Annotated in this window: 86 protein-coding genes and 3 tRNA genes (1 of these 89 running past the window's edge); 34 read left to right on the top strand and 55 right to left on the bottom strand. The window is 75.0% G+C overall.

What is annotated here, in order from left to right:
* From E4P43_RS03605 to E4P43_RS03625, 5 genes are all read right to left on the bottom strand, one after another.
* Nucleotides 1-635 carry the 5' portion of a methyltransferase domain-containing protein gene (locus tag E4P43_RS03605; protein WP_135144065.1) on the bottom strand. Its footprint begins 49 nt before the window's first position, so 635 of the gene's 684 nt are visible here — the first part of the coding sequence; the start codon lies at nucleotides 633-635; its stop codon lies off the left edge, out of view.
* 74 nt (nucleotides 636-709) lie between these two features.
* Nucleotides 710-4,279 carry a transcription-repair coupling factor gene (mfd, locus tag E4P43_RS03610; RefSeq protein WP_135144066.1) on the bottom strand — a complete coding sequence of 1,190 codons (3,570 nt, stop codon included), beginning with the start codon at nucleotides 4,277-4,279 and terminating at the stop codon, nucleotides 710-712.
* Nucleotides 4,280-4,376: 97 nt separating this feature from the next.
* Nucleotides 4,377-4,835 carry an adenylyltransferase/cytidyltransferase family protein gene (locus E4P43_RS03615; RefSeq protein ID WP_135144067.1) on the bottom strand — a complete coding sequence of 153 codons (459 nt, stop codon included), beginning with the start codon at nucleotides 4,833-4,835 and terminating at the stop codon, nucleotides 4,377-4,379.
* A 133-nt stretch (nucleotides 4,836-4,968) separates the two neighbouring features.
* The gene (locus E4P43_RS03620) at nucleotides 4,969-5,571 is read right to left on the bottom strand and encodes a low molecular weight phosphatase family protein (protein WP_135144068.1); all 603 of its coding nucleotides are present in this window, start codon (nucleotides 5,569-5,571) and stop codon (nucleotides 4,969-4,971) included.
* On the bottom strand, nucleotides 5,568-7,010 hold the full coding sequence (locus tag E4P43_RS03625; RefSeq protein WP_135144069.1) for a polysaccharide biosynthesis tyrosine autokinase: 1,443 nt from the start codon (nucleotides 7,008-7,010) through the stop codon (nucleotides 5,568-5,570). The genes E4P43_RS03620 and E4P43_RS03625 overlap by 4 nt, the downstream gene beginning before the upstream one ends.
* Nucleotides 7,011-7,167: 157 nt before the next feature.
* Here E4P43_RS03625 and E4P43_RS03630 point away from each other — a divergent pair, with 157 nt between their 5' ends.
* Nucleotides 7,168-8,406, top strand: a complete 1,239-nt coding sequence (locus tag E4P43_RS03630) for a hypothetical protein (RefSeq protein ID WP_135144070.1) — start codon at nucleotides 7,168-7,170, stop codon at nucleotides 8,404-8,406.
* Between the two features lie 14 nt (nucleotides 8,407-8,420).
* Here the strand turns inward: E4P43_RS03630 and E4P43_RS03635 are convergent, their stop codons facing one another.
* Nucleotides 8,421-9,512 carry a glycosyltransferase family 4 protein gene (locus E4P43_RS03635; RefSeq protein WP_135144071.1) on the bottom strand — a complete coding sequence of 364 codons (1,092 nt, stop codon included), beginning with the start codon at nucleotides 9,510-9,512 and terminating at the stop codon, nucleotides 8,421-8,423.
* A 21-nt stretch (nucleotides 9,513-9,533) separates the two neighbouring features.
* Here E4P43_RS03635 and E4P43_RS03640 point away from each other — a divergent pair, with 21 nt between their 5' ends.
* Nucleotides 9,534-10,532 (top strand): glycosyl transferase, encoded by a 999-nt coding sequence (locus tag E4P43_RS03640; protein ID WP_135144072.1) that lies wholly within the window; start codon nucleotides 9,534-9,536, stop codon nucleotides 10,530-10,532.
* 11 nt (nucleotides 10,533-10,543) lie between these two features.
* Here the strand turns inward: E4P43_RS03640 and E4P43_RS03645 are convergent, their stop codons facing one another.
* The 13 genes from E4P43_RS03645 to E4P43_RS03705 all read right to left on the bottom strand — a co-directional run bounded on the left by E4P43_RS03645 (nucleotide 10,544) and on the right by E4P43_RS03705 (nucleotide 28,478).
* Entirely contained in the window at nucleotides 10,544-11,491 is a 948-nt protein-coding gene (locus E4P43_RS03645; protein ID WP_135144073.1) for a glycosyltransferase family 2 protein, read from the bottom strand.
* On the bottom strand, nucleotides 11,488-13,581 hold the full coding sequence (locus tag E4P43_RS03650) for a glycosyltransferase (RefSeq protein ID WP_167759052.1): 2,094 nt from the start codon (nucleotides 13,579-13,581) through the stop codon (nucleotides 11,488-11,490). Before E4P43_RS03650 ends, E4P43_RS03645 begins: the two co-directional genes overlap by 4 nt.
* Nucleotides 13,578-14,942: an oligosaccharide flippase family protein gene (locus E4P43_RS03655; RefSeq protein WP_135144075.1), complete on the bottom strand. Its 1,365-nt coding sequence runs from the start codon at nucleotides 14,940-14,942 to the stop codon at nucleotides 13,578-13,580. The genes E4P43_RS03650 and E4P43_RS03655 overlap by 4 nt, the downstream gene beginning before the upstream one ends.
* A gap of 138 nt (nucleotides 14,943-15,080) precedes the next feature.
* Nucleotides 15,081-19,583 (bottom strand): PKD domain-containing protein, encoded by a 4,503-nt coding sequence (locus E4P43_RS03660; protein WP_135144076.1) that lies wholly within the window; start codon nucleotides 19,581-19,583, stop codon nucleotides 15,081-15,083.
* A 233-nt stretch (nucleotides 19,584-19,816) separates the two neighbouring features.
* Nucleotides 19,817-20,455 (bottom strand): hypothetical protein, encoded by a 639-nt coding sequence (locus tag E4P43_RS03665; protein WP_135144077.1) that lies wholly within the window; start codon nucleotides 20,453-20,455, stop codon nucleotides 19,817-19,819.
* Nucleotides 20,452-21,216, bottom strand: a complete 765-nt coding sequence (locus tag E4P43_RS03670) for a CDP-alcohol phosphatidyltransferase family protein (protein ID WP_135144078.1) — start codon at nucleotides 21,214-21,216, stop codon at nucleotides 20,452-20,454. The genes E4P43_RS03665 and E4P43_RS03670 overlap by 4 nt, the downstream gene beginning before the upstream one ends.
* A complete protein-coding gene (locus tag E4P43_RS03675; RefSeq protein ID WP_135144079.1) occupies nucleotides 21,213-22,451 on the bottom strand; it encodes a DUF1972 domain-containing protein in 1,239 nt (412 codons plus the stop codon). The genes E4P43_RS03670 and E4P43_RS03675 overlap by 4 nt, the downstream gene beginning before the upstream one ends.
* A gap of 153 nt (nucleotides 22,452-22,604) precedes the next feature.
* A complete protein-coding gene (locus E4P43_RS03680) occupies nucleotides 22,605-24,110 on the bottom strand; it encodes a sugar transferase (RefSeq protein ID WP_135144080.1) in 1,506 nt (501 codons plus the stop codon).
* Between the two features lie 191 nt (nucleotides 24,111-24,301).
* Nucleotides 24,302-24,871 carry an aminoacyl-tRNA hydrolase gene (gene pth, locus E4P43_RS03685; RefSeq protein WP_245158927.1) on the bottom strand — a complete coding sequence of 190 codons (570 nt, stop codon included), beginning with the start codon at nucleotides 24,869-24,871 and terminating at the stop codon, nucleotides 24,302-24,304.
* 86 nt (nucleotides 24,872-24,957) lie between these two features.
* A complete protein-coding gene (locus tag E4P43_RS03690) occupies nucleotides 24,958-25,674 on the bottom strand; it encodes a 50S ribosomal protein L25/general stress protein Ctc (RefSeq protein ID WP_135144082.1) in 717 nt (238 codons plus the stop codon).
* Nucleotides 25,675-25,867: 193 nt separating this feature from the next.
* On the bottom strand, nucleotides 25,868-26,848 hold the full coding sequence (locus E4P43_RS03695) for a ribose-phosphate diphosphokinase (RefSeq protein ID WP_135144083.1): 981 nt from the start codon (nucleotides 26,846-26,848) through the stop codon (nucleotides 25,868-25,870).
* Nucleotides 26,849-26,863: 15 nt separating this feature from the next.
* The gene (glmU, locus tag E4P43_RS03700; RefSeq protein ID WP_245158920.1) at nucleotides 26,864-28,372 is read right to left on the bottom strand and encodes a bifunctional UDP-N-acetylglucosamine diphosphorylase/glucosamine-1-phosphate N-acetyltransferase GlmU; all 1,509 of its coding nucleotides are present in this window, start codon (nucleotides 28,370-28,372) and stop codon (nucleotides 26,864-26,866) included.
* 33 nt (nucleotides 28,373-28,405) lie between these two features.
* A tRNA-Gln gene (locus E4P43_RS03705) sits at nucleotides 28,406-28,478 on the bottom strand.
* Nucleotides 28,479-28,695: 217 nt separating this feature from the next.
* On the opposite strand from E4P43_RS03705, the gene E4P43_RS03710 reads away from it, so the two are divergent.
* Nucleotides 28,696-29,688, top strand: a complete 993-nt coding sequence (locus E4P43_RS03710) for an acyl-CoA desaturase (RefSeq protein ID WP_135144084.1) — start codon at nucleotides 28,696-28,698, stop codon at nucleotides 29,686-29,688.
* 65 nt (nucleotides 29,689-29,753) lie between these two features.
* On the top strand, nucleotides 29,754-30,338 hold the full coding sequence (locus tag E4P43_RS03715; RefSeq protein ID WP_135144085.1) for a TetR/AcrR family transcriptional regulator: 585 nt from the start codon (nucleotides 29,754-29,756) through the stop codon (nucleotides 30,336-30,338).
* 9 nt (nucleotides 30,339-30,347) lie between these two features.
* On the opposite strand, the gene E4P43_RS03720 is transcribed toward E4P43_RS03715, so the two are convergent.
* The 8 genes from E4P43_RS03720 to E4P43_RS03755 all read right to left on the bottom strand — a co-directional run bounded on the left by E4P43_RS03720 (nucleotide 30,348) and on the right by E4P43_RS03755 (nucleotide 39,471).
* Nucleotides 30,348-31,274, bottom strand: coding sequence for a 4-(cytidine 5'-diphospho)-2-C-methyl-D-erythritol kinase (locus E4P43_RS03720; protein WP_135144086.1), 927 nt, complete (start codon nucleotides 31,272-31,274; stop codon nucleotides 30,348-30,350).
* Nucleotides 31,271-32,164 (bottom strand): 16S rRNA (adenine(1518)-N(6)/adenine(1519)-N(6))-dimethyltransferase RsmA, encoded by an 894-nt coding sequence (rsmA, locus tag E4P43_RS03725; protein ID WP_209313707.1) that lies wholly within the window; start codon nucleotides 32,162-32,164, stop codon nucleotides 31,271-31,273. Before rsmA ends, E4P43_RS03720 begins: the two co-directional genes overlap by 4 nt.
* Nucleotides 32,134-33,222 carry a resuscitation-promoting factor gene (locus E4P43_RS20755; RefSeq protein WP_135144087.1) on the bottom strand — a complete coding sequence of 363 codons (1,089 nt, stop codon included), beginning with the start codon at nucleotides 33,220-33,222 and terminating at the stop codon, nucleotides 32,134-32,136. The genes rsmA and E4P43_RS20755 overlap by 31 nt, the downstream gene beginning before the upstream one ends.
* 360 nt (nucleotides 33,223-33,582) lie before the next feature.
* Nucleotides 33,583-34,422 (bottom strand): hypothetical protein, encoded by an 840-nt coding sequence (locus E4P43_RS03735; protein WP_135144088.1) that lies wholly within the window; start codon nucleotides 34,420-34,422, stop codon nucleotides 33,583-33,585.
* A 36-nt stretch (nucleotides 34,423-34,458) separates the two neighbouring features.
* Nucleotides 34,459-35,355 (bottom strand): TatD family hydrolase, encoded by an 897-nt coding sequence (locus E4P43_RS03740; protein ID WP_135144089.1) that lies wholly within the window; start codon nucleotides 35,353-35,355, stop codon nucleotides 34,459-34,461.
* Entirely contained in the window at nucleotides 35,352-37,145 is a 1,794-nt protein-coding gene (gene metG, locus E4P43_RS03745; protein ID WP_135144090.1) for a methionine--tRNA ligase, read from the bottom strand. The genes E4P43_RS03740 and metG overlap by 4 nt, the downstream gene beginning before the upstream one ends.
* Nucleotides 37,146-37,193: 48 nt before the next feature.
* Entirely contained in the window at nucleotides 37,194-37,871 is a 678-nt protein-coding gene (locus E4P43_RS03750) for a hypothetical protein (protein WP_135144091.1), read from the bottom strand.
* A gap of 106 nt (nucleotides 37,872-37,977) precedes the next feature.
* Nucleotides 37,978-39,471 (bottom strand): amino acid permease, encoded by a 1,494-nt coding sequence (locus E4P43_RS03755; protein WP_135144092.1) that lies wholly within the window; start codon nucleotides 39,469-39,471, stop codon nucleotides 37,978-37,980.
* A gap of 122 nt (nucleotides 39,472-39,593) precedes the next feature.
* Between E4P43_RS03755 and corA the strand changes: the two genes are divergently transcribed.
* On the top strand, nucleotides 39,594-40,715 hold the full coding sequence (gene corA / locus E4P43_RS03760; protein ID WP_135144093.1) for a magnesium/cobalt transporter CorA: 1,122 nt from the start codon (nucleotides 39,594-39,596) through the stop codon (nucleotides 40,713-40,715).
* Nucleotides 40,716-40,774: 59 nt separating this feature from the next.
* Here the strand turns inward: corA and E4P43_RS03765 are convergent, their stop codons facing one another.
* Both E4P43_RS03765 and rsmI read right to left on the bottom strand, forming a co-directional pair.
* Complete coding sequence (locus tag E4P43_RS03765) at nucleotides 40,775-41,644, bottom strand: DUF559 domain-containing protein (protein WP_135144094.1); 870 nt, start codon at nucleotides 41,642-41,644, stop codon at nucleotides 40,775-40,777.
* 121 nt (nucleotides 41,645-41,765) lie between these two features.
* The gene (rsmI, locus tag E4P43_RS03770; protein ID WP_135144095.1) at nucleotides 41,766-42,605 is read right to left on the bottom strand and encodes a 16S rRNA (cytidine(1402)-2'-O)-methyltransferase; all 840 of its coding nucleotides are present in this window, start codon (nucleotides 42,603-42,605) and stop codon (nucleotides 41,766-41,768) included.
* Nucleotides 42,606-42,659: 54 nt separating this feature from the next.
* On the opposite strand from rsmI, the gene E4P43_RS03775 reads away from it, so the two are divergent.
* Together E4P43_RS03775 and E4P43_RS03780 are read left to right on the top strand one after the other, a co-directional pair.
* Nucleotides 42,660-44,168: a phospholipid carrier-dependent glycosyltransferase gene (locus E4P43_RS03775; protein WP_135144096.1), complete on the top strand. Its 1,509-nt coding sequence runs from the start codon at nucleotides 42,660-42,662 to the stop codon at nucleotides 44,166-44,168.
* A 53-nt stretch (nucleotides 44,169-44,221) separates the two neighbouring features.
* Entirely contained in the window at nucleotides 44,222-45,010 is a 789-nt protein-coding gene (locus E4P43_RS03780) for an enoyl-CoA hydratase-related protein (protein ID WP_135144097.1), read from the top strand.
* A 62-nt stretch (nucleotides 45,011-45,072) separates the two neighbouring features.
* Here the strand turns inward: E4P43_RS03780 and E4P43_RS03785 are convergent.
* From E4P43_RS03785 to E4P43_RS03805, 5 genes are all read right to left on the bottom strand, one after another.
* A tRNA-Ala gene (locus E4P43_RS03785) sits at nucleotides 45,073-45,146 on the bottom strand.
* 68 nt (nucleotides 45,147-45,214) lie between these two features.
* Nucleotides 45,215-45,907: a hypothetical protein gene (locus E4P43_RS03790; RefSeq protein ID WP_245158921.1), complete on the bottom strand. Its 693-nt coding sequence runs from the start codon at nucleotides 45,905-45,907 to the stop codon at nucleotides 45,215-45,217.
* A gap of 190 nt (nucleotides 45,908-46,097) precedes the next feature.
* Complete coding sequence (locus E4P43_RS03795) at nucleotides 46,098-46,730, bottom strand: GNAT family protein (RefSeq protein ID WP_135144099.1); 633 nt, start codon at nucleotides 46,728-46,730, stop codon at nucleotides 46,098-46,100.
* Nucleotides 46,731-46,743: 13 nt separating this feature from the next.
* Nucleotides 46,744-48,171: a gephyrin-like molybdotransferase Glp gene (gene glp, locus E4P43_RS03800; protein ID WP_209313708.1), complete on the bottom strand. Its 1,428-nt coding sequence runs from the start codon at nucleotides 48,169-48,171 to the stop codon at nucleotides 46,744-46,746.
* Between the two features lie 112 nt (nucleotides 48,172-48,283).
* Complete coding sequence (locus E4P43_RS03805) at nucleotides 48,284-49,204, bottom strand: UTP--glucose-1-phosphate uridylyltransferase (protein WP_135144100.1); 921 nt, start codon at nucleotides 49,202-49,204, stop codon at nucleotides 48,284-48,286.
* Between the two features lie 113 nt (nucleotides 49,205-49,317).
* Between E4P43_RS03805 and E4P43_RS03810 the strand changes: the two genes are divergently transcribed.
* The 6 genes from E4P43_RS03810 (at nucleotide 49,318) to E4P43_RS03835 (ending at nucleotide 56,903) form a co-directional block, all read left to right on the top strand.
* Complete coding sequence (locus E4P43_RS03810; protein WP_135144101.1) at nucleotides 49,318-50,655, top strand: SLC13 family permease; 1,338 nt, start codon at nucleotides 49,318-49,320, stop codon at nucleotides 50,653-50,655.
* An 18-nt stretch (nucleotides 50,656-50,673) separates the two neighbouring features.
* On the top strand, nucleotides 50,674-51,897 hold the full coding sequence (locus E4P43_RS03815) for a CoA transferase (protein WP_135144102.1): 1,224 nt from the start codon (nucleotides 50,674-50,676) through the stop codon (nucleotides 51,895-51,897).
* Nucleotides 51,894-53,432: a carboxyl transferase domain-containing protein gene (locus tag E4P43_RS03820; protein ID WP_135144103.1), complete on the top strand. Its 1,539-nt coding sequence runs from the start codon at nucleotides 51,894-51,896 to the stop codon at nucleotides 53,430-53,432. The genes E4P43_RS03815 and E4P43_RS03820 overlap by 4 nt, the downstream gene beginning before the upstream one ends.
* Before the next feature lie 129 nt (nucleotides 53,433-53,561).
* Nucleotides 53,562-54,008: a helix-turn-helix transcriptional regulator gene (locus E4P43_RS03825; RefSeq protein ID WP_135144104.1), complete on the top strand. Its 447-nt coding sequence runs from the start codon at nucleotides 53,562-53,564 to the stop codon at nucleotides 54,006-54,008.
* A 5-nt stretch (nucleotides 54,009-54,013) separates the two neighbouring features.
* Entirely contained in the window at nucleotides 54,014-54,424 is a 411-nt protein-coding gene (locus E4P43_RS03830) for a VOC family protein (RefSeq protein WP_209313709.1), read from the top strand.
* A 100-nt stretch (nucleotides 54,425-54,524) separates the two neighbouring features.
* Nucleotides 54,525-56,903, top strand: a complete 2,379-nt coding sequence (locus E4P43_RS03835) for an excinuclease ABC subunit UvrA (RefSeq protein ID WP_135144106.1) — start codon at nucleotides 54,525-54,527, stop codon at nucleotides 56,901-56,903.
* Here the strand turns inward: E4P43_RS03835 and E4P43_RS03840 are convergent.
* Nucleotides 56,888-57,631: a VOC family protein gene (locus E4P43_RS03840; RefSeq protein WP_135144107.1), complete on the bottom strand. Its 744-nt coding sequence runs from the start codon at nucleotides 57,629-57,631 to the stop codon at nucleotides 56,888-56,890. The two genes, E4P43_RS03835 and E4P43_RS03840, sit on opposite strands and share 16 nt — an antisense overlap.
* A 233-nt stretch (nucleotides 57,632-57,864) precedes the next feature.
* Between E4P43_RS03840 and E4P43_RS03845 the strand changes: the two genes are divergently transcribed.
* The 3 genes from E4P43_RS03845 (at nucleotide 57,865) to mscL (ending at nucleotide 59,363) form a co-directional block, all read left to right on the top strand.
* Nucleotides 57,865-58,194: an FmdB family zinc ribbon protein gene (locus tag E4P43_RS03845; protein ID WP_135144108.1), complete on the top strand. Its 330-nt coding sequence runs from the start codon at nucleotides 57,865-57,867 to the stop codon at nucleotides 58,192-58,194.
* Nucleotides 58,195-58,287: 93 nt separating this feature from the next.
* On the top strand, nucleotides 58,288-58,911 hold the full coding sequence (gene cpaB, locus E4P43_RS03850; RefSeq protein ID WP_135144109.1) for a Flp pilus assembly protein CpaB: 624 nt from the start codon (nucleotides 58,288-58,290) through the stop codon (nucleotides 58,909-58,911).
* Nucleotides 58,912-58,952: 41 nt separating this feature from the next.
* Complete coding sequence (gene mscL, locus E4P43_RS03855; protein WP_135144110.1) at nucleotides 58,953-59,363, top strand: large conductance mechanosensitive channel protein MscL; 411 nt, start codon at nucleotides 58,953-58,955, stop codon at nucleotides 59,361-59,363.
* Here mscL and E4P43_RS03860 read toward each other — a convergent pair.
* The gene (locus E4P43_RS03860) at nucleotides 59,360-60,076 is read right to left on the bottom strand and encodes a YbaK/EbsC family protein (protein ID WP_135144111.1); all 717 of its coding nucleotides are present in this window, start codon (nucleotides 60,074-60,076) and stop codon (nucleotides 59,360-59,362) included. The genes mscL and E4P43_RS03860 overlap by 4 nt on opposite strands.
* Before the next feature lie 108 nt (nucleotides 60,077-60,184).
* Between E4P43_RS03860 and E4P43_RS03865 the strand changes: the two genes are divergently transcribed.
* Together E4P43_RS03865 and E4P43_RS03870 are read left to right on the top strand one after the other, a co-directional pair.
* Nucleotides 60,185-60,544 (top strand): VOC family protein, encoded by a 360-nt coding sequence (locus E4P43_RS03865; RefSeq protein WP_135144112.1) that lies wholly within the window; start codon nucleotides 60,185-60,187, stop codon nucleotides 60,542-60,544.
* Nucleotides 60,541-60,954: a PaaI family thioesterase gene (locus tag E4P43_RS03870; RefSeq protein WP_209313710.1), complete on the top strand. Its 414-nt coding sequence runs from the start codon at nucleotides 60,541-60,543 to the stop codon at nucleotides 60,952-60,954. The genes E4P43_RS03865 and E4P43_RS03870 overlap by 4 nt, the downstream gene beginning before the upstream one ends.
* Here E4P43_RS03870 and E4P43_RS03875 read toward each other — a convergent pair.
* From E4P43_RS03875 to E4P43_RS03900, 6 genes are all read right to left on the bottom strand, one after another.
* The gene (locus tag E4P43_RS03875) at nucleotides 60,951-61,865 is read right to left on the bottom strand and encodes an MSMEG_6728 family protein (protein ID WP_135144113.1); all 915 of its coding nucleotides are present in this window, start codon (nucleotides 61,863-61,865) and stop codon (nucleotides 60,951-60,953) included. The genes E4P43_RS03870 and E4P43_RS03875 overlap by 4 nt on opposite strands.
* 29 nt (nucleotides 61,866-61,894) lie before the next feature.
* Nucleotides 61,895-62,188: a biopolymer transporter Tol gene (locus E4P43_RS03880; protein WP_135144114.1), complete on the bottom strand. Its 294-nt coding sequence runs from the start codon at nucleotides 62,186-62,188 to the stop codon at nucleotides 61,895-61,897.
* Nucleotides 62,185-63,042, bottom strand: coding sequence for an NAD-dependent protein deacetylase (locus E4P43_RS03885; protein WP_245158922.1), 858 nt, complete (start codon nucleotides 63,040-63,042; stop codon nucleotides 62,185-62,187). Before E4P43_RS03885 ends, E4P43_RS03880 begins: the two co-directional genes overlap by 4 nt.
* 99 nt (nucleotides 63,043-63,141) lie before the next feature.
* Entirely contained in the window at nucleotides 63,142-63,312 is a 171-nt protein-coding gene (locus E4P43_RS03890) for a CsbD family protein (protein ID WP_135144115.1), read from the bottom strand.
* 10 nt (nucleotides 63,313-63,322) lie between these two features.
* A complete protein-coding gene (locus E4P43_RS03895) occupies nucleotides 63,323-64,366 on the bottom strand; it encodes a hemolysin family protein (RefSeq protein ID WP_135144116.1) in 1,044 nt (347 codons plus the stop codon).
* A complete protein-coding gene (locus E4P43_RS03900) occupies nucleotides 64,363-65,754 on the bottom strand; it encodes a hemolysin family protein (RefSeq protein ID WP_135144117.1) in 1,392 nt (463 codons plus the stop codon). The genes E4P43_RS03895 and E4P43_RS03900 overlap by 4 nt, the downstream gene beginning before the upstream one ends.
* Nucleotides 65,755-65,963: 209 nt before the next feature.
* Here E4P43_RS03900 and E4P43_RS03905 point away from each other — a divergent pair, with 209 nt between their 5' ends.
* Nucleotides 65,964-66,449 (top strand): MarR family transcriptional regulator, encoded by a 486-nt coding sequence (locus tag E4P43_RS03905; protein WP_135144118.1) that lies wholly within the window; start codon nucleotides 65,964-65,966, stop codon nucleotides 66,447-66,449.
* The gene (locus E4P43_RS03910; protein WP_135144119.1) at nucleotides 66,446-66,904 is read left to right on the top strand and encodes a DUF5313 family protein; all 459 of its coding nucleotides are present in this window, start codon (nucleotides 66,446-66,448) and stop codon (nucleotides 66,902-66,904) included. Before E4P43_RS03905 ends, E4P43_RS03910 begins: the two co-directional genes overlap by 4 nt.
* Nucleotides 66,905-66,911: 7 nt before the next feature.
* On the opposite strand, the gene E4P43_RS03915 is transcribed toward E4P43_RS03910, so the two are convergent.
* Entirely contained in the window at nucleotides 66,912-68,369 is a 1,458-nt protein-coding gene (locus E4P43_RS03915) for an MFS transporter (RefSeq protein ID WP_209313712.1), read from the bottom strand.
* A 138-nt stretch (nucleotides 68,370-68,507) separates the two neighbouring features.
* On the opposite strand from E4P43_RS03915, the gene E4P43_RS03920 reads away from it, so the two are divergent.
* On the top strand, nucleotides 68,508-68,861 hold the full coding sequence (locus E4P43_RS03920) for an MmcQ/YjbR family DNA-binding protein (protein ID WP_135144120.1): 354 nt from the start codon (nucleotides 68,508-68,510) through the stop codon (nucleotides 68,859-68,861).
* A 24-nt stretch (nucleotides 68,862-68,885) separates the two neighbouring features.
* Here the strand turns inward: E4P43_RS03920 and E4P43_RS03925 are convergent.
* Nucleotides 68,886-68,958 (bottom strand) — tRNA-Arg (locus E4P43_RS03925).
* Nucleotides 68,959-69,145: 187 nt separating this feature from the next.
* Here E4P43_RS03925 and E4P43_RS03930 point away from each other — a divergent pair.
* The 3 genes from E4P43_RS03930 to E4P43_RS03940 are packed head-to-tail and all read left to right on the top strand — an operon-like array spanning nucleotide 69,146 to nucleotide 71,188.
* The gene (locus E4P43_RS03930) at nucleotides 69,146-69,466 is read left to right on the top strand and encodes a GNAT family N-acetyltransferase (RefSeq protein ID WP_135144121.1); all 321 of its coding nucleotides are present in this window, start codon (nucleotides 69,146-69,148) and stop codon (nucleotides 69,464-69,466) included.
* A 35-nt stretch (nucleotides 69,467-69,501) separates the two neighbouring features.
* Nucleotides 69,502-70,311, top strand: a complete 810-nt coding sequence (locus tag E4P43_RS03935; RefSeq protein WP_135144122.1) for a DNA-formamidopyrimidine glycosylase family protein — start codon at nucleotides 69,502-69,504, stop codon at nucleotides 70,309-70,311.
* A gap of 43 nt (nucleotides 70,312-70,354) precedes the next feature.
* Complete coding sequence (locus tag E4P43_RS03940; RefSeq protein ID WP_209313713.1) at nucleotides 70,355-71,188, top strand: hypothetical protein; 834 nt, start codon at nucleotides 70,355-70,357, stop codon at nucleotides 71,186-71,188.
* On the opposite strand, the gene E4P43_RS03945 is transcribed toward E4P43_RS03940, so the two are convergent.
* Nucleotides 71,185-71,493 carry a putative quinol monooxygenase gene (locus tag E4P43_RS03945; protein ID WP_135144123.1) on the bottom strand — a complete coding sequence of 103 codons (309 nt, stop codon included), beginning with the start codon at nucleotides 71,491-71,493 and terminating at the stop codon, nucleotides 71,185-71,187. The genes E4P43_RS03940 and E4P43_RS03945 overlap by 4 nt on opposite strands.
* Nucleotides 71,494-71,573: 80 nt before the next feature.
* Here E4P43_RS03945 and E4P43_RS03950 point away from each other — a divergent pair, with 80 nt between their 5' ends.
* Both E4P43_RS03950 and E4P43_RS03955 read left to right on the top strand, forming a co-directional pair.
* Complete coding sequence (locus E4P43_RS03950; RefSeq protein WP_209313714.1) at nucleotides 71,574-72,977, top strand: NADP oxidoreductase; 1,404 nt, start codon at nucleotides 71,574-71,576, stop codon at nucleotides 72,975-72,977.
* Between the two features lie 33 nt (nucleotides 72,978-73,010).
* Nucleotides 73,011-74,156, top strand: coding sequence for a PLP-dependent aminotransferase family protein (locus E4P43_RS03955; RefSeq protein WP_209313715.1), 1,146 nt, complete (start codon nucleotides 73,011-73,013; stop codon nucleotides 74,154-74,156).
* A 5-nt stretch (nucleotides 74,157-74,161) separates the two neighbouring features.
* On the opposite strand, the gene E4P43_RS03960 is transcribed toward E4P43_RS03955, so the two are convergent.
* From E4P43_RS03960 to E4P43_RS03985, 6 genes are all read right to left on the bottom strand, one after another.
* Nucleotides 74,162-75,268: an inositol monophosphatase family protein gene (locus tag E4P43_RS03960; RefSeq protein ID WP_135144125.1), complete on the bottom strand. Its 1,107-nt coding sequence runs from the start codon at nucleotides 75,266-75,268 to the stop codon at nucleotides 74,162-74,164.
* Nucleotides 75,261-78,068, bottom strand: coding sequence for a phosphoenolpyruvate carboxylase (ppc, locus tag E4P43_RS03965; RefSeq protein WP_135144126.1), 2,808 nt, complete (start codon nucleotides 78,066-78,068; stop codon nucleotides 75,261-75,263). Before ppc ends, E4P43_RS03960 begins: the two co-directional genes overlap by 8 nt.
* Nucleotides 78,069-78,128: 60 nt before the next feature.
* Nucleotides 78,129-78,989: a tetratricopeptide repeat protein gene (locus E4P43_RS03970; protein ID WP_135144127.1), complete on the bottom strand. Its 861-nt coding sequence runs from the start codon at nucleotides 78,987-78,989 to the stop codon at nucleotides 78,129-78,131.
* 115 nt (nucleotides 78,990-79,104) lie between these two features.
* Nucleotides 79,105-80,085: a TIGR03557 family F420-dependent LLM class oxidoreductase gene (locus E4P43_RS03975; protein WP_135144128.1), complete on the bottom strand. Its 981-nt coding sequence runs from the start codon at nucleotides 80,083-80,085 to the stop codon at nucleotides 79,105-79,107.
* Between the two features lie 29 nt (nucleotides 80,086-80,114).
* Nucleotides 80,115-81,302, bottom strand: a complete 1,188-nt coding sequence (locus E4P43_RS03980; RefSeq protein ID WP_135144129.1) for an ABC transporter permease — start codon at nucleotides 81,300-81,302, stop codon at nucleotides 80,115-80,117.
* A complete protein-coding gene (locus E4P43_RS03985; RefSeq protein WP_135144130.1) occupies nucleotides 81,299-82,219 on the bottom strand; it encodes an ATP-binding cassette domain-containing protein in 921 nt (306 codons plus the stop codon). Before E4P43_RS03985 ends, E4P43_RS03980 begins: the two co-directional genes overlap by 4 nt.
* A 120-nt stretch (nucleotides 82,220-82,339) precedes the next feature.
* Here E4P43_RS03985 and E4P43_RS03990 point away from each other — a divergent pair, with 120 nt between their 5' ends.
* Nucleotides 82,340-83,008 carry a UdgX family uracil-DNA binding protein gene (locus E4P43_RS03990; RefSeq protein ID WP_135144131.1) on the top strand — a complete coding sequence of 223 codons (669 nt, stop codon included), beginning with the start codon at nucleotides 82,340-82,342 and terminating at the stop codon, nucleotides 83,006-83,008.
* 91 nt (nucleotides 83,009-83,099) lie between these two features.
* On the opposite strand, the gene E4P43_RS03995 is transcribed toward E4P43_RS03990, so the two are convergent.
* Nucleotides 83,100-84,419: an MFS transporter gene (locus tag E4P43_RS03995; RefSeq protein WP_135144132.1), complete on the bottom strand. Its 1,320-nt coding sequence runs from the start codon at nucleotides 84,417-84,419 to the stop codon at nucleotides 83,100-83,102.
* Nucleotides 84,416-85,072: a pyridoxamine 5'-phosphate oxidase gene (pdxH, locus tag E4P43_RS04000; RefSeq protein ID WP_245158923.1), complete on the bottom strand. Its 657-nt coding sequence runs from the start codon at nucleotides 85,070-85,072 to the stop codon at nucleotides 84,416-84,418. The genes E4P43_RS03995 and pdxH overlap by 4 nt, the downstream gene beginning before the upstream one ends.
* A 125-nt stretch (nucleotides 85,073-85,197) precedes the next feature.
* On the opposite strand from pdxH, the gene E4P43_RS04005 reads away from it, so the two are divergent.
* The 3 genes from E4P43_RS04005 (at nucleotide 85,198) to E4P43_RS04015 (ending at nucleotide 90,280) form a co-directional block, all read left to right on the top strand.
* Nucleotides 85,198-86,322 carry a citrate synthase 2 gene (locus E4P43_RS04005; protein ID WP_135144133.1) on the top strand — a complete coding sequence of 375 codons (1,125 nt, stop codon included), beginning with the start codon at nucleotides 85,198-85,200 and terminating at the stop codon, nucleotides 86,320-86,322.
* Between the two features lie 97 nt (nucleotides 86,323-86,419).
* Nucleotides 86,420-87,532 carry a phosphoserine transaminase gene (gene serC, locus E4P43_RS04010; RefSeq protein WP_135144134.1) on the top strand — a complete coding sequence of 371 codons (1,113 nt, stop codon included), beginning with the start codon at nucleotides 86,420-86,422 and terminating at the stop codon, nucleotides 87,530-87,532.
* A gap of 66 nt (nucleotides 87,533-87,598) precedes the next feature.
* The gene (locus E4P43_RS04015) at nucleotides 87,599-90,280 is read left to right on the top strand and encodes an ATP-binding protein (RefSeq protein ID WP_135144135.1); all 2,682 of its coding nucleotides are present in this window, start codon (nucleotides 87,599-87,601) and stop codon (nucleotides 90,278-90,280) included.
* 9 nt (nucleotides 90,281-90,289) lie between these two features.
* Here E4P43_RS04015 and E4P43_RS04020 read toward each other — a convergent pair whose 3' ends face one another.
* Both E4P43_RS04020 and E4P43_RS04025 read right to left on the bottom strand, forming a co-directional pair.
* Nucleotides 90,290-91,768: a circularly permuted type 2 ATP-grasp protein gene (locus E4P43_RS04020; RefSeq protein ID WP_135144136.1), complete on the bottom strand. Its 1,479-nt coding sequence runs from the start codon at nucleotides 91,766-91,768 to the stop codon at nucleotides 90,290-90,292.
* Complete coding sequence (locus E4P43_RS04025; protein WP_135144137.1) at nucleotides 91,765-93,678, bottom strand: prolyl oligopeptidase family serine peptidase; 1,914 nt, start codon at nucleotides 93,676-93,678, stop codon at nucleotides 91,765-91,767. The genes E4P43_RS04020 and E4P43_RS04025 overlap by 4 nt, the downstream gene beginning before the upstream one ends.
* A 244-nt stretch (nucleotides 93,679-93,922) precedes the next feature.
* Between E4P43_RS04025 and sepH the strand changes: the two genes are divergently transcribed.
* The 4 genes from sepH to E4P43_RS04045 all read left to right on the top strand — a co-directional run bounded on the left by sepH (nucleotide 93,923) and on the right by E4P43_RS04045 (nucleotide 98,987).
* On the top strand, nucleotides 93,923-94,816 hold the full coding sequence (gene sepH / locus E4P43_RS04030; RefSeq protein ID WP_135144138.1) for a septation protein SepH: 894 nt from the start codon (nucleotides 93,923-93,925) through the stop codon (nucleotides 94,814-94,816).
* A gap of 65 nt (nucleotides 94,817-94,881) precedes the next feature.
* Nucleotides 94,882-96,660 (top strand): ABC transporter ATP-binding protein, encoded by a 1,779-nt coding sequence (locus tag E4P43_RS04035; RefSeq protein WP_135144139.1) that lies wholly within the window; start codon nucleotides 94,882-94,884, stop codon nucleotides 96,658-96,660.
* Entirely contained in the window at nucleotides 96,657-98,477 is a 1,821-nt protein-coding gene (locus E4P43_RS04040) for an ABC transporter ATP-binding protein (RefSeq protein WP_135144140.1), read from the top strand. The genes E4P43_RS04035 and E4P43_RS04040 overlap by 4 nt, the downstream gene beginning before the upstream one ends.
* Before the next feature lie 36 nt (nucleotides 98,478-98,513).
* Complete coding sequence (locus tag E4P43_RS04045) at nucleotides 98,514-98,987, top strand: general stress protein (protein ID WP_135144141.1); 474 nt, start codon at nucleotides 98,514-98,516, stop codon at nucleotides 98,985-98,987.
* Nucleotides 98,988-99,115 lie beyond the last annotated feature (128 nt).

Here is a 99,115-nt window from a genome sequence, read left to right on the forward strand (position 1 = left end):
TCGGCCGGGTGCATCCGCGCCTCCAGCCCGCAGAGCTCGGGGTGCTCGCTGCGGCCGGCCGGGACCCGCTCGACGACGAAGCCGGCGGCCTCCATCTCGGCGCTGATGGACGCGAGGTCGTAGCAGAAGCCCAGGTAGTGCTTGGCGCCGACGAAGGTCTCGCGGATCAGCTGCACCGGGTGGACGAAGTCGCGGCCCCGCTCGCGGTTGCGGGCCATGCCGGCCTGCGCGAGCTCGCCGTTCTCCAGGTACTGGCGGGCGACGGCCTCCACGTCGGGCGTCGCGAGCCGGAACACCCCACCCGGCGCGAGCGCGTCGAAGGCGTGCTGGAAGACCAGCCGGCCCTGCTCCAGGGTCACGTGCTCGATCACGTTGTCGGCGTAGACGAAGTCGACCGACCCGGCCGGCACCGGCCACGCGCGGGTCGCGTCGAGGTAGGCGTCGGCGCGCCACTGGACGTCGGTGTTGATCCACCCGGGCACGGGGGTGCGCCCGCAGCCGAGGTTCACCTTCACCGGCCCCCCGGCGCGGCGTGCCGCCTCCACGTGGGTGGCGAGGGCGCGCTCCTTCACCGGGCGGAGGGCCGTGGTGAGGACCGAGTGGACGTGCGGCGCCAGCTTCGACTTGACCGACATGCTTGGACCGAACCAGGGCGACGAGGCCCTGGCCAGGCCTCCGGCGGTCCCCTGACCCGCGGGGGTGAGGCCGGTCAGGACGCGGCGGCGACCGGCTGGTCGAGCACCGCGGTGAGCGTGGCGTGCAGGTTCTCCAGCAGGGCGACGTCGCGCAGCGGCGTGCGGCGGTCGGGGCCCACCGGCATCTTCAGCACGATCGTCTCCACGGCCGCCTTGTAGGAGGCGCCCTCGGCGAGGCGGGCCAGCCGCATCTGCTTGGACTCCGGCAGCGACACCGGGCCCACCCGGATGGCCCGGCCCTGCAGCGACACCTCGGTGATGCCCAGCGCCCGCATGGCCGACCGGAACCGGGCGACGGCGAGCAGGCTGAGCACCGGCGCGGGCGGGGCGCCGTACCGGTCGGTGAGCTCGTCGAGCACGGCCTGCGCCTGCGCCTCGTCCTGGATGGCGGCGACCTTGCGGTAGGCCTCCATGCGCAGCCGCTCGCCGGGCACGTAGTCGTGCGGCAGGTGCGCGTCGACCGGCAGGTCCACCCGGACCTCGACCGGCTCCGCGGGGGCGTCCTCGCCGGTGACCTGTGCCCGGTAGTCGGCCACCGCCTCGCCGACCAGCCGGACGTAGAGGTCGAAGCCGACCCCGGCGATGTGCCCCGACTGCTCGCCGCCGAGCAGGTTGCCCGACCCGCGGATCTCCAGGTCCTTCATGGCCACGGCCATGCCGGCGCCGAGGTCGGTGTTGTTGGCGATCGTGGTGAGCCGGTCGACCGAGGTCTCGGTGAGCGTGCGCGTCGGGTCGTAGGTGAAGTAGGCGTAGGCCCGCTCGCGGCCGCGGCCGACGCGGCCGCGGATCTGGTGCAGCTGGGAGAGGCCGAAGGTGTCGGCCCGGTCGACGATCAGGGTGTTGGCGTTCGGGATGTCCAGGCCGGACTCGACGATCGTCGTCGCGACCAGGACGTCGTACTCCTTCTCCCAGAAGCCGACCATGACCCGCTCGAGCTCGGCCTCGCTCATCTGGCCGTGACCGACCGCCACCCGCGCCTCGGGCACGAGGTGGCGGATCTTCGCCGCGGCCTTGTCGATCGACTGGACCCGGTTGTGGATGACGAAGACCTGGCCGTCGCGCAGCAGCTCGCGGCGGACCGCCGCGGCCATCTGCTTGTCGTTCCAGGCGCCCACGTAGGTGAGCACCGGGTGCCGCTCCTCGGGCGGGGTCAGGATCGTCGACATCTCGCGGATGCCGGTGAGGCTCATCTCCAGCGTGCGCGGGATGGGGGTGGCCGACATCGAGAGGACGTCGACCGCCGTCCGCATCGTCTTCAGGTACTCCTTGTGCTCGACGCCGAAGCGCTGCTCCTCGTCGACGATGACCAGGCCGAGGTCCTTCCACCGGGTCGTCGGCTGCAGCAGCCGGTGGGTGCCGACGAGGATGTCGACCTCGCCGGCGGCGAGCTGGCGGAGGATCTCGGTCGTCTCCTTGTCCGACTGGAACCGCGACAGCACCTTGACCGTCACCGGGAACTGCGCGACCCGCTCGGAGAAGGTCTTGAAGTGCTGGTTGGCCAGCAGCGTCGTCGGCACCAGGACGGCGACCTGCTTGCCGTCCTGCACCGCCTTGAACGCGGCGCGGATCGCGATCTCGGTCTTCCCGTAGCCGACGTCGCCGCAGATGATCCGGTCCATCGGCACCGGGTTCTGCATGTCGGCCTTGACCTCGTCGATGGCCGCCAGCTGGTCGGGCGTCTCCTGGAACGGGAAGGCGTCCTCCAGCTCGCGCTGCCAGACGGTGTCCGGGCCGAAGGCGTGGCCCTTGCTCGCCATGCGCGCCGAGTACAGCCGGATCAGCTCGCCGGCGATCTGCTTGACCGCCTTGCGGGCCTTGGCCTTGGTGTTCTTCCAGTCCGCGCCGCCGAGCTTCGACAGCGCCGGCGCCTCACCGCCGACGTAGCGGGTGAGCTGGTCGAGGGAGTCGGTCGGGACGAACAGGCGGTCCGGCGGCTGGTTCCGCCGGGACGCCGCGTACTCGACGATCAGGTAGTCGCGCTGTCCCCCGTTGACCGTGCGGCTGACCATCTCGATGTACCGGCCGATGCCGTGCTGCTCGTGGACGACGAGGTCGCCGGGCTGCAGCTGCACCAGGTCGACGGCGTTGCGCCGGCGGGCGGGCATCTTCGTCGCGTCGCGCATCGAGGTGCCGCGCTGGCCGGTGAGGTCGTGCTCGGTGAGCAGCGCCAGGCCGATGCCGGGGAAGGCGAAGCCGGCCTCGATGCTGCCCTGCGTGACGTGGGTCAGCCCCGCGTCGGGCGCGCTCTCGATCCCCGGCACCAGGCGGACACCCAGCTCGGCCTCGCCGAACTGGTCGGCGGCGCGCTGCGCCGGGCCGGGGCCGGCGAAGGTGACGACGACCCGCCAGCCGTCGCGGTGCCAGGAGCGCTGCTGCTCGATCGCCTTGCCGACGTCGCCGGCGAACCGCTCGACGACGGTGGCGTCCAGGGTGACGTGGGTGTCGTCGTCGTCGGCGGCCAGGGTGAACGGGCCGGTCGTCCACCACGGCAGCCCGCGGCTGCGGGCCGCGGACTCGACGTCGGCCAGGTCGCGGAAGGACGAGGCACCGAGGTCCAGCGGGGCCTCCCCCGCCTCGGCCGCGGTCGCCCAGGACGCCGCGAGGAACTCGTCGGCCGTGCGCACCAGGTCGGCGGCGCGGCTGCGCACCCGCTCGGGGTCGGCGACCAGCACGTGGGTGCCGGCGGGCACGAGGTCGGTGAGGAGCTGCATCTCCGCCCCGCCGTCACCCTCCCTCCCGCCGGTGCCGATCAGCGCAGGCGTCAGCGACTCCATGCCCTCCACGGCGATGCCCTCGGCGAGCTTGCCGAGGATCTCGACCAGGCCCGGGTGCTCGACGGCGAGCGCGGCAGCGCGGGCGCGGACCTCCTCGGTGAGCAGCAGCTCGCGGCACGGCGGGGCCCACAGCCGCTCCGGGCGCTCGTCGAGCGAGCGCTGGTCGGCGGCGGAGAAGTAGCGCAGCTCGTCGACCTCGTCGCCCCAGAACTCCACGCGCACCGGGTGCGGCTCGGTCGGCGGGAAGACGTCGAGCAGGCCACCGCGGACGGCGAACTCACCGCGCTTCTCCACCAGCTCGACGCGGGTGTAGGCGGCGTCGGACAGCGCCCGGGCGACGTCCTCGAGGTCGGCGGAGTCCCCGGGCCGCAGCTCGACCGGCACGAGGTCGCCCAGGCCGGGGGCCAGCGGCTGGAGCACGCTGCGCACCGGCGCGACCAGGACGTCGACGGTCCCGTTGGCCCCGGGGTGGGTCAGGTCGCGCAGCACGGCCAGCCGGCGGCCCACCGTGTCCGCGCGCGGGCTGAGCCGCTCGTGCGGGAGCGTCTCCCAGGCGGGGAAGGTCTCGACCCGCCGCTGCGGGAGGAAGCAGCGCAGCAGGTCCGCGGCCGCGTCGGCGTCCCGCTCCCCGGCCGTGACCAGCAGGACCGGCACCCCGCCGCCGCCACCCGCGGCGGCCAGGGCCGCGGCCACCAGCGGCTGGACCGTCGGAGGCGCGGTGACGGCGAGCTCGGCGCTCCCCGCCGCGGCGACCACCCGGGCCACGGCGGGGTCGGTGAGGACGACGTCGAGCACGCCGCGCAGGGTCACGCTTCTCTACTCCTGAGGTCGGGGTCGGCCTCGCACGCCGGGTGCGGCCAGGGCCTGTTCCCAGGCTAGACGGCGGGTGGGACAGCCGCCGTGGCGCTCAGGAGGTGAGGGCGCGGGCGACGCGGCCCACGGGCTCCTCGGCGTCGATGGCCGCCAGCGCCTTGCGCAGCACCGTGCTCGAGGTGTGCATCGTGTACGGGAAGTAGTGCACCCGGACGCCGACCTCGGCGAAGTCGCGCTCGAGCTTCAGCCCCTTGGGGGTGCCGCGCCAGTCGTCGCCCTTGAAGATCACGTCGAACCCGACCTCGCGCCAGGTATCGATCTTGTCGGGGACGACCTCGGCGTGCACGTCGTCGACGAACCGGAGGCTGCGCACGATCTCCATGCGCTCGGCCAGCGGGATGACGGGGGCGCGCCCCTTGGTGAGCTCCAGCATCTCGTCGGAGACCACGCCGGCGACCAGGCGGTCGCAGTGCTCGGAGGCGTGCTTGAGGATGTTCAGGTGCCCGATGTGGAACAGGTCGTACGCGCCGGGCGCGTACCCGATCACCGGCATGTGAGTCCCCCCGTGGATGTCCAGTCGCGGAGACGCTAGCCGCAGATCATCACGCTGTGTCACGGAAAGCGCTCCGGTCACCCTAAGGGGCGAGGTCGGGCGCGGACGGGTGCGCGGAGCAGCCGCTCGACGGCTACCCAGCGTGAGCGGACGAGGCGGCTCGGTCGCGGAGCAGGCCACCGAGGACCGCGACGGCGCGGCGGATCTCGGCACCGGCGCGCTCGTGCTCGGCCGGGCCGAGGCCGTGCGGGTCGGGGATGTCGTCGTGCGCCCCGGCGACCCTGCCGGCACGGGCCCGCGGCGCCGCAACGACGAGGTCGGCCAGCCGCCGTCCGGGCGACCCCGCGGCGGGCAGGTCCGTCCCCCCGGCGGCGAGCACGGCCAGGTCGGCGAACTCCCGCAGCGTGAAGGTCCGCCGCAGCGCGGCGGGGGCGAGGTCGACCGCGGCGGCCCGGTGGGTCCGGGTCATCGTGAGGACCAGGTCGGCCTGCTGCAGCAGCCGCGGGTCCACCTGACGGGCCGGGGAGCCGCTGGGCGCCACCCCGGCCACCTCCGCCATGGTGGCGCAGGCGAGGTCGCCGGGCCGGGCGCGCACCCCGGCGCTGGAGACGTCGACGTCGGTGCCGGGGCCGAGCTCGGCCCGCAGCAGGACCTCGGCGAGCGGGGACCGGCAGACGTTGGCCGTGCAGAGGAGCAGCACCCGGACGCCCCCGCCGGTGCGGAGGGCCCCGGTCACTTCTTCCGGGCGCCCACGCCCACCGGGCCGACGGGCTCGGCGGCCGGAGCGGGGACCCGCGCCGCCGGCAGCGGTCGCCGGGCCTCGGCCGCGGCGTCGGCCGCGTAGCCGTAGACGTCGGCCTCGCGGTGCACCTGGTTGAGCACGACGCCCTGGACCCCGGCCTCCACCTGCGCCAGCGAGCGCAGCGCCTCGGTCAGCTGCGCCCGGCGGACCCGGGTCACGTTCGCCAGGAGGAGCACCCCGTCGACCGAGCGGGACAGGATCGCGGCGTCCGCCACGGGCAGCACGGGGGCGGTGTCCACGACCACGTGGTCGTACTCCTCGCGCGCGGCCTCCAGCAGCCGGCGCATCGCCGGCGACCCCAGCAGCTCGCTCGGGTTGGGCGGGACCGGCCCGGCCGTGAGCACGTGCAGCCCGCTGGTGCCCCACTCCTGCACGAGGTCGGGAAGCCCGGCCCGGCCGAGCAGGACCGTCGTGAGACCGGCAGCCCCCTCGAGCCCCAGCCGCTCGGCGATCGCCGGGCGGCGCAGGTCGGCGTCGACCAGGAGCACGCGGGCACCGGTCTCGGCCAGCGCGGCGGCCAGGTCCACGGCGACCGTGGACTTCCCCTCCCCCGGTCGCGACGAGGTGATCGCGGTGACCCGGCCACCCTCGCGGTCCCCGTCACCGACGCCGACGAACTGCAGGTTGGTGCGCAGCTGCCGGAAGGCCTCGGCGACCACACCGCTGGGGTCGGCGTCCACGACCGCTCCCGGGGTGGAGCCCGCCGGGCGGGTGGGGATGCTGCCGACGACGGGGAGGCTGGTCAGCTCGGCGACGACCCCGGTGTCACGCACGCGGTTGTCGAGGCGGTCGCGCAGGAGGGCCGCGACGCAGCCGGCGAGCAGGCCGGCCAGCTGGCCGACGGCCAGGTTCAGCGAGGTCCGCGGGGACACGGGGGCGGACGGCACGCTCGCCGGCGCCACCGTGTCGGCGCGCACCGAGGGCGAGCCGTCCTCGCCCACCGGCGAGAGGTCCAGGACCGCCCGCTCCAGCTGGGTCGCCACCGCGTTGGCGATCGCCGCGGCCCGGTCGGCCGAGGGGTCCGTCGCGGTGATCGCGACGATCACCGTGTCCGGGACGACGGTCGCGGTCACCTGGCCGGCCAGCGAGCCGGTGGCGGCCACGTCCGGGGCCTCGCCGGCCGGGCCGAGCACCGTCGGCGTCTCGGCCAGGAGGGCGAAGGAGGTGACCTGGCCCTGCAGGTAGTTGGAGCCCTGCGCGAGGTCCCCCGCGGAGTTCCCGGACTCGAGCGCGAAGAACAGGCGCGACTCGGCGGTGTAGAGCCGCTCGGCCGTCAGCGAGCCGATCCCGGCCACCGTCAGCCCGACGAGCACACCGGCGAGCAGGAGGGACCACCTGCGCCGGAGCGTCCCGAGGAAGACGGACAGGCTCATGGTTCTCCTCGGGGCGCGGGCGGTGACCGACGGTGACGGACGACCGTCGCGGCGACGCTACCCAGGCGCCGAACGCTCACCCAGCGCTCTCACCCGGAGGGATGAGTCGTGCGCGGAGGCCTCCGGGGACACCTCCGGCGCCCCGCACACTGGACCGGTGACGACGCCGGGCGCCCTGCTCGCCGACCGGCCCGACGCCCGGTCGGCCGCGCCGCAGCACCCCGGGCTGCTCGGCAGGCCGAGCACCGTCCTGGCCGCCGTGCTGGCCGTCGTCACCTTCGTGCCGACCGCCCGACTGTCGACCAACCGCGAGTGGGCGCTCCTCGGCGTCGCCCTCGTCGCCGTCCTGGGCGTCGTCTGCCTGCACGCGACGCGGCTCCGCTGGTCGGCGCCGGCGGTCCTGCTGCTCCTGTCGGGCACCTGCGCGGTGCTCTCGACGGCGCACCACGGGACGCTGCCCGACCTGGTCGAGGGCGTCCTCCTCACCGCGTTGCTGGCCGCCTGCTGCCTGCTCGCGGCCTTCTGCTCGCGGCAGGACCGGGACGTCCTCGTCGGCGCCGTGCTCGCCCTCGCCCTGGTGCAGCTCGGGTTCGCGGCGGCCAGCGCCTTCCTGGGGCTGCCCGCGCCGTGGGGCCTGCTGGGCGAGGCCGGGTCGCTGTTCGACGAGAACAACCTGCTGCCCTCGCTCGGTGGCCGCACCACCGGCACGATGGCCCACCCCATCCCCTTCGGGACGCTGATGGCCGTCGCCGCGGCGCTCGCGGTCGGGGCGCGCCGGCTGCCGCTGTGGGCCCGGCTGGCCCTTACCTGCGCGTTCGCCGGCGGCGTCGTGCTCTCCGGCAGCCGGAGCGCCGCGGCCGTGCTGGTCGTCGGCGTGGTCGCCGCCGCCGTGTGGCCGGGTGCCTCGCGCACCGGTGCCGCCGGCCGGGTCCTGCTCGGCCTCGCCGGCGTCGTCGGCATCCTCGTCAGCGGCGTCTCCGAGGTCCCGCTGCTGGCCTCCCTGGAGGGCACCGGGTCGCTGACCCACCGGCTCGGCGCGCTGGAGGCGGTGGGCCGGCTGTCCGACCGGCCGCTGCCCGAGATCCTGCTGGGCAGCGGCGAGGGGTCGCTCGGCGTCCTGTACGCCGACGGGCTGCTCCAGCAGGACGGGTTCTTCGCCGTGGACAACCAGCTCGTCACCACCTTCGCGCTGGCCGGCCTCGTCGGCGTCGCGCTCCTCGTGGCGGCCGTCCTGGCCGGGCTGCTCCGGGGCGACCGCAGCACCCGCCCGGGTCTCCTCGCGCTCGTGCTGATGTTCGCGGCCTTCGACACGCTCGAGTGGACGTCGACCGCCGTCCTGTTCGCCGTCCTGCTCGGCCTGGGAGCGGCGCGCCCCGGACGGCCGGCCGCCGGCTGAGGCCGTCGGGCCGGTCAGGCGCGCGGCGCGGAGAGCCAGGCGTCGGCGTCGAGCCGGCCGTCGGTTCCGGGCAGGTCGGCCAGCACCGACTCCGGGGACCGGCGCCGGTCCAGCGCACCGGCGACCGCGGCGGCCACCTCGGCCGGCGGTGCGTCCGGCGCCAGCACCTCGTGCCCGTGGTCGGCCAGCCAGCCGGCCAGCCCGGTCTCGTCGGTCGTCACGACCGTGCAGCCGTGGGCCAGCGCCTCCACGATCGGCAGCCCGACCTGCTCCCGCCAGACGGGCGTCCGCTGGGAGAGCAGGACCAGGACCGACGCCGCCCGCAGCAGCTCGTGCACCCGGGCCCGCGGCGGCCCGACCACCAGCTCGACGCCGGGCTCGCGGGCCGCCAGGTCGGCGACCTCCGCCTCCAGCGGTCCCGAGCCGACGACGGTGAGCCGGGCGCCCGGCCGGCGCGCGAGGAGCTCCGGCCAGGCGGCCAGCAGCTGCGGCACGCCCTTCCGGTCGGTCAGCGCGCCGAGGAAGAGCACCCGCCCGTCCTCCTGGCCGCTGCCGGAGGGGCAGCCGCACGGCGACGAGAGCGCCGGGACGAGCGCGCGCTCGGCGCCCGCCAGCTCGTCGGCCAGCAGCGCCCCGTACAGCTCCTGGGCCGCACCGGTGCCGAAGGCGACGCGGTCCAGCCGGCGGGCCACGTAGCGGCCCGCGGCCCGGTCCACCGCCGCCCTCGCCCGCGCCCGCGGGCCGGAGGCCGGGACGGCGCCGAAGGGGTCGCGGTTCTCGATGGCGTAGGTCGTGAGCACCAGCTCCCGGCGGCGCAGCCCCGCGGCCGCGCGTGCGACGGCCACCAGGACGGCGGTCCGGACGACGCTCGGGCGCAGCAGCGGCTCGTTGACCTCCAGGGACGCCAGCCTCGACCGCAGCAGGGTCACCGTGGTGCGCAGCAGACCGCCGCGGTGCAGGTCCAGCCCCTCGGCGAGCGCGGGGTCGAAGTCGTAGCGGTGCCGGCGGTAGAGGATGCTCGCGGGAGCCAGCTGGTGGGCCCGCTCGAGGTGTGCGCTGCGCACGCTGTCGTACACGCGTGCGCGGTTGTGCAACGTGGGACGCACAGCGTGTGAGCATAGGCGACCGTGGACCGACCGCTGCGTGTGCTCCAGTCCTTCCCGGAGCCCCGCCCGACGACCAACCCCTACCTGGTGATGCTGCGCGACGCGCTCGCCGAGGTGCCCGGGCTGGAGGTCCGGACGTTCTCGTGGCGCCGCGCCCTGACCGGCCGCTACGACGTCTTCCACGTGCACTGGCCGGAGATCCTGGTCAGCGGCAACGGCCCGCTGCGCACCGCCGTCCGCCGGCTGCTGTTCGCGGCGCTCCTGCTGCGGCTGCGCCTGCGGCGCACGGCCGTCGTCCGCACGGTGCACAACCTGCGCCCCCACCAGGAGCGCTCCGGCGCGGCGGCCTGGCTGCTGCGCCGCGCGGAGCGGCGCACCTCCGCGCACATCCGGCTCAACGACCGGACGCCCGCGACCGAGGGCGTGTGGGGCGCGACCGTGGTGCACGGGCACTACCGGGGCTGGTTCGAGCAGCACCCGCACCAGGCCTCGCGGCCGGGGCACCTGGTGTTCGCCGGGCTCGTCCGCTCCTACAAGAACGTGCCGGGGCTGGTCGGGGCGTTCACCGCGGCGGACGACCCCGGGCTGAGCCTGCACGTCGCCGGCGCGCCGGACTCGCCGGAGACCGGCGAGCAGCTGCGGGCCGCCGCCGGTGCCGACGAGCGGGTGCGGCTGACCCTGCGCCACCTGGACGACGCCGAGCTGGTCGCCGCCGTCACGGAGGCCGAGCTCGTGGTCCTCCCCTACCGCGACATGCACAACTCCGGCGCCGCGCTGCTGGCGCTGTCCCTCGACCGGCCGGTGCTGGTGCCGGACAACGAGGTGACCGCCGACCTGGCCGCGGAGGTCGGCCCGGGCTGGGTGCACCGGTACCAGGGCGACCTGACCGCCGAGGTGCTGCGGGACGCGCTCGCCGCGCTGCGGGCGGAGCCACGGGCACCGCGCCCGGACCTGTCGCGGCGGGAGTGGGACGGCGCCGCCGCCGCGCACGTGGAGGTCTACCGGCGGGCCCGCCGGTAGGTCCGCCCCGCTCAGGCCCGGCGGTACTCCTGGTAGACGACCCCGCCGGCCCCGGCCAGCATGCCCGAGCCCCTGGCCGCGGTCCGCAGCCCGCGGGCCGCGTGCAGCTCGTCCCGCAGCACGGCGCCGAGCACCCAGCGGGCGCCGCCCCCGGCCAGCCGGAGGGAGCCCCGGACCACCGCGCGCACCCGTGCCGCCGCCCGGGCGCCCCGGCCCCGCGCCAGGACGACGTCGACCCGCGACGAGGAGTTGCCCGAGCGGAACGCCCGGCGCAGCACCCACTCGCGGGTCAGCCGCTCGGCCGGCACCCGGTCGGTGACGACGGACTCGTCGCACCACACCAGCAGGCCGCCGTCGGCGACGAGCCGGCGGGTGAAGAGGGTGTCGCTCCCCCCGCTCAGCCCGAAGCGCTCGTCGAAGAGCAGCCCGTGGCCGCGGACGAAGGACAGGTCCAGCAGCAGGTTGTTGGTCGCCGCGACGTCGATGCGCGTCCCGGTGGGCAGCCGCCGCCGGCGGAAGAAGTCCCCGGCCCGCGCCCAGGCGTCCACCTCGCCGCTCACCTCGGAGACGACCGCACCGGCCACGGCCTGGGCGCCGGTGCCCCGCCACGTGTCGAGCAGGTGGCGGAGCCAGCCGTCGTGCGGCCGCTCGTCGTCGTCGATGAAGACGAGCACGTCCGAGGCCTGCGCCTCGGCGAGCGCCCGGTTCCGGGCCGCGGCGATGCCCGGGGTGGGCTCGACGACGTAGCGCACGCCGTCGGCCTCGAACCGGCGCACGACCTCCCGCGCGCTGCCCTCGGCGTCGTTGTCCACGACCAGCACCTCGGCGGCGCAGCCCGGGGCGCGCACCTCCGCCGCGTGCCGCACCAGCAGCGGCAGGACGGCCTCGAGGTCCTCGGGCCGCCGGAAGGTCAGGACGGCGACGGTGACGGCCGTCGGGGTGGTGGGCTGTGCGGTCACGGCGTCTCCCTGTCGAGCACGATCGCGGCGATGTCGCTCCGGTAGCGGTCGACGTCGTACCGGCGGCCGGCCTCGGCGGCGTCGGCCAGCGCGTCCCGCGCGTAGGTCGCCCACGCGCCGGCGACCCGCTCGACCGCGTCGGCCAGCGCGGCCGGCTCGCCCGGGGGCACGGCCTGCGCCGAGCCGAGCCCGTCGACCGCCTCGCGCAGCCCGCTGGTCGCGCTGACCACCACGGGGCGCGCGGCGAGCACCGCCTCCACCGCGGTGTTGCCGAACGGCTCGTCCTGCAGCGAGGGGATGAGGACGACGTCGGCGTCGGCGAGCACCCCGGACACGTCCGGGACGAAGCCGGGCAGCCGGACGGCGTCGGCGAGGCCGAGCCCGGCGGCCGTGGCCCGCAGCTCGGCCTCGTACCACTCGTAGCCGGGGAACACCGACCCCGCCAGCGTCAGCTCGGCGCGCACGCCGCGGTCGCGGAGCTCGGCCAGCGCGCCGAGCGCCACGTGCGGTCCCTTGCGGGGCGAGAGGCGTCCGACGTAGAGCAGCCGCAGCCCGTCGGCGACCTGCCGCCGGGCGGGCGAGCCCTGCGGGCCGGCGACCCCGTTGTAGACGACCGTCGCCCGGCGCGCGGCGTACCGCGCGAGCGCGCCCGGCAGCGAGCCGAGCAGGACGTCGCGGCTGTACCTGCTGTTGAGGACGATCCGGTCGGCCAGCACCACCGGCAGCGCGAGCAGCAGGCGCAGCACGCGGGGGGCGGCCCCCTCGGCCTCGTGCACGTGCGTGGTCACCCGGCGCCCGAGGAGCCGGCCGAGCGGTGCCCACAGCGGGATGATCTGCGTGCTCACGTACACCCCTGCCGTCCCCCGCCGGCGCAGCAGCCGGACGGCCGGGAGCGTTCCGCGGACGACGTCGCCCAGCAGGGCCAGGGCGCCGCGCGGCGAGAGCGCCGACTTCCGGACGACGGGCATGGGGCAGGTGACGACCTCGGCACCGAGGCCCTCGAGGACGGCGACCAGCGGCCCGGTTCCCGGCAGCGCCACGGTGACCCGGCAGCCGCGGTCGACGAGGCCGGCGACCGACTCGGCGAGCATGCGGTCGGACCCGTAGAGCTCGGCTCCCGGGTGGACCACCAGGACCCGGTCACCGGCCGCCGCGGCGGGACGCCGGACGAGCGCCGCGACGACGGACCGCAGGCCCTCCGCGCTGCCGCGGGCGGCGGCGAGCGCGAGCCCCGGCCGGCGCACCAGCTGGCGCCGGCCGCCGCGCAGCAGGACGTCGCGGGTGGCGACCGGCGTGCGGCGCACCCAGGACAGCTGCTGCGCGCGGGAGAGGTGGCGGGCGGCGAACACCAGCCGGTTCCGGCAGTTGTAGCGGTAGTAGAGGGCCGACTTGGCCCGCCCCCGGCCGGTCTCCTGGGTGCCGCCGACGTCGTGGTGGGCCACCAGGTCCTCGCGGACGACCAGCTCTCCCCCGGCCTGCAGGCACCGGCGGCTGAGGTCGACGTCCTCCCAGTAGAGGAAGTAGGACTCGTCGAAGCCGCCGAGCCGGTCCCACATCTCCCGATGCACGGCGAGGCAGGCGCCGGTGACCCACGGCTGCGTGCCCGCGGGCGGGTCGCCCAGCGCGGCCGGTCCACCCCTGCGGGTCGCGCCGTCGGCCAGGTCCAGCAGCGCGCCGTCGAACCAGACCGAGCCGTCGGGTCGCAGCACGCGGGGCGAGACCAGGGCCGTGGGACGGCGCAGGCACTCCCGGCGCAGCTCGTCGAGCACGGCGGGGGTGGTCGTGGCGTCCGGGTTGAGCATGAGGAAGACGGCGCAGCCGGCGTCGCGCGCCGCCGCCACCCCGGCGTTGACCCCGCCGCCGAACCCCCGGTTGCCCGCCAGCGGCAGGAACTGCCAGCCGTGCGCGTCGGCCAGCGACCGGGCCGCCTCGCGCTCGGCCTCGCCGGAGAAGTTGTCGACGAGGACGACGTGCACCGGCACGGCGGAGAGGTCCAGCCGCCCCAGGTTCTGCTCGACCAGGTGCGCCGAGCCGTAGTTGACGACGACCAGCCCGAGCCGGCCGCCCTGGTCCGCGGGTGCCGGGCTCACGCTGCGCCCTCCACGACGGCCTCCACGACGGCCTGCCGGTGCCGGCGGACGTACCAGGCGTTGGCCAGGCACTGGAACACCGCGACGCCGACGACGGAGCCGAGGACCGGGCCGACGGCGCCCAGCGGGCCGGCCAGCCACCACGACAGGCCGACGTTGACCGGCAGCATCAGCACGACCATCGCCGCCTGGAACCGCAGGCCCGCGGCATCGGTCATCGCCATGCCGAGCGGGTACTTCAGGCCCTGCAGCGTCATGAGGAGGACGAAGGCCAGGACCAGCGGGAGCCCCAGGGTGATGGCCCCGCCCGAGGCCAGCTGCGCGAGGAGGGGCGAGGCCAGCGCCACCGCCGTGGCCATGGCGGCGGCCGCGGCCGCGAAGGCCAGCGCCGTCGACATGGGTGACACCGCCTGGCCCCGGGCCCGGGCGCGGGCGAACGAGGACCACAGCGTGATCCCGCCGGCGCTCACCACCGCCCAGACCGGGGTGAACATCTGCGCGGCCAGGTTGTACTCGGCCAGCACCGAGGTGCCGCTGCGGTGGCTGAGCACGATCCGGTCGCTCTGCATCGCCAGCGGCAGCGCCAGCATCTGGACCAGCATCGGCCAGGCGACGTCCATGACGCGCGCGCCGCGCACCGTCCGCAGCCGCACCGCGTCGCGCACGGCCCGGCCGAGGACGGGGTGCACCTCCCGGGCGGCGAGGAGGGTAAGGACGACCGACAGCAGCAGCGTCACCGCGTAGGCGACGACGGCGATCCCCGCCCCCGCCGCGACGTCCCACCAGACGAGCAGCCCCACGACGGCCAGCACCACCGGGGTCTGCGCGCCCAGCACCAGGATCGAGACGTGGTTGCGGCCCAGCCCGGTGAGGATCCGCTGGCCGACCCCCACGGGCATCGCGGCCGCGATGAGCAGCAGGCACAGCGTGGCGGCCGCCGGCCCTTCCTGCGGCAGCAGGCCCTCCCCCAGGAGCACCGGCCACAGGTCGAGGGCCCAGAGGGTGACGGCGACTGCGGCGAGGACCGCGGCCGAACCGAGCAGGGCGCGCGTCGCGGTGACGAGCACGCGGTGGACGTGCCCGTCGGAGGCGGGGTCGCGGCTGGCCGCGACGGCGTTCATCACCGCCGCCGACATGCCGAGGTCCGCGAACGGGAGCAGGGCGCCGATGGCGACCAGCAGCCCGTACTGCGCGAACGCGGCCTCGCCGTAGGACTCGATGACGACGCGGGTGAGGACGATCCCGAGCAGGGCCGACACCGGGAGCACCACGAGCTTGGCCCCGGAGCTCCGCCGCACGTTCGCCCAGAGACCGGAGCGACCGGTGTCCGTCGCCGGCGCAGCGGCGAGGGACGTCCTCATCGTCGGGTCCTTCCGCTCGGCGCGGCGCGGGCTGCACCGACGGGTCAGCCCCGTCCCGGGCGCTCGGGAGCGCGAGGAACGGGGCTGTCCCAGCTTGTCAGCGACCAGGGCCGGTGTGACCCCTGCGGACGGGGCTCGTCACCCCGCGGGGGGAGCCTTCGGCGCGGTACCGGCCGGGCCGGCCCAAAGGTCGTCGACCCGCATCTCCATCGGCGCGGTGGCCGAGCCGGACAGGAACGCCGCCACGCCGACCCCGCCGGGGCCCTGCAGGGCCGCGGTGCTGTCGCTGGCGGTGGTCTGCCAGGCAGCCGGCTCCGGGGTGCCCTGCAGCCAGGCCTTGGCGTTCAGCACGGTGGTCCCGCTGCCGGTGGCCTCCAGGCGGACCAGCAGCGAGGCACCCGGGCGGTAGGTCACCCCGGCCAGCTCGACGGCGGTCAGCTTGGTCTCCTTGCCGGCCTCGAGCCGGGACAGGCCCAGCACGACCTTGCCGGTGGAGGTGACCTTGACCGAGGCGCGGTAGTCCGCAGCGGTCACCCGGCGGGCGGCCAGGTAGCCGTAGGCGCCACCGCCGGTCGGCATGGCGTCCAGGGAGAACGCCGTCTGCACGGCCACGTCGCCGGCCTGCACCCCGGTCAGGTACGCCGAGGTCGACGCCCCGACGGCCAGCCGCAGGCGGCCAACGCCGTCGGCCACCGACGCCGGGCCGGCCATCGTCCAGGCGCCGCCCACGTCGGCGGTGCCCAGACCCTCGGCCACCGCGCGGCCGAAGGCGTCCGCCGCCAGGGGCGGGGCCTCGGTGCCGGGGTCGGGCTGGGGCGCCGGCGCGGACACGGTCACGGCGCGGGTGACGGTCCCGGTGGCACCGTCGTCGTCGGTCACGGTCAGGCACACCTGGTAGGTGCCCGCCGCCGCGTAGGTGTGCGACGCCGTCCGCCCGGTGGCGGTCCGGCCGTCGCCGAAGTCCCACGCGTAGCCGGCCACCGAGCCGTCCTGGTCGGCCGAGGCCGACCCGTCGACCGAGACCGACAGGCCGGACGTCACCGGCTGGAAGGCCGCCGTCGGGGCCAGGTTGGCCGGCTCGGCACCGTTCGGCCCGGACCCGGAGGCACCGGCCCACAGGTCGTCGACGCGCACGTCCAGCGGTGCGGTCGCCGAGCCGGACAGGAACGCCGCCACGCCGACCCCGCCGGGGCCCTGGAGGGCCGCGGTGCTGTCACTGGCGGTGGTCTGCCAGTCGGCCGGCTCGGGCGTGCCCTGCAGCCAGGCCTTGGCGTTGAGCACGGTCGTCCCGGTGCCCGCCGCGTCGAGGCGGACCAGCAGCGACCCACCCGCCTTGTAGGTCACCCCGGCGAGCTCGACGGCGGTCAGCTTGGTCTCCTGGCCGGCCACCAGCCGGGACAGGCCCAGCACGACCTTGCCGGTGGAGGTGACCTTGACCGACGCCCGGTAGTCCGCAGCCGTCATCCGCCGCGCGGCGAGGTAGCCGTAGGCACCGCCGCCGGTGGGCATGGCCTCCGTGGAAAACGCCGCCTGCACCGCCACGTCCGTGCTGGACACCGCGGTCAGGTAGGCCGAGGTCGACGAGCCAGGCGTCAGCCGCAGGCGGCCCACGCCGTCGGCCACCGCTGCCGGGCCGGCCATCTTCCAGGCACCGCCGACGTCGGCGGTGCCCAGACCGTCGGTCACCGTGCGGCCGAACGCGTCGGACGCGATGGCCGGCGGGGCCGTGGAGTCGCTGACCGCGATCGTCTGCGTCACCGTCGAGGGCACACCGTCGTCGTCGGTGACCGTGAGGGTCACCGCGTAGGAGCCGGCCTTGGCGTAGGTGTGCGACGCCGTCCTGCCGGTGCCGGTCCGCCCGTCACCGAACTCCCACGCCCAGGAGACGACCGACCCGTCGGAGTCCGACGAGGTGGAGCCGTCGAAGTCGACGGCCAGCCCGGTGCCCGAGCTGCCGAAGGCAGCCGTCGGCGCCACGTTGGGCGTGGCCGACACCGTCACGGAGGCCGTCGTCTGGGCGGTGGCGCCCCGGTCGTCGGTCACCGTCAGCGTCACCGGGTACGTGCCCGGCGCCGCGTAGGTGCGGCTGGCCTTGACCCCGGTGCCGGTCGAGCCGTCCCCGAAGTTCCAGGCGTAGGTCCGCACGGTGCCGTCGGCGTCCCGGGAGGTGGCGCCGTCGAAGGCCACCGTGAGGCCCGAGGTCGCCGAGGTGAACGCGGCGGTCGGGGGCAGGTTGCCGGTCGACCCGGTCGTGCCGAGCCGGTAGTGCGAGGCGACCTGGGAGGCCGACAGCGCCTTCGGGTAGAGGGCGACCTCGTCCATCCGGCCGGCCATGTGGGTGCCACCGGACCAGCTGGTGTCACCGCCCAGCCGCCAGTAGCCGTAGGAGTTGTGCTGCGCCTGCGTCGTGTCGGTGCGCGTGCCGACCAGCGCGCCGTCGACGTAGAGCGACTGCCCGCTCTTGCTCAGGCTGACGACGACGTGGTGCCAGCGGCCGTCGTTGTAGGCCCGGGAGGTGGTGATCGTCCGGTTCTCCGACGGCCAGACGCCGAAGGTCAGCCGCCCGTTCACATCCATGTAGACGATCCGGTCGTGGTGGGTGCTCAGCGTCGAGCTGTTCGAGTTGCCGAAGCCGAACATGCGCCCGCCCGTGCGGGTCGAGGTCTGGAACCACATCTCCGCGCTGAACTCCTGCGGAGCGCCGATCGGCGTCTGGGTGGCCAGGAACCCGTCGGTCCGCCCGTTGAAGGAGACGGCGGTGTCGGAGTCGCCGGCGATGGCGCCGCCCACCCCGGCGGTGACGCCGGCGTTCAGCGGCAGGTCCATGCCGCCGGCCTGGTCGTACGCCGTGCTGCCGGACCGCTCGCCGAGCGTCCAGTGCGTGATGGCGCCGTCGGCCCGGACGAGCTCGGTGTAGGGCCGGGTCGTGCCGCCGCCGGTGGCGACGTCCACGGAGGTCCAGGCGGTGCTGGCCTCGTTGCCGGCCGGGTCGGAGACGGTGACGCGGTAGGTGTGCGTGCCCGCCGCGACCTTGCGGTCGGTCCAGCCGAGCATCGCCCGGTTCCACCACTCCGACGGGCGGGTGAGGGTGGCGACCGGCGCGGAGGTGTCGCCGTCGCGGTACACCCGGTAGGTCAGGTTCTCGTTGTCCATGTCGTGCGCGGCCAGCCAGGCCACGCGCACGGTGCCGGCGCCGAGCACGGTCGCAGTCGCTGCAGCGCGGTCGAAGGTCGGGCCGACCTTGTTCGGGGCGATGGTCGGCGAGGCGAACCGGACCAGGCCCTCCTGGGCGGTGCCGTTCACCTTCGGGAACTCACCGGCGTAGACGACGTAGGAGTCGTTGCCGGTGACCGACCAGCCGGCCTGGTACTGCTTCGTGACGGTCCCCGCGGTGAAGCTGGGGAACCACGGGAGCACCGCCGGCGCCGGCTGCTTGCGGACGTTGGTCTCGGTGCTGTTGCGCAGCGTGACCTCGCCGACCATCCCGACGGCGGTGCGGCTGACGGCCGTGCCGTACTTGAAGATCTGGGGGTCGTACTCCTTGAAGGAGCCGATGTTCGAGCAGTTGTGCGCGTGGGTCGCCTGGTACACCACGCCGCCGGTGGCGAACGCGGAGTAGGTGTCACCGCGGCAGTCGTTGAACCACTGCACCCGGCCGCCGTTGGCGTCGGCCGCGAAGGTGCCCTCGAGGTTGCCCGGCCCGAAGTAGTCGTAGCCGGTGCCGTAGACGGTCGTGCCGTCGGTGCTCAGGCTGTAGATCGCGGAGTTGACGCCCTGGTTGGTGATCAGCTGGTTGACCGCGAACGTGCGCGTCGCGCCCGAGACGGGGTCGAGGGCGCCGACGCCGGTGGACCGGACGCCGTTCAGGGTGTGGAACCGGCCGGAGGCCACGACCTGCGAGCCGCCGCCGGTCACCACGAGGGCGAAGACGTCGGTGCTGGTGTTCTTGTTGCCGTCGCGGTTGCCGGTGGTGGGGCCGACCCCGGGCACGGGCGCCCAGGGCAGCAGCGCACCGTTGGCGGCCGAGACCGCGGCCAGGCGGCTGCGGCTCACCGAGCCGACGGCGGTCAGGCTGCCGCCCAGGTACACGGTGCTGTTCGTCGCGGCGATCGCCCGCACCTGCCCGGTGACGGCCGGCCGGAACTCCGGGACGAGCGCGCCGGTCGCGGTGCTGTAGGCGGCGACCCGGCTGCGGGCCTGGCCGTCGGCGCGGGTGAAGTCACCGCCGACGTAGATCCGCGAGCCGTCCGGGGAGGCGGCGACGACGCGCGCCTGGCCGTTGAGGTCGGGGGCGAAGCTGCGGACCAGCGCACCGGTCCGGATGTCGTAGGCCAGCAGGTTGTTGCGGACCGTCTCCTGCGTCCCGGGAGCGGCCCCGGCCGGGCGGGCCGTGGAGAAGCTGCCGGCGACGTAGACGGTGTTGCCGACGACGACCTGGGACCAGGCGACGCCGTTGATCTGCACGGTGGGCAGCGGGTCGGCGGTGACCGTGGTCGGCGTGGCCGGGTTGCGCGGGTCCAGCGGCGCGGAGTCGGCACGCGCGGCGGTGGGGGCCAGACCCCCCAGCACCCCTGCGAAGAGCAGCAGACCCAACAGCCCCGCCAGGAGCCTCCTCGGCGACAGCTCGACCCGTGCAGACATTCGTGTTCCCCCGCTCGCGCACACATGGCACCGGCGTCCATCCACCGGCCGGTGAACACTAGGCGTGACCGAACACGCTGCGTGATCCCCCGAAGGTGTGATCAGCGCAGGTCAGCGGCACGACACGCGTAAAAAGTGACTATGCGTAGCCGCTCGCGCAGGGTGCGGTGAACGACGAGCGGGGCCCCAGCAGATGCTGGGACCCCGCTCGGGTGAGAACCTGCCGGCCTGCGTCAGCCGGCGGACCCCCTGAAGACGAGGAACGGTGCGCCGGCCTGGTAGCCGACCTGGATGGTCACCGCGTCACGCGCACCTTCGGGCACGGTGAACACGTAGGTGCCCTCCCGGTCCTCGCCGGCGGGGACCGAGCCGGAGAACGGGCTCCGCGACGGGTCGTCGAGCGGGGAGGCCGGCGTCAGGTCCTCGCCGTAGGCCAGGTCGACCGCCACGGCGTCCAGCGAGACCGGCGCACCGGTCCCGTTCTCGATGCGCACGGTGACCCGCAGGGCCGGACCGGCGATGTTGCCGGGGCCGACCGCGGTACCCTCGATCGCCTCGATACCGGTGACCTCCGCGGTGATCCCGTTCCCGACCGCGGCCGTCTCGTCCAGGCCGACGGCGTCCAGGGACGGCGGGGCCTCGTCGACGACGTCGGTGGGACCGGCCGGCTCCGGGGTCGGGGGCGCCGGGGGCTGGGTCCACGGCGAGGTCGACGTGGCCGAGGCCTCCGACGCGCGGTCGCCGTCGCCGCCCGGCCACAGGGCCCAGCCCAGCAGCAGGGCGAGGACGGCACCCGCGACGGCGGCGGCGGCCAGCAGCCGGCGTCGCCCGGGGGCCGGGGCCCCGCCGGAGGGAGCGTTCGGTCCGGTCATGCGGTCAGCCGTCCCATCTCGTTGAACCACCTGACCACGGCGAGGGCCAGGTAGGCGGCGGTGGCAGCGAACAGGAAGCCGTAGACGCCCAGGAAGACCGCGGGCGCCCCGAGGAGCACGAAGACCCAGCACAGCAGGCCGTAGTCGGTGGGCACGACCAGGAGCGAGCGCAGCACGCTCGGCCGGCCCGCGTCCGCGGTGGACCGGGTCCGCACCCCGTGCTGGGTCCGGAGGGCCTCGTTCAGGAGGGTCGCGAAGAAGTGGACGACGGCCACGACGGCGAAGCCGAGCGGCAGGAGCAGCAGGGCACCGCGGTCGACGGTCTCGAAGCGGTAGAGCCCGACCAGGACGGCGAGGTGCAGCGTCACGGTCTTGACCGCGTCGACCATGTGGTCGAGCCACTCCCCGGCCGGGGACCCGCCCCCGCGCAGACGGGCCAGCTGGCCGTCCGCGGCGTCGAGCGCGTAGCCGAGGGCCAGGCAGGCGGTGACCGCCGCACCGAGCGCCCACGACGGCGGGACGAGGGCGAGCAGCGCGATCCCGGTGAAGGTGGCGACGGCGCTGACCCCGGTCACCGCGTTCGGGGTCAGCCGGGCGTGGAAGGCCAGCGCGGCGAGGACCCGGCCGGCCCGGCGGTTCACGAACCGCGAGTAGGCCGGGGCGCCCTGCGCACCCTTCTGCGCGGCGGCCAGGCGGCCGATGGTCGTCCGGAGGCTCTCGGTCGCGGCCGACGGCGGCCGGGCGGTACCGGCGACGGTCACTGCTGGGCGCCCGGGAAGGGGATGGCGTCCGGCGCCGGGCGCCGGCCGGCGACCTCGCGGTCCTCCGCCGCCCGCGGGAAGGGCACCGGGGCGGGCACCGACGTCGGGGGCGGGAAGCGCCGGCCGGAGGGACGCCGGCTCGGCACGTGCCGGCCGGCCAGCCGGCGGGCGAGCTGCTCGTAGCCCGCGGCGACGTCGTCCCAGTCGTAGCCCTTGGCCAGCTCGCGCGCCCGCAGGCCCGCCCGCCGCACCGACCGGGGGTCGGCCTCGGCGGCGTCCACGAGCGCCGCGACGTCGGCGGGGCTGCCGAAGTACCGGCCCGAGTCCGCGACGACCTCGCGGTTGAAGTCGACGTCGTAGGCCAGGACGGCGGTGCCGGCACCGATCGCCCGCAGGAGCGAGGGGTTGGTGCCGCCCACGGAGTGGCCGTGCAGGTAGGTGTAGGCGTGCGCGTACAGCTGGTCGAGCTGCTCCTGGTCCCAGACGCCGCCGAGGAAGCGCACCCGGTCGTCGGCCAGCCGGTGCACCCGGGCGGTGTAGGCGTCGGAGTAGGGGGCCGAGCCGACCACGACCAGCGGCTTGGTGGCACCGCTGCGGCGGTAGCCGTCCACGATCACGTCGACGTGGTTCTCCGGCTCGAACCGGGCGACGGCCAGGTGGTAGCCGCCGGGCTCGAGCCCGAGCTCGACGAGCTTCTCGGTACTCGGGTCGATCACCGGCGCGCCGTAGGCCAGCAGCGTGGTGGGCACGCCGAACTCCGACCGGTAGTAGTCGGCGATCCCCTGGGCGTCGGCGATGAGCGCGTCCGACCAGCGGACGGCCAGCGACTCGGCCATGCGGTAGTAGCGCTGGCCGATCGGGCCCCACTTCGCCCGCTTCCACTCCAGCCCGTCGACGTGCGTGGCGAACGGGATGCGCGCGGCACGGAGGGCGGGGAGCAGCGGGGCGTTGGCGGCGTTGAAGACGAACGCTGCGTCCGTGCGGTGGGCCAGCAGGTGCGCCACCGAGAGCGCCGAGTGGCTCAGCGTCTCCAGGGACCGCTTGCGGGCCGCGGGCAGGTGGACCAGCTCCATGCCCAGGTGCGTGGACGGCCGGTCCTGGCCCGGGACGGTCCGGCAGTAGACGACGACCCGGTGCCCCCGGTCGGCGAGCCGACGGCCGACCTCCTCGACGGCGGTCTCGAAGCCGCCGTACCGAGCGGGAACACCGCGCGTGCCCACCATGGCGATCCGCATGGCGCCTCCGTCCGTTCCTGTGGGCCCCGGCCCGCCCACCGCTGCGGCGGGCGTCCAGAGGCGCTCTCACCAGGAGCTTCGCCGATCCGGCGCTCGCCGGTACCGATCCCCGGGCGGCCGTGACCCGTGCGAGTGACGCCCGGGAGGGTCAGGTCAGTACGCCCCGGAACGGGAGAGGACGGCCCGCCCGGTCTTCCAGAGGATCAGCACGTCCAGGGCCATCGACCAGTTCTCCACGTAGCGGAGGTCGAGGCGCACGGACTCCTCCCAGGAGAGGTCGCTGCGGCCGGAGATCTGCCACAGACCGGTGAGCCCGGGCTTCACCAGCAGCCGGCGGCTCACCGAGCGGTCGTAGCGGGCGACCTCCGCCGGGAGCGGCGGACGAGGGCCGACCAGCGACATGGAGCCGCCGAGCACGTTGAGCAGCTGCGGCAGCTCGTCGAGGGAGAGCCGGCGGAGCAGCCGGCCCACCGGCGTCACCCGCGGGTCGGCGCGGAGCTTGAAGAGCAGCCCGTCGGAGATGTTGTCGGCCCGGAGGGCGTCCAGCTGCCGGTCGGCGTCGACGACCATGCTGCGGAACTTCAGCATCGTGAACGTGCGCCCGTTGAGCCCCACCCGCTCCTGGCGGTAGAGCACCGGTCCCGCGCTGGTGAACCGGACGGCGGCGGCGATGACCAGCAGCGCCGGGGCGAGCACCAGCAGCGCCAGGGCGGCCACCGCACGGTCCACCCCGCCCTTGACGACCCGCCGCCAGCCCTCGAAGCACGGCTCCTCGACCGACAGCAGCGGCAGCCCCTCGAAGGGCCGGATGTGCAGCCGCGGGCCGGCGACCTCGATCAGGCCGGGGGCCACGAGCAGCTCGATGCCGGTGCCCTCGAGCTGCCAGGACAGCTCCCGGAGGTACTGCGCGGCGGTCTCGCTGGCCGAGGTGACGGCGATCGTGTCCGCGTCGTGCGACTCGGCGAGGGCCAGCACGTCGTCGAGCCCGCCGACGGGCACGCCGGCCCGCTCGGCGACCCGGATGCGGTCGGCCGGGGTCACGGCGGCCGCGACGACCTCCAGGCCCGCGTACTGCTGGCGCTGCAGCCGGGTGACCAGCTCCAGCACGGCTCCGCCGCGGCCCACGACGACGACCTTCTTCGTGCACCGCCCCTGCGCCCGGAGCCTGCGCAGCCGGGTGCGCGCCGCGTACCGGACGAGCAGGCTGACCGCGGTCAGCACGGGGATGGCGACGACGACGAGCGCGCGGCTCAGCTCCAGGGCGGCCGCGTAGGACAGGAAGCTGGCCATGGCCAGGAGGAGGAAGCCCGCGCGGGCGACCCGGCGGTACTCGTCGCTGCCGGTGCCGTACGCCCGCTCGGCGTAGGCGCCGGTGCACCCGAGGAGCACGGGCCAGGCGACGACCAGGGCCAGGGCCGCCCAGAACAGGACCGTGCTGGGGCCCGCCGGGGTCGTGCGGGCGACCAGGACCGCGGCGCCGGCGGCCGCCGCCGCCAGCGTCTCCACCGAGACCAGCGCGACGGTGTAGGAGCGAACCCAGGACGGGGCGGAGCGACGCGCGAGCGACCGCGGGCGCGGCAGGGCGACGGCGGTGGACGCTGCCGGTGCCCCCGGCAGGATCACCGCCCCGTTGCTCGCCTGCTGGCGGTCGAGAAGCATGCGTCCCCCCGGAGCGAAGCTACGCAGCGTAGTCGCCCGATGCCCGAGCCGGAGGACCCGAGCCTGTGAGCAGCGACTTCACGCTACCTAGTGGTGCTGATTCGCGGCAACACTCACAGAGAGTCAGCAGAACCGTCAATGCGGAGCGTCACGCTTCACCCGTTCGGACCGCGCGGTCCGCCCCGGACGGGTCAGCTGCGGGGGTGCACCTGGTTCTGGGCGGCCTCGAGGCCCGAGGTGAGCAGCAGCTCGGTGGCGTCGGCGGCCTCGACCAGGAGCAGGTCGAGCTCCTTGCGCTCGGTGGACGAGAAGTCCTTGAGGACGAAGTCGGCGGGGTCCTGCCGGCCGGGCGGGCGGCCGATCCCCACGCGCACCCGCAGGTAGTCCTTGGTGCCGGTGCTCCGGCTGATCGAGCGCAGGCCGTTGTGCCCGCCCTCGCCGCCCCCGCGCTTGAGCCGGACGGCGGAGAAGGGGATGTCGAGCTCGTCGTGGAGCACGACCAGCTGCTCGGGCGGCAGCTTGTGGTAGTCGAGGAGGCCGCGCACCGGCCCGCCGGACTCGTTCATGTAGGTCAGCGGCTGGGCCAGCACGACGCGGCGCCCGGCCAGCCGGCCCTCGCCGGAGACGGCCCGCGCACGGGCGCCCTTCCCGGGGGCGAGCTTGATCCCGGCCCGGCGCGCCAGCTCCTCGAGGACCATCGCGCCCACGTTGTGCCGGTTGCCGGCGTAGCCCGGCCCGGGGTTGCCCAGCCCGACGACCAGGAACGGCCCCTCCGGCGCCGGGGACGCCGCAGGGGCGCCGGCGGTGCCGGCGCCCCTGTGGCTCGTGCTCTCGGTCAGCGGATGCCTCAGCCGTTGTCGGCGGACTTCTCCGCCGAGTCCATCGACTCGCCGCTGCCCTGGTCCTGCGGCTCGGGGACGACGTCGCCCTGGCCGGTGCCCTCGGCAGCCTCGTCGGACTCCTCGCGCTCGATACCGGCCTCGGCCTCGGCCTGCTCCAGCTCGGCCTCGAGGGCCTCGGCGCTGGGCGCCGCCATCAGGTTGACGACGAGGGCCTCGGGGTCGGTGATCAGCGTCGCGCCCTGGGGCAGGGTCAGCGCACCGGCGGTGACGCCCTCACCGGCGGCGCGGCCGGTGACGTCGACCTCGATCGACTCGGGGATGGCGGTGGCCAGGGCCTCGACCGAGACGGTGTTCAGCTCGATGCTCACGAGGACGTCGGCCGTGGTGTCGCCGACGGTCAGCACCGGCACGTCCACGGTGACCTTCTCGCCGCGGCGGACGATGACCAGGTCGACGTGCTCGTGCACGCGGGTCAGCGGGTCGCGCTGCACGGCCTTGGTCAGGGCGAGCTGCTCCTTGCCGTCGAGGACGACGGTCAGCAGCACGTTGGAGCCGCCGTTGCGCAGCGCCGCGGCGAACTCGCGGGCGGGCAGCGACAGGTGGACGACGTCCTGGCCGTGCCCGTACAGGACGGCGGGGACGCGGCCGGCACGGCGGGTGCGACGGGCGCTGCCCTTGCCGAACTCGGTGCGGGTCTCGGCTTCGAGGCGGTAGTCAGCCACGGTGGTGTGCTCCTCAGGAGGTGATTCGGTCTGCGGGCCGGCGACCGGCGCAGCACACCTCGCGGGGCACACGCACGTCGATCACGGAGTCGGATGGACCGCTCCCTCGCCGGGCAACGCGGCCCACGATACGCGATCCGCCGCGGCCGCCCTCCGGGGACCCGCGGCGCGGGGGGCGAGGGCGGCCCTGCGCCTAGCTCTCGCCGCCGAAGAGGCTCGTGACCGAGCCGTCCTCGAAGACCGCCTTGATCGCCTGGGCCAGCAGCGGGGCGATGGAGAGCACGGTGAGCTTGTCGAACTGGCGCGCCGGCTCGATGGGCAGCGTGTTGGTGATCAGCACCTCGCTGACCCGGCTGTTCTTGAGCCGGTCGACCGCGGGGCCGGACAGCACGCCGTGGGTGGCGGCGATGACGACGTCGGCCGCGCCCTGCGCGAAGAGGGTGTCGGCGGCCTTCACGATCGTGCCGCCGGTGTCGATCATGTCGTCGACCAGGATGCAGACCCGGCCCTCGACCTCGCCGACGACGCGGTTGGCCACGACCTCGTTGGGGCGCGTCACGTCGCGGGTCTTGTGGATGAAGGCCAGCGGCGTGCCGCCGAGCTTGTCGCTCCAGCGCTCCGACACCCGGACCCGGCCGGCGTCCGGGGAGACGACGGTCAGGTCGCAGTGCCCCCACTTGCGCTTGACCTCGTCGACCAGCAGGTCCATCGCGAAGAGGTGGTCGACGGGGCCGTCGAAGAAGCCCTGGATCTGCGCGGTGTGCAGGTCGACGGCCATGAGGCGGTCGGCCCCGGCGGTCTTGAACAGGTCCGCGACCAGCCGGGCGGAGATCGGCTCGCGGCCGCGGTGCTTCTTGTCCTGCCGCGCGTACGGGAAGAACGGGGCGACGACGGTGATCCGCTTGGCCGAGGCGCGCTTGAGCGCGTCGACCATGATCAGCTGCTCCATGAGCCAGGTGTTGATGGGCGCCGTGTGGCTCTGCACCACGAAGGCGTCGCAGCCGCGCACCGACTCCTCGAAGCGCACGAACAGCTCGCCGTTGGCGAACTCGTACGAGGCGGTGGGGGTCGGCGTGACGCCGAGGTGGCCGGCGATCTCGTCGGTCAGCGCCGGGTAGGCCCGACCGGAGAAGAGCATCAGGCTCTTGTTCGTCGTCTGCCGGATCGCACTCATCGGCTTCGCGTATCCCTAGCTGTCGTGGTCCGCACGGGAGGGACCGGACGACTCCTCCCGGGGTGCCCCGGCCTGGTTCTCGGCCGCTTCCGCGGCCTGCGCAGCGGGCGAACCGGGCCGTCGGCGACGTACCCAGCCTGCCACATTGCGCTGCTGCGCCCGAGCGACGGCCATCGCCCCGGGGGGCACGTCGGAGGTGATGACCGACCCTGCGGCGGTGTAGGCGCCATCCCCCACGGTGACCGGCGCCACGAACATGTTGTCGGCACCGGTGCGGGCGTGGTCGCCGATCGTGGTGTGGTGCTTGGCCACGCCGTCGTAGTTCACGAAGACCGTGGCCGCCCCGATGTTGGTGCCGCGGCCGATCGTCACGTCGCCCACGTAGGACAGGTGCGGGATCTTCGACCCCTCCCCGACCTGCGCGTTCTTGGTCTCGACGAACGTCCCGACCTTCGCGCCGGCACCGAGGTCGGTCCCGGGCCGGAGGTAGGCGAAGGGGCCGACGGAGACCTGCGGGCCGACCCGTGCGCCGACGGCGTGGGCGCGCACCACCGACGCCCCCTCCCCCACCTCGGTGTCGACCAGCGTGGTGTCCGGCCCCACGTGGGCAGCGTCACCGACGGAGGTCATCCCTTGGAGGTGCGTGCCCGGCTCGAGGACGGCGTCGCGGCCGACGGTGACGGTCACGTCGACCCACGTCGTCAGCGGGTCGACGACGGTGACGCCGCTGCGCATCAGCTCGTCGAGGACCCGGTCGTTGAGGGTGCGGCGGCGGGCGGCGAGCTCGACGCGGTCGTTGCAGCCCAGGACGTCGTCGGGGTCCTCGGCGATCACGCCGCCGACCCGGGCGCCGTCCCCGACCAGCAGGCCCAGGACGTCGGTGAAGTAGAGCTCGCCCTGGTCGTTGTCGGCGTCGATCCGGCCGAGGGCGGACCGGACGGCGGCGGCGTCGCCGACGTAGACCCCGGCGTTGATCTCGCGGATCGCGCGCTGCTCCTCGGTGGCGTCGCGCTGCTCGACGATGGCCCGGACGGACCCGTCGGCGTCGCGGACGATCCGGCCCAGCCCGGTGGGGTCCTCGACCTCGGCGGTGAGGACGGTGAGCGCGTTCCCCTGGCGGAGGTGCTCGTCCACGAGCCGCACGACGGTCGACTGCCGCAGGAGCGGGGCGTCCCCGTTGACCAGCAGGACCGGCCCGGTGAGGTCCGGGACGGCGGCGAGGGCGACCGCGGCGGCGTGCCCCGACCCGCGCTGCTCCTCCTGCACCACGGGCAGGGCCTCCGGGGCCACCTGGGCCAGGTGGTCGCGCACGGCCTCCCTGCCCGCGCCGACCACCACGACGGTGACGCCGGCCGCCAGCGGCGACGCGGCGGCCAGGACGTGGCCGAGCATGCTGCGCCCGCCGAGCGGGTGCAGGACCTTGGGGGTGGCGGAGCGCATGCGGGTCCCCTGGCCCGCGGCGAGGACCACGACGGCGGCCACCGTCGGCGCGGCGGGGGTGGGGACCGGCTGGGCGTGGGTCACGGAACTCCTCGGTCGGCGTCGGCGCGGTGCTCGCTGGGGGACTCGGACTCGAACCGAGACTGCACGGCTCCAAAGGCCGGCGGGCTGCCGATTACCCCATCCCCCATCCCCGGGCCCGCGGGCGGCCCGGGGGCGCCGGACCGGCCGGCGCTCCCCGCGAGCCTAGGGCCCGCCGGTGGCCGGGGCACCCGCCCGGCGCCGGGTGGCGTGCGGTGGCGACCCGGCCGGGTCGCCGTCCGCCCTACGGTGCCGTAGGTTACGGCCACGCAGCCGGGCCCGACGTGCGCCCGCCGTTCCCCCCGTCGGTCGCCCCCGGAGGCCCCTTGTCCGCTCCTGCTCGTACCCGGCCCACGTCTCCTCCGCGCCACGCCGCGCCGCACGCCGGGCTGCCGGCCAACGCGATCGGCCGGCGCAAGAGCGTGCTGGAGATCGTCACCCTCTACGTCATCGTGGTCGTGCCGTTCCTCGCCCTGGCGGCGGTGGTCCCGGCCGTCTGGGGCTGGGGGCTCTCCTGGCTGGACGTGGGGCTGGCGGTCGGCTTTTACTTCTTCACCCTGCTCGGCGTGACGGTGGGCTACCACCGCTACTTCACGCACGGCTCCTTCAAGGCCAAGCGCCCGCTGCGGCTGACCCTGGCCGTGGCCGGGTCGATGGCCATCCAGGGCCCGGTCGTGCAGTGGGTCGCCGACCACCGGCGGCACCACGCCTTCTCCGACCGGGACGGCGACCCGCACTCCCCGTGGCGGTACGGCACGGACCTGCGCTCGCTGCTCAAGGGCATGTTCCACGCGCACCTGGGCTGGCTGTTCGAGCGGCGCAAGACGAACATGGAGCGCTACGCGCCGGACCTGCTGAAGGACGCCGCGCTGGTCCGCACGGACAAGATGTTCGTCGTCTGGGCCGGCATCAGCCTGTTCCTGCCGGCCGTCATCGGCGGGCTGGTGACGGCGAGCTGGGCCGGCGCCTGGACGGCCTTCTTCTGGGCCGGCCTCGTGCGCATCGCCCTGCTGCACCACGTGACCTGGTCGATCAACTCCGTCTGCCACGTGGTCGGCGACCGGCCGTTCGTCTCCCCCGGCCGTGACCGCGCGACGAACTTCTGGCCGCTGGCGATCCTCAGCGCCGGCGAGTCGTGGCACAACCTGCACCACGCGGACCCGACGTGCGCCCGCCACGGCGTGCTGCGCGGGCAGATCGACATCAGCGCGCGCGTGATCTGGGCCTTCGAGAAGCTCGGCTGGGCCTGGAACGTCAAGTGGCCCGACCCGGTGCGGCTCGCCGCCAAGCGGCGGGTCCCCGCCTCAGCCGCGAGCTGAGCATCCCGGCACCGAACGAGCGGCCGGCCGGAGCGAACGCTCCGGCCGGCCGCTCGCGCGTGCGCATGTCTGGGCCGGAGCGCCGCCGCCAGCTGCTGGACGTCGGCCGCGGGGTCTTCGCCAGCAAGGGCTTCGACGCCACGTCGGTCGAGGAGATCGCCGCGCGGGCGGAGGTGAGCAAGCCGGTCGTCTACGAGCACTTCGGCGGCAAGGAGGGCCTGCACGCCGACGTCGTCGACCGCGAGATGCGCCGGCTGCTCGAGCGGTTCACCACGGCGCTGTCCGAGCCCGGGCACCCGCGCGAGCTGCTCGAGCGGGCCGCCCTGGTGCTCCTGGACTACATCGAGGAGGACACCGACGGCTTCCGGGTGCTGACCCGGGACGCGCCCGTCACCAGCGGAGCAGGGCCGTTCGGCTCGCTCCTCGGCGAGGTGGCCCGCAAGGTCGAGCACATCCTCGAGGCCCACTTCGCCGAGCGCGGGTACCCCGTGGGCCTCGCCGGGCTCTACAGCCAGGCGCTGGTGGGGATGGTCGCGCTCACCGGCCAGTGGTGGCTGGACACGCGCTCCCCCGGCAAGCGCGAGGTCGCCGCCCACCTGGTCGGCCTGGCCTACGACGGCCTGTCGCACCTCGGCCCGCGGACGGGCTGACCCTGCCGCCTAGGCGACGAGGCGGGCGCCGGGCACCGGCCCGCTGACGGCCCGCACGGTGCGGAAGACCCCCACGCCGGCCAGCTCAGCGGCGAGCCGCACGGCCGCCGCCTCGTCGCGGGCCAGCGCCGCCACGGTCGGCCCGGAGCCGCTCACCAGCGCAGCGAGGGCGCCCGCGTCGGTCGCCGCCCGCAGGGCGCGGCGGAGGTCGGGCCGCAGGGCCAGCGCCGGCGCCTGCAGGTCGTTCGCCAGCGCCCCGGCGAGGTCGGTCGGCGAGGTCCCGCGCAGGGCGGCGACCACCGGCTCCGCGGGCGCCGGCCCGGCCACCTCCGGCAGCGCGCCGGAGGCCCGCATCCGGTCCAGCTCGCCGTAGACGGCGGGCGTGGACAGCCCCTCGCCGGCGATGCCCAGCACCCAGTGCGACCGCCCGCCGGCGAGGACGGGTGACACCTGCTCGCCGCGTCCGGTGCCGAGGGCCACCCCGCCGACCAGGCTGAAGGGCACGTCGCTGCCGAGCCGGGCGGCGAGGGCCAGCAGGTCCTCGCGGGCCGCCCGCGTCCCCCAGAAGGCGTCCAGGGCCACCAGCGCGGCGGCCGCGTCGGCACTGCCCCCGGCGAGACCGGCGGCCACCGGGATGGTCTTCGCGACGTCCAGCGCGGCGTCGGCGGGGACGCCGGCCTGCTCGGCCAGCAGCTCGGCGGCGCGCCAGACGAGGTTGGACCGGTCCCCCGGCACCGCGCCCGGGCCGCCGGCGACGCCGGTCCCCTCGCCGGAGACGGTCAGCGACAGGCCCTCGCCGGGCCGGACGCTGACCGTGTCGAACAGCGACACCGCCAGGTAGACCGTGTGCAGCTCGTGGAACCCGTCCTCGCGCAGCGGGCCGACGCCCAGGTGGACGTTGACCTTCGCGGGCGCCCGGGCGACGACGACGGTCACGCCGGCACCGGGTCGGTGGCCGCCAGCCGGGCGAAGTCGGTGACCGACAGCTGCTCGCCCCGCGCCGAGGGGTCGATGCCGGCCGCCCGGAGCCGCGCCTCCGCCGCCGCCGGGCTCCCGGCCCAGCGGGCCAGGGCGGCGCGGAGGCTCTTGCGGCGCATGGCGAAGGCGGCGTCGGTCACGGCGAAGGTGGCCCGCCGGTCGCCCGGCGGCGGTGGCCGGCGGACGAGCGACACCAGGCCGGAGTCGACGTTCGGCTCGGGCCAGAAGACCCGCCGGCCCACGTTGCCCGCGCGCCGGACCTCGCCGTACCAGGCGGCCTTGACCGAGGGGATGCCGTACGCGTCGCTCCCCGGGGCCGCCGCGAGCCGCTCGGCGACCTCCGCCTGCACGAGGATCAGCGCGCTGCCCAGCGTCGGCAGCAGCTCCAGCAGGTGCAGGAGCACCGGGACGGCGACGTTGTACGGGAGGTTGGCCACCAGCGCGGTGGGCGCCGGGCCCGGCAGCTCGGTCACCCGCAGCGCGTCGGCCTCCACGACGGTCAGCCGGTCGGCCAGGTCGGGACGGCGGGCCGCCACCGTGGCCGGCAGCAGCGCCGCCAGGCGGGGGTCAATCTCCACGGCGGTCACGCGCGCGGCGGCGGGCAGCAGGCCGAGGGTGAGAGAGCCCAGGCCCGGGCCGACCTCGAGCACGACGTCGTCCGGCCGCACGCCGGCCGTGCGGACGATCCGCCGGATGGTGTTGGCGTCGTGGAGGAAGTTCTGCCCGAGGGTCTTGGTGGGACGCAGGTCGAGCTGCTGGGCCAGCTCGCGGATCGCGGCCGGTCCCAGCAGCCCGTCGGCCTGCTCAGGCGGGGTGCTCAGCGCGGGAGGCCGAGCTTCTTGGCGCACCCGGGCCACGCGCCGTACCCGCCGCTCTTGGCCACGACCTTCTCGGCGATCGCGATCTGCTGCTCGCGGCTGTTCTGGTGGGGCAGCCCCTGGCCGCCGTAGGCAGCCCAGGTGCCGGGGTTGAACTGGAGCCCGCCGTAGTACCCGTTGCCGGTGTTGATGGCCCAGTTGCCACCCGCCTCGCACTTGGCGAGCCGGTCCCAGACCCCACCGTCGGCGACCACGGGGCGGGGCTTGGTGCCCACGGTGACGTGCTCGTCGACGGGCTTCTTCGTGACGGTGCTCGCCACCTGCTCGCGGGCGGTCTCGCGGCCGTCGACCACGGTCACGCGCCAGGTCGTCCGTTGCTCGCCGTCGACGCCCTCCTGGGTGACCTTCTCCTCGCCCTGGAACGCGGCGTCGTCCTTGGTCTCCACCCGGCCGTGCGCGACGGCGGTGGTCTCCGTGACGTCCGAGACCTGGACCCGGGTGACCTGCAGGCGCATGCGGTGCAGCAGCGCCTGCTCCAGGCGGAGGCTGGTGCGGTCGGTCGCGCTGAGCGCGATCCCCTGCTCGGCGAGCAGGTCGCCGGCGGTGGCCGCCGTGGTGACCACGACCCGCTCCTGGCCGTCGGCGACGAGGACGATCTCCTTGGGGGTCGTGACCGTGAGCTGCATGCCCTCCAGCGGCAGGCGCTCGCTGCGGCTGGCCGAGACGACCATGCCCTCGCCGCGCAGGCCGAGCTGCTCGAGCGCGTCCTCGACGGAGAGCGCGGTGACCTGGACCTCGCGCGTGACGCCGTCGATGGTCAGGCTGAGCGGCCGGGCGCGGTTGAGCACCACGGCGTCGCCGTCGCCCAGCGGGGCGTCGGGCGCCGGAAGCACCACGTCGTGCGCGGTGAGGGTCAGGCCCTCGTCCTCCAGCACGTCGCCCACCGTGTCGGCGTAGGTGCCGACGTCGCGGGTCTGCCCGTCCACGGTGAGGGTGACGGACTTCTGGGCGATGAAGAAGGCCAGCGTCCCGCCCACCAGTCCGACGAGGACGAGGGCGAAGAGGCTGAGCTGCAGGGAGCGGCGCACGACACTTCCAGTGGTCACAGAGCCCGGGCAGGAGGGCGACGCCGGCGCTCGGAAGCGCGGCGGTCACCGGTCCCGACCCAGGGGCCCGTGCGCCCGGGACCAGGTCCAGGAGCGCTCGTCGCCACCCGGGTCGTGCTCCATCCCGGCTGTCGGTCACGACACGATAACGAACACGCTGCGCGAGGCAACGGTCCACGACGAGTGAAGCAGGACCCGGTCAGTGCGCTCCGTGGGCGCGCCGGTGCAGGGTGTGACCGCCGTGCCGGATGGGGCGGGTGTGGCACATGGTCAACGGCCCTCGAAGGCGGTGACGAAGCCCACGGTGTGCCGCGGCCGCTCCCGGGCAGGGAAGCCGGCCGGTCAGGACGCGAGAGCCGGCGCGGAGGACCGTACCGGCCGCAGCCAGCTCACCAGGAAGCCGGCCACCGCGAGGCCGGCGGCGAGTGCGGAGAAGCCGCCGGCGACCAGCGCCACGGGCAGCACGTCGAGCCCCTCGCTCACCCGGTCGCCGAGGTCGATGCCGGCCCACAGGAGCAGGGTGCCCAGGGGCAGGAGCGCCGTGACGCTCGCCGCCGCCGTCACCAGGTGGGCGGTCCAGGTGCGCAGCGCCTCGTCCACGGGCACGTCAGCCCCCGCCGCGGGCATCGGCCGCACCAGCGCCCGGGCCAGCGCGACCTCGGCGGCGAGCCAGGCGGCCACCGGCACGGCGACGACGGCGGGCGCGGCCGGCCCCGTGAGGTCACCGCCGTCCCACATCAGGTAGGCGGCGACGAGCTCACCGGCGACCACGAGCCGCATCGTCCACACCAGCCAGGCCGAGATCTGCTCGCCCTGCCGGGGGCGCCGGGCCGGCGACGTCAGCTCCCAGCGCGGCCGGGGGCGGGTGGCCTCGGCGAGCAGGACGCCGGCCAGCAGCCCGACCGCGAGGGCGGGCACCCAGAGGAAGACCGAGGCCTCGGCGAACATGACGACGCTGCCCACGATGCCGGCGATGCCCAGCAGGAGCCCCGCCCGCCGCCAGCGCCGTCCGTGCGCGGCCTGCCGGCGGAGGGTGTCCAGCCCCTCGGGGGTCGGCTCGACCAGCTCGACGGCTCCCCCGGCGACAGCCCGCCGACCCGACGCCAGGCCCCATGCACGGGCCAGCAGCACCCCCGGCACGAGTAGGGCGACGAACAGGACGACGGCGATGAAGCGACCCACGTCGCTAGTGTCCCCCTGCTTCGTGGGAGAGGGGCGTCACGCGTCCTTCTCCCAGGCGCCGAAGACCCGCTCGGCGTTCGCGGTCAGGGTGGCGCACAGCTCGGTGAGCCCGGTCCCGGTCACCTCCGCCAGCGCCCGCACGGTGTGCGGGACCAGGCGGGAGCCGTTGGGCCGGCCGCGGTGCGGCACCGGCGTCAGGAAGGGCGAGTCGGTCTCCACCAGCAGCTGCCCGGGCGGGGTGAGCGCCGCGGCCTCGCGCAGGTAGCCGGCGTTGCCGAACGTCAGAGTGCCGGCGAAGGAGAGCACGTAGCCGCGCTCCACGCAGGCCTTGGCGAAGACGGCGTCACCGGAGAAGCAGTGGAAGACGGTGTGCTCCGGAGCGCCCTCGTCCTCCAGCACCCGGAGGATCTCCTCGTGCGCGTCGCGGTCGTGGATGACCAGCGCGACGCCGCGCTCCTTGGCGATGCGGATGTGGGCGCGGAAGGACGCCTCCTGCGCGGCCCACCCCTCCTCGCCGGTGCGGAAGCGGTCCAGCCCGGTCTCCCCCACCGCGCGCACCCGCGGCTGCGCGGCCAGCCGGTCGATCTCGGCCAGCGCGTCGTCGGTCGCCCTGCCCGCCCCGGCCTCGTTCGGGTGCAGCGCCACGGCCGCCAGCACGTTCGGGTGCCGCTCGGCCAGCGCCGCCGACCAGCGCGACGACGCGACGTCCACACCGACCTGCACGAGCCGGGTCACGTTCACCGCCGCGGCGGCCGCGATCTCGGCGTCGACGGCCTTGTCGGAGGCCCACTCGCCGTGCTCGTCGTCGGCCGGCCGCTCGCCCAGGACGATGTCGAGGTGCGTGTGGCTGTCCAGGGCGGGCGCCGGGAGGGGCTCCGGGGACGGCGGCGGCTCGCCCCGGCGGTTCGCGCGGGAGGACGCCGACCGGCTCACGCGGTGCCCTCGAGACGGGCCAGCTCCTCCTCGACCACCGACTCGTCGAGCTTCTTGAAGATCGGCGTCGGCGGGGCCAGCGGCGTACCCGAGGGCAGCGGCCGGGAGGCCCAGACCGCCTGGCCGGCGTCGTAGTCGCCGGTGATGATCGGGTACGGCGAGCCGTCGTCCAGGTCCTCGGTCTCCACGATCCGGGGGGCCGGCGACCAGACGCCGGTCCCGCCGAGCGCCTCGTGCACCTTCTGCGCGGAGTGCGGGAGGAACGGGGTGAGCAGCGTGTTGCAGTCGCTGATCGCCTGCAGCGCCGTGTGCAGCACGGTGTCCCGGCGGGCCGGGTCCTCCTTGAGCTTCCACGGCGCCTGGTCCGACAGGTACTTGTTGGCCTCCGACACCACCCGCATCGCCTCGGTGGCCGCGGCCTTCTGCCGGTTGCGGGCCAACAGGTCGCCGATCGGCCCGAAGGCGCTCCGCGTCGTCTCCAGCAGCGCGCGGTCGGCGTCGGTCAGGTCCCCCGGCGTCGGGACGGCGCCGACGTTCTTGGCGGCCATCGAGATGCTCCGGTTGACCAGGTTGCCCCAGCCGGCGACCAGCTCGTCGTTGTTGCGGCGGCGGAACTCCGACCAGGTGAAGTCGGTGTCCTGGTTCTCCGGCCCGGCGACGGCGATGAAGTAGCGCAGCGCGTCGGCGTCGTAGCGGGCGAGGAAGTCGCGCACGTAGATGACGATCTGCCGGCTGCTGGAGAACTTCTTGCCCTCCATGGTCAGGAACTCGCTGGAGACGACCTCGGTCGGCAGGTTGAGCCGGCCGAGCGAGCCGGGTGTGCCGCCCTTGTCGCCCTCGCCGTTGTAGCCGAGCAGCTGGGCGGGCCAGATCTCGGAGTGGAAGACGATGTTGTCCTTGCCCATGAAGTAGTAGGCGTCGGAGTCGGGCGACTGCCACCACTGCCGCCAGGCCTCGGGGTCGCCCGAGCGGCGGGCCCACTCGATCGACGCCGACAGGTAGCCGACGACGGCGTCGAACCACACGTAGATGCGCTTGTCGTTGCGGTCGCGCCAGCCGTCCAGCGGGACCTTGACGCCCCAGTCGATGTCGCGGGTGTAGCTGCGCGGCTTGAGGTCCTTCAGCAGGTTCACGCTGAAGTTGAGGACGTTCGGCCGCCAGCTGTTGCGCGTGGCCAGCCAGTCGCCGAGCGCACGGGTGAACGCCGGCAGGTCGAGGAAGTAGTGCTCCTCCTCCACGAACTTCGGCGTCTCGCCGTTGATCTTGCTGACCGGGTTGACCAGGTCGATCGGGTCCAGCTGGTTGCCACAGTTGTCGCACTGGTCGCCGCGGGCGCCGTCGTAGCCGCAGATGGGGCAGGTGCCCTCGATGTAGCGGTCGGGCAGGGTCCGGCCGGTCGACGGGCTGATCGCGCCGAGCGTCGTCCTCGGGAAGACGTAGCCGTTCTTCAGCAGGCCGAGGAAGATCTCCTGGCTGGTCTGCGCGTGGTTGACCGTCGTGGTGCGGGTGAAGAGGTCGTAGCTCAGCCCGAGGCTGGCCAGGTCGTTGACGATGACCCGGTTGTTGCGGTCGGCGATCTGCCGCGGCGTGATGCCCTCGGCGTCGGCGGCGACCGTGATCGGGGTGCCGTGCTCGTCGGTGCCGCTGACCATGAGGACCTTGTCCCCGGCCATGCGGTGGTAGCGGCTGAAGACGTCGGAGGGGACGCCGAACCCGGAGACGTGGCCGATGTGCCGCGGCCCGTTCGCGTAGGGCCAGGCGACTGCGGTCAGGATGTGCCGATCACTCACGGCACGAGCCTAGGCGGGCCGGCTCGTGCAGGCCGACCCGCGCCCCGATCAGGGGTGGTAGACGACGCTCGACAGGGGGCTCTCCGGGCTGGGGTCGACCGGGGTGAGCACGGCCAGGCCGGCCAGGCCCAGGCCGATGACGCCCAGGGTCAGGGTGCACAGCGCCCGGTGCGCCACCGCGGGGTCCGGACGGCGCAGCCGCGGCCGCGGCCCCTGCGCCACCCAGCGGCGGGTGGTGACGGCGTCGGCGAGGAGCAGCTTGGCGACCGGCAGGGCGACGGCGCCGGCGAAGGCGACCGGGGCCGGCAGGCCGAGGGTCAGCGCCTCCGGGAGCGGGGAGAAGACGGCGACGACGCCGGCCAGCGCGACGACCGACAGCTCCACCGACGCGGTGCCGACCAGCAGCCGCCGGCTCGAGCCGTCGACCAGCGCGGCACCGCCACCGGCGGCCAGCACGATCCAGGCGGCCAGCGCCACGACGCCGCCGACGACCAGCAGCCCGGCCGGGCGCACGGGGGACGCCAGCACGCCGTCGATCTGCGTGAGCCCGGTCGCGAGCAGGCCGACGGCCTGCAGGACCGACAGCAGGCCGGCGAGCAGCGCGGGAGCGGGCACGCGGCGCAGGGCCTGCCCGGCGTCGGCGCCGTCCGCGGTCGCGGCCGGCCGCTGCGTGCGGACGGACGGCGGCGCGACGGTGTCGCGGACGTCGAGGACGCTGATCGCCACGAAGAACTCTCCCTGACCGGCGGATGGTGTCTCCGGTCAGGACGGGAGGTCGCGCGCCCGACCTGAGCGCCGGGCGCGCGACCCTCACCCCTCGGGGTGAGGCGGCTCAGCTCGCCGTGCTCGACGTCTCCTCGGCGGCGCGGGCCCTGCCCACCCGGCTGTGGGACCGGCCGTAGACGAAGTACGCGCCGATGCCGATGGCCATCCAGACCAGGAACCGGCCCCACGTCTCGGCCGGGAGGTTGAGCATCAGCCAGAGGCAGGCGACCGCCGAGACGATCGGGAGCACCGGGGAGAACGGCACCCGGAAGGACCGGGGCAGGTCCGGCCGCGTCCGCCGCAGGATGACGACGCCGAGCGAGACGAGCAGGAAGGCGAAGAGCGTGCCGATGTTCACCAGCTCGGCGAGGACGTCGAGCGGCACCGCGCCGGCCAGCACGGCGACGAAGAGGCCGGTGCCGATGGTGATCCGGTACGGGGTGCCGTAGGTCGGGTGCACCTTGGCCATCCCCGGCGGCAGGAGCCGGTCGCGGCTCATGGCGAACAGCACCCGCGACTGGCCGAGCATCAGGATCATCACGACCGACGTCAGGCCCGCGAGCGCGCCCAGGGAGATGAGCCCGGAGAAGACCGGCATCCCCTGCGCGGAGAACGCGTTGGCCAGCGGCGCCTCGGTGCTCAGCTCGGTGTAGTTCTGCATGCCGACGACGACCAGCGACACCGCCACGTAGAGCACCGTGCAGATCAGCAGCGAGCCGATGATGCCGCGGGGCAGGTCCCGCTTGGGGTCCTTGGTCTCCTCGGCGGCGGTCGCGACGATGTCGAAGCCGATGAAGGCGAAGAACACGATGCTGGCACCGGCGATGACGCCACCCCAGCCGAAGGTGCCCTGGGCGAAGCCGAGCAGCTCGACCAGCGGGCTGTGCCAGCCGGTGTCGCCCTCCGCGGCCGGCTGGGCCGGCGGGACGAACGGCGAGTAGTTGTCGGCGGAGAGGTGGAACACGCCGACGGCGATGACCAGCAGGACGATCGCGACCTTGATCGCGACGATCACCGCGGTGACCCGCGAGGAGAGCTTGATGCCCAGGACCAGGACCGCGGTCATCGCCAGCACGATCGCGACCGCCGGGACGTCGACGGGAGCGTCGTCCCCGGCGATCGCGCTCGGGAGCTCCAGCCCCAGGTCGCTGAGCAGCTGGCCCAGGTAGCCCGACCAGCCGACCGCGACGGTGGCCGCGCCCAGCGCCAGCTCCAGGACCAGGTCCCACCCGATGATCCAGGCCAGGAACTCGCCGAAGGTCGCGTAGGAGAACGTGTAGGCCGAGCCGGCGACCGGCACCGTGGAGGCGAACTCGGCGTAGCAGAGCGCGGCCAGCCCGCAGACGATGCCGGCGATCACGAACGACACGGAGACCGCCGGGCCGGCCTGCTCCTTGGCGACCACACCGGTGAGCACGAAGATGCCCGTCCCGATGATCACGCCGACGCCGAACACGGTGAGGTCCAGGCCCGACAGGTTCTTCCGGAGCCGGTGCTCGGGCTCGTCGGTGTCCCGGATGGACTCCTCCACCGACTTGATGCGGTGGGTGGTGCCGGCCACGGGGTCCTCCTCGTCCGGCCGGCCGGAGCCGGCGTCCAGTGTCCCCGGAAGCGTGGCACGGGCGGCGGGGGGCCGCACGCCTACGCTGCCTCCGTCCCGATCCCCACGAGGAGGTGCCCGCGATGACCGCAGGTGAGACGCCGCCGGCCGCCCCGCTCGAGCTGCCGTCGGACGGGGGTCTCGACGGGCCGCCCACGCTGCGCCCGCGCCCGGCCGGCCGCCAGCGCCGCGCCCCCACCCGGCGCCCCGACGTGGACGCCGTCGTCGACTGCGCGGTCTACGTCGACGGCCGCCGGCAGGAGCCCGTCACGCCGGAGGACGCGCTGCGCGTCGCCCGCGAGCGCGGCGGCTACGTCTGGCTCGGGCTGTACGCCCCGACCGAGGACGAGCTGGGCGCGATCGCCGAGCGGTACGACCTGCACCCGCTGGCCGTCGAGGACGCCGTCTACGCCCACCAGCGCCCCAAGCTCGAGCGGTACGACGACGCGCTGTTCATGGTGCTCAAGACCGCGACGTACGTGGAGCACGAGGAGCTGACCGCGACCAGCGAGGTGGTCGACACCGGCGAGGTCATGGTCTTCCTCGGCGAGCACTACGTCATCACCGTGCGGCACGGCGAGCACAGCCCGCTGACCGACCTGCGGCACCGGCTCGAGGAGCAGCGGGAGCTGCTGTGCCTCGGCTCGTCGGCGGTGCTCTACGCCGTCGCCGACCTCGTCGTCGACACCTTCGTGGAGGTCACCGGCCTGGTGGAGGAGGACGTCGACGAGCTGGAGGCCTCGGTCTTCAGCCCGGAGCGGACCGACGACATCGGGCGGCTCTACCAGCTGAAGCGGGAGCTCATGGCGCTGCGGCGGGCGGTGTCCCCGCTGGAGGTGCCGCTGCAGAAGCTGGCCGAGCGCCCGGTCGACGTCGTCCCCGACACGATGCGCTCCTACTTCCGCGACGTCCTCGACCACGCGATCCGGGTGCGCGACCAGGTCAACGGCCTCGACGAGCTGCTGACCTCGATCCTGCAGGCCTCGCTGGCGCGGACGTCGATGGCCGACAACGAGGACATGCGGAAGATCTCGGCGTGGGCGGGCATCATCGCCGTCCCGACCGCGATCGCCGGGATCTACGGCATGAACTTCGAGCACATGCCGGAGCTGGGGTGGCGCTACGGCTACCTCATGGTGTGGCTGGTCATCGTCGGCGCCTGCTTCTTCCTCTACCGCGGCTTCAAGCGCAACGGCTGGCTCTGACGCCTCGACTGTGCGCTGGTCCACGTCATCGCGCCCAGTTGAGGTGGACCAGCGCACGGTCAGGTCCCGAGCGCGGCCCTCACCGCCACGAGCAGCTCCGCAGGCCGGTGCAGGTCCGCGGCCGTCACGAACACCACCGTCCACCCCGCGGCCCTCAGCGCGTTGAGCCGCCGGCGGTCCCGGGCGAACTGCTGCGGGTCCGCGTGCCACAGCCCGTCGTACTCCACCGCGACCTTCAGCTCCGGCCAGGCGAAGTCGACGCGTGCGATGAACCGGACGCCGACCGTGACGCGGAACTGCGCCACCGGACGGGGCAGGTCGCTGCGGTGCAGGAGCAGGCGCAGCCGCGTCTCCTGGGGTGAGGCGGCGAGGCCGTCGGCCAGGGCGCACACGGCCCGGGCGCGCACGGACCCGCGGCCGAGACGGGTCGCGGCGAGCGCACGCACCGGCGCCAGGTCCACGATGCCCGAGGCGATCATCCGGTCCACGGCGACGACGGCCTCGTCCCCGGGCAACGACCCCGCGAGCGCCACGGTCGTGAACACGGGCGTCGTCACCGGCAGGCCGGCGTGCCGCCAGCGGTGCTCCGGCGGGATGCCTGCCCGCCGCACCCGCAGACCGGGCAGGCGGTGCGGGCCCCTCGTGGGCGGCACGGTCACCTCCACCTCGTCGTCCGCACCCGCCAGGGGCACGTCCCAGATCACCGCGGCGCTGCGGCCGGTGACCACCGCCTCCGGGAGGAGCAGGCATGCCGCCTCGGCCCGTACGTGGTGGGTCACCGGCAGCCGCTCGTGGACGTAGACGTCGTGCAGGAGACGGCGCCACGTCGGGCCGTCGAGCTGCCGCCAGGTGAGGAGTCCGGCGGCGACGGCGTGCGACCCGCGGAAGGCAGTGCTGCGCAGGGGTTCGGGGACGGCGGCCGGTCGCATCCCGAGACCGTGCCGGACAGCCGCGCCGACCGGCCCGGCTGTCCACAGGGCGGCCCGACTGTGCGGTGGTCCACCCCATGCGGGCGTCTCGAGGTGGACCACCGCACCCGTGGCGGGAAGGTCAGGGCGACTTGGCGGCGACGACGGCGTCGAAGACCGTGCGCTTGGGCAGCCCGGTCCGGGTGACGACGGCGCGGATCGCGTCCTTGCGGGTCTCTCCCGCCGCCTCCTCCGCGAAGACCGCCGCGGCGATCTCGGCCGCCGTCAGCTCCACCACGCGCTCGGGCGCCCCGGCCACGACCAGCGTGATCTCGCCCTTCACGCCCTCGGCCGCCCACGCCGCGAGCTCGGCGAGCCCCCCGCGCCGGATCTCCTCGTAGGTCTTGGTCAGCTCGCGGCACACGGCGGCCTGCCGGTCCGGGCCCAGGACCGCCGCGGCGTCGGTGAGCGCGTCGGCCAGCCGGTGCGGGGACTCGAAGAAGACCATCGTCCGCCGCTCGTCGGCCAGCGCGGTGAAGGTCGACCGCCGCTCCCCCGACCTCCGCGGCAGGAACCCCTCGAAGCAGAACCGGTCCACCGGGAGACCCGAGACGGCGAGCGCGGTGGTGACCGCCGAGGGGCCCGGCACCGAGGTCACGTCGACGCCGGCCTCGATCGCCGCCCGCACCAGCGTGTAGCCGGGGTCGGAGACCGACGGCATGCCCGCGTCGGTGAGCAGCAGGACCGTCGCCCCCGACGCCAGCGCGTCCAGCAGCCCCGGCAGCCGCGCCTGCTCCACCGACTCGTGGAAGGTCACCACCCGGCCGGTGAAGGTCACCTCCAGGTCGGCGGCCAGCCGGTGCAGGCGCCGGGTGTCCTCGACGGCGAGGACGTCGGCCGTCGCCATCACCGCACGCAGCCGGGGACCGACGTCCCCGGGCTGCCCCAGGGGCGCCCCGCCCAGCACCAGCCGTCCGCTCACGACGTCGAGCCTGTCACGACCGGGCCGGGAACCGGTCCCCCCTACCCTGGCGGCATGGCGGTGCTGGCTCCCGAGCGGGTGGACGCCGCACCCTCGCTCCGCCGCACCCGGCCGCCGCGCCCGCGCCGGGAGGTGGTCCCCCCGCTGCCCGCGGACCGCCGGACGTCGTGGGCCATCGCCGCGGTGCTGGGCCTCGTCGCGCTGGCCGTGCGGCTGTGGGGCATCACCTACCCGAAGGACCTGCTGTTCGACGAGGCGTACTACCCGCCGCAGGCCGACCAGCTGCTGACCTGGGGTCACGAGTACAACCGCGGCTACTCCTTCATCGTCCACCCGCCGCTGGGCAAGTGGCTGATCGCGGCCGGCGAGCAGCTGTTCGGCTACAACTCGCTCGGCTGGCGGTTCCCCTCGGCGGTGGCGGGCGCGGTCGCCGTCGTCCTGCTGTTCCGGCTGGGCCGCCGGCTGACCGGCTCGACGCTGGTGGGCCTGTTCGCCGGCGTGCTGCTGCTCGTCGACGGCTTCCAGTTCACGCTCTCGCGGATCGGCCTGCTCGACATCTTCCTGCAGGTGCTCGTGCTGGCCGCCGTCTCCTGCCTGGTGGTCGACCGCGACGTCGTCCGCGCGCGCGTGCGGGCCGCCGCGGAGGTCGGCGCCGGCGGCTTCCGGCTCGGCCCGCGCGGCTGGCGGATCGCGGCGGGCGTGCTGTTCGGCTGCGCCTGCGCGGTGAAGTGGAGCGGCGTCTGGTTCCTGGCCTTCTTCGCCGTCCTGTCGCTGTTCTGGGACCGCGCGGCGTGGCGGGAGGCCGGGGTGCCCCGCCCCACGCGGACGGCGGCGCGCCGGGGCCTGCCCGGTGCCCTGTGGGCGCTGGCCGTCGTGCCGGTGCTGGCCTACCTGGCCAGCTTCACCGGCTGGTTCCTCGGCGAGACCTCGCAGGGCAAGGCGTGGGCCCAGCAGAACCCGGACACGGCGTTCCCGTGGGTCCCCGACTCCCTCCGGTCGCTGTGGCACGAGCACGCCCAGTGGCTGGAGTTCCACAACGGCCTGTCCAGCCCGCACCCATGGGAGTCCGGCCCCTGGTCCTGGCTGGTGAACGGCCGTCCGATCCTGCTGTGGAACCCGCAGGGGATCGTCGACGCAGAGGGCGGGCAGGTGGTCCGCTACATCCTCATGGTCGGGACGCCCACGCTCTGGCTGGCCTTCGCCCCGGCGATGCTGTGGCTGGCCTGGCGGGTCGCGGCCCGGCGGGACCCGGCGGCGCTGACCCTCGCCGTCGGCATCGCGGCCGGCTGGCTCACCTGGTTCATCAACCTGGACCGGACGATGTTCATCTTCTACATGGCGCCGGTGCTGCCGTTCTTCGTGCTGGCCGTCGCCCTGGTCCTGCAGGACGTCGTCGGGCCGGCGGGCGCCTCGTGGCTGCGCCGGCGGGCCGGGCTGGGGGCGGCCTGCCTCTACGTCGCGATCGTCGCGGGCACGTTCGTCTTCTTCTGGCCGGTGCTGACCGGCGAACCGCTGTCGAACGCCGAGTGGGTGCAGCGCATGTGGTTCCCGTCCTGGTTCTAGCGGCCTCCCGCCGCCTACGGTGACCGTCAGGGACCCCGACCGGGAGGACGACGATGGCGCCGGAGCGACCGCACGTGCTCACCGAGACCGATGGTGACCTCTGGCGGGTCACCCTCGACCGCCCCGAGACCGGCAACGCGCTGACCCCCGGGCTCGCCGCGGACCTCGCGGCGGCGCTCGCCGCCCGCCCCGAGCAGACCCGGGCGGTGCTGCTCCTGGCGAACGGGCCCCGGTTCTGCGTGGGCGGCGACGTGCGCTCCTTCGCCGAGGCGGCGGACCCGGCGGCGCACGTGGGGCAGCTGGCCCACGACTGGCACGAGGTGGTCCGGCGGGTCCTCTACTGCCCGGTGCCGGTCGTCGCCGGCGTGCAGGGGGCGGTCGCCGGCGCGGCCATCGGTCTCATGGGCGCCTGCGACATCGTCATCTGCGGGCGCACCACGAAGATCCGCCCCGCGTACGGCGCGCTCGGCTTCTCGCCCGACGGCGGGACCTCCTGGGCGCTGGCCCGCGCCCTGGGCGCTCCCCGCGCCCTGGACCTCATGCTGACGAACAAGGCGCTCACCGCCGCGGAGGCGCACCTCACCGGGCTGGTGGCCCGGCTGGTGGAGGACGAGGACCTGCTGGCGGCGACCGAGGCGACGGCGCACGCGGTGGCCGCCGGGCCGGTCCGCGCGATGGTCCGGACCCGGGCGCTGGTCCGGCGCGCGGCCACCCGCTCGTTCGAGGAGCAGCTGGACGAGGAGGCCCGGCTGATCGCCGAGTCGGCCGGGGACCCCGAGGGCCGGGAGGGCGTGCGCGCCTTCGTCGAGAAGCGGCAGCCCGACTTCCGCAACGCCCGCTGACGCACCGGGCCGGGGAACGTCGAAGGCCGGACCCGTTCGGGCCCGGCCTTCGACGTACGGGGTGGAGCTGAGGGGAGTTGAACCCCTGACCCCCTCGATGCGAACGAGGTGCGCTACCGGACTGCGCCACAGCCCCTTCGAGAGATGAGTTTACCGGTCCCGCTCCCCGACGCCACCACCGGGGGCGTCGGGGAGCCGGGGACGTCAGGCGTTGGCCACCCGGGCGGGGCGGTACTCGTCGATGTCGGCGAACCCGATGTCGTCGTCGTCCAGCCCGACGACGGCGCTGTTCTGCCAGCCGGCCGGCGCGGGGGTGCGTGCCGCCACGACCCGGCCCGGGCGCAGCGTGTGCACCGGGGCCAGCGGGACGCTCGGGTGCGGCAGGACCGGCACCACCGTCTCGTGCACCTCGACCGGCGGCGCGGTCCGCTGCGCGGGCATCGGGGCCGGCCGGGCCACCGAACGGGTGCGCATCGCCTCGCGGGCGGCGACGCGGGCGGCACGGCGGGCGGCCATCCGCTCGCGTCGGGCGACCTTCCGCAGGACCAGGACGTAGCCGACGGTCGCCAGGGAGAACACGCCCTGCGCGACCCACAGCCACGGGGACAGCAGCAGCGCACCGACCAGCGAGGCCAGCGTCACCAGCACCAGCCCGCCGAGGGCCCGGCGCCGCATCGCGTGCACGTCCACCTTCAGCTCACCGGTGGTGCGCAGGACCTCGCGGTCGATCTCCACCCGCTCGGTCTCCGCATGCCGCACGGTCTCCACCGACCGTCGCCGCTGCAGGGTCCGACCTGCGTCGGCCGTCTCCACCCGGCCGCCCTCCGCGTCGCCGCGGGTCACCACCATGGGGACCAGCACGACGAACCAGAGCACGACCAGAGCGGCCAAGAGCACGCCCGATCCCATAGGAACACCACCTGTCACATCAGTCACTCGCCAGGCGAGGCTAAGCAGGGACGGGGGTGCGATCCGGGAGGCGCGCGGGCGTGTCGCGGAGAGTTGTGGGACCCGTGTGACGGGAGACGGCGTGTCGACCGGGGACGCCCCGCCGGCCGGCACCGTGCGTGCTATGCCGCCGGGTCGATCAGTCGCCGGGTCGACCTGGCGACATCTGCCGCCAGCGGGCCAGCGCACCGCCGGGCAGGTCCTCGGCCAGCAGCGCGTAGGCGAGGTGGTCGCGCCAGTCGCCGTCGATGTCCAGGTAGCGGCGCAGCAGGCCCTCGTGACGGAACCCGAGGCGTTCCACCAGCCGCCGGCTCCTCGCGTTCTCGGGCCGGATGTCGGCCTGCAGCCGGTGCAGGCCGGCCGGCCCGAAGGCGTGGTCGCAGACCAGCGCGACGGCGAGGGAGGCGACGCCGCGGCCGGCCACCGCGCGGTCGACCCAGTAGCCGAGGGACCCGCTGAGCAGCGCACCGCGGACGATGTTGTCGACGGTGACCTGGCCGGCCAGCCGCCCGTCCACCCGGACGGCGAACGGCAGCGACGTGCCGAGGCGGGCGCGCCGGGAGACCGTCCGCCGCATGGCCCGGTAGGCCGCCGGGCTGTGCCGGGGCATCCAGGGCGCCGTGGCCGTCGGCTCCCACGGGCTGAGCCAGCTCTCGTTGGCCACGCGCAGCCGGCTCCACTCGGCGGCGTCGCGCCGCCGGAGCGGGTGCAGCTCCACCGGGCCCCAGGCCAGCCGGGCCGGCCAGCCGGGGTGCAGCAGCGGATCTGTCACGGGGACGGCGGGCTCAGCCGCCGAGGAGCAGCGGCATGACGGTGACCAGACCGCCGGCGGCCACCTCGGTGACGTCCTCGTCGATGACGATGAGGCAGTTCGCCCGCGCCATCCGCGCCAGCAGGGCGTCGGTCGCGTCGCCGACCGGCTCGACGACGTAGCCGCCGTCCGGGTGCCGCATGACCGTGCCGTGCAGGTACTGGCGGTAGCCCAGCGGGGAGAGCAGCTGCTGGCCGGAGATAGCCTGGACGGTGCGACGGAACAGCTGCCGCTTGCCCAGCATCAGCCGGATGGCAGGCCGGACGAACACCTCGAAGGCCACGAGCGCGGCGACCGGCTCGCCGGGCACGACGATGACCGGGACGTCCTCCCGGCCGAGCCGGCCGAACCCCTGCGCGGGGCCGGGGTGCATGGCGACCTGCCGGAACCGCATCTCCCCCAGCTGGGCCAGCGCCTCCTGCACCATGTCCATCCCCCCGCCGGAGACCGTGCCCGAGATCAGCACCAGGTCGCTGCGGAGCAGCTGGCTCTCCAGCACCTCGCTGAGCCGGCGCTGGTCGGCGGGCAGGATGCCGGAGCGGTAGGCGTCGGCGCCGGCGTCCCGGGCCGCGGCGGCCAGCGCGTAGCTGTTGACGTCGACCACCTGTCCCGGCGCCGGGACGGCGGTGACGTCGACGAGCTCGCTGCCGGCGCTGAGCACCGCGACCCGCGGCCGCGGGCGCACGAGCACGCGCTCGCGCCCGACGGCGGCGAGCAGGCTGATCTGGGCCGGGCCGATGGGGGTGCCCACGTGGACGGCGGGGTCCCCGGGGGCGACGTCGTCACCGGCCCGGCGGACGTAGCTGCCCGCGGGCGGGCCGGCCTGGACGGCGACCCGCGCGGCCCCCCGGTCGGTCCAGACGCCGGGCACGACGACGTCGGCGCCGGCCGGCAGCATCGCCCCGGCGGTCACCTTGAGCGCGAGCCCGGGCCCGATGGCGGTCGGGGCGCTGGCCCCCGCGACGCTCTCCCCCACCACGGCGAGCTCGACCGGCTGGCGGACGCTGGCGGTCACGACGTCCTCGGCGCGGGCGGCGTAGCCCTCCAGCGCCGCCTGGTCGAAGGACGGCAGCGCTCGCTGGCTGACGACGTCCTCCGCGCAGAGCAGCCCCTGGGCGTCGAGCACCGCGAGCTCGATGGGGTCCGGCTGCGGCACCGCCGCGAGGATCTCGTCGAGGTGCCGCTCGACGGTGCGCACGAGCGGCGAGGCGTCGGAGCGGCCGTCGGCCGGCAGCGGCACCGGGCCGGTCAGCGCGGGCTTGGGCGGGACGGGGCCGGTGCGCCGGACGGCGACCGGACCGGTGGGACGCGGTGGCGCCACGGGCATGTCGACCTGGGCGGTGTCCCGGTACCCCCGGGTCCCACCGCCTCCGTTGCTGCCGCCGTCGCTCTGCCCGGACATCCTCACCACCGTCGTCCTGCCGTGCCGTGGTCCGGCGCCGGCTCGCGCGGCGACGGGACCGGAGGACGTCCGGTCCCGTGCCGCGGTCCGATCGTGCCCCGAAGGGCGCCGGTCAGGACGACGACGCGCCCTCGGCGGGCAGCTCGGTGACGAAGTCGCGCAGCCAGCCGCGCAGCGCGGGGCCCAGGTCGTCGCGCTCGGCGGCGAGGCGGATGACGGCCTTGAGGTAGTCCAGCTTGTCGCCGGTGTCGTAGCGGCGGCCGCCGAACACCACGCCGTGCACGGGCTCGCCGCGCTCGACGAGGGTGGCCAGCGCGTCGGTCAGCTGGATCTCGTTGCCCCGGCCGGGCGCGGTCTCCCGGAGCACGTCGAAGACCTCCGGCGCCAGGACGTAGCGGCCGATGATGGCCAGGCTGCTGGGGGCCTCCTCCACCGGGGGCTTCTCCACCAGCCCGGTGATGGTGACGACGTCGCTGCCGGCCGAGGCCGGGTCGACCGCCACCGCGCCGTACTTGTCGATGTTCTCCATGCCGACGTCGAGCAGCGCGATCACCGAGCCGCCGTGCTCGGCCTGGACGGCGAGCATCTGCTCGAGCAGGTGGTCACGGGCGTCGATGAGGTCGTCGCCGAGGAGGACGGCGAACGGCTCGTCGCCGACGAAGGCCGCGGCCTGCAGCACCGCGTGGCCCAGCCCGCGAGCCTCGCCCTGCCGGACGAAGTGCACCTGGGCGACGTCCGTGGACTCCGCGACGGCGGCCAGCCGGCCGGCGTCGCCCTTCTTCTCCAGCGCCGCCTCGAGCTCGGGGGTGCGGTCGAAGAAGTCCTCGATGGCGGCCTTCCCGCGGCCGGTGACCATGAGCACCTCGCCCAGCCCCGCGCGCGCGGCCTCCTCGACGATGTACTGCAGCGCCGGGCGGTCGACGACCGGCAGCAGCTCCTTGGGCACGGCCTTGGTCGCCGGGAGGAACCGGGTTCCCATGCCCGCGACGGGGATGACTGCCTTCCGGGCCGGGCGGGCGGTGGGGTTCGACATGCGGGCAGCCTAGCCACACCGGCCCGGTGAGCAGCACGAGCGCTGGCAGGCGCTACCCACCGGTCACTGACACAGTGGGCTGATCCTCACCCCCGACGAAGTGGGAGGGATCCGTGTCCCCCGAGATCGTCACCATCCTCGCGCTGGTCGTGATCTTCGCGATCGCCACCGTCCTGCCGATCAACATGGGGGCGCTGGCGTTCGTCGCCGCCTTCGTCGTCGGCACCCTGTCGGTCGGGCTGACCACCGACGACATCCTCGGCGGCTTCCCGGCCGGGCTGGTGCTCACGCTGATCGGCGTCACGTACCTGTTCGCGATCGCGCAGAACAACGGGACCGTCGACCTGCTGGTCCGCGGAGCCGTCCGGCTCGTGGGCGGCCACGTGGCGGCCATCCCGTGGGTCATGTTCTTCGTGACCGCGCTGCTCACCGCCATCGGCGCCCTCTCCCCCGCGGCGGTCGCGATCATCGCCCCGATCGCGCTGACCTTCGCCGCGCGGCACGGGATCAGCCCGCTGCTGATGGGCATGATGGTCATCCACGGCGCCCAGGGCGGTGGGTTCTCCCCGCTGAGCGTCTACGGGGTCACGGTGAACGACATCGTGGACGAGGAGGGGCTCCCCGGCAGCCCGCTGACGGTCTTCCTCGGCAGCCTCGGGTTCAACATCGCGATCGCCCTCGTCCTCTTCCTCCTGCTGGGCGGGCGGTCGCTGCTCGGGCGCAAGGTCGCCGCCGAGCCGGTCCCGCACTCCGAGCACGCGCACGGCACCCTCGTCCGGGGGCACGGCGCCGCTCCGGGGCCCGCGGTCGGTGGGGACGACGACGAGCACGTGCACCCCGACGTCCCCCAGCCGGTGCGCTTCGAGCAGGTCCTGACCCTCGTCGGGCTGGTCGTCGTCGCCGTGCTCGCCCTGGCCTTCGACCTCGACATCGGCTTCGTGTCCATCACCGTCGCGGTGGTCCTCGCGCTGTTCTCCGCGCAGCAGCACAAGGGAGCGGTCACCCAGATCAGCTGGAGCACGATCCTGCTGATCGCCGGTGTGCTGACCTTCGTCTCCGTGCTGCAGGAGGCCGGCACGATCGACTACGTCGGCGACGCCGTCATCGGCCTCGGCGCACCGCTGCTCATCGCGCTGCTGCTGGCCTACATCGGCGGGGTGGTGTCGGCGTTCGCGTCCTCGACCGCGATCATCGGCGTCGCCATCTCGCTGGCGGTCCCGTTCCTGCTCGCCGGGGAGATCGGCGCCGTGGGGGTCGTGGTCGCCCTGTCCGTGGCCTCGACGATCGTGGACGTCAGCCCGTTCTCCACGAACGGCGCCCTGGTCCTGGCCAACGCGCAGGACGTGGACAAGGACCGCTTCTACAAGCAGATCCTGGCCTACGCCGGGATCGTCGTGGCCGTCGGACCGCTGCTCGCGTGGCTGGTGTTCGTCGTCCCCGGCTGGCTCTAGACCGATCGGAGTGCCGACGTGAGCGGACCCCTGGACGGCGTGCTCGTCGTCGACCTGACCCGTGCGCTGGCCGGGCCGCACGCCGCGATGATGCTGGGCGACCTGGGCGCCCGGGTGGTCAAGGTGGAGAGCCCCGGCAGCGGGGACGACACCCGGGGCTGGGGCCCGCCCTTCGTGTGGCCCGGGGGTGACGGGGCGGGCGGGAACACCGCGGGGGACCGCGAGTCCACCTACTTCCTGTCGGCCAACCGCAACAAGGAGTCGATCGCCCTCGACCTCAAGGACGAGGCGGACAAGGCGGTGCTCACCGAGCTGCTGCGCCGGGCCGACGTCCTGCTGGAGAACTTCCGCCCCGGCACGCTGGCCCGGCTCGGCTTCGGCACCGACGTGCTGGCCGGGCTCAACCCGCGGCTGGTCCAGCTGTCGATCAGCGGCTTCGGCCACGACGGGCCGGAGGGTGGCCGGGCCGGCTACGACCAGATCGCCCAGGGCGAGGCGGGCCTCATGTCGCTGACGGGGTCGGGGCCGGAGGACCCGCAGCGGGTCGGCGTCCCGATCGGCGACCTGCTGGCCGGCATGTACGGGGCCTACGGCGTGCTGGCCGCGCTGCACGAGCGGGAGCGGACCGGCCGTGGCCAGGTGGTGCGCACCTCGCTGCTCGCGGCCATCGTCGGCGTGCACGCCTTCCAGGGGACGGCGTGGACGGTCGCCGGGAAGGTCGGCCACGCGCAGGGCAACCACCACCCCTCCATCGCGCCGTACGGGCTGTTCCGCTGCTCCGGCGGCAGCGTGCAGCTCTCCTGCGGGTCGGAGTCGCTGTGGCGCCGGCTGTGCGCGGAGTTCGGGCTGGAGCCGGCTGCTCCCGGCCTGGCGACCAACGGCGAGCGGGTGGAGAACCGCGACCGGGTGATCGCGCTGCTGGAGGAGGCCTTCGCCGCCATCCCCGCCGAGGAGCTGCTCGCCCGGCTCGCCGCCGCCGGCATCCCCGCCGGCAAGGTGCGCACGATCGACGAGGTGTACGGCTGGGAGCAGACGCTGTCGCAGGGACTGCTGGTCGACGTCGAGCACGCGAGCCTCGGCCGGGTGCAGCTCCCGGGGCCGCCGCTACGGTTCTTCGACCCGTCCCCCGACGGGGAGACCGAGACGACCCGCCGGAACCACACCGCTCCCCCGGTGCTGGGCGCCGACGGCGACGCGATCCGCGCCTGGCTGGCCGGGACCGAGGAGGACACGACCCCGTGAGCGCACCGACCGACCGGCCGGCCCGCCTCGACGCCCGCGCCCTGCGCGACCTCGTCCTCGACGCCGGCTCGTGGCAGTCCTGGGACTCCCCGATCCCGCCCCGGGACGTCAGCGAGAGCTACGCCCGCGACCTGGAGCGCGCGGCGGAGAGGACGCGGCAGGACGAGTCGGTCATCACCGGCGAGGGGCGGCTGCGCGGCCGCCGGGTCGCCGTCGTCGCCGGGGAGTTCGGCTTCCTGGCCGGCTCCATCGGGGTGGCCGCCGCCGAGCGGCTGGTCTCCGCCGTGGAGCGGGCCACCGAGGAGGGGCTGCCGCTGCTGGCCGCACCGGTGTCCGGCGGCACCCGGATGCAGGAGGGCACCGTCGCCTTCCTGCAGATGATCGGCATCACCGCCGCGATCGCCCGGCACAAGGAGGCCGGCCTCCCGTACCTGGTGTACCTGCGCAACCCGACCTTCGGCGGCGTGCTGGCGTCGTGGGGGTCGCTGGGCCACGTGACCATCGCCGAGCCCGGCGCCTCGATCGGCTTCCTCGGGCCGCGGGTGTTCGAGGCGCTGTACGGCGAGCCGTTCCCGGAGGGGGTGCAGACCGCCGAGCACATGGCCGAGCGCGGCCTGATCGACGCCGTCGTCCCGCACGAGGAGATCGCCGAGGTGGCCGACCGGGCGCTGCGGGTGCTGGCCGCTCGCCAGACCTGGCACCAGGACGTCGCCGGTGCCGAGCGCCCGACGGCCGAGGACGGCACCGACGCCACCGACCCGGACGACGGGCGCAGCGCCTGGGACGTCGTCACCGCCTCGCGGCGGGAGGACCGGCCCGGCGTGCGGCGGCTGCTGCGCACCGCGGCCACCGACGTCGTCGGCCTGTCCGGGACCGGCGCGGGCGAGAAGGACCCGGGGCTGCTGCTGGCGCTGGCCCGCTTCGGCGGCGCGCCCTGCGTGGTCCTCGGGCAGGACCGGCGCGGGCAGTCGATGTCGGCACCGCTCGGGCCCGCGGCGCTGCGCGAGGCCCGGCGCGGCATGCACCTGGCCGAGGAGCTCCGCCTCCCGCTGGTGACGCTGATCGACACCCCCGGCGCCGCGCTCTCCCGCGAGGCCGAGGAGGGCGGGCTGGCCGGGGAGATCGCGCGGTGCCTGCACGACCTCGTGGTGCTGAGGGCGCCCACCCTCGCGGTGCTGCTCGGCCAGGGCACCGGCGGCGGCGCGCTGGCGCTGGTCCCGGCCGACCGGGTGCTGGCCGCGGCCAACGGCTGGCTCGGCCCGCTGCCCCCGGAGGGCGCGTCGGCGATCGTGCACCGCACCGTGGACCGGGCGGACGAGATGGCGGCGGACCAGGGCGTCCGGGCGACCGACCTGTGGCGGGCCGGGATCGTCGACCGGGTGGTGCCCGAGCGGCCCGACGCCGCCGACGAGCCGACCGAGTTCTGCCTCCGCCTGGGGCGGGTGCTCGGCGAGGAGCTCGCCGGGCTGCTGGGCCGCGACGACACCGAGCGCTACCGCACCCGGCTGCACCGGTACCGCCACCTCGGCCGCTGAGGTCGCCGCCGGTTCGGCGATGTGCGCGCACGGCCGGTCCTCCGCCCGGGATCGCGCCCGGGGCGCACACTGCCCGGACGCGGCGGAACCCGGTTCTCCTGCGCCGCGCCCCCTGGCACGATCACCGACGTGGCAGGGACGGCGGACGAGCAGCGCCTGCGCGACCTCGCGCGGCTGCGCCGCGTCCGCGACCGGATCGACCGGGAGTACGCCCAGCCGCTGGACGTCGAGGCGCTCGCCCGCGGGGCGCACATGTCCGCGGGCCACCTGAGCCGGGAGTTCAGGCGGGCCTACGGCGAGTCGCCCTACAGCTACCTGATGACGCGGCGGATCGAGCGGGCGATGGCGCTGCTGCGCCGCGGCGACCTCGGCGTCACCGAGGTCTGCTTCGCGGTGGGCTGCCAGTCGCTGGGCACGTTCAGCACGCGCTTCACCGAGCTGGTCGGGGTGCCGCCGAGCGTCTACCGGCGGGAGGCGGCGCGGGCGACCGAGGGCATCCCGTCCTGCCTGTCCAAGCAGGTCACCCGACCGGTCAGGAATCGAGAAGCGCGGGCCGGCGCCCCGTCCCTAGCGTGACCGCCATGGACATCACCATCCACCAGACGTTCCTCCCCGCCCCCGACCCCGAGCCCTCCCTGGCCTTCTACCGGGACGCGGTCGGCCTCGAGCTCCTCAACGACGTCGGCTACGACGGCATGCGCTGGCTGACGCTGGGCGCCCCGGGCGGGGCCGGCACCCAGCTGGTCCTGTACCCGCCGGCCGCCGACCCGGGCGTCACCGAGGAGGAGCAGCGCACCATCGCCGAGATGATGGCCAAGGGCACCTTCGCCTCCCTGATCCTGGCCACCACGGACCTCGACGCCGCCTTCGACGCGATCCAGGCGACCGGCGCGGAGGTCATGCAGGAGCCGGCCCAGCAGCCCTACGGCGTGCGCGACTGCGCGTTCCGCGACCCCGCGGGCAACACCGTCCGCATCCAGGAGCTGCGCTGAGAAGTCCTCGTCCGGGCAGTCCTCACTGTCGGACACCGCTGGTAGGCATCGGCCGGTCGCCGCAGGGGCGACCGGCCCGCACGGACGGAGACACCGCCGCATGAGCACGCAGACCGAGCCGGTCGGGACCCACGCCGCCGACAGCCACGACCTCATCCGGGTCGTGGGCGCGCGGCAGAACAACCTCAAGGACGTCAGCGTCGACATCCCGAAGCGCCGGCTCACGGTCTTCACCGGGGTCTCCGGCTCGGGCAAGAGCTCGCTGGTCTTCGCCACCATCGCCGCCGAGTCGCAGCGGATGATCAACGAGACCTACAGCGCGTTCCTGCAGGGGTTCATGCCGAACCTGGCCCGCCCCGAGGTGGACGTCCTCGAGGGCCTGACGACGGCGATCATCGTCGACCAGGAGCGGATGGGGGCCAACCCGCGCTCGACCGTCGGCACCGCGACCGACGTGAACGCCATGCTGCGGATCCTGTTCAGCCGCCTCGGGAAGCCCTACATCGGCCCGCCGACCGCCTTCGCCTTCAACGTGCCGACCCGCAAGGCCAGCGGCGTCATGAGCACCGAGAAGGGCGGCCGCGTCGAGAAGAACGTGGTGCGCGAGGCGGTCTACCAGGGCGGCATGTGCCCGCGCTGCGAGGGCATGGGCTCGGTCACCGACTTCGACCTGACGGCGCTGTACGACGAGAGCAGGTCGCTCGCCGACGGCGCCCTGACCGTGCCCGGCTACAGCATGGACGGCTGGTACGGCCGGGTGTTCGCCGGCGCCGGCCTGCCGATGGACACCCCGATCGCGCAGTACACGAAGAAGCAGCTGGACACGCTGCTCCACGCCGAGCCGACCAAGGTCAAGGTCGACGGGATCAACCTCACCTACGAGGGCCTGATCCCCAAGATCCAGAAGTCGATGCTCTCCAAGGACGTCGAGGCGATGCAGCCGCACGTCCGCCGCTTCGTGGAGCGGGCCATCACGTTCACCACCTGCCCGGAGTGCGAGGGCACGCGGCTCTCCGCCGAGGCGCGCTCCTCCCGCATCCGGGGCAAGAACATCGCCGAGCTCTGCACCATGCAGATCAGCGACCTCGCGGCCTGGCTCCGGGAGCTGGACGAGCCCTCGGTGGCACCGCTGCTGACCGGGCTGCAGCACACCCTCGACTCCTTCGTCGAGATCGGCCTGGGCTACCTCTCCCTCGACCGGCCGGCCGGCACGCTCTCCGGCGGCGAGGCCCAGCGCACCAAGATGATCCGCCACCTCGGGTCGTCGCTGACCGACGTCACGTACGTCTTCGACGAGCCGACCATCGGGCTGCACCCGCACGACATCGCGCGCATGAACGGCCTGCTGCTGCGGCTGCGCGACAAGGGCAACACGGTGCTCGTCGTCGAGCACAAGCCCGAGACGATCGTGATCGCCGACCACGTCATCGACCTCGGCCCGGGCGCCGGGACCGCCGGCGGCGAGGTCGTGTTCCAGGGCACCGTCGAGGAGCTGCGGCACAGCGACACGCTCACCGGCCGGCACCTCGGCGACCGGGTGGCGCTGAAGCAGGGCCTGCGCACCGCGACCGGCGCGCTGGAGATCCGCGGCGCGAACCAGAACAACCTCGTCGACGTCGACGTCGACATCCCCACCGGGGTGCTGACCGTCGTCACCGGCGTCGCCGGCTCGGGCAAGAGCTCGCTGATCCACGGCAACCTCGCCACGCGGGACGACGTCGTCGTCGTGGACCAGGGCGCGATCAAGGGCTCGCGACGCTCCAACCCCGCCACGTACACCGGCCTGCTGGAGCCGATCCGCAAGGCGTTCGCCAAGGCCAACGGCGTGAAGCCCGCCCTGTTCAGCGCCAACTCCGAGGGCGCCTGCCCCGCCTGCAACGGCGCCGGCGTCATCTACACCGACCTCGGGGTCATGGCCACGGTCGAGTCCCCGTGCGAGGAGTGCGAGGGCAAGCGGTTCCAGGCCACCGTGCTGGAGTACACGCTGGGCGGGAAGAACATCGCCGAGGTGCTGGCGATGTCCGTTGCCGAGGCCGAGGTGTTCTTCGGCGCCGGCGAGGCGCGCACGCCCGCCGCGCACGCCATCCTCGACCGGCTCGCCGACGTCGGGCTGGGGTACCTCACCCTGGGCCAGCCGCTCACCACGCTGTCCGGCGGCGAGCGCCAGCGGATCAAGCTGGCCACGCACATGGGCGAGAAGGGCGGGACCTACGTCCTCGACGAGCCGACCACCGGCCTGCACCTGGCCGACGTCGAGAACCTGCTCGGCCTGCTGGACCGGCTCGTCGACTCCGGGAAGACCGTGATCGTCATCGAGCACCACCAGGCGGTCATGGCGCACGCCGACTGGATCGTCGACCTCGGTCCCGGTGCCGGCCACGACGGCGGCCGCATCGTGTTCGAGGGCACCCCGGCCGACCTGGTCGCCGCGCGGTCCACCCTGACCGGCGAGCACCTCGCGACCTACGTCGGCGCCTGAGCCCTCCGGTCAGCCGGGGGCAGGACCAGGAACTCGTTGCCGTCGGGGTCGGCCAGCACCACCGTGCCGGCCCCGCCGGGACCGGCGCCGGCACGCGTGGCGCCGAGGGAGACCAGGCGCGCCACCTCCGCCTCGAGGTCGCCGTCGGCAGCGACCTCGAGGTGCAGCCGGTCCCTCGCCGCCGCGTCGGGCCGCAGGGGCACCCCGTCCCAGGTGACCTTCGGGCCGCCGTGCGGGGAGCGCACGGCGGTCTCGAGGTCCTGGTCCCAGACCAGCGGCCACCCCAGGGCGTCCCGCCAGAAGTAGCCGACCGCCTGGGAGCCGTCGCACGCCAGCGCACCGACGAACCCGCAGTCGGCGAGGAAGCCGTTGCCCGGCTCGATGACGCAGAACTCGTTGCCCTCCGGGTCGGCGAGGACCACGTGCTGCTCCTCGGGGAGCTGGCCGATGTCGACGTGCCGGCCACCGAGCTCCAGCGCCCGCGCGACCGTCCGCTCCTGGTCGTCCCACGAGCCGCTCGTCAGGTCCAGGTGCTTGCCGTTCTTCGCCGTCTTCGGCTCGGCGGTGGGGAGGAACCGCAGCGAGAACCCGGTGTCGTCGGCCGGCAGCAGCGTGGCCCCGTCCCCGGCGGCGCGGTCGGGCTGCCAGCCCAGGAGGCCGGCCCAGAACCGGGCGAGCCCCTCGGGGTCGAGGGCGTCGACGGTGAGCGAGACGAGGCGGCAGGTCATGGGTGTCGCACCTCCGGTGGCCGACGCGACGCCGGGAGCGGCTCCGGTCCCGACGAGGGCGAAGCCTGGACCTCGTCGGCCGGCAGGGCAACGCAATTGCCGGAGCCGGGCGCTGCGCGGGGGGTGACTCTCGCCCTCCTTCGTGGACGGCGGCGGGCGCATGACGCATCATTGGCAGTCGACGGGGCCGAGTGCCAGCCCCACGTCCTCCGCTCGACCAGGGAGCCACCGCAGTGCCCACGTACCAGTACGCCTGCACCAACCCCGAGACCAAGCACCAGTTCGAGGTCGTGCAGTCCTTCACCGACGAGCCGGTCAGCGAGTGCCCCGAGTGCGGCGCCGCCGTCCGCAAGGTCTACGGCTCGGTGGGCGTGGTCTTCAAGGGCTCCGGCTTCTACCGCACCGACAGCCGCAAGAGCAGCAGCTCCTCCGACGCGCCGAGCACCAGCTCCTCGTCCTCCACCTCGGCCAAGGACGGCGGCTCCTCGTCGACGGGCTCGACCTCGTCGACCAGCTCGACGACCTCCTCCACCTCGGGCAGCACGGCCAAGGCCGCCAACTGACCCCGGACGGGCCGCCCGTCCACAGCCGCCGCCCCTCTCCACAGCCCCGGCCGCACCCGCTCGGGTAGCGCCCCGGACGGGGAGGGTCGACGCATGTTCCGGCTGCGCCGCCCCCGCTCCCCCGCACTGCTCGCCCGCCGGCTCGCCGCCGGGCTGCTGGCCGGCCTCGCCCTGGCGCTCGCGCTGCGGCCCGAGCCGGCACCGGCCGACGCGGCGGCGACCGACCGACCGGTCGTGGTGGCCGCCACCGACCTCCCCGCCGGCACCCGCCTCACGGCCGCCCACCTGGCCGTCGTCGCCCTCCCCGGCGAGGCGGTGCCGGCCGGCGCCGTCGACCAGGTCGAGCCGCTGCACCACCAGGTGCTCGCCGGCCCCGTCCGCCGGGGCGAGCCCCTGACCGACGCACGGCTCGTCGGCGCCGGGCTGACCACCTCGCTGCCGGACGGCCAGGTCGCGGCGCCCGTGCGGCTGGCCGACCTCGGGGTGAGCGCCCTGGTCCGCCCCGGCGACCGGGTCGACGTCCTGGCCGCGGCCCCGGACAGCGGGGCGGCGGAGCGGGTGGCGGCGGGCGCGCTCGTCCTGGCCGCACCGGGCCGGGGCTCCGACGGCGACCCGGGCGCGGGGCTCCTCCTGCTGGCCGTCGACGAGGGGACGGCGACCGCCCTGGCGGCCGCCTCGGCCACCGCCACGCTCACCATCAGCCTCCCGCCGCCCTGACCGGCCGCGCGGACCTCGGGGGGATGTGGCTGGATGGTCGCGTGCTGAAGGGATTCAAGGACTTCCTCTTCCGCGGCAACGTCGTGGACCTCGCCGTCGCGGTCGTGATCGGCTCGGCGTTCACCGCGCTGGTGAACGCCTTCGCGAGCTCGTTCCTCACGCCGCTCATCGGGCTGCTGGGAGGTGGCGGCGAGCTCGGCGGAGTGCTCGAGGTGAACCAGCAGGAGTTCACCTGGGGCGCCTTCCTGAGCCAGCTGATCACCTTCGTGCTGACCGCGGCGGTGCTCTACTTCCTCGTCGTGATGCCGCTGCACCGGCTGCTGCAGCGGCGGGTGCGCGGCGAGGAGGCCGGCCCGGTCGCGCCGACGGAGACCGAGCTGCTCATCGAGATCCGCGACCTGCTCCGCGCCCAGCAGGCCGGGACGGAGCGGGACGGCCCCGCCCCCTCCTAGTCGCTGCCCCAGTGCGGCGGCCGGTTCTCCAGGTAGCGCCGGTCGTCGTCGCCGGTCGCCGGGCGCTCACCCCAGCCGATGTCGCTGTCGTCGGGCGCCCGGTCCAGCCGCAACGGCTGGGCCGGCGGCGGCGTGGGCGGCTCTGTCGGCAGGGGCTGCCCCAGCCCCTCGAGCACCTCGGCCGTCGGCAGCGCCGCCAGCACCGGCCCCGGGACCGCGAGCTTGCTGCCCCGGGTGCCCGACCCGACCACCACGAGGTCCGCGGCGGCGACGGCGGCGTCCACCAGCAGCGGCCAGGCGGCGGGCAGGCCCACGGGCGTGATCCCGCCGTAGGCCATCCCGGTCTCGCTGACCGCGACGTCCTGCGGGGCGAAGGACGCCTTGCGCGCACCCAGGTGCCGCCGCACCAGCCCGTTCACGTCGGCACGGGAGGTGGCCAGGACCAGGCAGGCGGCCAGCGTCGTCTCCCCCGCGCGGCGGGCCGCGACGACCACGCAGTTGGCCGAGGCGGCGAGCGGGACGCCGTAGGCCTCGGTGAAGGCAGCGGTGTCGGCGAGGTCGTCGCCGATCTCGGCCACCCACGCCGGGCCGGCCAGGCCGGCGAGCGCCGCAGCCACCGGCGGTCCCAGCAGGTCGGGCCGGTCGGTGGCGGGCAGCCAGGTCAGCGTGCCCAGACCGGGGGCGGCGGGGTCGGGCGCAGCGGGGTCGGCCATGCCGTCGATCCTGCGGCACGCCCCACCGGAGGGCAGCAGCCGGGGGCTGGCCGCATCCTGACGGTGTCCGGCTGTCGGCGGCTCCGGGCGGCCACCAGGATGAGGCGCATGATCGGTCAACTCCACTCCGTCGTGATCGACGCGCCCGACGCGCACGCCCTGGCCGGCTTCTACGCCGAGCTGCTCGGCATGGAGATCAGCAGGGGCGGGCCGGGCGACGACTGGGTCGTCGTCACCGGTGCCGGCTACCGGCTGGCCTTCCAGCAGGCCCCCGACCTCCAGCCCCCGGACTGGCCGGACCCGGCCCGCCCGCAGCAGTTCCACCTCGACATCCGCGTCGCCGACATCGCCGAGGCCGAGCCCAAGGTGCTCGCCCTGGGCGCCCGCGCGCTGCCCGGCGGCGGGGGCGACTTCCGGGTCTACGCCGACCCGGTCGGCCACCCGTTCTGCCTGGTGTGGGACGCGTGAGCGCCGACCGCCCGCCGGTGGACCTGACCAGCGCGAGCCCGTTCGTCGCCGCGATGGGCTTCCAGGTCGCCGAGGCCACCGGGGCCCGGGTGACCGGCCACGTCGAGCTCGGCCCCGACCAGCACACCCCGTGGGGCGTGGTGCACGGCGGCCTGTACTGCTCGGTCGTGGAGTCGGCCGCCAGCATCGGCGCCAGCCTCGCGGTTCAGGACCAGGGCCAGTTCTCGGTGGGCGTCAACAACAACACCGACTTCATCCGCAGCATGACCAGCGGCCGGGTCGACGTCGTCGCCGAGCCGGTCCAGCAGGGGCGGACGCAGCAGCTGTGGCAGGTCCTCCTCACCCGCGAGGACGGCAAGCTCGTGGCCCGCGGGCAGGTGCGGCTGCAGAACGTGCCGCTGCCGGGCTAGCGCAGGACGGCGGGGTCCAGCGTCACCTGGAACAGGGCGCGGGGGTCCTGGAGGGTCGCGGGCGGCCGGGCGGCCGCCCGCGGCACCACCCGGTCCCAGCGCGCCGGCCGGCGGTGCGGCAGCAGCTCCCGCCCCTGGAACAGGTACTCGCCCACCACCTCGCCGAGCAGCAGCCCGGCGCCGTGCTCGATCGGCAGCGCGACCGGGTCGCCGGGCCGCACCTCGTCGAGGAAGGTCGACAGCTGCCGCAGGTCCTTGGCCGGGCGGCGGCCGGAGATCTCCTTCGACAGGGCCCGCAGCTCCGCGGGGGCCATCCCCTGCGCGTCGACGTCGACCCCCGACTGGGTGCCGAGGCCGACGACCCCCGCGGCCAGGCAGGCGCCCAGCTCGTTGTGCGACCGCGGGCGCACCACCCAGACCCGCACGCCCTCGGGCTGCGGCGGCGGCGGCAGGTCGTCCGGCCCGGGCCAGAGGTAGGGCAGGTCGTCGGGCTCGGGGCCGAACAGCTCGGTGAACCGCCCGCGGTAGAACTCCGGGTCCTTGGCGACGAGGTTCGACCGGTGCGACCGGTGCAGCTCCTCGTTCCCGACCCACGACGGCAGCAGCCCGGCGGCGGCGAGCTCGGCCTGCGAGCGGCCCACGACCTCGGGGGCGAACTCACCGATCTGCGCCTCGGTCGTGTCGGCGAAGCCGCGCTCCCGCCACACCCGGGCCATCGCCAGGCCGTAGGCGACCAGCGCCGGCGTGCGGCCCTTCCACATCAGGACCGCGGGGTGGCTGGCCCAGCCGTAGTCGGGCAGCTCGAGCGCCCGGAGGATCTGCAGGGTCTCCACCCGCTGCTTGCCCAGCCGCGGGGAGTCCAGCAGCCGGGCGCTCTCCTCGAAGTCGGGCACCGGCACGAAGGTCTGCATCGAGGGGTTCCTGCCCGGCCCGGCGGCCGCTAACCCCCGAGCTCGCGCAGGGCCGACTCCCAGCGCTCCCGCCGCGCGTCGTCGCCCTGCTCCCACCAGGCCGGCCCGCGCTCGCCCAGCCCGGTCTTGGCCAGCTGCACCCGGGCGCGGGCGGCGGCCACGGCGTCGTCGTCCCCACGGCTGGTCCGGACGGCGGAGCGCGCCACGCCCAGGTGGTGCAGCAGCCGGGCCCGCACGTCGTCGGGCAGGGCCGGGTCGGCCGTGCGCCAGCGGCGGCCGTCGACGACGACGTACCGCCCGTCGGGCGTGCGCTCCGGGGTCACGCCGTGACGCGGGCGGCGAGCTCGGGCAGCACGAGGCCCAGCGGCGCGTCGACCCGGACGTCGGCCCTGGCGTCGCCGCGCGTCGGGCCGACGTTGACGATCGCCACGGGCACGCCGAGCTTCGCCGCGCGCAGCACGAAGCGGTACCCGCTCATGACGGCCAGCGAGGAGCCGAGGACCAGGAGGCTGCCGGCCCGCTCGACCAGCCCGAAGCAGTGGTCCACGCGGTCGCGGGGCACCGTCTCGCCGAAGAAGACGACGTCGGGCTTGAGCGGACCGCCACCGCAGGCCAGGCAGCCGACCATCACGAAGCCGTCGAGCACCTCGTCGGGCAGCTCTGCGTCGCCGTCGGGGTTGATCTCCTCGACCCGCGGCCCGAAGTCCGGGTTGACCGCCCGCAGCCGGTCGTCGAGCTCCGCCCGTCCGGCCAGGTCGCCGCAGCCCAGGCACACGGTGCGGTCGAGCCCGCCGTGCAGCTCGACGACGTCCCGGGCGCCGCCGGCCTGGTGCAGCCCGTCGACGTTCTGGGTGATGACGCCGCCCAGCAGACCCGCGGTCTGCAGCGCCGCGACGGCGCGGTGCCCGTCGTTGGGCCGGGCGTCGCGCATCTGCCGCCAGCCGACGAAGCTGCGCGCCCAGTACCGGTGCCGCCCGCGCGGGTCGCGGGTGAAGGTCTGGTAGGTCATGGGGGTGTGCCGGCGCAGGCTGCCGGTCGCCCCCCGGTAGTCCGGGATGCCGGAGTCGGTGGAGAGGCCGGCGCCGGAGAGCACCAGCGCGTCGCCGTCGGAGACGAGGTCGGCCAGCGCGTCGAGCGCGGCGCCGGTCCCCGGGACGGCGGGCGGAGCGACGGTCACGCGACCATCGTCCACGCCGGACGCCGCTCGCGCCGCCACGTGGCCCAGGTCACCCGGTGCGACCCGGCCCGAGCCGGGCGCAGCTCCTCGGCCGAGGGCCTACCTGAAGGCGTCCTTGACCTTCTCGCCGGCCTGCTTCAGGTTGCTGACCGCCTGCTCCCCCTTGCCCTCGGCCTCCAGGTCGGGGTTGTCGGTGGCGCGGCCCGCCAGCTCCTTGCCCTTGCCGGCGAGCTCGTCGATCTTGGCGCTGACCTTGTCCTCGCTGCTCATGGCGGCGCTGCTACCCGGCCGTCCCGGCCGGCATGCCGGCGTCCACCGGCTGGGGGAACAGCCGGCGGAGCACGTCGGACAGGGTGACGACGCCGATGGTCTCCCCCGCCGAGGTGACGACCGCCAGATGGTTGCGGCTCTCCCGCATCGCCTTGAGCGCCGCGTGCACGGTGGTGTCGGCATCGAGGGCGAAGACCGGCCGGGCGAAGGGGGCCGCGGGCGCCGGGTCGGGGGCGGTGAGGGTGTCGCGCACGTGCACGACGCCGGTGATCTGCTCCCCCTCGACGGCACCCAGGAGGATCCGCAGGTGCCCCGAGGCCTGGGTGAGCGCCCGGACCTCGCCGACCGTCGCCGCCGCGCGCACCCCCGTCGGCCGGGAGGCAGGCCCGACCAGGTCGCGGACGGTCAGCTGCTCCAGCGCCAGCACCCCGGCGATCTGCGTCGAGAAGCTCGCGTCGAGCGCACCGACGTTGGCCGAGTGCTCCACGAGGTGCCGCAGCGCGTCGGGGCTGTGCCCGACGGCGAGCTCGTCGGCCGGCGTCACGCCGACCGCGCGGACCAGCCGGTTGGCCATGCTGTTGAGCGCACGCAGCAGCGGCCGGAAGACCAGCATGAAGCCGCGCATCGGCACCGCCAGCAGGGTGGCCGAGCGCTCCGGGTGCGCGATGGCCCACGACTTGGGCGCCATCTCGCCCACCACGAGGTGGATGAAGGTCACGACCAGCAGGGCCAGGACGAAGCCGGCGACGTCGGCGGCGACCAGCGGCAGCCCCCAGCTCTCGAACAGCGGCGTGAGCCAGTGGTGCACGGCGGGCTTGCTGATCGCACCCAGCGCCAGCGTGGCCGCCGTGATGCCCAGCTGGGACCCGGCCAGCAGCAGGGTCAGCTCGGCGGAGTTGCGCAGCGCGGCGCGGGCCGGGCGGCTGGTCGGTGCCGCCTCCTCCAGCCGGTGCCGCTTGGCGGCCAGGACGGCGAACTCGACGGCGACGAAGAACGCCGACAGCGCGACGATGGCGACCGTCGCGGCGACGACCACCCACGGGTTCTCGGTCATCGGGAGCCCTCCTCGGCGGCGGTGTCGGCGGTCTGCATGCGGTCGGGGAGCTCGAGGCGGACCCGCGAGGGCACGTGGCGCTCGACGGCGAGCACGTGAACCTGCAGCGTCCGCGGGGCCGGCTCGTCGGCCAGCACGAGGTCACCGGGGTCCGGTGGCAGCTCGATGCCCAGCGTCGTCCCCGGCGGGGGCAGGGCGCCGGCGGCGGCGATGACCAGCCCGGCGATCGTCTCGTAGGAGCCGCGCGGCAGGTCGACGCCGAGGGCGCGCTCGACCTCGTCGACGTGCACCTCGCCGGGCATCTCCCAGACGCCGTCGCCCTCGACCGGGACGTACTCGGGGTGCTCGTCGTCGTGCTCGTCGGTGATCTCCCCGACGAGCTCCTCGGCGAGGTCCTCCAGGGTGACCACACCGGCGAAGCCGCCGTACTCGTCGAGCACGCAGGCCAGCTGGTTCTGGCTCTCGGTGAGCTCGCGCAGCACGTCGGGCAGCGAGGTGAACGTGGAGACCACCAGGGCCGGCCGCGCGATCGCCGTCACCGGCGCGCTGTCGGGCTGCGTCGTCGTCAGCACGTCGGCCAGGTGGACGACGCCCACGACGTCACTGGTGCCGCTCTCCAGCACCGGGTACCGGGAGTGGCCGCTGGCCATCAGCTCGCGCAGCTGGCCGACGGTGTCGGTGTCGGCGACGGTGCCGACCCGGGGGCGCGGGATCATCGCGTGCTCGACGTCGCGCTGCGGGAAGTCCAGGATCCGGTCGACCATCATCGACAGCTCCGCGGGCAGGTCCCCGCTCTCCCGCGACTCCTCGACGATGTGCTCGAGGTCGCGCGCGGTGGCCGCGTGCTCGACGTCGTGGACCGGCTCGATCCGCAGCGCGCGCAGCAGCAGGTTCGACGCCTGGTCGAACACCCGGACCAGCCAGCCGAAGACCGTCAGGTACCCGACGGTGGACGCGGCGAGCCGCAGGGCGACCGGCTCCGGCCGGGAGATCGCCAGGTTCTTGGGGAAGAGCTCGCCGAGCAGCATCTGCACGACGGTCGAGAACAGCAGGGCGAGCACCGCCCCGATGCCGACGCCGACGGCGGTCGGGATCCCCACACCGCCCAGCAGGGTGCCCAGGGAGCGGCCGATCAGCGGCTCGGCGACGTACCCGACCAGCAGCCCGGTGACGGTGATGCCCAGCTGGGCTCCCGACAGCATGAAGGAGGTGCGCCGGGTGACGCGCAGCGCGCGCTGGGCCGCGGCGTCACCGGCCTCGGCGCGGGCCGCCAGACCGGCCCGGTCGACCGCCATGTAGGCGAACTCCTGGGCCACGAAGTACCCCGTGACGACGGTGATCGCGAGGACCACCAGCACACCGAGCAGCAGCGAGAGCACTTCGGTCACCGGCCACGCACCTCCTCAGCGAACTGGGCGGGCGTGGCCTGGGGACTGTGATACGGGCTCATGGCTCTCTTCGACGGCGCGGACGGGCCGTGGCCGACCCGCTGGGTCAACGGCGGGCCGGCCCGGCGGGTTCCGTCGCCCGGCGGAACGAGACGGGGATAACGCTTGGCGCTCCAACCATTGGGCCACCACGCACGTAGCCTCGGGGTGTGACCGCGGACCGTGCACCCGAGCCCCCGGACCCCCTCGCCCTCGACCGGCAGGTCTGCTTCGCCCTGTCGGTGGCCGCCCGCAACGTGGTCGCCGTCTACCGGCCGGCCCTCGAGCCGCTGGGCCTCACGCACCCGCAGTACCTGGTGATGCTGGCCCTCTGGCAGCACGGGCCGCTGTCGGTCACGAAGCTCTCCGGTCTCCTGCAGCTGGACCCCGGCACGCTCTCCCCGCTGCTCAAGCGGCTGGAGAGCGCGGGGCTGCTGCGTCGGGAGAGGGACCCGGCGGACCAGCGGAACCTCGCCCTCGCCCTGACCGACGAGGGCCGGGCGCTGCGCGAGCAGGCGGAGCGGATCCCGGCCGGCATCGTGGAGCGCCTGGGCATGCCGTTCGAGGAGCTGATGGGCCTGCACGGCGCGCTGACCCGGGTGATCGAGGCCGCCCAGCAGGCCCTCGGCCGGCCCGGCGAGGTGACGGCACGATGACCGGCGCCGACCCCGGGCAGGCAGCCACCGACCAGCCGGTCGTCCGGCCGGCTCCGCACCGCTGGCTCTGGTACGCCCTGGGCGGCGGGCTGCCCGCTCGGCACCGCAGCTGGGTGCTGTTCGACACCACCACCCGGACCTGGGGCCTGCGCCACGTGGCGCGCATGCTCGTCCAGATGGCGGTCCCGATCGCGTTGATCATGGTCTTCCTGCCGGCACCGCTGGGCCTGCGCGCGGGGGTCGTGGGCGGTGGGATCTTCCTGGGGCTCATCTACTCGCTCGCCTACATGCCCGAGACCACCGAGACCCGGGTGATGAAGGCGGGCTACCCGGCCGGCACCGCGACCGAGGTCCGCGACCGGGCCTCCCGCGAGCGCGACCGCCGGGACAGCGAGCGCCGGCGGGCCGCGGCCGCCAAGCGCGCCGCCCGCTACCGGGAGCGCACCGGCCGCTGACCCCGCCTCACGCCGCCGGGTCGCCCCCCGGGGTGAGCGGCGACGCCGCGGCGACCGGGGCGGGGACCGTGGGCAGGACGGGGCCGGCGGCGGGCTCCTCGGCCCCGTCGCCGTCCCGGGCCGCGGCGAAGGCCGCGCTCAGCCGCCGGTAGGCCGGGCTGGCGAAGGCGACGAGGACGGCGAGCAGCCCGACCAGCCCGGTGACGACGAAGACGAGGGCGATGCCGCGGGTGGGCCCGGTCCCGAACCACCCGCCGATCGCCCGCGCCCCGGCGCCGTCGGTCATGAACGGGATGACGACGAACTCCGTGAGCGGGGCCATGAGGAAGGCCGTCAACGGCGAGGCCGCCTGCTCGACGCTCTGGGCGAAGCCGAACACCCGGCCCTGACGCTCGTAGGGCACCACCCGCTGCAGCACGGTCTGCTCGGCGGCCTCGGCGAACGGCATCACGGTCATGAACACGGCCATCGCGACGGTGAGCGTCAGGATGGAGGAGGCCAACGGGAACAGCATCGTCCCGGCCCACATCGCCGCGTTGACCAGCAGCAGCACCCGGATCGGGCGGCTGCCCAGACCGATGCGGGCCACCAGCAGCCCGCCGACGATCAGCAGCGCGGACAGCGCACCCCACAGCAGCCCCCAGGCCTGCACCGACATCAGCGACAGGCCGTAGGGGTCCATGAGCGCCATGAAGGCGCCGCCGAGGAAGTTGTTGAAGCAGCTGAACAGGATCAGCGCCAGCAGGCCGGGCACACCGCGGACCAGGCGCAGCGTCCCGCGCAGGTCCACGCCCGAGCCGGCCGTCCCGCCGTCGCCGGCCGCGGCGGACGCCACGCCGTCCTCGGGGACCCGGACCCCGGCGAGGTGGACGACCGACAGCACGAGGACGGTCAGGGTCAGGGCGAGGACGGCGGTCATGCCGCCGAACGCGACCAGCAGGCCGCTGATGACCGAGGTGACCAGCATGGACAGGCCGGTCGCCGACCCGACGAGGCCGTTGGCGCGGTCCCGCCGGTCCTCGGGGACGAGCAGGGTGACCAGCGTGGGCAGCGCGATCATCCGGGGGTTGCCGGCGATCACCCCGGCCATGAGGAGGACGACGAAGCACCACAGCGGCAGGCTGCCCGCGGACCGGAACGACTCCGCCGGCGTGACCAGGTGCAGCCCCAGCGCCAGGGTGTAGAAGGCGATCGAGGCGACCGTCGACCCCTGCAGCACGGCGTGCTTGCGGTGGTGGTCGACCAGGCTGCCGAACCAGATGCCGGTGCTCGCGGTCGCCACCAGGAAGATCCCGGCGATCATGCCGGTCGCGAACACCGACCTGGTCTCCAGGAAGACCCAGAAGGTGACCGCGAACCAGACGGTGTAGTTCACGACCGACACCAGCAGGTTGTTGATCAGCAGGTGCGCGAAGACCCGCTCGGGGCCCGAGCGCAGGTCGAGTGCCGGGGCTCGGTCGGTCACTGTCTCCTCCTCCGTGGGCACCGGTCCCGCGGGCGGGGTGCCCGGCACCGGTGCGGTCCGAAGTGCAGACCGCTCGGACCGCGCCGACTCATCGGTGCCCACGCGGTCGGCAGCCCGGCACGAGGAAGGATGGCCGGCATGGACGGCGCAACGCTGCTCGAGACCGCCATGGCAGCCGCCGCGGACCTGCCCGCGGCGACGCACGAGCACCCGTTCGGCCCCGACTGGGAGGTGTTCAAGGTCGCCGGCAAGGTGTTCCTGCTCGCGACCGAGGTCCCCGGGGAGCCGGTCGTCACGCTCAAGTGCGAGCCGGAGCACAGCACGGCGCTGCAGCAGCGCCACGCGGAGATCGTCCCCGGCTACCACATGAACAAGCGGCACTGGCTGACCATCCGCGGGGGCAGAGGGGTCACGGCCGACCTCGTGGAGGAGCTGGTGGCCAACTCCTACGAGCTCGTCGTCGCGGGGCTGCCCCGCTCGAGGCGCCCCTGACCGGCGACGGCCGCGACCGCTGGGTGCCCCCGGCAGGATTCGAACCTGCGACACACGGTTTAGGAAACCGATGCTCTATCCCCTGAGCTACGGGGGCCGCGGCGTGGCAACCCCCACGCCGGACCTTCGACGAGAGGCTAGCGGGCGGCGCCGGGGAACCTCTGGCGCACCCGACGCGTCGGACGGATGAGGGTGCGGACGGAACGCCAGGGGTTACCGTTCGTGTGCGTACGTCCCGCTCCGGCAACGGCGCCGGAGACGACGGAAAGGGTGGACGAGGATCGATGGACACCACGGTGGTGGACGTCCCCGAGAAGGGGCGTTTCGAGGTGCGGGTCGGCGAGCGCGTGGTCGGGCTGGCCAGCTATCACGTCGAGGGCAGCTCCATGACGCTCCCGCACACGGAGGTCGACCCCAGCATGGGCGGCAAGGGCATCGGGACGACGCTCGTCGCCGGCGTCCTCTCCGCGGCGCGCGAGCGCGGGCTGACGGTCCTCCCCTACTGCTCCTTCATCCGCCACTACATCCAGCAGCACCCGGAGGACGTCGTCCTCGTCGCCGCCGAGGACCGGCCGCACTTCGGCCTGGAGACCGCCGACCGCTGAGCGCGGGCGCCCGGGCCGCCGCCTAGGCTGCGCGGATGCCCGAGGGCCACGCCCTGTACCGCCTGGCGCGGGAGCAGACCCAGCTGTTCGCCGGCCGGACCGTGCACGTCACCAGCCCGCAGGGCCGGTTCGAGGCCGGCGCCGCACTGCTCGACGGGCGGGTGCTCGACGAGGTCTTCTCCTACGGCAAGCACCTGTTCGCCCGCTTCGGCGGTGACCACCTGCACGTCCACCTCGGGCTGTACGGCACGTACACGACCGGCACGGGCAGCCCGCCGCCGGCGAAGGGTGCCCTGCGCATGCGCTGGGAGGCCGACGGTCCCGACGGGGCCGGCGTCTGGACCGACCTGCGCGGCCCCACCGCGTGCGAGGTGCTGAGCACCCCGGAGGTGGACCGGATCCTCGACCGGCTCGGTCCCGACCCGCTGCGCCCCCGCGCCGACGGCACGGTCGCCCACCGGCGGATCGCCGGCAGCCGCACCGCGGTCGGCGCGCTGCTCATGGACCAGTCGGTGCTGGCCGGCGTGGGCAACGTGTACCGGGCCGAGCTGCTCTTCCGGCACGGCGTCTCGCCGTTCCGCCCCGGCCGGCAGGTCGACGCCGAGCTGTGGGGCCGCATGTGGTCCGACCTCGTCGCCCTGATGAAGGACGGCGTCAAGGCGGGCCGGATCATCACCACCCGCCGCGAGGACCGGACGAGGAAGCGCGGACCGGTGGAGCAGGCGGACGCGCACTACGTCTACCGCCGCACCGGGCTGCCCTGCCGGATCTGCGGCACCGAGGTGCAGACCCAGGTCCTGGTGGGCCGCAACCTCTACTGGTGCCCCGTCTGCCAGGCGGTCTGAGCCCCCGGCGGACGCCCAGCCGGAGCGTGTACGTTCGCCGCCGATGAGACTGGCATCACGGGGGGTCGTCAGCGTTCTCGCGGCGGCGGTGGTCGCGCTCGGCGGCCCGGGCACCGCCGCGGCGGCACCCGAGGAGACCGCGGGACCGCTGAGCACGGTGGGCTACGACGTCTCGCACCCGCAGTGCGGCACCGAGCTGCCCCCGCCGGGCGCCTTCGCCGTCGTCGGGGTCAACGGCGGGCTGGCCACCCGCACCAACCCGTGCCTGTCCGAGCAGCTGGGCTGGGCCGCCCGGTCCACCGGCACCGTGCCCGGGCAGCCGCGGGTCCAGCTCTACCTGAACACCGCCAACCCCGGTGAGCTGCGCGGCCAGGTGACCACCTGGCCCAGCTCCGGCAGCACCCCCTACGGCCGCTGCGACGGCGCCAACTCGATGGCCTGCTCGTGGCAGTACGGCTGGGAGCGGGCCCGCACCAGCGTCGAGTCCTTCTTCCGGCCCGCCGCCCGCGCCGCCCGGCTGGACAGCCAGCCGGCGCGCTACACCTGGTGGCTCGACGTCGAGACCATGAACACCTGGCAGGGCGGCTCGGCCGACGCCCGCGCCCGCAACCGGGCCACCCTCGAGGGGATGACCGAGTACCTCGACGAGCAGGACGGCCGGGTCGGCGTCTACTCGACCGGCTACCAGTGGGGGCGCATCGTCGGCGACGTCCCGGCGGAGAGCCCGCTGGTCGGGCTGCCCAGCTGGCTGGCCGGCGCCACCGACCTCGGCGGGGCCGTGGCCGCCTGCCGCACCGCGGCGCTGGTGCCGGCCGGCCGGGTCGAGCTCGCCCAGTACGTGCCGGACGACCTCGACCTCGACCTCGCCTGCCGCTAGATGGCGCCCTTCGCCGGGTCGCCGGCGGGGATCGCCTCCAGGTAGCGGACGTCCAGCGGGGCGGCCAGCTTGTCGCCGATCGCGGCGCCGAGGTTCGTCAGCGCCTCGGCCTTGCCGTGCACGCGCAGCGCCTCGACGCTCTCCCAGCGCTCGACCATCACGAAGAACCCCTCGCCCTCGTGCAGGGCGTAGCGCTCGCAGCCGGGCTCGGCGTGCACCTGCGGGACGGCGGCCAGCACCGCCTCCCGGACGGCGTCCACGGCGTCCGGGCGCGGGGTGATGGTGGCGATGACGACGACGGACACGGGGCCTCCTGGGCGACGGGGACGGATCTCCCGGACGCCAGCCCTGGTGGACCGGCCCCGGCCGGGTCAGGATGCCAGTCGTGGCCGACGATGGTGTTCCCGCTCCCCCGTCGGCCGAGCACCCGCTGCGCGTGGCGGTCGTCGGCGCCGGTCCGGCGGGCATCTTCGCCGCCGACGCCCTCACCCGGCAGAGCGCCGTCCCCGTCGCCGTCGACCTGATCGACCGGCTGCCGACGCCGTTCGGGCTGGTCCGGCACGGCATCGCCCCCGACCACCCGCGGATGCGGGCCATCCGCGACACCCTGCACCGCAGCCTCGACCACCCCCTGGTGCGGTTCGTCGGCAACGTCGAGGTGGGCACGGACATCTCCCTCGACGAGCTGCGCCGGCACGTCGACGCCGTCGTCTACACCTACGGCGCCGCGCTCGACCGGCACCTGGGGATCGAGGGCGAGGACCTGCCCGGCAGCCTGGCCGCCACCGACGTCGTCTCCTGGTACTGCGGGCACCCCGACGCCGACCGCGCCGGCGTCGAGGCGGCGCTGGCCGGCGTCCGCTCCGTGGTGGTCATCGGGGTCGGGAACGTGGCCCTCGACGTCGGCCGGGTGCTCGCCCGGGCCCCCGAGGAGCTCGAGCCGACCGACATGCCCCAGCAGGTGCTGGACGCGCTCGCCGCGGCGCCGGTCGAGGAGGTCACCGTCCTCGGCCGCCGCGGCCCGGCGCAGGCCACCTTCACCACCCAGGAGCTGCGCGAGCTCGGCGAGCTGGCCCGCGCCACGGTCCTGGTCGACCCGGCCGAGCTCGAGCTGGACCCGGCGTCCGAGGAGCGGGCCGCCGCCGACCGCAACGTCGCCCGCAACCTCGCGGTGCTGCGGGAGTGGTCGGGGCACCGGCCGGAGCCGGGGCACGTGCGGATGCGCCTGCGCTTCTACCGCCGGCCGGTGCGGCTGCTCGGCGAGGACCGGGTCACCGGGGTCGAGGTCGAGCGCACCGCCGTCGACGGCGACGGCCGCGCGGTCGGCACCGGCGAGCTGGAGGTGGTCCCGGCCGACCTGGTGGTGCGCTCGGTCGGCTACCGGGGCACCCCGCTGCCCGGGCTCCCGGTCGACGAGCGGTCGGGCACGGTCCCGCACGAGGCCGGGCGCGTGCTGCGCGACGGCCGCCCCTCCCCCGGCGAGTACGTGGCCGGGTGGATCAAGCGCGGCCCGACCGGCGTCGTCGGGCACAACAAGCACGACGCCCGCGAGACGGTCGCCGGGCTGCTCGCCGACGCCGCGGACGGCACGCTGCGCGTCCGCGGGCCGGTCGACGACCTCGTGCGCACGCTGCAGTCCCGCGGCGCCGAGCCGGTGCTGCTGGAGGACTGGCGGGCGATAGACGCGGCCGAGCAGGCGCTCGGCGCGACCAGGGGACGGGCCCGGACCACGCTGCACGAGCGGGAGTCGCTGCTGGCCGCGGTGCGGGCGGCCGCCCGGGCGGGCTGACCCGGACCCCGCGCGTACGGCAGACTCGACGCCGTGACCGGTCCCACGGCCCAGCAGACCCCCGAGACGGCTCCCGCCGCGCCCCCGATCTCCTTCGCGCGCGGCGCCCCCTCGACCGACATCGTCGACGTCGAGGGGCTCAAGGAGGCGGCGGTCGCCGCCTTCGACACCGACCCGGCCGGGATGACCGGCTACGGGACGGCGGTCGGCTACGTCCCGCTGCGCCGGTGGATCGCGGAGAAGCACGGCGTGCCCGAGGACCACGTCCTGGTCACCAACGGCTCGATGCAGGCCGACGCCTTCCTCTTCGACGAGCTGGCCACCCCCGGCGCCGCGGTGGTCACCGAGCGGCCCACCTACGACCGGACGCTGCTCGGGCTCAAGCAGCGCGGCGCCGACCTGCACCTGGTCACGCTGCAGGAGGACGGGATCGACCTCGACGAGGTCGAGGCACTGCTGCGCAGCGGCGTCCGCCCGGCACTGGCGCACGTCATCCCGAACTTCCAGAACCCGGCCGGCTACACGCTGTCGCTGGAGAAGCGGCACCAGCTGCTGGAGCTGGCCCGCGAGCACGGCTTCGTCGTGTTCGAGGACGACCCCTACGTCGACGTGCGGTTCAGCGGCGAGCCGCTCCCCCGCCTGCTCGAGCTCGACGGCGGGGCCGCCAGCACCTCGGTCGTCTACGCCTCGTCGTTCTCCAAGACCGTGTGCCCGGGCATCCGCGTGGGCTACCTGGTCGGGCCGCCCGCCCTCGTCGAGCGGATCCGCGTCCGGGCCACCAACACCTACATCGCGCCGAACATGGTCGCGCAGGGCACCGTCAACCAGTACGTCCGCGGCACGCGCTTCCCCGCGGCCCTGGAGCGGGTGCGCTCGGCGCTGGCCGAGCGCGTCGGGCTGCTCGACGTCGCCCTGCGCGAGCACCTGCCGCAGGCGAGCTTCCGCCGTCCCGACGGCGGCTACTTCCTCTGGGTCGAGCTGCCGGCCGGCGAGGGGCACGACGTGCGGCGGATCGCCCAGGAGGCCACGCGCCGCGGCGTGGCGATCGTCCCCGGCACCGACTTCCTGCTCGACGGCGGCGAGAACGCCTTCCGGCTCGCCTTCTCGGGCGTGCAGGCCGCCGACATCGAGGAGGGCGTGCGCCGGCTGGCCGCGGCCGTGGCGGCCGCGCAGGGCTGACCGGCTCAGGCCAGCGCGGCCCGCAGCTCGCGCGCCGCCGCCTCCGAGGACGCGGCGACGAACCGGATCAGCCCCTCGGTGTCCGGCTCCAGGCGCAGCGGGCGGCCCTCGGCGTCGAGCGCGGCGCCGCCCGCCGCCAGCAGCACGGCGAGCCCGCCGGCGACGTCGTGCACGTGGGTGCCGCTGCGGTCGAGGTCGTGCCAGGCGGCGGCCGCGCCGTCGGCCACCAGGCACAGGTCGACGGCCGTGCAGCCGGTGACCCGCACCCGCCGCGCCGTCGAGGGGACAGCGACGGTCCGCCCCGACGGGCCGCTCGGGACGACGACGGTGCTGCCGGGCCGCGGCGCGATCGGCACGCCGTCCCGCTCGGCGCCGATGCCGTGCACCCCGGTCCAGCGCCGCCCGGAGGCGAGGTCGGCGACCAGCCCGGCGACCGGTATGCCGTCGCGCACCAGCGCCGCGGAGAACGCCCACGGCGGCAGCCCGGCCGAGAAGTTGCCGGTGCCGTCCAGCGGGTCGAGGACCACCCACGGCTGCCCCTCGCCGACCGGGCTGTCGCTGCGCTCCTCGCTCAGCACGGTGACCCCGAGGCCGGCCAGCACCGCCACCGCCGCGGCGTGCGCCGCCTCGTCCGCGGCGAGCACCGGGCTGCCGTCGTCCTTGGTCCGCTCCTCGCCGCTGTCGCGGGCGAGGCCGACGGCGATCTCCACCCGGCTGGCGGCCAGCGCCGCGAGGTGCCGGAACCGGTCGGCCAGGGAGCAGCCCTCCCCGGGCCCGGGCACCTCCCGCCAGCGGTCGGTGCTGCCGTGCCGCACCCGCTCGCACCCCCAGCCGGCCGCCAGCGCCCGCACCGCGGGGTGCTCCAGCGGCACCCCGGAGCGGCGCAGCACCACGGCCTCGGCGAACCCGTCGGGGTGCCACTGCCGGCGGACCAGCGCCGCCTGGCCGTCACCCAGGAGCACGCGCAGCCGCGGGTCGTGCACCGCCGGCGCCAGCGCCTCGGGGGGCATGCCGAGCGCGAGCGCCGCCGTCCGGACGTCGGCCCCGCTGACGGCCACCCGCAGGTCGGTGTCGGACTCCGCGCGCCGGCGCAGGAACCAGCGCTCAGCCACTGTTGCGCAGCGCGGTCGCGATGCCGTTGATCGTCAGCTGGATGTTCCGGCCGGTCAGCTCGTCGTCCTCGCCGCCCCGGCGGCGCCGCAGCATCTCCACCTGCAGGTGGTGCAGCGGCTCCAGGTAGGGGAACCGGTTGCGGATCGACCGGGCCAGCGACGGGTTGTCGGCGAGCAGCTGCTCCTCGCCGGTGACGGCCCGCGCCATGCGGCAGGTCCGCTCGTGCTCGGCGGTGATCCGGTCGAAGACCCGCGCCCGCAGCTCCTCGTCGGGGACGAGCTCGGCGTAGCGGGCGGCCAGCCCCAGGTCGGTCTTGGCCAGCACCATGCCCATGTTCGAGAGCACCGTGCGGAAGAACGGCCACCGCCGGTGCAGGTCGCGCAGCCGCTCCAGCCGCTCCTCGGAGCCGCCCACCCACTCCTCCAGCGCGGAGCCGGTCCCGTACCAGCCGGGCAGCATGATCCGCGTCTGCGACCAGCTGAACATCCAGGGGATCGCCCGCAGGTCGGCGATGGAGTCGCCCTTCTTGCGCGAGGGCGGCCGGCTGCCGATGTTCAGCTCCGCCAGCTCGCCGATGGGGGTCGCCGCGCGGAACCACTCGACGAAGCCCGGCGTCTCGTGCACCAGCTCGCGGTAGGCGCGCTGGGCCCGGGCGGCCAGGTCGTCCAGCACCGCGTACGCCTCGTCGGCGTCGTCGCCGAGCCCCTCGACGTCGAGCAGCGTGGACTCCAGGGTCGCGGCGACCAGCGCCTCCAGGTTCCGCCGCGCGAGGTCGGGGTCGGCGTACTTGGCCGCGATGACCTCGCCCTGCTCGGTGATCCGCAGCGCCCCGGCCACCGCGCCGGGCGGCTGGGCCCGGATCGCCTCGTAGCTGGGGCCGCCGCCGCGCCCGACGGTGCCGCCGCGACCGTGGAACAGCCGCAGCCGCACCCCTTCGGCCCGGGCCAGCTCCACCAGGTCCAGCTCGGCCCGGTACAGCGCCCAGTTGGCGGCGAGGTAGCCGCCGTCCTTGTTGCTGTCGGAGTAGCCGAGCATGACCTCCTGCACGTCGCCGCGGTTGGCCAGCAGCGCCCGGTAGAGCGGCTGGTCCAGCACCGCGCCGAGCGTGGTGGCGGCCGCCTTCAGGTCGTCGATCGTCTCGAACAGCGGGGAGATCCCGACCGGGCAGGTGGGGCCGTCGGCACCCGCCGGGTCGAGCAGCCCCACCTCCTTGAGCAGGACGGCGACCTCCAGGACGTCGCTCACCGACGCGCACATGCTGATGACGTAGTTCGGGATCGTCCGGGTGCCGAGCAGCGCCACCTGCTGGGCGGCCGCGACGAGGACGTCGAGCTCCTTGCGGGTCTCCTCCGACAGCTGGGCGTCGGGGCGGACCAGCGGCCGGCGCAGCGTCAGCTCCCCCGCCAGCAGCTCGACCCGGGCCGCCTCGTCCAGCGCCGTGTAGTCCTCGCACACGCCGGCCCAGGCCAGCAGCTCCCCGACCACCTGCTCGTGCACGCCGGAGTTCTGCCGCAGGTCCAGCCCGCAGAGGTGGAAGCCGAACACCTCCACGGCCTCGCGCAGCCGCAGCAGGCGGTCGTCGGCCAGCGAGCCGGCGCCGTGGCTGCGCAGCGACGCGTCGATGACGTCGAGGTCGGCGCGCAGCTCGTCGGGACCGTCGTACGCCGGCAGCGACGGCACCTGCTCGGCCTCCCCGGGGACCGAGCCGAGCACGCGCCGCGCGGTGGCCTGCAGCCGCGCGGAGATGCCGGTCAGCGCGCGGCGGTAGGGCTCGTCGGCGCGGAACGGGGAGTCGTCGCGCGAGGCCTCGGCCAGCGAGTAGAGCTGCGGCGTGGGCGTGACCAGCCGGTCGGACATCGACAGCTCGCTGCGGAGCGCGGCCAGCTCGGCGAGGTGGTGGGCCAGCGCCGTCTCGGCCTGCCGGGTGGTGGCGCGGCGCAGCGCCTCGGCGGTGACGAACGGGTTGCCGTCGCGGTCGCCGCCGATCCAGGAGCCCGGCAGCAGCATCGGCCGGCGCAGCAGGCCCGCGCCCGGCCACCGCTCCTCCAGCGCGCGACGCAGCTCGGCGTTGATGGCCGGGACGACGTCGAACAGCGACAGCTCGTAGTAGCGCAGCGCCTCGTCGATCTCGTCCTGCAGCCGCAGCCGGGACAGCCGCAGCAGCGCCGTCTGCCAGAGGGTGAGCACCGAGCGCCACAGCTGCGCCGACCACACCTCGTCCACGTCGCCGTCGCCCGCGCGGTCCCGCTGCCGGATCAGCTCGGTGACCTGGCGCTGGACCTGGAAGACCGTCTTGCGGCGGACCTCCGTCGGGTGGGCGGTGACCACCGGGCAGACCAGGGCGCCGGCCAGCTCCCGGGCCACGTCGTCGGCGCTGAGCTCCTTCTGGTCCAGCAGCGCGAAGGTGGCCGCCAGCGAGCCCTGCTGCGGCGGGGAACCCGCCCGGCGGTGGTGCCGGCGGCGGCGCTCGTGGTGGATGTCCTCGGCGAGGTTGGCCAGCAGCGAGAAGTGGCTGAACGCGCGGATCAGGTGGTTGGCGGAGCGGACGTCGAGGCCGGCCAGCCGCCGCGCCAGCTCGACCCGGTCGACCTCGGAGCGGCGGATGCGGAAGGCCTCCACGCGGGTGGACTCGACCAGCTCGAGGACGTCGGCACCGGCCTGCTCGCCGATCACCTCGCCGAGGACCCGCCCCAGGAGCCGGATGTCCTCGCGCAGCGGGAGCTCGTCGGCGCGGCCGTCGTCGCCCCCCTCGCCGGCGTGGTGGCGGAGATCGGCGACGTCGACCGTGGCTTCGGACACGGCCCGAGTATCAGGGACGCAGATGACGGGTACATGTCAGAGCTGCCCGCCGGGCTGGTCCTACTCGCGCTCGAGCTCCCGCAGGCACTGCGCGGCGAGGGAGTCACCGGACTCGGCCCCCAGCCGGAACTGCTCGACGGCGCCCTCGAGGTCGCCGCGGTCGGCCAGCAGCACGCCGAGGTTCTGGTGGCAGTAGGTGTCCCCCGCGGCGATGCCGCTGCGGTAGGCCTCCTCGGCCGCCTCCTCGTCGCCCAGCTCCTCGCGGTAGAGGTTGCCCAGCGGCAGCCAGGCCACCTGCTCGCCGAGCTTCGCCCCGCGCTCCAGCACCGAGCGGGCCTCGGCCGAGCGGCCGGTCTCCCGCAGCAGGTGGGCGAGGTCGGCGCGGGCGGCCGGGAAGTGGTGCTGCCCGGCACGCAGGTCCTCCTCCAGGGAGGGGTCGAGGGTGGAGCACCAGCGCCAGCAGGCGACGACGGCCTTGGCCTCCTCGTCACCGGCGGCGGCGAACTCCTCGGCCACCGCCATGGCGTGCTCGCGCTCGCCCTGCTCGCGGAGCAGGAAGGCCAGCTGCAGGCCGCCCTCCAGGTCGCCCGCGGCGGCGGCGCCCCGGTAGGCGCGCATGGCCCCGGCCAGGTCGCCGAGGTCCTCCAGCACCAGCCCGAGGTTCCGCCAGGCGTCGGCCTCGCCGCCGCGCAGCGCGACCTCGTAGGCGTCGACCGCCTCCTCCCAGCGGTTCTGGGCGGCCAGCGCGTTGCCGAGGTTGAACGCGGCGACGGTGTCGCCCAGCTCGAAGGCGCGGCGGAAGCAGGCCTCGGCGTCGGCCTGCCGGCCGGCGTCGGCCAGGTCGCAGCCGAGGTCGATCAGCGCGTCGGCGTCGTCGGAGGCGAGCAGCCGCCGCAAGCGCGCGTCGAGGTCCTCGGTCATGCCGACGATGATCGTGGCGGCGGAGCCGGTTCCGCGCCCCTGCGCGGCCCCACCTCACCCCAAGGGATCGCCCCGGGGCCGATCGGTCACCCGATCAGCTGCCCCGGGGCGGCGGTCAGCTGCCGAACGCCTCACGCCAGGCCGGCAGGAGCGAGGTCCGGACCCACTCCAGGTAGGGCTCCTGCTGGTCCCCGCCGATCTGGACGAGGGCCAGGTGGGTGAAGCCGGCGTCGGCGTACTCGCGGGCCGCGTCGATGACCGCGCCGACGTCGTCGCCGCACGGGATCGAGCTCTCGACGTCCTCCTCGCGGACGAAGGAGCTGGCCGAGTCGAAGGCCGCCGTCCCGGGCAGCTCCGCGTTGACCTTCCAGCCCAGGCCGAACCAGCGGAACAGGCTGTGCGCCCGGGTGACGGCGGCTGCCTTGTCCGTGCCGTAGCTGATCGGCATCTGCGCGACCTTGGGCTTGCCGGCGCCGCCCGCGGACTCGAACGCCTCCACCAGCTCGCTCATCGGGTCGGTGGCGACCAGGACGTCGGCCAGCTCGCCGGCGATCCTCGCCGCCTGCTTGCCACCGGCGGCGAAGCCGATCGGCACCCGCTTCTCCGGCAGGTCCCAGAGCTTGGCCGACTCGACGTCGAAGTGCTGGCCGCGGAAGTTCGTGTACCCGTCGCCGTCGAACAGCTCGCGGATGATCTGGATGGCCTCGACCACCATCTCGTGGCGGACGTCCGCCGGCGGCCACCCGGCGCCGACCACGTGCTCGTTGAGGTTCTCCCCCGCGCCCAGGCCGAGGGTGAAGCGGCCCTCGGACAGGATCTGCAGCGTCGCGGCCTGCTGGGCGACGATCGCCGGGTGGTACCGGAAGCTCGGGCAGGTCACGTACGTCATCAGCGGGATCCGGCTGGTCGCCTGCGCCACCGCGCCCAGGGTGACCCAGGCGTTGGGCGAGTGGCCCATCTCGTCCAGCCACGGGAAGTAGTGGTCGCTGCTGACGGCGAAGTCGAAGCCGACCTCCTCGGCTCCCACCACGTGCCGCACGAGGTCCCTCGGCCCGGCCTGCTCGGTCATCATCGTGTAGCCCAGCTGCATCGACATGCCGCGCGGCTACCCGGCGCTCCCGCCCGCTACGCGCGCTCCGCGGCGAGCGCCTCCCGCAGCTTGGTCCGGCCGCCGGTGCGCAGCAGCGCGCCGGCGTAGACCCGGCCACCGATGCGGACCGCGGCGACGATCGCCACCAGCATCAGGACGACGGCGAGCGCGACCTCCCACAGCGCCACGTCTCCGGCGGCCTGCCGGACCGGCATGACCAGCGGCGAGAGGCCCGGGATGTAGGACGTGACGACGGCCAGCGTGCTGCTGGGGTCGGTCGCGCCCTGGATGGCGATGAAGAAGCCGACGATGAGCGCGAGCATGGTCGGCGTCAGCACGCTGCCGAGGTCCTCCTGCCGGCTCACCAGCGAGGCGGCGACGGCGAAGAGCGAGGCGTAGAGGGCGTAGCCGAAGACGAACCAGAGGATCGCCGAGACGACGGTGCTGATCAGGTCGCCGGGCACGTCGACGACGTCGAAGGCGAGCGCCCCGACGATGCTGATCGCGCCGATGAGCACGATCTGCGCCAGGCCGAGGACACCGAGCCCGATGATCTTCCCGGCGAGCAGCTGCCACGGCCGCATGGTGGCCAGCAGCAGCTCGACCACCCGGCTCGCCTTCTCCTCGACGACGCCCTGCGCGACGAACTGGCCGAACATGATGAGCAGGCCGTAGAGCAGCGAGATGGCGATGATCGCGGTGAGGACGCGCTCCTGCTCGTTGCCGTCGTCGCCCTCCAGCGAGGTGACCTCCACCTGCGGGACCTCGGTGACCTCCACCCCGGCCGCGGCGAGCTGGGAGCTGATCGCCACGCCGCTCACCGCGCCGTTGACGACCGCCTCCATCGTCGAGTCGCGCTCCTGCACCAGCAGCTGCGGCTGGGACCCGTCGGCGTCCAGCAGGGCGCCGTCGACGTCCTCGTCCTCGACCGCCTGCCGGGCGGCGGCCTCGTCGTCCAGCTCGACGACGGTCACGTCGACGCCGGCGGCCTCGCCCTGGGCCACGATGGCCGGGCCGATCTGCGTGGCGTCCCCGACGACGCCCAGGCGCCCCTCGTCACCGCCGGAGCTCACGGCGACCTGGAAGCCCATGAGGCCGACCAGCAGCAGGACGGTGACGACCAGGCTGATGATGAAGTTGCGGTCGCGCAGGCGGGTGGAGATCTCCCGGCCGGCGACCAGCCGGACCAGCTCGGTGCTGCCCGGGGTCTTCTCGGGGGTCATGCCGCCACCTCCGCGTCCTCGGTGCGCGGGTCGGCGACGGCGCCGCGGAACAGCTCCACGAGCGTGGGCTCGCGCCAGGCGAAGTGGGTGACCCGGCCGGTCCGCAGCGCGGCCGCCAGGACCGCCTGGTCGTCGGTGCCGGGCGCGAGCTCCAGCAGGGTGTCGCCGGCCTGCTCGGAGACCACGCGGGCACCGGGCACCCCTCCGGCCCAGCCGGGCGGCGCCTCCGGCACCACGACCCGCAGCAGGCGGCCCGACTCGGCCGCGCGCAGCTCCTCGACGGTGCCGGCGGCGACGATCCGGCCGCGGGCGAGGATGCCGACGGAGTCGCACAGCCGCTCGACGAGGTCCAGCTGGTGGCTGGAGAAGACCACGGGCACGCCCTCGCGGACCTGGCCCAGCAGCGCCTCGGCGAGCGAGTCGACGCCGACGGGGTCCAGGCCGGAGAACGGCTCGTCGAGGATCAGCACCTCCGGCCGGCTCACCAGCGCCGCGGCCAGCTGCACCCGCTGCTGGTTGCCCAGCGACAGCTTCTCGACGGCGTCGCCCCGCCGGGCGCCCAGGCCCAGGCGCTCGGTCCACTCGGCCGAGGCGCGACCGGCCGCGCCGGCGTCCATGCCGTGCAGGCGGGCGAAGTAGGTGATCTGCTCGCCGACCTTCATCTTCGGGTACAGGCCGCGCTCCTCCGGCATGTAGCCGATCCGCCGGCGCACCTGCTGGTCCAGCGGCCGGCCGTGCCAGCGGACCTCGCCCGCCTCGGCACGGGCCAGGCCCATCGCGATGCGCATCGTCGTCGTCTTGCCGGCACCGTTGGAACCGCAGAAGCCGAACATCGAGCCGGGCCGGACGGCGAAGCTCACGCCGTCGAGCACCTGGTTCGCGCCGAAGCTCTTGCGGAGCCCGTCGAACTCGAGCACCTGTCCTCCTGCCGTCGTCCCCGTCCGCGGCGAACCGTAGCGAAGCTCACGACCTCACCGGCGACCCGCTGCCCCCGGCGTGCCGTGGCGGTCCCCGACGACCTGCGGTCTCATCGCCCCATGAGCGAGCGCAACGGCGTGGCCCAGCCGCCTCCCGGTGTCGGTCTCGAGGGGCTGCGCGCCGCCGCGGCCGGGTGCCGGGCCTGCGAGCTGTGGCAGGACACCACCCAGACGGTCTTCGGCGACGGGCCCGGGACGGCGCGGGTGGTGTTCGTCGGCGAGCAGCCCGGTGACCAGGAGGACCGGAAGGGCGAGCCGTTCGTCGGCCCGGCCGGCCGGCTGCTGGACAAGGCGCTCGCCGAGGCGGGCATCGAGCGGCGGGACAGCTACATCACCAACTCGGTGAAGCACTTCTCGCACACCGTGAAGGGCAAGCGGCGCATCCACCAGACGCCGCGGCCGGAGCACCTGCGCGCCTGCCGCCCGTGGCTGGACGCGGAGCTGACGATCCTGCAGCCGGAGGTGGTGGTGGCCCTGGGGGCGACGGCGGCGAAGTCGCTGATCTCGCCGTCGTTCCGGATCACCCAGGACCACGGGCGGCTGATGCCGTGGACGCCGCCGGGCACCCCCGCGCCCACGGAGGACGACGACGAGGACGCCCCGCACCAGACCTGGATCCTCGCGACCACGCACCCCTCGGCGATCCTGCGCACCCCGGACGAGGCCCGCGACGCCGCCTACGCCGCCCTGGTCGCGGACCTCTCGGTGGTCGCGCACGCCCTCGCCTGAGACCGACGCCAACGAGGCCGCGCGATGTGCGCCTGCGGCGGGTTCCGGGACCCGGATGGCGCCGCAGGTGCACATCGCTGCGCGCCCGGCCTCAGCCCACCGTGGAGCGGGACGCGCGGAACAGCCAGAAGGACGGCACCAGCAGGGCGACGGCGGCCATCGCGACCACCACGACGACCCCGCCGGACACCATCGCCGCGGTCACGCCCGCCGCGCTGGCCAGCGCGCCGGCGCGCAGGTCGCCCAGCCGCGGGCCCCCGGCCACGACGACGATGAACACGCCCTGCATCCGGCCGCGCATCTCGTCCGGCGCGGCCAGCTGCAGCATCGACGAGCGCAGCACCGCGCTCACCATGTCGCCGGCGCCGGCGATGGCGAGGAAGAGCACGGCCAGCCACAGCGACTGCGCCAGGCCGAAGCCGACCGTGGCCACGCCCCAGACGACGATCGCGCCGAGCACCGCCGCGCCCTGCCGGTCGATCCGCGAGACCCAGCCCGAGGTCAGCCCCATCACCAGCGCCCCGATCGAGACGCCGGCGAACAGCCAGCCCAGCGCGTTGGGCGAGCCGGCGAACCGGGTGTCCTGCAGCTCCGGGAAGACCGCGTTCGGCCAGGCGAAGAGCATCGCGATGATGTCGACGACGAAGGTCATGAGCAGCACCGGCTGCGTGCGCAGGAAGGTGAAGCCCTCCCCCACGCCACGCACGGCCGCACCCAGCCTCAGCTTCACCACGCGCCCGCCCGGCGGGAGGGAGGGCAGGCCGCGCAGCAGCAGCGCCGCGACGAGGAAGCCCAGCGCGTCGACCACGTAGGTCAGGAACAGCTCGCCCTGGCTGATCAGCACGCCGGCGAGCAGCGGCCCGGCGATCACGCCGGCCTGCCGGACGGTCATGGCCAGGGCGTTCGCCGCGGGCACCAGCTCGGTGCCGACGAGCGCCGGGATGGCGGCGCTGCGCGCCGGCTGGTTGACCGCCGAGAAGCCGGACACGAAGGCGGTCAGCACCCACAGCAGCGCCAGGTTCCCGCCCCCGGGGAGCAGCGCCTGGACGGCGAGCAGCGCGCTGGTGACGGCGGCACCGGTGGAGGTGACCAGCATCAGCTTGCGCCGGTCCATGACGTCGGCGATGGCACCGCCGAGCAGGCCGAACACGACCAGCGGCACCAGCGCGACCACCGAGGTGATCCCGACGAACAGCGAGCGCCCGGTCAGCTCGTAGACCTGGAACGGGACGGCGACCAGCGTCATCTGCTGGCCGACCATCGTGGCCGCCAGGCCACCGAACATGCGGCGGTAGGCGGGGATCTGCAGCGGCGTGGTGTCCAGTGCCAGGCCGCGGCGCCTGCGCACCGGCTCGGGCACCGGCTCCTCGACGCCCCGGCCGGCCTGCTCGGCGTCGACCGGCTCGCTCACGGGGCGAGCCGCTGGACGACCCAGCCCCCGCCCTCGGCGTCGTCCCTGAGGAACCGCAGCCGGTCGTGGAGCCGGTCGCCCCCGCCCTGCCAGAACTCGACGCGCTCGGGCACCACGCGGTACCCGCCCCACGTCGCCGGCCGCGGCAGCCTCCCCTCGGGCGTCTGCTCGTCCAGCAGCCGCACCCGCTCCCGCAGCTCCTCGCGCGAGTCGACGACGGTCGACTGCACCGACGCCGCCGCGGCCACCTGGGCACCGCGCGGCCGCGGGTCCCACAGGCCGTCGGAGGCGGCGTCGCCGACCCGCTCGACGCGGCCGGTGATGCGCACCTGCCGCTGCATCGCGTGCCAGGGGAAGACCAGCGCCGCCCGGGGGTTGACCGCCAGCTGCGCGCCCTTGGCCGAGGCGTAGCTGGTGCCGAAGACGACGCCGGCCGCGTCGTACCCCTTCATCAGCACGATGCGCGCGTCCGGCGCCCCGTCGGCGTCCGCGGTCGCCACCACGACCGCGTTCGGCTCGGGCAGCTCGGCGGCCACGGCGTCGCCGAACCAGCGGTCGAACTGCTCCAGCCAGGTGGGCGCGAGGTCCGCCTCGGTGAAGCGGCCGGCGTCGTAGTCGCGGCGCATGCGGGCGAGGTCCGGCAGGTCAGGCACACGACCATGCTGACACCGCGGTGTGGCCCCCCGTGTGCCGGGCAGCCACCGACGGCCTAGGGTCGGCAGGCAATCGCGCGCCCCTCCAGGGCGCACGTGGTCCCGCGCGCAGAGGAGCATGCGAGATGGCCGACGACTTCGTACCCGGCCTGGAAGGCATCATCGCCTTCGAGACAGAGATCGCCGAACCCGACAAGGACGGCGGCGCCCTGCGCTACCGCGGGGTCGACATCGAGGACCTGGTCGGCAAGGTCACCTTCGGCAACGTCTGGGCGCTGCTGGTCGACGGCAAGTTCGGCCCGGGCCTCCCGCCGGCCGAGCCGTTCCCGATCCCGGTGCACAGCGGCGACGTCCGCGTCGACGTGCAGGCCGCGCTGGCGATGCTCGCGCCCTTCTGGGGCTACCGCCCGCTGCTGGACATCACCAGCGAGGAGGCCCGCGACCAGCTGGCCCGTGCCGCGGTGATGGCCCTGTCCTACGTCGCGCAGTCCGCCCGCGGCATCGGCACCCCCGCCGTCCCGCAGAAGCGGGTCGACGAGGCCGCCACGATCGTCGAGCGCTTCATGGTCCGCTGGCGCGGCGAGCCCGACCCCCGCCACGTCGCCGCCGTCGACGCCTACTGGACGTCGGCCGCTGAGCACGGCATGAACGCCTCCACGTTCACCGCCCGCGTCATCGCCTCCACCGGTGCCGACGTCGCCGCCGCCATGTCCGGCGCGATCGGTGCGATGTCCGGCCCGCTGCACGGCGGCGCCCCCTCCCGCGTGCTGCACATGCTCGACGAGGTCGAGAAGACCGGCGACGCCGAGAAGTACGTCAAGGACCTCCTCGACCGCAAGGAGCGGTTGATGGGCTTCGGTCACCGCGTCTACCGCGCCGAGGACCCGCGCGCCCGCGTGCTGCGGCGCTCGGCGGAGGAGCTCGGCGCCCCCCGCTTCGAGGCGGCCCGCGCCCTGGAGCAGGCGGCGCTCAAGGAGCTGCGCGAGCGGCGTCCCGACCGCCCGGTCGAGACCAACGTCGAGTTCTGGGCGGCCATCGTCCTCGACTTCGCCGAGGTCCCGAGCCACATGTTCACCTCGATGTTCACCTGCGCCCGCACCGCCGGCTGGTGCGCGCACATCCTCGAGCAGAAGGAGACCGGTCGCCTCGTGCGCCCGTCGGCCCGCTACGTCGGCCCCGACTCCCGCAAGCCCGAGGACGTCGAGGGCTGGGACACCATCAAGACCAAGGCCACCACCCAGCCTGCATGACCCCCGGTCGCTGACGACGACGGCCCGGACCCGCACCGCGGTTCGGGCCGTCGCCATCGGCCGCCCGCCCGACCCCTCCCCGGAAGGCATCCCACGGATGAGCATCACGATCCCCGCCGAGCTCCTGCCCGCCGACGGCCGGTTCGGGTGCGGGCCGTCCAAGGTGCGGCCGGAGGCGCTGCGGGCGCTGGCCGGCGACGGCGCGGCGATCATGGGCACCTCCCACCGGCAGGCCCCGGTCAAGAACCTGGTCAAGCAGGTGCGCGAGGGCCTCGCCCAGCTCTTCGACCTGCCCGACGGCTACGAGGTCGTGCTGGGCAACGGCGGGACGACGGCGTTCTGGGACGCGGCGCTCATCGGCCTCATCCGGGACCGCGCCGCGTTCGGCACCTACGGCGAGTTCTCCGCCAAGTTCGCCTCCGGCGCCAAGGAGGCCCCGTTCCTGGGCGACCCGGTCGTCGTCAAGGCCGAGCCCGGCTCCCTGGCCCTGCCGACCGCCACCGAGGGCGTCGACGCCTACGCCTGGGCGCACAACGAGACCTCGACCGGCGTCATGGCCCCGGTCGCGCGACCCTCCGGCACCGAGGACGCGCTGGTCCTCATCGACGCCACCTCCGGCGCCGGCGGCCTGCCCGTCGACGTCTCGCAGACCGACGTCTACTACTTCGCGCCGCAGAAGTCCTTCGCCGCCGACGGCGGCCTGTGGGTCGCCCTCATGTCGGCCGACGCGCTGGAGCGGGTCGCCGAGATCAAGGCGTCGGGCCGCTGGATCCCCGGCTTCCTGGACCTGTCCATCGCCGTGGACAACTCCACCAAGGACCAGACCTACAACACCCCGGCCGTGGCGACGCTGTTCCTCCTGGCCGACCAGGTCCGGTGGATGCTCGGACTCGGCGGGCTCTCCGGCGCCGTCGCCCGCACCCGCGAGTCCTCCAGCCGGCTCTACGGCTGGGCGGAGAGGTCCGGCTACGCCACCCCGTTCGTGGCCGACCCCGACCACCGCAGCTACGTGGTGGGCACGATCGACTTCGCCGACTCGGTGGACGCCGCCGCGCTGGCCAGCACGCTGCGCGCCAACGGCATCGTCGACGTCGAGCCCTACCGCAAGCTCGGCCGCAACCAGCTGCGCGTCGGCATGTTCCCCGCCGTCGACCCCGACGACGTCAGCGCGCTGACCGCCTGCATCGACCACGTGGTCGAGCGCCTGTAGGGACCGGCGCCCGCCCGCCCCGGCGGGCCGCAGGAGACTTCGTGACGTCCAGTGGATCGGTGGGAGGTGAGCGTGGGCCCCGGTGACCCCTCGGGACCTCCCGGTGGCGACCTGTTCGCCGCGGGCGGTGAGGCGGGCCGGCTCATGGCGGCCTTCGACTGGGCGAGCACGCCGGTCGGGCCGGTCGAGGCCTGGCCCGCGAACCTGCGCTTCGCCGTCCGCACGGTGCTGGTCTCCAAGTTCCCCATGGTGCTCACCTGGGGACCGGAGTTCACGCAGTTCTACAACGACTCCTACGCCCCGCTGATCGGCGCCAAGCACCCCGCCATCGGGCAGGACATCCGGCAGACCCTGGCCGAGGGTTGGGACGCCCTCGGGCCGCCGATCGAGCACGCCATGGAGACCCTGGACGCCTCCTGGCTGCCGGGCCTCCTGCTGCTCCTGGAGCGCGCCGGCTACCGCGAGGAGACCTACTTCACCGTCTCCCACGCCCCCGCCTTCGGGGACGACGGCCGGGTCGCCGGCATGCACGCCGTCTGCACCGAGGTCACCGGCGAGCTGCTCGCCTCGCGCCGGCAGCAGCTGCTGCACGACCTCGCCACGGTCGGCGGGCAGCTCGGCGACGAGCGGGAGACGGTCACCGCCATGTGCGCGGCGCTGGCCGGCGACGCGCTCGACGTCCCGTTCGCCGCCGTCTACCTCTCCACCGACACCGGCGGCTACGCCCGGACCGCGACCACCGGCGTGGACGCCGCGCTGCTGCCGGACGAGCTGGCCGACGGCGCCACCGCGCTCCCGGCGGTGGCGTCGCTCGGCGTCACCGGCGGACCGTTCGGCGACCGCGTCACGGAGTCCGTGGTCCTGCCGCTGCGCACGAGCCGCGAGGCCGAGCCGGTCGGCCTGCTGGTCGTCGGGAAGTCGCCCAACCGCGCGCTGGACGCGGAGTACGCCGCGTTCCACGAGCTCATGGCCGGGCAGTTCGCCGGGGCCGTCGCCAACATCCGCGCGTTCGAGACCGAGCGGCTGCGCGCGGAGTCGCTGGCGGAGCTGGACCGGGCGAAGACCACGTTCTTCTCCGACGTGAGCCACGAGCTGCGCACGCCGCTCACCCTGCTCCTCGGCCCCATCGGCGACGTCCTCGGCGACGACGCCCACCCGCTGGGCGCCGAGGTCCGCGAGCAGCTCGGGCTGGCCCTGCGCAACGGCCGGCGGCTGCAGCGCCTGGTCAACGACCTGCTCGACTTCGCCAGCATCGAGGCCGGCCGGGCGACGCCGGTCCGCGTGCGCACCGACGTCGCCACCTTCACCGCGGAGCTGGCCGGCATCTTCCGCGCGGCCGCCGAGCGTGCGGGGCTGCGGCTGACCGTCGACTGCCCGCCCCTGGCGCGGCCGGCCTTCGTCGACGCCCGCATGTGGGAGAAGATCGTCGTCAACCTCATGGCCAACGCCATGAAGTACACGTTCGTGGGCGGCATCGACGTCACCCTGCGCGACACCGGGGACGGCTTCACGCTCGCCGTCGCCGACACCGGCGTGGGCATCGTGGCCGAGGAGCTGCCGCAGCTCTTCCAGCGGTTCCACCGCGTCGCCGGCGCCACCGCGCGCACCCGCGAGGGGTCGGGCATCGGCCTGGCCATGGTGCAGGAGCTCGCCGCGCTGCACGGCGGGACCGTCGCGGTCAGCAGCGAGCCGGGCCGGGGCAGCACGTTCGCCGTCACGCTCCCCTACGGCGAGCCCGACGCCGAGCCGGCCGCACCCGTCGCGACCCCCTCGGAGGCCGCGCGCGGGGAGGCAGCGAGCTGGGAGGACGACACCACCCGGCCGCAGGACACCGGGTCCGCACCGCGCGAGGGCGGCACGGTCCTGGTCGTCGACGACAACGCCGACATGCGCGCCTACCTCGCCCGGCTGCTCGGCCCGCACTGGCAGGTCCGCACCACCGCCAACGGCGAGGAGGCGCTGGCCGCCGCCGCGGAGCAGGTCCCCGACCTGGTGCTGACCGACGTGATGATGCCGCGGGTGGACGGTTTCGAGCTGCTGCGGGCGCTGCGCGCCGACCCCGCGACCCGCCACGTCCCGGTCATCATGCTGACCGCCCGCGCCGGCCAGGAGGCCTCGGTCGAGGGCCTCGAGGCCGGGGCCGACGACTACCTCGCCAAGCCGTTCCAGGCCGCTGAGCTGCTCGCCCGCGTGCGCATCGCGCTGGAGCGGGCGGCCGGCCGCGCCCGCACCCCCGCCGAGCCGGCCCCCGCCGAGCCGCGGGAGACCGCACCCCTGCCCCTCCCGCCGCTGCCGCCCGTACCGGTGGTCGCCCACGAGGCGCCGGCACCGGCGGCCGCGCCGGGCCTCGGGGACGGCGGTCACCGGGCGGAGTGGCGGCTGCCGTCGGAGCCCTCGTCGATCCCCGTGGTCCGCCGCCGGCTGCGCGCCCTGCTGCACGAGGCGGGCGTGGACGACGACCAGGCCTACGACCTCCTGCTGGCTGCCTGCGAGGCGGCGAGCAACGCGGTCGAGCACGCCCAGGACCCGACCGAGCCGGTGGTGGAGGTGGCCGCCTCGGTCACCGACGACTCGGTGGAGATCACCGTGCGGGACCACGGCCAGTGGCGGGAGCGGGTGCCGAGCATGGACCGCGGCCGCGGCTCGACGCTGATGAGCGCCTTCGCCGACGTCACCGCGACCCCCAGCCCGGAGGGCACGCTGGTCCGGATCACCTCCCCGCGGCTGCGCAGCCGCGCGACGGGCTGACCCGCGGCCTCAGCGCAGCAGCCAGGTGTCCTTGCTGCCGCCACCCGGCACGCCGGGGCGCGCGGGGGCGGCATCCGGGGCGACCCGGGTGAGCGCCAGCGGGAGCGTGGTCGTCGTCGCCGGCCCGGCGACGGAGAAGATCCGCAGGTCCACCGGCCGGGGGTGCAGCCCCCGGCCGACCAGGGTCGGCGCGGTGGAGGGCTCGAGCGGCTCCCGGGCCACGAACCGGTGCGGCGCGGCGGCGATCTCCGCGCGCAGCGCCTCGAGCTCGGCCGCCGAGCAGGTGCGGCCGTGGACGACCCGCCGGCCGCCGTACCCGGCGACCTCCTCGACGTCGAGCTCGCCCAGCCGGCCGCGCACGGCCGCCCAGGCGGTGGGGTCGGCCAGCACCCAGGTGCCCACCGAGCCCAGCAGCGGCTCCTCGCCCAGGTAGAACCGGACCATCGCCGGCACCCAGGCGTAGCCGGCCGCGTCGTCGGCGACTCCGTTGCCCGGCACGTTCGCCAGCCCCAGGCGGCCGGCCCGCACCGCCTCGGTGAGCGCCACGGCCAGCGGCAGGTCCGCCGCCGTCCGGTAGGCACCGAGCGAGGAGTCGTCGAAGCGCCGGTAGAGGACGTCGACCGGCACCCGCTCACCGCCGACGACGGCGTCCAGGCCGCCGTCACCACGGGGGTGGAGGTCGCCGGCGCGCACCAGCGGGACGTCGAGGGCGGCGGCGAGCACCTGGTGCTCGAACCACGCGCCGTCGGTCTCCCCCTGGGTCAGCACCGCCACGCGTGGCGGGCCGGCGCAGCCCGGCGGCGCCGCGGCGGCCAGCGCCCCGGCGAGCAGCGGCACGGCGCCCGCGGGCTCCACGACCTGCCGGCCGACGTGCGCGAACAGCTCCGGCGCGGCGGTGCGGGCGCTGTCCCGGTTGGCCAGCGCGTAGCCGATGCCCGACGGCACCCGGAGGTTGTCCTTGGCGACCACCCAGCGGCCGTCGACGGCGCGCACCACGTCGGTGCCGGCGACGGCGGCGCGCTGCTGGCCGGGCCAGGCGAGGGCCACCGCGTCGGGGTCCCGCCCGGGGCTGTGGGCGACCGCCCACTCCGGCAGCACACCGGCGCGCACGATCTCCGCGGCCCGCTCGGTGTCACCCCGCCGCCGGCCGGCCGGCCGGTAGGCGTCGGCGAGGAAGGCGTTCAGGGCGCGGTGCCGCTGGGCCACGCCCGCCGAGAGCGTCGCCCAGGTCGAGGCGCCGACCAGCCGCGGGACCGGGTCCATGGGCACCGGGTGGAGCTCCTGCCGGCCGTCGACCCACACCGAGGTGGCGACGCCGAGGGCACGCCGGCGGGCAGTCAGGTCGTCGGCGGCGAGGGCGAGCCCGTCGGGCCCCACGGTCTCCAGGGCAGCCGCCAGCTCCACCCATCCGCTGCGCAGCCGGCCGTCCGGCCCGACGGCCTCGTCGGTGCGGACAGTGGGGTAACCGGCGAAGAGGTCCCCGCTCACAACCAGCGATCGAACCAGGCGGCGAGCCGCTGGCCCAGCTCGACCAGCGCCTCGCGCCCGACGATGGCGTGCCCCTCGCCGGGGAAGAGCAGCAGGTCGCTGCACGCGCCCCGCGCCTGCAGGGCGTGGTGGGCCTGCACCGACTCGGCGACGGGCACGTTGGTGTCCCGGTCACCGTGGGCCAGGAGCACCGGCGCGGTGAGCCGGTCCAGCGACGTCATCGGCGAGATGGCGGCGAGCATCTCCCGGTCGGTCACCGGGTCGCCGTACTCGGTCACCGAGGCCTCCGCCATCCACGGCTCGGTGCCGGCGAAGAACGTGCGCAGGTCGCTCATGCCGGCCAGCGAGGCCCCGGCGGCGAACAGCTCGGGCCACCGGGTGAGCGCGACCAGCGTCAGGTAGCCGCCGTAGGACCAGCCGTGCGCGCCGACCCGGCCGGGGGCGGCGATGCCGGCGGTCACCAGCTCGTCGACGGTGGTGCGGACGTCGTCGAAGGAGGCGGCGCGGGCGGGGCCGTCGTCCGCGGTCATGAACGCACGGCCGAACCCGCCGGACCCGCGGACGTTCGGCGCGAAGACGGTCAGCCCAGCGGCGACGATCGACTGGGTGATCGGCGACCAGTCCGGGCGGGTCTGCCCCTCCGGGCCGCCGTGGAAGCTGACCACCGTGCGGTTCGGGGCGGTGGCACCGGCCGGCGCGTACAGCCACCCGGACAGCCGCAGGCCGTCGGGGGCGACGTACTCGTGCAGCACGGGCTCGACCAGCAGGCCGGGGTCCGGCCGGGCCGGGGTGCAGGCCAGCGGCTCGGCCGCGCTGCCGTCCAGCGGCACCCGCCAGAGACCGCGGGGCGAGCGGGGGCCGCTCAGCTCGGCGACGAGGGCGTCCTGGCCGGGCAGGAGCGCCCAGCCTGAGAGCACCCGCTCGGGCAGCGGCACCGTGCGCAGCAGCTCGCCGTCGGCCAGCCGGTGCAGGCAGAGCTCGCTGACGCCGTCGAGGTTCCACAGCGCCAGCACCGTGCCGTCGGCGCGGACCGCGTAGCCGTCGAGGTCGGCCTCGGGGCGGTACAGCACCCGGCGGCCGGCCGAGGGCACGCCGTCGGCGTCCACCGGCACCTCGACGAGGCCGGCGCGGTCGGTGAACGGCAGCCCGGGCAGCGACGCCCGGACGTGGACGGCCCGGCCGTCGGCGGTGAGGCGGCCGTCCTCGGAGGCGATGCCGCCGGGCTCGTCGAGCCGGATCACCCGTCGCTGCAGCCCGGTGGGGACGTCGATGACGACGACGTGCCGGAAGGCGCGCGGCCCGCGGCGCGCGAGCACCGTGCGGTGGTCGGGCGAGACGGCGGTCACCGACAGGAAGCCGCCGGAGGCCAGCGTGCGCAGCTCCCCGGTGACGACGTCGACCAGCACGACGTCGGCGTCCGGCCCAGAGCCCGACGCGACCGAGCAGGCGTAGTGGTGCGGGCCGGCCCAGCAGCCGGCGAAGACGGTGGCCCGCGGGTCGTGCCCCGCGAGGACCCGGTGGCCGGTCCCGTCGGGGCGGACGGCGTGCAGCTCGGCGCAGATCGACCCGCCGGGGCTGACCAGGTAGGCCACCCACGCGCCGTCGGGCGACCAGGAGACGGAGATGACCTCCTCCCCCGGCGCGGACAGGACCGCGGGCGGGGTCCGGCCGTCGAGGGCGGCGACCTCCAGGCGCGGCAGGCCCGACCGGTCGGAGACGTAGGCGACCCGCAGCCCGTCCGGGGAGGGCGCCGGGCACCAGGCACCGGCGGCTCCGGCGATGGCCTCGACGGCCGCGCGGACGGAGGCGGGCAGGGTCTCGGGCGGGACCAGCGCCTCGAGGGCGGGCATCGCCCCGCGGGTGAGCCCTGCGGGCACGGCCGTCGACCGGTGGGTCACCGGGCTGGCCATCGCGCCTCCTCGGCTCGGGATGGTGCCGCTCCGAGGTCCCCACTGTCGTGGTCGCTCGTTGCGGTCGTGTGTCACGGGTGTCATCGGCGTGGACAACCCTCTTCCGCACCCCCCACGGGAGGGATCCGCGCCACGTGCGGCTGCGCGCCACGCCGAGCCGCCTGCGCGCGGGGCCCGCCGCGCCCGGATAGCCTCGGGGACCGGGCTCCCGACCGGGCCCGCCGTCGGCTGCTAGGAGGTCGCCATGCGCTCGCTGCGCCTCGTGGCGCTCTCCGACGACGGCCAGAGCCTGGTCCTGGCCACCGAGGGGCCGGACGGCGCCGAGGGCGAGCGGTTCGAGCTCCCCATCGACGACCGGCTGCGCGCCGCGGCCCGGGGCGACGCCCGCCGGCTGATCCAGATCGACGTCGACAGCGGGACCGAGCTGCCGCCGCGGGTCATCCAGTCCCGCATCCGCGCCGGTGAGACCCCCGAGCAGGTGGCCGCCTCCTCCGGCACGCGGGTCGAGCGGATCATGCGCTTCGCCCACCCCGTGCTCCAGGAGCGCAAGCGGGTGGCCGACCAGGCCCGCGAGGCGCGGGTCCGGCTCTCCGACGGGGGCCCCGGCACCGCCCTGCGGCAGTTCATGGTCGAGCGGCTGCGGCTGATCGACACCGACATCGACACCGTGCAGTGGGACGCCTTCCGCGGCGACGACGGCAGCTGGGTCGTCACCGGCGCGTGGCGGGCGGGCGAGAAGTCGGGCACCACCCGCTGGCGCTTCGACCTGCCCTCGCGCACGGTCACCCCGGTCGACGCCGCGACCACCGACTTCGCCGAGGGCACCCGGCTCGTCCGGGTCGTCCCCGAGGTGGCGCCGGCCCCGCGCAGCCGGCCGGTGTCCGTGGTCCGCGCCCCCGAGCCGGTCCCCGCGCCGTCGGCCCCGGCGGACGACGACGAGGACGAGGTCGTCCGCGACGTGCACGCCCCCGACGGCACCCCGGACGACGACGCGATGGCGGCGCTGCTCGACGAGGTCGCCGAGCACGACACCGTCGTCCTCGGCCGCACCGGCGAGGACGGCGACGACGGCGAGGACCCCCGCGCCCGCATCCCGGCGTGGGAGGACATCGTCTTCGGGGTCCGCCGCAACCGCTGAGCCGGCCGCGCCGACAGCGAAACTCGTTCGCGGTGGTCACTACCTGCGCCTAGCGTGAGGGCGCCATGGACGACGCCACACCCGCCACCGCCCCGCGCGGCAAGCTCTCCGCCCTGGCGCGCCTGTGGCCGTTCGCGCGGCCCTACCGCGGGCTGGTCACGCTGACCTTCGGCGCCGCCCTGCTGGCCACCCTGGCCCAGCTCGCCCTCCCCCTGGTCACCGCCGCGGTGGTCGACGGGCCGATCGCCGAGGGCGACCGGTCGGGCCTCCTGCCGCTGCTGGGGCTGGCCCTGCTCTTCGGGGTGGCCGAGGCCGCCCTGTTCTTCGTCCGGCGCTGGGCGATGAACCGCAGCTGCCTGCAGCTGGAGCGCGACCTTCGCGACACCCTCTACCAGCGGCTGCAGCGGCTCCCCGTCGGCTTCCACGACCGGTGGGGGTCGGGCCAGCTGCTCTCCCGGGCGACCACCGACATGTCCACGATCCGCCGGTTCGTCGGGTTCGCGGCGGTCTTCCTGGTGGTCAACCTGGTCACCTGCGTCGTCGTCCTGGTGCTGCTCCTGGCCACCTACTGGCCGCTGGGGGTCGCGGTGGCGGCCACAACCGTGCCGCTCACCCTCCTGGGCATGCGCTGGGAGCGGCGCTACAACACCGAGTCCCGGCGGGTGCAGGACCAGCAGGGCGAGCTGACCACCGACGTCGAGGAGGCGGTGCAGGGCATCCGCGTCGTCAAGTCGCTGGGGCGCAGCGGCCTGGTCTTCGACCGCTACGACGCCAAGGCGACGCGGCTGCGCAGCCTGGAGCTGGACAAGGTGCGCACCCTGGCGCTGCTGTGGTGCCTGTTCGAGCTGCACCCGCAGCTCACGCTGGCGATGATCCTCGTCGGCGGCTCCCTGGCGGTCAGCAGCGGCGCGCTCACCGTGGGCGGGCTGGTCGCCTTCATCGCGCTGTTCACCGTGCTGCTCTGGCCGATCCTGTCGCTGGGCTTCCTCTTCGCCTTCGCGCAGGAGACCGCGAGCGCCTGCGACCGCGTGGGCGAGCTGCTCGACGCCCCGCTCACCGTGACCGACCGGCCCGGCGCCACCCCGGCCGTGGTGGGCACCCCCGCCCGGCTGCGGTTCGAGGGCGTGCGGTTCGCCTACCCGGGCGCCGCCGAGCCGGTCCTCGACGGCGTCGACCTGGACCTGCGTCCCGGCGAGACCGTCGCGCTCGTCGGCGCCACCGGTTCGGGCAAGACGACGCTCACCGCCCTGGTCCCCCGCCTGTACGACGTCACCGGCGGCCGGGTCACCCTGGACGGCACCGACGTCCGCGACCTGCCCCTGGCCCAGCTGCGCAGCGTCGTCGCCACCGCGTTCGAGGACGCCACGCTCTTCTCGATGAGCGTGCGGGAGAACCTGGCGCTCGGCCGGCCCGACGCCGGGGACGACGAGGTGGCCGAGGCGCTGCGGGTGGCGCAGGCCCAGTTCGTGCACGAGCTGCCGTGGGGCCTGGACACCCGCATCGGGGAGCAGGGCCTCTCGCTCTCCGGCGGGCAGCGTCAGCGGCTGGCGCTGGCCCGCGCGGTGCTGGGCCGGCCGTCGGTGCTGGTCCTCGACGACCCGCTCTCCGCGCTCGACGTGCACACCGAGGCGCTGGTGGAGCGGGCGCTGCGCGAGGTCCTGGCCGAGACGACCGCGCTGGTGGTCGCGCACCGCGCCTCGACGGTGCTGCTGGCCGACCGCGTGGCGCTGCTGGCCGGGGGCCGGATCACCGCCGTCGGCACCCACAGCGAGCTGCTGGCGGGTGTCCCGGCCTACCGCGACCTGCTCGCCCAGGACAGCGAGCTGACCGAGGTGACCCGGTGAGCGCCCCGGCCGAGAGCTGGCGCGGCGTCGCCACCGAGGACACCGAGGAGCTCTCGGCCGGCGCGGGGGTGTTCCTGTGGGCCCGCTCCCGTCGGCTGCTGCGCGACCTGCTGCGGCCGCACCGCAGGACCCTGTGGCTGCTGCTGCTCACCCTGCTGGTGCAGAACGTCGCCTGGCTGGCCGGGCCGCTCCTGGTCGGCATCGGCATCGACGTGGCGGTCCCCGCGCTGGTGGAGCGGTCGGACGCCTGGCCGCTGGTCTGGGTCGCCGGCGCCATGGTGGCCGCGGCGCTGGTGGACACCGCGCTGCGCTACGTCTTCCTCACCCGCTCCGGGCGGATGGGCCAGGCGGTGCTGCTGGCGCTGCGCCGCCGGGTGTTCACCCACGTCCAGCGGCTGCCGCTGTCCTTCCACGAGAAGTACACCTCGGGCAAGACGGTCAGCCGGCTCACCAGCGACGTCGAGGCGCTCGCCGAGCTGCTCGACGAGGGCCTGGACAGCCTGGTCACCGCGCTGTTCAGCGTGCTGACGATCGGCGTCGTCCTGATGGTGCTGGACCCGGGCCTGGGCGCGGTGGCGCTGCTCGGGTTCCCGGCGCTGTTCGTCGTCGCCCGCTGGTTCCAGCGCCACTCCACGGCCGCCTACCGGCGCACCCGGGAGACGATCGCCGCGCTGATCGTGCAGTTCACCGAGACCTTCGGCGGCATCCGGGCGGTGCAGGCCTTCCGCCGCGAGCCGCGCAACGACGAGCTGTACGCCGCCCTGAACGAGGACAACCGGCGCGCGCACCACCGGGCGTTCTGGCTGATCGCCGTCTTCATCCCGGCGGTGACCCTCATCGGCAACGTCGTCACCGTGGCCGTCCTCGGCATCGGGGCGTGGCGGGTGATCGGCGGCGGCCTCGCCGTCGGGACGCTGGTGTCGTTCCTGCTGTACCTGCGCCGGTTCTTCGACCCGCTGCAGGACGTCGCGATGTTCTACAACGCCTACCAGTCGGCGACGGCAGCCCTGGAGAAGCTGTCCGGGGTGCTGGAGGAGCGGCCCACCGTCCCCGAGCCGAGCGACCCCGTGCCCCTCCCCCGGGCCCGCGGCGAGCTGGTCCTCGACGGCGTCTCCTTCGGCTACACCGACCGGACGGTGCTCCCCGAGCTGCGGCTCACCGTGCCGGCCGGCCAGACGGTGGCGCTGGTCGGCGCCACCGGGGCCGGCAAGTCCACGCTGGCCCGGCTCGTGGCCCGGTTCTACGACCCGGTCTCCGGCGAGGTCCGGCTGGACGGGGTGCCGCTGCACCGGCTCTCCGACGCCGACCTGCGGCGGGCCGTGGTCATGGTGACCCAGGAGAGCTTCCTGTTCTCCGGGACGATCGCCGACAACATCGCCTTCGGCCGGCCCGAGGCCACCCGCGAGGAGGTGGAGGCGGCCGCGCGCGCGATCGGGGCCCACGGGTTCATCGCCGCGCTCCCGGAGGGGTACGACACAGACGTGCACCGGCGCGGCGGGCGGCTGTCGGCCGGGCAGCGCCAGCTGGTGAGCTTCGCCCGGGCGTTCCTGGCCGACCCCGCGGTGCTGGTCCTCGACGAGGCGACCAGCTCGCTCGACGTGCCCAGCGAGCGGCTGGTGCAGCGGGCGCTGCACACGCTGCTGGCCGACCGGACGGCGCTGATCATCGCCCACCGGCTCTCCACGGTGGAGGTCGCCGACCGCGTGCTGGTCATGGAGAGCGGCCGCATCGTCGAGGACGGCACCCCTGCCGACCTCGTCGGCGGTACCGGTCGCTTCGCCGGACTGCACCGCGCCTGGGCCGACAGCCTGGTCTGAGTGGAACAGCGCACCCGCGCGGGTAGTTGACCGGGCATGAGTGCTTCGGTGTCGATGCCGCTGGGCGGCGTCCAGGTGGGTTCCTACGACAGCTACGAGCAGGCGCAGGCCGCCGTGGACTACCTCTCCGACGAGAAGTTCGCCGTGGAGAACGTGACGATCATCGGCACGGACCTGCGCATGATCGAGAAGGTCACCGGCCGGATGACGATGGGCCGGGCGGTGGCCGCGGGCGCGGCGGGCGGCGCCTGGTGGGGTCTGTTCGTGGGGCTGCTGCTGGGCATCTTCGCCGCCGACGGCGGCAACTGGCTCGGCTCCGTGCTCAGCGGCCTGCTGATCGGTCTGGCGTTCGGCGCGGCCTTCGGCGGGATGGGCTACGCGGCCACCCAGGGCCGGCGCGACTTCACCAGCACCAGCACGATCAAGGCCAGCCGCTACGACGTGATGTGCAACCCGGCGCAGGCCGAGGAGGCCCGCGCCCTGCTCGCCCGCTTCGCCCTGCGCGGCTAGCTGTAGTGACCACGAGCGTTGTTGACGGCGTAGCGGGCTGATCCAACGAGGAGACCTCCGAGCGAAGGTGTGGGTGCTGACGCCTCACCGACCGCCCGGAGGTCTCGTTGTCCCACGCTAATGCCCGT

The organism is Blastococcus sp. TF02A-35, assembly GCF_004571075.1.
GTDB lineage: Bacteria > Actinomycetota > Actinomycetes > Mycobacteriales > Geodermatophilaceae > Blastococcus.

Coding starts and splice junctions, on each gene's coding strand:
- E4P43_RS03840 (WP_135144107.1), bottom strand. CDS start 57,631: ATGACCTGCCGCCTCGTCTCGCTCACCGTCGACGCCCTCGACCCCGAG.
- E4P43_RS03665 (WP_135144077.1), bottom strand. CDS start 20,455: ATGACCGGACCGAACGCTCCCTCCGGCGGGGCCCCGGCCCCCGGGCGA.
- E4P43_RS03865 (WP_135144112.1), top strand. CDS start 60,185: ATGATCGGTCAACTCCACTCCGTCGTGATCGACGCGCCCGACGCGCAC.
- E4P43_RS03920 (WP_135144120.1), top strand. CDS start 68,508: ATGGACGGCGCAACGCTGCTCGAGACCGCCATGGCAGCCGCCGCGGAC.
- E4P43_RS03830 (WP_209313709.1), top strand. CDS start 54,014: ATGGACATCACCATCCACCAGACGTTCCTCCCCGCCCCCGACCCCGAG.
- E4P43_RS03625 (WP_135144069.1), bottom strand. CDS start 7,010: ATGAGCCTGTCCGTCTTCCTCGGGACGCTCCGGCGCAGGTGGTCCCTC.
- E4P43_RS03980 (WP_135144129.1), bottom strand. CDS start 81,302: ATGACCCCCGAGAAGACCCCGGGCAGCACCGAGCTGGTCCGGCTGGTC.
- sepH (WP_135144138.1), top strand. CDS start 93,923: ATGCGCTCGCTGCGCCTCGTGGCGCTCTCCGACGACGGCCAGAGCCTG.
- E4P43_RS04005 (WP_135144133.1), top strand. CDS start 85,198: ATGGCCGACGACTTCGTACCCGGCCTGGAAGGCATCATCGCCTTCGAG.
- corA (WP_135144093.1), top strand. CDS start 39,594: ATGACCGCAGGTGAGACGCCGCCGGCCGCCCCGCTCGAGCTGCCGTCG.
- E4P43_RS03835 (WP_135144106.1), top strand. CDS start 54,525: ATGAGCACGCAGACCGAGCCGGTCGGGACCCACGCCGCCGACAGCCAC.
- E4P43_RS03655 (WP_135144075.1), bottom strand. CDS start 14,942: ATGAGGACGTCCCTCGCCGCTGCGCCGGCGACGGACACCGGTCGCTCC.
- E4P43_RS03860 (WP_135144111.1), bottom strand. CDS start 60,076: ATGGCCGACCCCGCTGCGCCCGACCCCGCCGCCCCCGGTCTGGGCACG.
- cpaB (WP_135144109.1), top strand. CDS start 58,288: ATGTTCCGGCTGCGCCGCCCCCGCTCCCCCGCACTGCTCGCCCGCCGG.
- E4P43_RS03615 (WP_135144067.1), bottom strand. CDS start 4,835: ATGCCGGTGATCGGGTACGCGCCCGGCGCGTACGACCTGTTCCACATC.
- E4P43_RS03940 (WP_209313713.1), top strand. CDS start 70,355: ATGAGACTGGCATCACGGGGGGTCGTCAGCGTTCTCGCGGCGGCGGTG.
- E4P43_RS03890 (WP_135144115.1), bottom strand. CDS start 63,312: ATGAGCAGCGAGGACAAGGTCAGCGCCAAGATCGACGAGCTCGCCGGC.
- E4P43_RS03930 (WP_135144121.1), top strand. CDS start 69,146: ATGGACACCACGGTGGTGGACGTCCCCGAGAAGGGGCGTTTCGAGGTG.
- E4P43_RS03875 (WP_135144113.1), bottom strand. CDS start 61,865: ATGCAGACCTTCGTGCCGGTGCCCGACTTCGAGGAGAGCGCCCGGCTG.
- E4P43_RS04035 (WP_135144139.1), top strand. CDS start 94,882: ATGGACGACGCCACACCCGCCACCGCCCCGCGCGGCAAGCTCTCCGCC.
- E4P43_RS03990 (WP_135144131.1), top strand. CDS start 82,340: ATGAGCGAGCGCAACGGCGTGGCCCAGCCGCCTCCCGGTGTCGGTCTC.
- E4P43_RS04045 (WP_135144141.1), top strand. CDS start 98,514: ATGAGTGCTTCGGTGTCGATGCCGCTGGGCGGCGTCCAGGTGGGTTCC.
- E4P43_RS03895 (WP_135144116.1), bottom strand. CDS start 64,366: ATGACCGAGAACCCGTGGGTGGTCGTCGCCGCGACGGTCGCCATCGTC.
- E4P43_RS03910 (WP_135144119.1), top strand. CDS start 66,446: ATGACCGGCGCCGACCCCGGGCAGGCAGCCACCGACCAGCCGGTCGTC.
- E4P43_RS03970 (WP_135144127.1), bottom strand. CDS start 78,989: ATGACCGAGGACCTCGACGCGCGCTTGCGGCGGCTGCTCGCCTCCGAC.
- E4P43_RS03675 (WP_135144079.1), bottom strand. CDS start 22,451: ATGCGGATCGCCATGGTGGGCACGCGCGGTGTTCCCGCTCGGTACGGC.
- glp (WP_209313708.1), bottom strand. CDS start 48,171: ATGTCCGGGCAGAGCGACGGCGGCAGCAACGGAGGCGGTGGGACCCGG.
- E4P43_RS03660 (WP_135144076.1), bottom strand. CDS start 19,583: ATGTCTGCACGGGTCGAGCTGTCGCCGAGGAGGCTCCTGGCGGGGCTG.
- E4P43_RS03975 (WP_135144128.1), bottom strand. CDS start 80,085: ATGTCGATGCAGCTGGGCTACACGATGATGACCGAGCAGGCCGGGCCG.
- E4P43_RS03805 (WP_135144100.1), bottom strand. CDS start 49,204: ATGTCGAACCCCACCGCCCGCCCGGCCCGGAAGGCAGTCATCCCCGTC.
- serC (WP_135144134.1), top strand. CDS start 86,420: ATGAGCATCACGATCCCCGCCGAGCTCCTGCCCGCCGACGGCCGGTTC.
- E4P43_RS03935 (WP_135144122.1), top strand. CDS start 69,502: ATGCCCGAGGGCCACGCCCTGTACCGCCTGGCGCGGGAGCAGACCCAG.
- E4P43_RS03695 (WP_135144083.1), bottom strand. CDS start 26,848: ATGAGTGCGATCCGGCAGACGACGAACAAGAGCCTGATGCTCTTCTCC.
- E4P43_RS03780 (WP_135144097.1), top strand. CDS start 44,222: ATGGCGCCGGAGCGACCGCACGTGCTCACCGAGACCGATGGTGACCTC.
- E4P43_RS03765 (WP_135144094.1), bottom strand. CDS start 41,644: ATGCGACCGGCCGCCGTCCCCGAACCCCTGCGCAGCACTGCCTTCCGC.
- E4P43_RS04025 (WP_135144137.1), bottom strand. CDS start 93,678: ATGGCCAGCCCGGTGACCCACCGGTCGACGGCCGTGCCCGCAGGGCTC.
- E4P43_RS03775 (WP_135144096.1), top strand. CDS start 42,660: ATGGCGGTGCTGGCTCCCGAGCGGGTGGACGCCGCACCCTCGCTCCGC.
- E4P43_RS03680 (WP_135144080.1), bottom strand. CDS start 24,110: ATGCTTCTCGACCGCCAGCAGGCGAGCAACGGGGCGGTGATCCTGCCG.
- E4P43_RS03715 (WP_135144085.1), top strand. CDS start 29,754: ATGTCTGGGCCGGAGCGCCGCCGCCAGCTGCTGGACGTCGGCCGCGGG.